At 38.4% G+C, this 115,343-nt stretch carries 93 protein-coding genes, 2 tRNA genes and 1 CRISPR repeat array (2 of these 96 cut by a window edge); of the genes, 52 read left to right on the plus strand and 43 right to left on the minus strand.

All coding sequences use genetic code 11. The features are described 5' to 3' along the window. The 4 genes from LVD15_RS20280 to LVD15_RS20295 all read left to right on the plus strand — a co-directional run. Positions 1-463 carry the 3' portion of a MiaE family protein gene (locus tag LVD15_RS20280; protein ID WP_233777032.1) on the plus strand. 122 nt of this gene lie to the left of the window's left edge, so only the last 463 of its 585 coding nucleotides appear in the window; its start codon lies off the left edge, out of view; the stop codon is at positions 461-463. Then, entirely contained in the window at positions 464-1,039 is a 576-nt protein-coding gene (locus LVD15_RS20285; protein WP_233777033.1) for a YqgE/AlgH family protein, read from the plus strand. A 46-nt stretch (positions 1,040-1,085) separates the two neighbouring features. Next, a complete protein-coding gene (locus tag LVD15_RS20290) occupies positions 1,086-3,092 on the plus strand; it encodes a DUF349 domain-containing protein (RefSeq protein WP_233777034.1) in 2,007 nt (668 codons plus the stop codon). A gap of 128 nt (positions 3,093-3,220) precedes the next feature. Then, positions 3,221-3,294: transfer RNA gene (locus tag LVD15_RS20295), tRNA-Thr, on the plus strand. Between the two features lie 319 nt (positions 3,295-3,613). On the opposite strand, the gene LVD15_RS20300 is transcribed toward LVD15_RS20295, so the two are convergent. The 3 genes from LVD15_RS20300 to LVD15_RS20310 form a co-directional block, all read right to left on the minus strand. Beyond that, the gene (locus tag LVD15_RS20300) at positions 3,614-4,819 is read right to left on the minus strand and encodes an IS4 family transposase (RefSeq protein WP_233776251.1); all 1,206 of its coding nucleotides are present in this window, start codon (positions 4,817-4,819) and stop codon (positions 3,614-3,616) included. Positions 4,820-5,244: 425 nt separating this feature from the next. After that, positions 5,245-6,357 (minus strand): adenylate/guanylate cyclase domain-containing protein, encoded by a 1,113-nt coding sequence (locus LVD15_RS20305; RefSeq protein WP_233777035.1) that lies wholly within the window; start codon positions 6,355-6,357, stop codon positions 5,245-5,247. A 392-nt stretch (positions 6,358-6,749) separates the two neighbouring features. Beyond that, positions 6,750-8,174, minus strand: a complete 1,425-nt coding sequence (locus LVD15_RS20310; RefSeq protein WP_233777036.1) for a TlpA family protein disulfide reductase — start codon at positions 8,172-8,174, stop codon at positions 6,750-6,752. A 374-nt stretch (positions 8,175-8,548) separates the two neighbouring features. Here LVD15_RS20310 and LVD15_RS20315 point away from each other — a divergent pair, with 374 nt between their 5' ends. The 6 genes from LVD15_RS20315 (at position 8,549) to LVD15_RS20340 (ending at position 12,817) form a co-directional block, all read left to right on the plus strand. Further along, positions 8,549-8,809 carry a hypothetical protein gene (locus LVD15_RS20315; RefSeq protein WP_233777037.1) on the plus strand — a complete coding sequence of 87 codons (261 nt, stop codon included), beginning with the start codon at positions 8,549-8,551 and terminating at the stop codon, positions 8,807-8,809. Between the two features lie 192 nt (positions 8,810-9,001). Further along, positions 9,002-10,039 (plus strand): outer membrane protein assembly factor BamB family protein, encoded by a 1,038-nt coding sequence (locus tag LVD15_RS20320; protein ID WP_233777038.1) that lies wholly within the window; start codon positions 9,002-9,004, stop codon positions 10,037-10,039. A gap of 40 nt (positions 10,040-10,079) precedes the next feature. Continuing rightward, entirely contained in the window at positions 10,080-10,952 is an 873-nt protein-coding gene (locus LVD15_RS20325) for an alpha/beta hydrolase (protein ID WP_233777039.1), read from the plus strand. Positions 10,953-11,114: 162 nt separating this feature from the next. After that, positions 11,115-11,191 (plus strand) — tRNA-Thr (locus LVD15_RS20330). Between the two features lie 87 nt (positions 11,192-11,278). Then, positions 11,279-12,271 carry an SRPBCC family protein gene (locus LVD15_RS20335; protein WP_233777040.1) on the plus strand — a complete coding sequence of 331 codons (993 nt, stop codon included), beginning with the start codon at positions 11,279-11,281 and terminating at the stop codon, positions 12,269-12,271. A 54-nt stretch (positions 12,272-12,325) separates the two neighbouring features. Beyond that, positions 12,326-12,817, plus strand: a complete 492-nt coding sequence (locus tag LVD15_RS20340; protein ID WP_233777041.1) for a GNAT family N-acetyltransferase — start codon at positions 12,326-12,328, stop codon at positions 12,815-12,817. A gap of 32 nt (positions 12,818-12,849) precedes the next feature. On the opposite strand, the gene LVD15_RS20345 is transcribed toward LVD15_RS20340, so the two are convergent. From LVD15_RS20345 to LVD15_RS20355, 3 genes are all read right to left on the minus strand, one after another. After that, complete coding sequence (locus LVD15_RS20345) at positions 12,850-13,971, minus strand: carboxypeptidase-like regulatory domain-containing protein (RefSeq protein ID WP_233777042.1); 1,122 nt, start codon at positions 13,969-13,971, stop codon at positions 12,850-12,852. A 66-nt stretch (positions 13,972-14,037) separates the two neighbouring features. Further along, on the minus strand, positions 14,038-15,006 hold the full coding sequence (locus LVD15_RS20350) for a DMT family transporter (protein ID WP_233777043.1): 969 nt from the start codon (positions 15,004-15,006) through the stop codon (positions 14,038-14,040). A gap of 60 nt (positions 15,007-15,066) precedes the next feature. Then, complete coding sequence (locus LVD15_RS20355) at positions 15,067-15,936, minus strand: AraC family transcriptional regulator (RefSeq protein WP_233777044.1); 870 nt, start codon at positions 15,934-15,936, stop codon at positions 15,067-15,069. Between the two features lie 449 nt (positions 15,937-16,385). Between LVD15_RS20355 and LVD15_RS20360 the strand changes: the two genes are divergently transcribed. Then, positions 16,386-16,586 carry a hypothetical protein gene (locus LVD15_RS20360; protein WP_233777045.1) on the plus strand — a complete coding sequence of 67 codons (201 nt, stop codon included), beginning with the start codon at positions 16,386-16,388 and terminating at the stop codon, positions 16,584-16,586. 500 nt (positions 16,587-17,086) lie between these two features. On the opposite strand, the gene LVD15_RS20365 is transcribed toward LVD15_RS20360, so the two are convergent. Then, positions 17,087-19,003: a cellulase family glycosylhydrolase gene (locus tag LVD15_RS20365; protein ID WP_233777046.1), complete on the minus strand. Its 1,917-nt coding sequence runs from the start codon at positions 19,001-19,003 to the stop codon at positions 17,087-17,089. A gap of 477 nt (positions 19,004-19,480) precedes the next feature. Between LVD15_RS20365 and LVD15_RS20370 the strand changes: the two genes are divergently transcribed. The 4 genes from LVD15_RS20370 to LVD15_RS20385 all read left to right on the plus strand — a co-directional run bounded on the left by LVD15_RS20370 (position 19,481) and on the right by LVD15_RS20385 (position 24,242). Beyond that, a complete protein-coding gene (locus LVD15_RS20370; protein WP_233777047.1) occupies positions 19,481-20,797 on the plus strand; it encodes a DUF4270 family protein in 1,317 nt (438 codons plus the stop codon). Then, the gene (locus tag LVD15_RS20375) at positions 20,790-21,800 is read left to right on the plus strand and encodes a Kelch repeat-containing protein (protein ID WP_233777048.1); all 1,011 of its coding nucleotides are present in this window, start codon (positions 20,790-20,792) and stop codon (positions 21,798-21,800) included. The genes LVD15_RS20370 and LVD15_RS20375 overlap by 8 nt, the downstream gene beginning before the upstream one ends. Positions 21,801-21,831: 31 nt before the next feature. After that, positions 21,832-23,037, plus strand: coding sequence for a BamG family beta-barrel-assembly machinery protein (gene bamG, locus LVD15_RS20380; RefSeq protein WP_233777049.1), 1,206 nt, complete (start codon positions 21,832-21,834; stop codon positions 23,035-23,037). A gap of 182 nt (positions 23,038-23,219) precedes the next feature. Further along, positions 23,220-24,242: a tetratricopeptide repeat protein gene (locus LVD15_RS20385; protein ID WP_233777050.1), complete on the plus strand. Its 1,023-nt coding sequence runs from the start codon at positions 23,220-23,222 to the stop codon at positions 24,240-24,242. 64 nt (positions 24,243-24,306) lie between these two features. Here LVD15_RS20385 and LVD15_RS20390 read toward each other — a convergent pair whose 3' ends face one another. Continuing rightward, a complete protein-coding gene (locus LVD15_RS20390; protein ID WP_233777051.1) occupies positions 24,307-25,311 on the minus strand; it encodes a hypothetical protein in 1,005 nt (334 codons plus the stop codon). An 84-nt stretch (positions 25,312-25,395) separates the two neighbouring features. Here LVD15_RS20390 and LVD15_RS20395 point away from each other — a divergent pair, with 84 nt between their 5' ends. The 3 genes from LVD15_RS20395 to LVD15_RS20405 are packed head-to-tail and all read left to right on the plus strand — an operon-like array spanning position 25,396 to position 28,425. Then, positions 25,396-26,463, plus strand: a complete 1,068-nt coding sequence (locus tag LVD15_RS20395) for a lipocalin-like domain-containing protein (protein ID WP_233777052.1) — start codon at positions 25,396-25,398, stop codon at positions 26,461-26,463. Beyond that, on the plus strand, positions 26,444-27,106 hold the full coding sequence (locus LVD15_RS20400; RefSeq protein WP_233777053.1) for an NUDIX hydrolase: 663 nt from the start codon (positions 26,444-26,446) through the stop codon (positions 27,104-27,106). The genes LVD15_RS20395 and LVD15_RS20400 overlap by 20 nt, the downstream gene beginning before the upstream one ends. A 59-nt stretch (positions 27,107-27,165) precedes the next feature. Then, positions 27,166-28,425, plus strand: coding sequence for a DUF819 family protein (locus LVD15_RS20405; protein WP_233777054.1), 1,260 nt, complete (start codon positions 27,166-27,168; stop codon positions 28,423-28,425). 3 nt (positions 28,426-28,428) lie between these two features. On the opposite strand, the gene LVD15_RS20410 is transcribed toward LVD15_RS20405, so the two are convergent. Further along, on the minus strand, positions 28,429-29,298 hold the full coding sequence (locus LVD15_RS20410; RefSeq protein WP_233777055.1) for an AraC family transcriptional regulator: 870 nt from the start codon (positions 29,296-29,298) through the stop codon (positions 28,429-28,431). A gap of 74 nt (positions 29,299-29,372) precedes the next feature. Next, positions 29,373-29,771 (minus strand): DUF983 domain-containing protein, encoded by a 399-nt coding sequence (locus LVD15_RS20415; RefSeq protein WP_233777056.1) that lies wholly within the window; start codon positions 29,769-29,771, stop codon positions 29,373-29,375. Between the two features lie 224 nt (positions 29,772-29,995). Here LVD15_RS20415 and LVD15_RS20420 point away from each other — a divergent pair, with 224 nt between their 5' ends. The 3 genes from LVD15_RS20420 (at position 29,996) to ppgK (ending at position 33,771) form a co-directional block, all read left to right on the plus strand. Beyond that, a complete protein-coding gene (locus tag LVD15_RS20420) occupies positions 29,996-32,005 on the plus strand; it encodes an alpha-amylase family glycosyl hydrolase (RefSeq protein WP_233777057.1) in 2,010 nt (669 codons plus the stop codon). Positions 32,006-32,133: 128 nt separating this feature from the next. Then, positions 32,134-32,721: a hypothetical protein gene (locus tag LVD15_RS20425; protein WP_233777058.1), complete on the plus strand. Its 588-nt coding sequence runs from the start codon at positions 32,134-32,136 to the stop codon at positions 32,719-32,721. A gap of 303 nt (positions 32,722-33,024) precedes the next feature. Next, positions 33,025-33,771, plus strand: coding sequence for a polyphosphate--glucose phosphotransferase (ppgK, locus tag LVD15_RS20430; protein ID WP_233777059.1), 747 nt, complete (start codon positions 33,025-33,027; stop codon positions 33,769-33,771). Between the two features lies 1 nt (position 33,772). On the opposite strand, the gene LVD15_RS20435 is transcribed toward ppgK, so the two are convergent. The 5 genes from LVD15_RS20435 to LVD15_RS20455 all read right to left on the minus strand — a co-directional run bounded on the left by LVD15_RS20435 (position 33,773) and on the right by LVD15_RS20455 (position 40,219). Then, positions 33,773-35,077: a M20/M25/M40 family metallo-hydrolase gene (locus tag LVD15_RS20435; protein WP_233777060.1), complete on the minus strand. Its 1,305-nt coding sequence runs from the start codon at positions 35,075-35,077 to the stop codon at positions 33,773-33,775. Positions 35,078-35,121: 44 nt separating this feature from the next. Continuing rightward, positions 35,122-36,162, minus strand: a complete 1,041-nt coding sequence (locus tag LVD15_RS20440; protein WP_233777061.1) for a polysaccharide deacetylase family protein — start codon at positions 36,160-36,162, stop codon at positions 35,122-35,124. 3 nt (positions 36,163-36,165) lie between these two features. Then, complete coding sequence (locus tag LVD15_RS20445; protein WP_233777062.1) at positions 36,166-37,371, minus strand: glycosyltransferase family 4 protein; 1,206 nt, start codon at positions 37,369-37,371, stop codon at positions 36,166-36,168. A gap of 80 nt (positions 37,372-37,451) precedes the next feature. Continuing rightward, positions 37,452-37,760 carry an isoamylase early set domain-containing protein gene (locus LVD15_RS20450; protein ID WP_233777063.1) on the minus strand — a complete coding sequence of 103 codons (309 nt, stop codon included), beginning with the start codon at positions 37,758-37,760 and terminating at the stop codon, positions 37,452-37,454. Between the two features lie 2 nt (positions 37,761-37,762). Continuing rightward, positions 37,763-40,219: a glycoside hydrolase family 31 protein gene (locus tag LVD15_RS20455; RefSeq protein ID WP_233777064.1), complete on the minus strand. Its 2,457-nt coding sequence runs from the start codon at positions 40,217-40,219 to the stop codon at positions 37,763-37,765. 290 nt (positions 40,220-40,509) lie between these two features. Here LVD15_RS20455 and LVD15_RS20460 point away from each other — a divergent pair, with 290 nt between their 5' ends. Both LVD15_RS20460 and LVD15_RS20465 read left to right on the plus strand, forming a co-directional pair. Next, on the plus strand, positions 40,510-42,339 hold the full coding sequence (locus tag LVD15_RS20460; RefSeq protein WP_233777065.1) for a glycosyltransferase: 1,830 nt from the start codon (positions 40,510-40,512) through the stop codon (positions 42,337-42,339). A gap of 47 nt (positions 42,340-42,386) precedes the next feature. Beyond that, entirely contained in the window at positions 42,387-43,907 is a 1,521-nt protein-coding gene (locus tag LVD15_RS20465; RefSeq protein WP_233777066.1) for a DUF4301 family protein, read from the plus strand. Between the two features lie 81 nt (positions 43,908-43,988). On the opposite strand, the gene LVD15_RS20470 is transcribed toward LVD15_RS20465, so the two are convergent. The 9 genes from LVD15_RS20470 to LVD15_RS20510 form a co-directional block, all read right to left on the minus strand. Further along, positions 43,989-44,372, minus strand: coding sequence for a hypothetical protein (locus tag LVD15_RS20470; protein ID WP_233777067.1), 384 nt, complete (start codon positions 44,370-44,372; stop codon positions 43,989-43,991). Between the two features lie 50 nt (positions 44,373-44,422). After that, complete coding sequence (locus LVD15_RS20475; RefSeq protein ID WP_233777068.1) at positions 44,423-45,304, minus strand: DUF6268 family outer membrane beta-barrel protein; 882 nt, start codon at positions 45,302-45,304, stop codon at positions 44,423-44,425. A gap of 88 nt (positions 45,305-45,392) precedes the next feature. Then, positions 45,393-48,416, minus strand: a complete 3,024-nt coding sequence (locus tag LVD15_RS20480; RefSeq protein ID WP_233777069.1) for an efflux RND transporter permease subunit — start codon at positions 48,414-48,416, stop codon at positions 45,393-45,395. Between the two features lies 1 nt (position 48,417). Next, positions 48,418-49,473 carry an efflux RND transporter periplasmic adaptor subunit gene (locus LVD15_RS20485; RefSeq protein WP_233777070.1) on the minus strand — a complete coding sequence of 352 codons (1,056 nt, stop codon included), beginning with the start codon at positions 49,471-49,473 and terminating at the stop codon, positions 48,418-48,420. Between the two features lies 1 nt (position 49,474). Continuing rightward, on the minus strand, positions 49,475-50,812 hold the full coding sequence (locus tag LVD15_RS20490) for a TolC family protein (protein WP_233777071.1): 1,338 nt from the start codon (positions 50,810-50,812) through the stop codon (positions 49,475-49,477). 4 nt (positions 50,813-50,816) lie between these two features. Then, positions 50,817-51,194 carry a DUF2147 domain-containing protein gene (locus tag LVD15_RS20495; protein ID WP_233777072.1) on the minus strand — a complete coding sequence of 126 codons (378 nt, stop codon included), beginning with the start codon at positions 51,192-51,194 and terminating at the stop codon, positions 50,817-50,819. Positions 51,195-51,392: 198 nt separating this feature from the next. Then, a complete protein-coding gene (locus tag LVD15_RS20500; protein ID WP_233777073.1) occupies positions 51,393-52,160 on the minus strand; it encodes a LytR/AlgR family response regulator transcription factor in 768 nt (255 codons plus the stop codon). Beyond that, positions 52,157-53,155, minus strand: a complete 999-nt coding sequence (locus LVD15_RS20505) for a sensor histidine kinase (RefSeq protein ID WP_233777074.1) — start codon at positions 53,153-53,155, stop codon at positions 52,157-52,159. Before LVD15_RS20505 ends, LVD15_RS20500 begins: the two co-directional genes overlap by 4 nt. Positions 53,156-53,556: 401 nt before the next feature. After that, entirely contained in the window at positions 53,557-56,016 is a 2,460-nt protein-coding gene (locus tag LVD15_RS20510; RefSeq protein WP_233777075.1) for an OmpA family protein, read from the minus strand. A 157-nt stretch (positions 56,017-56,173) separates the two neighbouring features. Between LVD15_RS20510 and LVD15_RS20515 the strand changes: the two genes are divergently transcribed. After that, a complete protein-coding gene (locus LVD15_RS20515; RefSeq protein WP_233777076.1) occupies positions 56,174-57,313 on the plus strand; it encodes a C40 family peptidase in 1,140 nt (379 codons plus the stop codon). A gap of 37 nt (positions 57,314-57,350) precedes the next feature. On the opposite strand, the gene LVD15_RS20520 is transcribed toward LVD15_RS20515, so the two are convergent. Further along, positions 57,351-58,346, minus strand: coding sequence for an alpha/beta fold hydrolase (locus LVD15_RS20520; protein ID WP_233777077.1), 996 nt, complete (start codon positions 58,344-58,346; stop codon positions 57,351-57,353). 139 nt (positions 58,347-58,485) lie between these two features. On the opposite strand from LVD15_RS20520, the gene LVD15_RS20525 reads away from it, so the two are divergent. The 6 genes from LVD15_RS20525 to LVD15_RS20550 all read left to right on the plus strand — a co-directional run bounded on the left by LVD15_RS20525 (position 58,486) and on the right by LVD15_RS20550 (position 66,303). Beyond that, positions 58,486-60,738, plus strand: a complete 2,253-nt coding sequence (locus LVD15_RS20525; protein ID WP_306416740.1) for a TonB-dependent receptor — start codon at positions 58,486-58,488, stop codon at positions 60,736-60,738. A gap of 49 nt (positions 60,739-60,787) precedes the next feature. Beyond that, the gene (locus LVD15_RS20530; protein ID WP_233777078.1) at positions 60,788-61,483 is read left to right on the plus strand and encodes a 3'-5' exonuclease; all 696 of its coding nucleotides are present in this window, start codon (positions 60,788-60,790) and stop codon (positions 61,481-61,483) included. Beyond that, the gene (locus LVD15_RS20535; RefSeq protein WP_233777079.1) at positions 61,480-63,381 is read left to right on the plus strand and encodes a DUF294 nucleotidyltransferase-like domain-containing protein; all 1,902 of its coding nucleotides are present in this window, start codon (positions 61,480-61,482) and stop codon (positions 63,379-63,381) included. Before LVD15_RS20530 ends, LVD15_RS20535 begins: the two co-directional genes overlap by 4 nt. Positions 63,382-63,542: 161 nt before the next feature. Beyond that, complete coding sequence (locus LVD15_RS20540) at positions 63,543-65,732, plus strand: bifunctional alpha,alpha-trehalose-phosphate synthase (UDP-forming)/trehalose-phosphatase (RefSeq protein ID WP_233777080.1); 2,190 nt, start codon at positions 63,543-63,545, stop codon at positions 65,730-65,732. Between the two features lie 168 nt (positions 65,733-65,900). After that, positions 65,901-66,059 carry a hypothetical protein gene (locus LVD15_RS20545; RefSeq protein ID WP_233777081.1) on the plus strand — a complete coding sequence of 53 codons (159 nt, stop codon included), beginning with the start codon at positions 65,901-65,903 and terminating at the stop codon, positions 66,057-66,059. 49 nt (positions 66,060-66,108) lie between these two features. Next, positions 66,109-66,303 (plus strand): hypothetical protein, encoded by a 195-nt coding sequence (locus tag LVD15_RS20550; RefSeq protein WP_233777082.1) that lies wholly within the window; start codon positions 66,109-66,111, stop codon positions 66,301-66,303. A 76-nt stretch (positions 66,304-66,379) separates the two neighbouring features. On the opposite strand, the gene LVD15_RS20555 is transcribed toward LVD15_RS20550, so the two are convergent. The 4 genes from LVD15_RS20555 to pfkA are packed head-to-tail and all read right to left on the minus strand — an operon-like array spanning position 66,380 to position 70,966. Then, positions 66,380-68,161: a glycoside hydrolase family 15 protein gene (locus LVD15_RS20555; protein ID WP_233777083.1), complete on the minus strand. Its 1,782-nt coding sequence runs from the start codon at positions 68,159-68,161 to the stop codon at positions 66,380-66,382. Continuing rightward, a complete protein-coding gene (locus tag LVD15_RS20560) occupies positions 68,158-69,135 on the minus strand; it encodes an ROK family protein (protein WP_233777084.1) in 978 nt (325 codons plus the stop codon). The genes LVD15_RS20555 and LVD15_RS20560 overlap by 4 nt, the downstream gene beginning before the upstream one ends. Next, positions 69,132-69,986 carry an N-acetylglucosamine kinase gene (locus LVD15_RS20565; RefSeq protein ID WP_233777085.1) on the minus strand — a complete coding sequence of 285 codons (855 nt, stop codon included), beginning with the start codon at positions 69,984-69,986 and terminating at the stop codon, positions 69,132-69,134. The genes LVD15_RS20560 and LVD15_RS20565 overlap by 4 nt, the downstream gene beginning before the upstream one ends. Next, entirely contained in the window at positions 69,983-70,966 is a 984-nt protein-coding gene (gene pfkA / locus LVD15_RS20570; RefSeq protein ID WP_233777086.1) for a 6-phosphofructokinase, read from the minus strand. The genes LVD15_RS20565 and pfkA overlap by 4 nt, the downstream gene beginning before the upstream one ends. A gap of 64 nt (positions 70,967-71,030) precedes the next feature. Between pfkA and LVD15_RS20575 the strand changes: the two genes are divergently transcribed. Further along, complete coding sequence (locus LVD15_RS20575; protein ID WP_233777087.1) at positions 71,031-71,747, plus strand: NUDIX hydrolase; 717 nt, start codon at positions 71,031-71,033, stop codon at positions 71,745-71,747. Positions 71,748-71,757: 10 nt separating this feature from the next. On the opposite strand, the gene LVD15_RS20580 is transcribed toward LVD15_RS20575, so the two are convergent. The 3 genes from LVD15_RS20580 to LVD15_RS20590 form a co-directional block, all read right to left on the minus strand. Beyond that, positions 71,758-72,132, minus strand: coding sequence for a methylglyoxal synthase (locus tag LVD15_RS20580; protein WP_233777088.1), 375 nt, complete (start codon positions 72,130-72,132; stop codon positions 71,758-71,760). Between the two features lie 74 nt (positions 72,133-72,206). Next, positions 72,207-73,589 carry a vWA domain-containing protein gene (locus LVD15_RS20585; protein WP_233777089.1) on the minus strand — a complete coding sequence of 461 codons (1,383 nt, stop codon included), beginning with the start codon at positions 73,587-73,589 and terminating at the stop codon, positions 72,207-72,209. Between the two features lie 70 nt (positions 73,590-73,659). Further along, complete coding sequence (locus LVD15_RS20590) at positions 73,660-74,511, minus strand: pirin family protein (RefSeq protein WP_233777090.1); 852 nt, start codon at positions 74,509-74,511, stop codon at positions 73,660-73,662. 221 nt (positions 74,512-74,732) lie between these two features. On the opposite strand from LVD15_RS20590, the gene LVD15_RS20595 reads away from it, so the two are divergent. After that, the gene (locus LVD15_RS20595) at positions 74,733-76,085 is read left to right on the plus strand and encodes an FAD-binding oxidoreductase (protein WP_233777091.1); all 1,353 of its coding nucleotides are present in this window, start codon (positions 74,733-74,735) and stop codon (positions 76,083-76,085) included. 58 nt (positions 76,086-76,143) lie between these two features. Here the strand turns inward: LVD15_RS20595 and bcp are convergent, their stop codons facing one another. Genes bcp through LVD15_RS20610 form a run of 3 tightly spaced genes read right to left on the minus strand, consistent with a single transcriptional unit; the run spans position 76,144 to position 79,119 of the window. Continuing rightward, positions 76,144-76,590: a thioredoxin-dependent thiol peroxidase gene (gene bcp / locus LVD15_RS20600; RefSeq protein WP_233777092.1), complete on the minus strand. Its 447-nt coding sequence runs from the start codon at positions 76,588-76,590 to the stop codon at positions 76,144-76,146. Between the two features lie 2 nt (positions 76,591-76,592). Beyond that, complete coding sequence (locus LVD15_RS20605) at positions 76,593-78,521, minus strand: M23 family metallopeptidase (protein WP_233777093.1); 1,929 nt, start codon at positions 78,519-78,521, stop codon at positions 76,593-76,595. Continuing rightward, positions 78,508-79,119 carry a fumarylacetoacetate hydrolase family protein gene (locus tag LVD15_RS20610; RefSeq protein WP_233777094.1) on the minus strand — a complete coding sequence of 204 codons (612 nt, stop codon included), beginning with the start codon at positions 79,117-79,119 and terminating at the stop codon, positions 78,508-78,510. The genes LVD15_RS20605 and LVD15_RS20610 overlap by 14 nt, the downstream gene beginning before the upstream one ends. Before the next feature lie 122 nt (positions 79,120-79,241). On the opposite strand from LVD15_RS20610, the gene LVD15_RS20615 reads away from it, so the two are divergent. The 3 genes from LVD15_RS20615 to LVD15_RS20625 all read left to right on the plus strand — a co-directional run bounded on the left by LVD15_RS20615 (position 79,242) and on the right by LVD15_RS20625 (position 81,241). Further along, positions 79,242-80,042 (plus strand): M48 family metallopeptidase, encoded by an 801-nt coding sequence (locus tag LVD15_RS20615; protein WP_233777095.1) that lies wholly within the window; start codon positions 79,242-79,244, stop codon positions 80,040-80,042. Between the two features lie 72 nt (positions 80,043-80,114). Next, entirely contained in the window at positions 80,115-80,834 is a 720-nt protein-coding gene (bshB1, locus tag LVD15_RS20620) for a bacillithiol biosynthesis deacetylase BshB1 (protein ID WP_233780993.1), read from the plus strand. Positions 80,835-80,848: 14 nt separating this feature from the next. Beyond that, complete coding sequence (locus LVD15_RS20625) at positions 80,849-81,241, plus strand: DUF2721 domain-containing protein (RefSeq protein WP_233777096.1); 393 nt, start codon at positions 80,849-80,851, stop codon at positions 81,239-81,241. 105 nt (positions 81,242-81,346) lie between these two features. On the opposite strand, the gene LVD15_RS20630 is transcribed toward LVD15_RS20625, so the two are convergent. The 3 genes from LVD15_RS20630 to LVD15_RS20640 form a co-directional block, all read right to left on the minus strand. Beyond that, positions 81,347-82,246, minus strand: a complete 900-nt coding sequence (locus LVD15_RS20630) for a YihY/virulence factor BrkB family protein (protein WP_233777097.1) — start codon at positions 82,244-82,246, stop codon at positions 81,347-81,349. A gap of 96 nt (positions 82,247-82,342) precedes the next feature. Next, entirely contained in the window at positions 82,343-82,927 is a 585-nt protein-coding gene (locus tag LVD15_RS20635; protein WP_233777098.1) for a putative outer membrane beta-barrel protein, read from the minus strand. 154 nt (positions 82,928-83,081) lie between these two features. Beyond that, positions 83,082-83,426, minus strand: coding sequence for a hypothetical protein (locus LVD15_RS20640; RefSeq protein WP_233777099.1), 345 nt, complete (start codon positions 83,424-83,426; stop codon positions 83,082-83,084). A gap of 313 nt (positions 83,427-83,739) precedes the next feature. On the opposite strand from LVD15_RS20640, the gene LVD15_RS20645 reads away from it, so the two are divergent. From LVD15_RS20645 to LVD15_RS20720, 16 genes are all read left to right on the plus strand, one after another. Further along, complete coding sequence (locus tag LVD15_RS20645) at positions 83,740-86,547, plus strand: ATP-binding protein (RefSeq protein ID WP_233777100.1); 2,808 nt, start codon at positions 83,740-83,742, stop codon at positions 86,545-86,547. Between the two features lie 376 nt (positions 86,548-86,923). Then, complete coding sequence (locus LVD15_RS20650) at positions 86,924-89,605, plus strand: GAF and PAS domain-containing protein (RefSeq protein WP_233777101.1); 2,682 nt, start codon at positions 86,924-86,926, stop codon at positions 89,603-89,605. A 384-nt stretch (positions 89,606-89,989) separates the two neighbouring features. After that, positions 89,990-90,477: a CRISPR direct-repeat array (repeat unit 30 nt; unit sequence CTTCTAATCGCACCTATGAGGAATTGAAAT). Positions 90,478-90,685: 208 nt separating this feature from the next. Continuing rightward, positions 90,686-91,474 (plus strand): CRISPR-associated endoribonuclease Cas6, encoded by a 789-nt coding sequence (cas6, locus tag LVD15_RS20655; RefSeq protein WP_233777102.1) that lies wholly within the window; start codon positions 90,686-90,688, stop codon positions 91,472-91,474. Between the two features lie 14 nt (positions 91,475-91,488). Continuing rightward, entirely contained in the window at positions 91,489-93,168 is a 1,680-nt protein-coding gene (gene cas10 / locus LVD15_RS20660; RefSeq protein ID WP_233777103.1) for a type III-A CRISPR-associated protein Cas10/Csm1, read from the plus strand. Continuing rightward, a complete protein-coding gene (gene csm2 / locus LVD15_RS20665) occupies positions 93,158-93,646 on the plus strand; it encodes a type III-A CRISPR-associated protein Csm2 (protein ID WP_233777104.1) in 489 nt (162 codons plus the stop codon). Before cas10 ends, csm2 begins: the two co-directional genes overlap by 11 nt. Beyond that, complete coding sequence (csm3, locus tag LVD15_RS20670; RefSeq protein ID WP_233777105.1) at positions 93,546-94,310, plus strand: type III-A CRISPR-associated RAMP protein Csm3; 765 nt, start codon at positions 93,546-93,548, stop codon at positions 94,308-94,310. The genes csm2 and csm3 overlap by 101 nt, the downstream gene beginning before the upstream one ends. Next, on the plus strand, positions 94,307-95,284 hold the full coding sequence (csm4, locus tag LVD15_RS20675) for a type III-A CRISPR-associated RAMP protein Csm4 (protein ID WP_233777106.1): 978 nt from the start codon (positions 94,307-94,309) through the stop codon (positions 95,282-95,284). Before csm3 ends, csm4 begins: the two co-directional genes overlap by 4 nt. Before the next feature lie 4 nt (positions 95,285-95,288). Continuing rightward, positions 95,289-96,083 (plus strand): DUF6602 domain-containing protein, encoded by a 795-nt coding sequence (locus LVD15_RS20680; RefSeq protein ID WP_233777107.1) that lies wholly within the window; start codon positions 95,289-95,291, stop codon positions 96,081-96,083. Between the two features lie 5,554 nt (positions 96,084-101,637). Continuing rightward, positions 101,638-102,036 carry a hypothetical protein gene (locus LVD15_RS20685; protein ID WP_233777108.1) on the plus strand — a complete coding sequence of 133 codons (399 nt, stop codon included), beginning with the start codon at positions 101,638-101,640 and terminating at the stop codon, positions 102,034-102,036. A gap of 216 nt (positions 102,037-102,252) precedes the next feature. Further along, a complete protein-coding gene (locus LVD15_RS20690) occupies positions 102,253-103,056 on the plus strand; it encodes an MbnP family protein (RefSeq protein WP_233777109.1) in 804 nt (267 codons plus the stop codon). Between the two features lie 79 nt (positions 103,057-103,135). Then, positions 103,136-103,930, plus strand: coding sequence for an MbnP family protein (locus tag LVD15_RS20695; protein WP_233777110.1), 795 nt, complete (start codon positions 103,136-103,138; stop codon positions 103,928-103,930). Beyond that, the gene (locus LVD15_RS20700; RefSeq protein ID WP_233777111.1) at positions 103,923-104,957 is read left to right on the plus strand and encodes a cytochrome-c peroxidase; all 1,035 of its coding nucleotides are present in this window, start codon (positions 103,923-103,925) and stop codon (positions 104,955-104,957) included. The genes LVD15_RS20695 and LVD15_RS20700 overlap by 8 nt, the downstream gene beginning before the upstream one ends. 14 nt (positions 104,958-104,971) lie before the next feature. Further along, the gene (locus LVD15_RS20705) at positions 104,972-105,187 is read left to right on the plus strand and encodes a hypothetical protein (protein WP_233777112.1); all 216 of its coding nucleotides are present in this window, start codon (positions 104,972-104,974) and stop codon (positions 105,185-105,187) included. Continuing rightward, positions 105,135-105,896 carry a transporter family protein gene (locus LVD15_RS20710; protein ID WP_233777113.1) on the plus strand — a complete coding sequence of 254 codons (762 nt, stop codon included), beginning with the start codon at positions 105,135-105,137 and terminating at the stop codon, positions 105,894-105,896. The genes LVD15_RS20705 and LVD15_RS20710 overlap by 53 nt, the downstream gene beginning before the upstream one ends. Positions 105,897-105,918: 22 nt before the next feature. Beyond that, the gene (locus LVD15_RS20715) at positions 105,919-106,344 is read left to right on the plus strand and encodes a hypothetical protein (protein WP_233777114.1); all 426 of its coding nucleotides are present in this window, start codon (positions 105,919-105,921) and stop codon (positions 106,342-106,344) included. 16 nt (positions 106,345-106,360) lie between these two features. Then, positions 106,361-107,389, plus strand: coding sequence for a cytochrome-c peroxidase (locus LVD15_RS20720; RefSeq protein ID WP_233777115.1), 1,029 nt, complete (start codon positions 106,361-106,363; stop codon positions 107,387-107,389). A 67-nt stretch (positions 107,390-107,456) separates the two neighbouring features. On the opposite strand, the gene LVD15_RS20725 is transcribed toward LVD15_RS20720, so the two are convergent. Both LVD15_RS20725 and LVD15_RS20730 read right to left on the minus strand, forming a co-directional pair. Continuing rightward, positions 107,457-108,170 carry an NAD(P)-dependent oxidoreductase gene (locus tag LVD15_RS20725; RefSeq protein WP_370687428.1) on the minus strand — a complete coding sequence of 238 codons (714 nt, stop codon included), beginning with the start codon at positions 108,168-108,170 and terminating at the stop codon, positions 107,457-107,459. Beyond that, on the minus strand, positions 108,170-108,580 hold the full coding sequence (locus tag LVD15_RS20730; RefSeq protein ID WP_233777117.1) for an Rrf2 family transcriptional regulator: 411 nt from the start codon (positions 108,578-108,580) through the stop codon (positions 108,170-108,172). Before LVD15_RS20730 ends, LVD15_RS20725 begins: the two co-directional genes overlap by 1 nt. A gap of 194 nt (positions 108,581-108,774) precedes the next feature. Here LVD15_RS20730 and LVD15_RS20735 point away from each other — a divergent pair, with 194 nt between their 5' ends. Next, positions 108,775-110,709, plus strand: a complete 1,935-nt coding sequence (locus tag LVD15_RS20735) for a glycoside hydrolase family 97 protein (RefSeq protein ID WP_233777118.1) — start codon at positions 108,775-108,777, stop codon at positions 110,707-110,709. Between the two features lie 921 nt (positions 110,710-111,630). On the opposite strand, the gene LVD15_RS20740 is transcribed toward LVD15_RS20735, so the two are convergent. From LVD15_RS20740 to LVD15_RS20750, 3 genes are all read right to left on the minus strand, one after another. After that, entirely contained in the window at positions 111,631-112,614 is a 984-nt protein-coding gene (locus LVD15_RS20740; protein WP_233777119.1) for an adenylate/guanylate cyclase domain-containing protein, read from the minus strand. A gap of 286 nt (positions 112,615-112,900) precedes the next feature. Then, positions 112,901-113,704, minus strand: coding sequence for a pyrroline-5-carboxylate reductase (gene proC, locus LVD15_RS20745; protein WP_233777120.1), 804 nt, complete (start codon positions 113,702-113,704; stop codon positions 112,901-112,903). 313 nt (positions 113,705-114,017) lie between these two features. Next, a protein-coding gene (locus tag LVD15_RS20750; protein ID WP_233777121.1) for a hypothetical protein crosses the window boundary here: on the minus strand, positions 114,018-115,343 show its 3' portion. Its footprint extends 507 nt past the window's final position; 1,326 of the gene's 1,833 nt are visible here — the last part of the coding sequence; the start codon falls outside the window, past its right edge; it ends in the stop codon at positions 114,018-114,020.

Consider the following 115,343-nt stretch of genomic DNA (forward strand, 5'->3'; position numbering starts at 1 on the left):
TATGAGTTTTGTGGCTAAATATCCGGATCGTTTAGAGATTATTCCTGAGTTAATAGAAACAGGTATTGAAGAATTAGAACATTTTCAGTCCGTTTATAATATCATGCAGGAGCGGGGCGTGGTTTTACCGCCAGAAATGGGGCAGGATAAATATGTGAAGCAGTTGATAGATCACTGCCATACTGATGTTGAAAGAAGGTTTTTGGATAGATTGCTACTTGCTTCCATTATAGAATGCCGTGGTGCTGAGCGTTTTAGACTGGTTTATGAAGCCTTGCCCGAAGGAGATCTAAAAACATTTTACCATAATCTTTGGGCCTCAGAAGCCAAGCATGGGAATATTTTCGTAAAAATGGCCTTGATTTATTTTGATAAAGATCATACTTATAAGAGATTAGAAGAACTAAATTCAATAGAGGCAAAGGTCTTACAGGCTTTACCATTAAAACCCGCTTTGCACTAAATGGAATATTTCAAGTACAAAAATAATTTTCAGCCTGAGAAGGGAAGTCTGCTTATTTCAGAACCATTTCTACCAGATCCTAACTTTGAACGCACAGTAGTTTTACTTTGCGAACATAACGAAGAAGGGTCATTTGGCTTTGTTTTGAATAAGCCATCTACAGTTTTATTAGATGAAATCATGGAAGATGTTAATGACTTCAGCGAAAAGGTTTATATTGGCGGACCCGTTCAGCAGGACACGCTGCATTTTGTACATAGAGAAGAAAATATAGAAGGCGGGGTACCCATAGCTGAGGGCCTTTACTGGGGCGGTAATTTTGAGCAATTGCTCAGTATGATCAACACTAAACAAGTATCGGGAAATGATTTTCGTTTTTTCGTAGGCTATTCTGGCTGGTCCGAAGGTCAACTGAAGAATGAGTTAGATGCCGATTCATGGATAGTGGCTAATTATGCTAATGAGCAACTGGTGTTCAATACCCCCGAAGATGAGCTGTGGAAAGTGGTGTTAAAAGAGCTGGGTGGCAGGTTTAATGTCTACTCAAATTATCCCACAGACCCACGCTTAAATTGAATGATTTTGTTATTTTTACGGTTATACAGTTCGAAAACTGCAAAACATGGATAAAGAGAAGGACATCAAGGAAGTAGATAATACTACTAACACTGATCAGGAGCAAAACGAAAACAAAGACGTTAGCACTGAGCAGGAACAAGCCGGACAACAAGAGCCGGATATGGAGAATAGTGTTTCTGATGAAGCCAATTCGGAAAGCACTGAAACATCTGACAGCGAGTCTACAGAAGAAGCTGCAACTACCGACCAGCCACAAGCACGGCAGGGAGAGCAGCTTAACTCAGAGGAAGATCTTGCTGAGAAAGATCATGATGATGATCACGACGATGATCATGATGATGAAGACTACAGCAACTATTCCAAAGAGGAATTAGTAGAGCTCATTAAGTCGTTAGCCAAGGGCGATAACCTACAGAAAGCTGATAGGGTAGCCAAAGAAATAAAGCCTTTATATGATGAATTAAGAAATCATGAAAGACAAGGGGCCTTAGATAAGTTTGTGGCAGATGGGGGAGAAGAGGCCGATTTTGACTATAAACCTACAGAACTTGATAACCGCTTTGATGCTAATTATAAGCTGATACGTGATAGAAGACAACAAGACCTGAAATCACGTGAGCAACAAAAAGAGAGTAACCTTAAGAGAAAACAAGATATTTTAGAAAAACTCAGAGAGTTTGTAGACTCAGAAGAGACTAATATCAGTTTTGAGGCTTTTAAAGAACTACAAAATGAGTGGAAAGATATAGGGCCGGTTCCTGGTGCTTATGCTAAAACATTATGGGCTAACTATAATGCACTTATTGATAGGTTCTATGATAACAGAAGCATCTATTTTGAGCTTAAAGAGCTTGATAGAAGGAAAAACCTCGACTCTAAAATTGAACTTTGCGAGCGCGCAGAGAAACTCATAGAGTTCGAAAACCTTAAAGATGCTATTAAAGAGCTTAATGAGCTTCACCATGAGTTTAAGCACATAGGCCCTGTACCTAAAGAAGAGCAGGAAGCGCTATGGCAGAGATTCAAAGGAGCCTCAGATGCTATTTATGCCAGAAGGAAGGAATTTGTAGATCAGCTTAAGGTTGAACTCGAAGAGAACCTTGTGGTAAAAGCCAAGCTTGCTGATGAAGTGCAGGAATTTGCTCACTTTGATTCTGATAGGATCAAAGAATGGAATGCCAAGACTAAAGACATCCTTGAAATCCAGAAAAGGTGGGAAGCTACAGGTGGACTACCGAGAGCTAAAGCTAAAGAGGTAAACAAAAAATTCTGGGGAACCTTTAAAACCTTCTTTAATAATAAGAGCGCTTTCTTTAAGAGACTAGATGCTCAGAGAGAAGGTAATTTAGAGAAGAAAAGAGAGCTGATCACCAAGGCACAAGAGCTTAAAGAAAGTGCTGACTGGCAAAAAACAGCAGATCAGTTTAAACAACTGCAGAAAGACTGGAAAGAGATAGGTCCTGTGCCTGAAAAGTACAGAGAATCTGTATATAAAGAGTTTAAAGAAGCTGCAGATCATTTCTTTGAGAGAAAAAGATCTAACAATAGTGAAGTAGAAAAAGGATATGAAGATAACCTGAAGCAAAAAGAAGAAATCTGTAATAAGATTGAAGCTTTAGCTGAAGGTGATACTGAAGATCTGGATAAACTCAGAGACTTGCAAGATCAGTATATGGAGATTGGTTTTGTGCCTCGTAAGAGTATCACTAAGATCAAAAATAGATATGCAGAAGTGGTAGATAAATTCCTGAATAGTATTGAAGGGCTTTCTAAAGAAGAAAAAACCGAAATCAAGCTGGAAAATCAGGTGAATAAACTACTTCATAGCCCTAATGCAGATCAGAAGCTTTACAGAAAAGAACAAGCATTGCGTAAGCAGATAGGCAAGATAGAGAACGACATAGCGGTTTGGAAAAACAACTTGGAATTCTTTGCCTCATCCAAAACAGCTGATAAGCTGAAAGATGAATTTAATGCTAAAATTAAGGCGGCTACCGATGAGCTTAAAGTACTTAAAAAAGAGCTCAGAATGGTTAGAACGGCCAACTGATAAAAAAGGTGTAAAATTTTCCCGTCAAGTGTTTGCAGTTAAAATCAGTTGCATTACATTTGCACTCCATTAAACAAAAGGGCAGTTCATAAAAGATGATTAAAGCCAGATTTGATGGGAAGATTAAGGCCTCCATAGCTCAGCTGGCCAGAGCAACTGACTTGTAATCAGTAGGTCGTTGGTTCGAATCCGACTGGGGGCTCAATGAAAAGCCACTTATAACATTTGTTGTAAGTGGCTTTTTTATTTATGATACAGTTCTGCAGGTTGGAATCTAATCTTTATATTCCATCGCTTATGCTTCTTACTTTTTTGAAGTCGATCAAAAAAGTAACAAAAGACTCTTTCTTGCTGTAAGGTCTTCCGCTCACTGATACATTTCATAGCCATGAACTGCCACAAAGGACTTGAGAAAAGCCTATTTTTTATCACTAGTGTCCGACTAAACTCTGGTCTAAGAAATTTTAGCGATTCTAAGCAAAAATAAAGTGGTTTTCTTCTAATCTGGAAAAGTGAGCCCTCTATGGACTAAATAAAGGGTATTGATTGGTTTTATATATTGTTTTTTGAAGTTCTAGGTCTGGATTGTTTAGAAAGCGGGTAAGGTGAACATAGGCCATCAAGTGAAACCTTACCAATGAGACCATATTAGAGAAGGCCCATCTTTTTTTGATCTGTTTTCGGACTACTTCCATCAATAATAGACAGATCAGGGCACTCCAAATTTGGATCTCAATAGCATTTTGGTTGTCCCCCAGAAAATATTTGAGAGGAAAGTTCTGCTTCAGCTTTTTAAATAAAAGCTCTATCTGCCATCGGTATTTATAAATGGCCGCTATTGTGGCTGCTTCCAACTCCATATTATTGGTCATAAACACTAATAATTTATTATTGAGGTCATCATAATAGGCTATTCTTCTATTTTGAAGCTCTTGCACTTGTCCATCAGTCTTGAAACTGATAACAACTTTTTCATCCTTAAGTACACAAAAGTCTTTATCTTCAGGCAATTCTAGCTCATCTATTGATTGATATCTGGCATTTTCCTTCATTCTGGTAATGTAAAATATCCCTTGATGACTCCACTGTGCGTATTGTCTATAATCGATATACCCTTTATCCATCACCACATAGGATCCTTCTGGGAGTTGTAATTGCTTTAAAAATGTATGATCATGCTGACTTCCCTTGGTCAACCGTACTAAACATGGCATTAATTCTGCCGCATGAATCATTACATGAGCTTTAATGCCTCCCTTGCTTTTGCCATCTTTTCTAGGGCGTCCTGCTACCTTGAGAATATCTTTAAACAGACTAATAATCGTTGAATCAACAATATAAAGTTTATTGAGAACTTCCATTCTCAAGCGGCTGTCCGGCAAAAGGTGCCGATACTTTTTAAACAATTTCATGTAAATGTCTGCAAAGACTATACTACTGCGTTTTTTGTTGCTATCTGATAAAGTGGAACGTCTGGGTATAAATTGAATACCTAAGTGGATCAGCTTGTTTTGGCAGGCCAAAAGCCCCGTAGTAAGCTCTCTGAGAGCACTTGCCCCACTGAAACAGCAGTATAACATGCTTACTAGGTGATGCCAAGTATTCAATTTCTTGTAATATCTGTCAGATTGGTATTTTGATATTATTTGATTTAACACCGATTTATCTATCAGCGATAATAGTTGAGAAAAGATTGGCTGTCCGTAGAAATATGTATTTTTACTCATGTGTGATTTTTTGTTGTGGTAAACCGAAAATACACATTATGGGGCACTCCTGAAATTATTCAGAGGCCCCTATCTTTTTCTCGGACACTAGTGATTTTTAATATTATTTCACTTCACGAGGGTACAGTAAGATGAACCCACAGCCGAGTCACACTGAGCTGAGTCGAAGTGTAGGCGATCGGCATTGATTATTGATTTAAATAAAACTCAACTGTTTTGATCTTTTCAAATTATCTACTATTTACTTATACTATCAGTGGTATGGTAGTAGAGTTCTATTCACTTCATTTTTACCGAGTTGACGTTTTGAAGTGAGTTTATGCTGAAGTGCACCTGACAATTGCTAATGCAACGAAGAGTAGTTATCTAGACGTTGATTCTTCTTTTAGTTTTCAGTCACAAACCCACGTTCCACAGCCCGGAGATTATACTTCTTCAATACTAAAAATGGCAATTGGTTCAGTTTTTCCTCTCAGTAATATTTCGCCTATTTGCTCTGATTTTATTCCGTTGATAGAGTTAGCTATATTAGAGATGTATTCAGATGTCAGAAAGCTTTTATTGTATTGATTACAAATGCTTTGAATGCGAGAGGCAGTGTTAATGGTATCTCCGTGATAGGCTATGTCTTTTTTTATCTCTCCTATTTCCACTGCTGATACTATGCCTCCGTGTAGCCCGGCTTTGAAGGTTGGTGTAACTCCATAGTTCTTTATATAATAGGCTTCCCGGTCTTGAAATTGCCTTTTGCAGGCAAAGTAGAACAGGATGCAACAATTATCAATTAACCCTTCCTGTTCCGGCCACGTCACTACTATTTCATCTCCCACATATTGATATATCTGTGCTCGGTAAGAAAAAAGCACATCATTAATGTCATCAAAGCAGTCTCTGATGTATGCGCTGTATTTGAGATGGCCAAGAGCTTCTGCTGTGGATGTAGAAGACTGTAGATCCATAAACATAAATATGCGATTTTCTTCTCTCGGCTTTCTGTATCTGCCAAAGAGAATTGGAACTAATATGCCTGGGCCATACTTTTTATTAACTACATTGATGTAGTTAATCAATATTGACATGAAGAGGAAGTAAACCAGCATAAGATAAAATATGTAATCCCAGATTTCCTTTTGCAGCGTCGGTATTCTGATTATTTCCTGAGGAATGTTTGTCAGAATAAAATGTAATAAATATATCAGAACTATAAGTAGGCTTAGAGAACCAATAGCTTTAATAAGAATGATTTTTCCTATTGGTTTCTTTTTGAAAATACCTTTGTCTAAATAGTAACCCAGTAGACCATAGCTAATGCCGTACAAATGGCCAAATAGCACTGCGATAGCAAGTATTATGATATTACTAAATGGCGTGTTTACATGAAATGATAAGCTATATACTTTATTATACAGGATGATAATAGTGGCAAGAAGTAGGTTGGCTATTACCCAAAAGTTAACCTGTATTCCCAGGTAACTGAGTAGTGGATATTTGCTGGAGAAGCGATTGGCAAAGGTGGTGTATTCAATTTTTTTAGACATAAGTATAATTGCCTCAATCGGCTAAGTAGAAAGGATGCTAACTGCAATTTTTTAAAAATAGAGAGATTTAATGTTAGTTATGAAGGCTCTGTTTTGATCATATTTAAATAGTACGATCAATTAATAGGATGGTTGCAGGTAGATGAGTTTCTGCAAAATATAATTAAGAAATGCGTGGTTGAAATTATTCTTTACTAATAAAGTATAGATTTTATTAGAGTAGGTTTAATTCCTTGATTGGGAGTTTGGGAGCACTAGTATGCTTCAATACATAGAATATGGGAAGTATATTAGAAGTATCAAACCTGAAGGTGGGTGTTATTCTGGTAGGATGTAGATTTGATATTTGAAGTTAGCCCCTTCAAGTTTCATAACTTGAAGGGGCTTCTATATTATGCTTTTGTTTCGGCAAGTGCGGCGTCTAACTGTTCTATCAGATTATCTCCCGAAGAGGGCCTTTTTGCATCTGTAGCGAATATTTTACCTTCTTTATCTATTATGATATAGCGCGGTATGCCACTTACCTTAAATGCTTCGGCTATATTAGATTGAAAGTTTCCGGGATCATTGATGTGAATTCCTTTAAAATCTGGATGGCTCTTAAGATAGTCAAGCCATGATTTTTTGCTTTGATCTACAGAAACATATAAAAAGGCGATATCGTCATTGTCTTTATAATGCTCTTTAATGTCTTGTGAGTAAGGAATTTCCTCTCTGCATGGTGCGCACCAGGTGGCCCAGATGTCAATATATACTACTTTGCCATTTAAATCAGCCAAATGAAATACTTGATCATCTTGTGTGGTGCCTTCCAAATTGGGTGCGGGCTGTCCGTCTGCAATAGCTAGCCAGCCATTGTACTCTTCTTTAAGGGTTTCGTTGTAGTCGGATTTGGGGTAAGTAGTGTAATAATTATCCAGAGGTGTTTCTAATTCAGAAACGTTGCCGCGTTCTAAAAAGTAAAGGTAGCCTTTGCCTAGCATCACCTGTTCAAAATGAGGAGCAAGGTCTAATGAATCGATGGCTTGTTTGTAGTAAGCAATTTGCTTGGTTACATCCTCTTTATTGGTTTCATAAGCCTTTTTCATGATGAGGTACATCACTTGGTGAGAAAAACTGAAGTTTCCTTCACCTTTAGAAGCATATGCTAAGAGCTCTTCAGTACTTTTTTGTTCGGCTATACTGTCTTTTGGGAAATCTATATGCATAAGTGCTTTCATGTATCCGCTGAACATGCTCTGAAAGTAGTGGTTTTCATGAAGAAAGTTGGCTTTCAGGTAAGTGTAGAATGCGTCAGAGTATTTGCTCTTAGCACTATCCAAAGTTTGCTGGTAGATTTCAAGACGTTTTTTATATTCAGGAAGTATGTCTGCGCTATCTATTTCTTTAAGCTCGAGAAAGCTTAATTGATTCTTTAAAAGGGTTTGCATTTCCAGTTTTTCACTTCCTATACCAGCGATGTTTTGAATAGGGGTTCGGTAATCTTTGTCCGTTTCGAAGTAAATGCTATCGCCCGGTTCTATAAAGAATTTGTTGAAATCAAAATTACTTTCAATGGCTATTTCCTTTCCTTTCTCAAGTGGTAATTCGAAGCTAAATAATCCTTTTTCGTCAGAGCTGATAGTGTCTAAGTAAATAGGGTGACTGTAGTGTATTTCCTGACCGTAATCGCGTACGTATAGTTTTACTGTGTCTTTAGCTCCAATAAACTTTCCGCTGATGTGCGCAATTTTTGGTGGAGGTGGCTCGTGGTTGCATGATGTTATTAATACTGCTAAGAGTAATAGCAGGGGTAAGGAGTAGGTAGATCTTATCATAACTAATTGTTTAGTTTTTCAATGTAAATTTATTTTTTATAATATCAAAATCATATTTGGCTATGTTGAAGATAAGTGGGTGGCAGATATTGTGAGAGTACAAGTACAGCTTCTTCTGGTTTATTTTTAATACCTTTATTGAGATTTTTATAATAGGACTCAATCATTGTTGTTTTCGAATATTATGCGCATAAAAAGACTTTTCTACATCTTTATTATATCCTTGATTTTAGGTTTTGTCATTACATACTTGATCTTTCGCATATAGTTACATTTTAAGTCGTAGGAGTGGTTTATCCCTCGTCTATTTAGAATTGAATGTTAATATTTATTAATATTAAAACATCAAGATCTTTAACCATTTGTATTTTTAAATGACAGGAGGAGCCGGTTTTTCAAGTGCAGCTAATAATTCTCTTAGGGAAAACAGAGGGATGCTTAATAGGAGAACACCTCAAAAGGATAATCCTTACAATGGTCCTGATGCATCTAATAGAAAACGGAATGAAAATGTGCGGGAGATTATTGATTGGAAAAATTTTAAAATCAAAAGAGAGCAAAGATTTAAAAACTTTATTTGGTCGGTACTCAGTTTGCTGTTTTTGATTTTAATACTAGCCTATTTTATTTTTTAATTACTGGTATAGCCTTACACTTTAAATAAGGTTATTCCTCCTCTCGCTTAACCTTTTTCTTACTAATGGGTGTTTTCTTACCGAAAACTTACATGATGGGTAGGAGTCAAATATGAAAAACAGTAATTTAGGTGTCATAGTATTATCTTCAAAGCTGTTCAGTTTTGATTTCTTAGACATTTACAAACTAGAATGAAACTCAAAAAATTACTAGAATATAAGTTGAAAGGTGAGCGCAATGTTTCAGCTAGAAAACCATTAATTATTGGCGACCATTTAATAATAGTTTTTACTTTTCATAAAAAGGGAGGCATTGCCAGTAGAGTCGTTTGTTTGGATAAAAACACATTTGACGCCGTTTGGGAATATGATTACCTATTTGTGATAAACAATATACAGCAGTCCCCTTCAAATAACATTTTGGTGTGCTGCATGGATGGTAAATTAGTAGAGCTCGATGCTACTAATGGAGAGACGTTAAATATGTATGAATTGGATATGTATAGATGTGGTACGGCCTCACTGATTTTTGATAATAAGCTATTAGTCGGTGGCGTGCAGAAGACTACTACTATCAATTGTTTTGATTTCAATTCATCAGAAGTAAAATGGTCTTTTGATAGTCAGGGCCACTCTTACAAGCCAGTAGTAGACAGTGGTAAGGCATATATATGCACTCAGCATACTATCAGGTGCTTTGATTTAAATACTGGAATGGTATTGTGGGAGGCTAGTGAGGAAAGTACCTATATGTTTAATCCTATAGTTTATGGTGACTTAGTGATGGTAGGAGGGCATGGTTTGGTCAATATATATCATAATGAAAGCGGTAAACTCCTGAATCAGATTAAAACCGAAATGGCTGAAGCGATTAGAAGTATTATAGCGGATGGAGATTGTATCTTTTTTGGTGATGAAGCAGGTGAATTTTATTCGTTTAAAATTAATAGGGAAAAGAATGGTTTAGATGAAGGTCATGTAGAGTGCGAGCTGCTGTGGAAGTTCTCCACAAAAGGAAGCATTCAAAGTTTTCCTGTGATTAGTGGTGATCAGGTGTTGTTTGTTAACGATGACAATAAAATGGTTTGTCTTAACAAAATATCAGGAGACCAACTCTGCACTTTTAATACCAAAGGAGAGGCAAGCACTTCTGGAATAATTATGGAAGAGGAAATCATCTATACGGCCGTGGGGAAGGGTTTTGTCTATAAACTTGAGCAAGCAAATTAATTATTACTCTATAAACTTAATCGACCTTAAAAAAATCTAAATGAAGAAGTTTTTTAAAATTTTTGGAATCTCGCTCGTTGTTTTATTGCTCTTGTTATTAGGCGGTGGCGTCTATTTTTATAAGACCAACCCTATGCTGCAAGCTATTGTAAATAATGATGAGTCTAAATTATACTATTTTCCATCAAAGGAAATGAATAATATGGATGATCTTCCCTATAAACAGATTGTATTAGAAGTAGATGATTCTATCCAAATACATGCTTATTTATTTGAGCCAGAACAGGAGAAGCAGGCTAATGTGTTTCTTATTCATGGGGCGGGAGGTAATGTAGGCATTTATGAACCTATGTTTAAGACGTTGGTAAATAATGGTTTTGCTGTATATGCTTTCGACTGGCGAGGTTATGGGGAGTCATCTGGTACTCCTGGTTATAAGGGTGTGATGAAAGATACTGAAGTTGCTTTTGAAGATTTTATTGCAAAGACAGCATCTGATAGTGTTAAAAATATTGTTTATGGCATGTCATTAGGAGGGCAAATGGCGGTTAAAATTACAGTAGAAAATGAAAGTAAAGTAGATCTTCTGGTATTAGACGCTACCGTGGAATCAGCCCAGAGTCTGGCTATTGATTATGCTCCTGCGGAGTTTCTAAAAGAGAAAGCAAAAAAACACCCTGAAGATTTTAATCAGGACTATGTGGCGGTAAGAGATATAGCATTAATCAAGAATACGGCTAAGCTTATTATTCATAGTAAAAAGGATCAGGATGTGCCTTTCAGTAGAGGTAAAAATGTATATGAAGCCGCTCAGGAACCTAAGGAGTTTTGGGAAACAGAGACCGCTCATATTATGACATTAAAAGACTTGCCAGAAGAAGCTGTGGAGAAGATAAACAAAAACCTCAATTAAAAAAAACAGCCTTTAAATAGAGAAATGATGGTTTTTTTAGTGGCGGAGATCTAAAAGTGAAGAAAAATTTCTTTTATCATTTGGATTTATAATCTGATGTACTAGATTTGCACTCCATCAACGAAAAAACGACCCTAAAAGAGTGGAGTAAGGATGGAAAAAGCCCCCATAGCTCAGCTGGCCAGAGCAACTGACTTGTAATCAGTAGGTCGTTGGTTCGAATCCGACTGGGGGCTCCAAAGCCACTTATAACGAAATGTTGTAAGTGGCTTTTTTGTTTTTTGCCTCTAATTAATCATTTTTAGATTTTCTGTAAAGTAACTAATATGAAATCTATCAAAACATTAGTTTATGGGGTTATTTATGGTTTGGTCACCAGGCTCATCTTCTCTCTAGAATTCGAATTGAATGTCATTCATACCGAAGGTCTAATGAGCTTGTCATTCTTGTTTATCATGCCATTTGTGCTAGGTCTTGTCTTGGCTTATAGGCATGAAGAAATTATACGTCCTACTAAAATACTATCATTGGCTATGCCACTTTTCGCAGTTATAGGGGTGGTGCTGATATGTGTGGTGTTGCGGTGGGAAGGTACAATCTGTGCTCTTATGGCTATTCCTGTTTTTGCAGTTATGGCACTCTTGGGTGGTTATTTAGGTATTGAATTATTTCATAGGAAGCCAAATAAAATGAGTATTTCATTCCTTTTGCTACTGCCTTTTATAGTGGCGCCATTTGAAAGCTATTTTGGTGTAAGTGAAAAGGTTTTTAATGAGGATACTTTTATAGAGGTAAATGCGCCTAAAAGTTTGGTGTGGAAACATGTGACTAGGGTTAAGCCTATCAGCAATGAAGAAAATAAAATGTCGCTTTTTCAGTTTTTAGGCTTTCCAAAACCAATAGAAGCAGTATTGGATACTGTGGCTGTCGGTGGAGTGAGAATAGCTCGTTTTGATAGGGGACTTTTTTTTACAGAAACTGTAACTGAGATGATTCCTGAAGAGACTTTGAGTTTTACAATAAAAGCAGATCCTAAAGCAATACCTCCGGCGGCGTTAGATGAGCACGTGCTTGTAGGTGGTAGTTATTTTGATGTACTTCACGGTACTTATCATATAGAGCCTTTAGGTAAAGGCAAGTGTCTTATTAAGTTATCATCTAAATTTAGGTTAAGCACCAATTTTAATTTCTATAGTGGTTTTTGGAGTAAGCTAATTATGCGTGATATTCAAACCAATATTTTACTTATACTTAAGGAGAGGGTTGAGCGTGAAAATGAAACCTCCACGGATCAAAATATAAATGCCGCTGTGTTTTAAGGAATTGGCTAGGCAAGAATTTTTATATTAAATTGCTATTCTAACCTAATTAATATGTCTGTAAGAAGAGTTAAGCCCTCTGATAATACGGCTTTAGCCAATATGATTAAAGCTGTATTTGTAGAGCATGATGCTCCAAAAGAGGGTACAGTGTATTCTGACCCTACCACTAATCATTTATATGAGTTGTTTCAGGAGGATAAAGCAGAGCTGTGGGTAGCAGAAGTGGATGGAGAAGTGATTGGGTGTTGTGGGATATATCCAACCTCTGGTTTACCGCAAGGTTGCGTGGAACTGGTCAAATTCTATTTGGCGCCAAACGCAAGAGGTAAAGGAATCGGTAGAGCTTTAATGGAGAAAAGCATGGAATCTGCTCAGAATATGGGATACAATCAAGTTTATCTGGAGAGTCATCCTAAATTTTCTAAAGCTGTAGGAATGTACGAAAAGCTAGGTTTTGTTATGTTGCAAGAGGCTATGGGATCTTCAGGACATTGTGGTTGTAACATTTGGATGTTGAAAGAGTTGAATGAATCTGCTAACTAAGTAAGGGTTAAAAGTAAAGTCTAATTCTAGAGTTAGTATTCATATTTCTTTTCTAAGGGAATATTACCGTAGTTTTTCCAGAAAGGATCATTAAAGTCAGATAAGAAGTTGGTTGTTTTTTGTGACATTAATCCCATTTCTTCTTTTTTTATAAAGTTTCGTTGATTTGCTCTATCAATTACAATAGATGCTGTCTTAAGATTAATTTTCATATTACTCTGCTTCAAGTGTAGTGTTTCTTCAGAATAGCCATGAGTAAAGAAGTATTTATCGCCTACTTTTTGATAGTGAGAGACTCTGACTCTGTTAAGCCTGCTTTCGTTCTTCCAGTGTTCATCTTCTGTGATTTTCTGGATATATGATATTCCAAAATCATTTTTGTTAACATGAATAATGCCGCCTTTTTGATATCTATCAGACTCAATAGATATTATATAATAGGCGTTTTCATTTTCATAGGTTTCATCGATAATAGAATAATTGTATTTTTTCATTTTATTCAGTTGAAGAAAATGGGGGATATACCTTAGCATAATATGACCTTCTGTTTTATGCAGGGTTATTAGTCTTTGGTTATTTAATCGTTTTTTGCCCACTAGATCAAGTGCCTTTGCTCTAATTTTGCTGATTTTAAACTCAGGTTTTGATTTTTCGTCATGATAAATATCGAAGGCAAATTCTTCTATAAGTGATGCCGACTCTTGTATGTTCTCACTGTAGCGTGTAAATAAAGTATAAGTAATCGAGTCGATTTGAAAGTTGCTCTCCAGGGTTTTTATGGCTTTAGTTACAATTTCATGAGCTGATAAGGAATGTTGTATTACCACTTCCTCAAGCTGGTATATTCTGTCTTTTAATTCAATTTTGAGAAACGTTGTTTTTTGGGGGTTGAATTCTTCGCTATGAATTTGATAATTAATGTGTGTTACAATGACCTTTATGTGACCCTGTGTATTAGAAGTCAAGAGGTTAAAGAAACCTTGTTGGTTAGTTATAGTGCCAATACTTCTTCCTGGTATTGTAATATGTGCATTAGCAATGGGAGCGTTATTCTCATCTTTGACCTGGCCTTGTATGTTGAGAAATTTTGCTTCTTGAGAGAAACATGTAATGCATAAGGAAATCAAGAAATGAAATATAATAAATCTTTTCATTTCTTGATTTTATCAAATATTATGCCTCTAATTTATTAGTTGTATAACCAGATGTCTTTTCTATATTTAAGTTGCCAAAGCCATTTTACGAGTATGTCTTATGGTATACCAGAAATGACAGGTTATACCTACAGTTACAATGGCAATGCCTAGCTGACCATAGAAGCCTGGTAAGGGTGCGCCAGTAAGTAACATTTCACCGATAAGGGTAAATATAATTTCAAATACCTGGGTTGCTTCGATGGTAGAAAGAGCTACTGGGTTTTTGTTTACAATCTGTGTGGCCTGATAGAACCCTACACCACCAAGGAAGCCTGAAAAGAGGGCAGAATAAAAAGAAGCCTCGCATTGCCCCATGCTGGGAAGTCCGGATTGAGCATAGCCTATTATACCAAGCACTATTAAAAGAGGAATACAACCTATACTCATGCCGAGTACTCTTTGAAGAGCATTTAATGGCATATTTTTCTCTTCTAGCACCACTAATAATTTACGATTGCCCAGTGGCCAAACAATGGCTCCTAACATGACTAGAAAAAAGCTGATGAAAGCATTTCCTGCAGCTTCTAGTTGGCTCATTTTTTCATACTGCATTACAAAAACACCTGCAATAATCACTACAGAAAGCATTAACGCTCTTTTGGGTACGAACTTACGGTGGTCATTATAAATGAAAGGAGCTAACAGCATACCTGCTAATATGTTAATCTGAAAGGTGGCTGCTACCATCCATCCTGGAGATATTAATGAGGCTAAGGCTAAAGCAGTATAAAGTACACCAAAACCAGTGGTGCCCCATTTAAGAAACACTAAGGGTTCCTTACGAATAGCGGTTAATAATGGTTTTAATTGCTTGTTGAGTAAAACCACAATTGCCAATATGGGTATAAGAAACAGCGTACGTAGGTTGGCAGTCCAGGTCCAGTGACCACCTGATCCGGAAATAAGGCTATTGATAATAAAAGTAGATGATAGAAATAATGAAGCCACCACTCCCCAGAGTATGCCTTTGTATGCTTTAGCTTGTTCTGTCATAATATGCAAAACTAGAGCAGAGGCCAGCTTACTTATGGTACTTTTCGGGTAGATTATGGTTTATATGGTACGCTGGTTTCTGAAGTCAGCAGGAGTAACACCGGTGTGCTTTTTGAAAAACTTACCGAAAAAGGCGGGATCATTAAATCCCAGGTCATAACAGATTTCCTTAACAGTAGCGGTGGAAGTCTGAAGTTGTATTTTGCATTCTGTGAGCAATCGCTCTTGCAAAAGTTGAAAAAGCGTAAGCCCAGTAGCTTCTCTGCAGATACGGTTCAGTTTTTTTATATCCATTTGAAGGGTTTCTGCATAAAAAGCGGCCAGATGCTGGTCCTTAAAATGGGTCTCTATTAACTGATTAAGCTGATGAAAAACCGGCCTGTTGTCAAGGCTTAGCTGATTATCACTATGTTGTTGACTATGTGCTTTGTTGGCATGCAGTAGCAGAAGGGAAACATAATGTAGCATGAGGTTCAAATCTTGTTTTTCGGCCTCTAACTCAGTAATGAGCTGCTCTACAATAAGGAGTAATATTTTTCTTAAATCTTTATCCAGATCTATAAAAGGAGTAGGAGTGTAGGGGGCTAATATTCCATATTTATTTTCATGAGGGTGAATATTCAAAAACCTTTTCATCAATTCTTCTCCAAATAGGATGATCCAACCATCTCTTTCGAAACTTTCAATAAGATGCACTTGCCCTTTCTGGATAAAAAACAGGCGATCAGGACTAATGGAGTAAGGTTTAAAGTCAATAGAATGCATACCCTTACCCTCAGCGCTAAGAATAAGCTCATAATGATCATGTCGGTGAGGTAGTGCAGAAAGGTTATTAAGATCTTTATGCAAACGAGTAATATGCAGATATTCGCCTTTTAATAATTCCTGTACTGGCAAACTACCAGCTTTCTGAGCACGACTGTTTTTCATTAATGCTAAATTGCGCTTTCCGGATGGAATAATCAATGCGCAGATTCAAATAGAGATTACTAAACAGCTTTTAATCAAGTTTATCCCATGTGTCTATTTCATAGCCTGTTTTTTAATCTAGTATGACAAGGTCTTTATATGGTTATTGTAGAAACGACTCAGCTAGCATTAGAATTTTTCATGGGTATAAAAACGAATGAAATATTGTATTTTGACTATGCCTATCCTTTATTGTTTATGAAAGAATAAGGCATTGTTACACCTTTTGTCGTTGAAATAGGAATCCATAATTTTTTTTCAGTCTTTTGCTGACGTTTTAATTTGAATGATATAGCTGAGAATGTGAAGAATAGCTGTATTGATCAATTTTCTTTTCAAGATAGTAATGATCGGAGTACAAGGTGAAACTATCTTAAAGGAAGTAGTAATAACGTCGAAAAATTAATAAAATGAAGCGGTTTTTAATTACAACTCTTAAGTGGTGTCTTATAATAGCAGTAATACCTACTTTAGCATTGTATTTTACTGAAGGCTTATCTCTTAAAGGAGCTGGGTTGTTGTATGGAGGCATATTCATAGTGCTTTTTGTATTAATGATTTTGCTACAACTATTTTTCTTTATAGTGAATTACTTTAGAAAATCAGAATGACAGCTTCAAGATTGCAGTTCAGGTACAGACTTCAGCTCTGTATTAATTGCAGATCTTTCTAATTTTCATATTAATGCTTATTCCATCTCATGGTTGAATAATTTGGCAAAATAGGCTTTACTTTTAATTCACTTTCACTGCACTATTATTACTGTGCATTAAGATAACTCACAGACCAAGGAAACTGGTTATTGCGAATGCAGTGAAGTGAAGCAACCTCCGAGTGGCTTCTACTATCCTGCAAAGCTCACCTTCCATATTTTCTAGATTACTTCGTCATATCTTCCTCGTAATTACCAGATGGGTAGGGCGTCATTCCTGAATCATGGAGCGGTAGCGTAAGGATATCAGGAATCTCACTGATCAGCCAGTAATACCTGAGTAGTTAGATTCAGGCTCTTCACTTTGTTGCGGCCAGTATGAAGATAACTATCAAAAAAACCGTCTTCAATCCTGTATTTAATACAAGAAGGAAGGCGGTTTCAAATCAATGAGCCAACTTATTCGCTTTTCACTATTTGATAAGTGTGCCTTGTGTTATTGGTTTGAACTTCAATTAGATAGGTTCCTGGTTTTAAATACTGACCAAAAGATAATTGGTTGCTATTGTCTACCGTGTAAGTGCTTATACTTTTCCCGTTGAGGTCTCGTAATACAACCCGTTGCACCTGATCTTTATCTGAAAATTTCACTAATATTACATTTTTGAAAGGGTTAGGGAAAAGCTTAAGTCCTTCTTTATCTTTAGCTATTTCAGTGTTGCCTACTCTGGCACTGTTCGGAGAGGATGCCTCGAAATGTGACCAGCCTAAGCTGCCTTCATATTGAATTACCCATTGGCCGTTGACTTGCGCGGGTAAAGCATTAGACCACTGGTTTGTATAATCAACACCATTAATGGTTAATGATTCTAAGCCCCAGCTGTTGATGTATGATATCGGGCCTGAGGTAGTCCAGCAGTATGATCCTGCACCATTTTGAGAAAATGGTGTGCTAATAGGAGTAGGAGAGCTGCATGGAGTGCCTGTCTGGTTTTCGCTAAAATTAGCGGTTATGTTCATGTTGGCATTCACCGTAACAGAAGTAGGGTTAGTACTGCCTGAGAGGCCTCCACTCCAGTTATCAAAAGACCATCCGGTGGCCGGGTTGGCAGTAATGGTTACACTGGTGCCGGCTGTATAATTACCCCCTGCAGGACTTAGTGTTATAGTACCAGAACCGATGGTGCTAGTGCTGATGCTATAGCTGCCAGGTGGTGGTGGAGTGCCTCCGGAAACGCCAGCCATCAGCGCATCAATAGCACCCTGATCAGTTACATTCCCAGAGTAGCGATCAAATATTCCTGATCCGGTATCACCATTATGACCATTATCCCAGTATATTGGAATAATGCCTCTGGTGCTGGCACTATTGGAGATGTATTCCAAATAGTACTCTCTGGAAGCCAGGTGATCAGTAAGGGCAGTGCCGGAAAGGGAAAGACGCTTGCTAACGCAAAACTCACCAATGATGACAGGTACATCATTGTCTACCCATTCTTGTTTTACTCTTCCAAAAAGGTCATCAGTATAAGCTTCTTGTCCCCAGTTACAAACATCACCTCCGGCCCATGGCTGCCCCCATACGGTACAAGCAGCATTATTATCAGGGTTGAGCGTGAAGTCATATGGGTCATAATGATGTACTTCCACAATTAAACGATCAGTGGCAGGATCAGTAGGTAAGGTGAAGTAATCCAAACCGTTCCAGATGTTAGTGTTATAGGTTTGAACTATTAATGTTCTGGAAGAATTGTTTCCGCCTGTAGCTCTTACAGCATCAACAAATGTTTGGTTATAAGACTCTTGCACCTCAATATATTCTGAGGTAGGAGCACCATAGTCGGCACGTACTTCGTTAGTGCCAGCAAATAGCAGGTGTTCATCATAGCTGGCGAAATAATTAGCAATTTGTGTCCAGTACGCATCTTGCTTTTGGTTTACCGCTTGCTGATGGCTATAGAAAGGGTGCTCTTCCAGCCATCCACCGTCCCAGTGGCTGTTAATAATCACATACATATCATTGCTCAGTCCGTAGTCTACCACTTCTTTTACTCTGGCTAACCAGGCAGCATCTATTTGAAGTGTAGATTGATTGGCATGACTATCCCACGCGCAGGGTAGCCTGAGCGTGTTGAAGCCTGCCGCTTTTATCTGGTTAATAAACTGCTGAGTGGCAGGAGGGTTTCCCCATCCGGTTTCTCCGCCAGGCACCTCTAGTGAGTTACCGAGATTCCAGCCAATAGTCATTTCATCGGCTACCTGATTGGCGGTCGGCAGTTGTGCATAAGCAGGCATAATGCCAGCTAATAGAATGATCAGGAGTGTATAGCAGATTTTGCCCACTAACTCCTGATAAAGAGTGTAATAGTTCTTCATTATTCATGAGGTTTAGTTAGAAATATTAACAATACCTATTATCCATCACTAGAAGGGCATAATAAAATGGCTGCATTAGGGTAATGCAGGTGTTGATGAGAAGAATTAAGATTAGCAGTAACAGTAGTAAGTAGTAGAAAAACAGCTCACCTTAAGCTCTTCTATAGTTCGTGCTCAACGGGCTCAGGTTATAAGTATTACTTGTTGATATTACACTTAATTTCTCAATGCTAATAATTTTTGATGCACATAAATATCAGGAAAGTTACGTGAGTAGTGATTTTTACGGTTTTGTCTTTTAAAGTAGATGGATTAGTTAGGAGGATGAAATTCAGGCATATAGCCTCTTTAATTGACAGCTTAATTTCAAACTTTCAGAACACCTGTACTTTCGTTGATGATATGAAGACGTTCATTGAAAACTTTCACTGCGGTGAGTGTGTAATCAGCACTTTCGCAGGTGAAAGTTAATGTGATATGAGATTTTTTTTCCTGCTTCTTGTAATTGGGTTTGGGTTGATGATTTCCTGCAACGAGGAGTCTTCAACCGGAGCCCAGTTTTTTAACGGTACTTCTTTTGAGTTTACTTCCTGGGATACGCTTACCATGGATTTTTCTACCGTGAAATTTGATAGCATTACCACTAACAGCCCTTCAGTTTTGTTGATGGGCAGTTATAGTTATGAAGATTATGGAGACATCAGTAGCCAGGTCTATGCTCAGGTGAGTCCGGCCGCTGCTTATCAGCTTGATGATGAATATATGGTATACGATTCTATAGTGCTGGTGATGAGATATAATACTTATTACCTGGGAGATACCACACAGCAGTTTAATCTGGAAGTTGCAGAAGTGATGGAAGAGATAGAGCTGGATGATGATAATTCGGCTTTGTATAATACCAGCACTTTTAAGGTAAGTACAGATGAAGACCCTGCCGCATGGCTGGCATCATCTGAAGTTAAAATGCAACCCTTTACCAGAGATTCTTTAGAGGTAAGAATAAGTGATGAGCTGGGAAGGAAATGGTTTGATGAGTCATTAGAGAGTAATAACTTATTTAGTGATGATGATGATTTTAAAAATGAATTTAAAGGAATAAGAATTAAAGGTGACGGAGGAGCTGTAATAGGTTTTGATACTCAATTCGAAATTAAGGTATATTATACTGATAACAGTGTATCACCAGCCGAGCAGGAGTATATGAGCTTTACGAATGATGCCACTACGGATATCACTTTTAATCATATTGTATCAGATTACGAAAATACTCCGCTATTTACTACAGATTCAGAAGATGATGATTATATGCTGGTGTCGTCAGAAGATACAGACAATAGAGGCTTTATTCAGCCAGGTATAGGAGTATTTTTAAGAATAGATTTTCCATCCTTAAACAGTATAATAGAAGACAACCCTGATATGCTGTTGGAGAGTGCTTACCTCGTGCTAAAGCCGGTGAGCTCACAGTACCCTTCTTATGACATGTTACCAACGCAGATCACGGTATACTTTGTAGATGAAGATAACCAGACCTTGCAATCCAATTCTACGGAAATGGAATTAACACTAAACAGTGAGTTTGATAGGAATACCTATTACTCAGTGGATATAAAGGAATTTATAGATTATCAGCTTTCGCTGGATGAAAATAATGAAAATGCTCTTTTGCTTGCCATAAGTACAACCGATGATTATGGAATTGGCCTGGATTACCTCACTGTGGGTGACCAGGAGAGTGATGACTATGAAGCACAATTAAGTTTAAATATAATAAATCTTAAAAATGAGTAGACAGTTCAAATTTATGCCACTGCTGCTGGTGGGAGTAATCAGTTTGTACTTAGCGGGGTGTACCAGTGACAGCGATGAAAGCACCTCAGAAGACGGTAACTGGATTAAAAGAAGCTCAATGGACGGGAGACAGCGTTCTGGTGCTGTTTCATTTGTAGTGGGTAATAAGGCGTATATAGGCCTTGGTTTTGATGGAGATGATTACCTAAGAGATTTTTGGTCATATAATCCGGATAATGATAACTGGGTAAAGCTGGATAGTTTCCCTGGTATTGGCAGGTCAGGAGCTGTGGCTTTTGCTATTGGCAGCAAAGGTTATGTGGGCACTGGTTATAATAATGATAGTAAGGAACTTAAGGATTTTTGGGAATATGATACCGAAAATGACAGTTGGACTCAGGTAGAAGATTATGGCGGTTCGGCCAGATTACATGCTGTGGCTTTTGCATATAATGACAGAGGATATGTAGGAACAGGTAATGATGGTGATAATTACTTAAAAGACTTCTATAGTTATGATCCTGCTACTGACTCTTGGCGTGAAGAGGTGAGTATAAAAGGAGAAAAGAGAGATGGTGCTGTGGCTTTCACGGTAGATGATCGTGTGTTTGTAGGTACTGGAACTAATAATGGAATTTACCAAACAGACTTTTTTGAGTTTGTTCCCGAAAGTACTGACATCTGGGTAAGAATGACTGAGCTTGACGATGATGATGACTATGCCATAGTAAGGCGATATGGAGTAGCTTTTGGCGTGGAAGGAATGGGTTTTATCACTACCGGTAGCTCAGGTTCTAATTTAACTACTACTTGGGCGTATGATCCTGTAAATGATATTTGGGAAGAAAGAACTGCTTTTGAAGGGCTCGCCAGGCAAGGCGCAATAGGCTTTACGGTTAACGGTAGATCATTCGTAGGTTTGGGAACCAATAGCAGTCAGCGTTTTGATGACCTATGGGAATTCCTGCCTTTAGATGAGTATGATGATGATCCGTATTATTAAACGATTTATATGCATACTGTTATGGCCTTCGTTGTTTCTCTGTGCAGCCCATAACAGTTGGGCGCAAAGCTCTTCCGGTTCCACTTATTCAATATTTGGGCTGGGAGAGCTGCAGTCCCGAGCGAGCGTGCAGAGTAGAGGTATGGGCTTTACTTCAATTGGCTTAAGTAGTCCTTATTGGGTGAATACAGTTAATTATGCTGCTAACACCCAGGTTGGAGGCTATTATACCCACATTTTTGACGTAGGGCTTTATTACAATAATATTAGTAGAACGACTGATGATGGCAGCGCCGGCTCCGTATCTGATGGTGGTATTTCTAATTTAAGCTTCTGGTTTAGGTTCAATAATAAATGGACGGGTATTGTAGGCATATCACCAGTAAGTAAAGTGGGGTACGACATTACGGTAGATGATGTAGAAACAGTGCAAGGTCGGAACTATACCATCAATTATGTAGGCTCAGGCGGGCTCAATGAATTGTATTTTTCTCAAGGCTATGAGTTGGTTAAAAACCTGACATTGGGAGCGCGATTATCTTTTATATTAGGAAGCCTTAAGCATGAAGAGAATGCCTTATCAGGAAGTTCTTCTTTATTTTCTGTAACGGAGAAAGTAAGTGTGAGAAAGGTAAATGTTGACTTTGCCCTAGACTATAAATTTCAAAGGGAGAAATATGCTATTAATCTGGGTTTAATTTATGATGATAAAACAGACCTGACAGGCAACTCTACCCGCCAATTAGTTAATGATGCTGATGCGGAGTTGGTTTATGAAGAGTCAGAGACAGAAAATGGCTATCAGATGCCGCAGAAAGTGGGGCTTGGGCTTTCATTCGTTAATGAGAAGTGGATACTGGCTGGTGATGTAGAGTTTAACCAATGGAGCGACGTTGAAATAGGCTCGTTAGATGATATTAATGATACCTGGAGATATTCAGTAGGGGTTGATTTTACACCCAATAGAAGAGGCGAGAGGTATACTGATTTGATGAGTTATAGAATGGGCTATTATATAGAAAACTCCTATATGGATATAGATGATACTTCATTTAACACCTGGGGAGTTACAGCGGGGTTAGGTTTACCGCTTAAGTCAGATGGAGCCATTAACCTGGCTTATCATAGAAAGGTGAATGGTACCACCAGTAATCACCTTATAAAAGAAACTACCAATGAGATTAGTTTGGCCATTTCGTTCAGAAACTTGTGGTTTAACAAAATAAAATATCAATAATTTATCCTGTTAGCTTCTGCGGTGCTCTCAAATGCTGTCCGTTAATAAATTTGGGAGCCCGCAGGGCTTTTTTCATTTCTGTATCCAGCGTTTTATTCCTTATTCTAGCTTTGATTTAGAATTAAAAGAGTGCTTTTTTAACGAGCAACTGTTAAACTTGCAGGAAAGAAACTGAGTGTAGTATGAAGCGCAATTTTACCTTCCTGATTATTTTGTCATTATTCTTGGCCGCATGTGGAGCAAAAAATGACACCCAAAAGCAACGTTTTCTTATTAGAGGAAATGAAGCACTCAGTCAGCAAGATTATAGGGAGGCCTCTCGTTTTTTCTCTGAGGCCATAAAAATAGATTCTTGTTATACGCCTGCTATTAATAATCTGGGTATTGTTTATTTTGAACAAGCTCAATACACCAAAGCGATCCAAGAGTACCAGAGAGCCATACAGTGCGACCCTCAGTATCTTGATGCATACATGAATCGTTCTAATGCTTTTTATGAAAGAAGAGAATATTATAGCGCATTAGAAGATTTGAAATATGCAGAGTCTCAAATGCCTGACTCCAGTACAGTCTATTTCAGAAAGGGGCTGGTAAAAGCTAAACTTAGAAAGTTTGATGAAGCGCTTAATGAATTTAATACAGCACTGGAGCTAGATAGTGCTAATGTAGAAACGCTTATTAACAGAGGCTCTGTAAAATATTATATGCATGACCTGGAAGCTGCTGAAGCAGATTTAAAGAAGGCGTTGGACCTGGATGTAGAACAATCTAATGCTTATAACTCATTGGCTTTGATAGAGGAGCAAAGAGGTAATTATGATAAGGCCCTGGAGTTAGTGAATATGGCGCTGACTTACGAATCATTACAACCGTATTTTTTAAATAACAGAGGCTTTATTTATTTACAAAAAGGGGAGCTGGAAAAGGCAAAAAAGGATATTGACAGAAGCATTACTTTAGACTCTAAAAATGCCTGGGCCTATAGAAATAAAGGCTGGTATTACTACCAAACAGAGCAGTATGATGAGGCGGTGAAGCTGTTGGCTCATGCCCTTAAGTTAGATGAATTTGTTTCTAATATTCATCTCTATTATGGCTTGGCATTAAGAGCGACAGGAGATGAGAAAGCGGCTTGTAAACAGCTGTTTCTAGCAAAAGAAAATAAGGAAGATGTTACTGAAGAATTGCTAGATTCTTGTCAATAAACTTGGTTAAAGATTGCTGAACTTAACTATGTTTAACTGTCTATTTATCAGTGATATATGTGAATTATTTCAATAGCTTTCTAGGTGGCACTACAAATATGCTTACATTATAAACCATAGCTGCATTTAGCTTATTTTCTATCACTGTATCGGCATTAAATCCTACTTCAGAAGAAAGGTCAAAATTGATGTTAGTGCGTAGTCCACTTTCTATTCCAAACCATAGCCAGTCATGGATCTCACGTTCCCAGCATAGCAGGAAGCGCACCTCTGACTTATTGAGGTAGAGCAGCTCTTCCTGGGTCTCATCTAACCTAACACTGTAGTTAGATCCATTAAGTTCAGATTTTAAATAGAAAAAGTTCTTTTGATTCAGGGTGCTATAGCGAAGTTTTGCTTCTGCCGGTAATATCATTTCCACACCCCATTGATTGTTAAATGATTTGTTATAAGCTATTATAGGCGCAATAGATCTGCGGCCAAAGTTATAACTAAAGGCAACGCCAAACGCATAAGAAACATAGTCATTCTTTTTCCAACCTATAAGTGGAGAAACGGAAAACCGGAAAAAGTCATGCTTGGCAAAGGAGTCTGATCCGTAATCGCCGTTGAGCCCACCACTGAGCCTTAGCAAATAAAAGCGATTAGTCTTGGTAGGCTTCACCATAAAAAGTTCACCCCTAATGCTTCTTAATGATCGGTTTTCCAGGTTTTTATAAAAAGGATATTCCAGATTATCAGGCTCTTCAAAATTATGTTCCTCTACAAAGTATTTGATCCCGGCGGCCATTTTAAAACCGTCTTTCATTATTATTGGAGCCCGAACTTTAAATTCCCAGCGCCGGTTTCTTCTTAGTTCTGCATTGCTATCGCCATATTCATCACTGCTAGATCTTATGCTATAATCCCTTACTATTTCTCTTTTAATAACTATACCTTTTGATCTTGGTAAGCCAATTACACTGGGCACACAAAACGTAGAATCAGTGCAATTAACGATGCTTTCCTGCCCATAGCAGCAAAAGTGGAGAGAACAAAGCAGTACGAGGTATGGTAATTTTCGAACCATTAATGATTATTAGAGATTATAATATGGCTATGTCTATTCTTTGACCTAATTTACAAACATCTTATTTTATACGATGTTTAAAGTATGATGAAAAAGATATATATATTGTTATGGTGTTCATTTTTAGTCAGTTGTAAGTTTACCCCTTACAGTGGTAATGACATATATAATGATAAGGCCAATTTGCCCGAAGATGAAGCCCCGCATTTTAAAAACTCTTTGGAGTGGTGGTATTTTACGGGGCACCTTAATGATGTTAACTCCTCTGATCAATACGGTATTGAATATGTGATTTTTCATTTTAATCCAAAAAACAAGAATGACTATCTGATGAGCAATTTTGCCATTACAGATCCACAAGGAAATACATTTCAGTATGATTACAAAATATTAAAGCTCGATAGCTTACTGCAACCAAACTGGCCTTTAGATCTTAAGGTGGTGGATAAGGATATCAATCACCGCCTGTCAGGGCAAATGGGTAAATATAAGCTGGAGGCTAACCTGCCAGAAGATCATTTTTTGTTAAAAGTAGAAACGACCCCCGCTAAGCCTTTATTGCTTCATAATAGTACCGGATATGAAAATTATGGTGAATATGCTCAGGCGGGTTACTACTCATATCCGCGGTTAGCCGCTAAAGGGCAATTGTTTCATTACGGCAACCCCATTGAGTTAGAAGGTGACCTGTGGTATGACCGACAGTGGAACTGTATAGGGGTGTGGCAAAAGCAAGTGGCTTGGGATTGGTTCTCCGTGCAGTTAGATAATGGCCAAGAACTGATGCTGTACAGGCTACATCATTTTGGAGATAATAAGGATATTTACGGAGGCACTTTTTATGGTGCTAATGGAGAGCAAATAGATCTGAAAGGAACGGGCATAAGTATAGAAGCGGAAGAATACTGGGAAAGTGATCATTCAAAAACTTCTTATCCTGTAAGTTGGAAAATACTGCTGCCTTCTTTGGATGTTGATTTAAATATCAAGGCCGTGTTGAAAGATCAGGAATTAGGGCTTAGCTTTAGTCCTATACATAAATTTTATTATTGGGAAGGCATGTGTACTGCTAGTGGTACTATGGACGGCGTACCTATAGCAGGGCAGTCTTATGTAGAGATGACGAATAGAGATGCATTTGAAAAACAATGATTTTGAAGAGTTTATAAATAAACTGCAAGATCGACTAAAAGAACCTTTGCCGGGCGCGCATGCACAGCGTATTATGATGCCGGCAGAAAGCACAGAAGAGCGTTTCAATCTGGATAAAGAAGATGTACGGTTAGGAGGGGTGATGGTGCTTTTTTATGAAAAGGAAGATGGTATTTATCTGCCACTTACCCAGCGACATGATTACAATGGTACTCACGGAGGTCAGGTCAGTCTGCCCGGAGGCAAGTGGGAAGAAGATGATGATAACCTGGAAGCTACCGCTTTAAGGGAAACGCATGAGGAGATAGGTGTAAATCCTGATGATGTAACCGTAATAGGCAAACTCAGTGATTTATATATACCGCCCAGTAATTTTAGGGTGAGTCCATTTATTGGTTATACAGCTATTAAGCCTAATTTCACCATAGATCCCTATGAAGTGAAGGAGTTGCTGGAGGCACCAGTTAATGTCCTGGAAGATAAGACCTACCGCAAGCAAAAGGATATACTGGTAAGATCTCGCTTTCGCTTAAAAGCTCCATATTTTGATGTTAACGGAAAAGTGGTGTGGGGAGCTACTGCTATGATGCTGGCAGAATTAATGAGCTTAATAGACGAAATAAAGAGTACGTCTGATAACTAGAATTTGCTTGGTAGTATTTATTTAATTTACTTCACCGCTTTGTAAGAAAAACATGCTTTATGGAAGAATCGCACGCGGAACCCCTGCTAACTAATGATGCTGTAATTTTCGGAATTTTAATGGTGATGTTGGCCGTCATATTCAAAACGGCCAATAGTAAGCACCCCGGCTGGAAAAAGTTTTACAGTGTAGTTCCCATGCTGCTGTTATGTTATTTCTTACCCTCTTTACTGAATACATTTAACCTTGTAGATACTGAGGCCTCTCAGATATACTTTGTGGCTTCTCGTTATTTGTTGCCTGCTTGTTTGGTGTTGCTTACTTTAAGTATCGACCTGAAGGAAATAATGAAGCTTGGGCCTAAGGCACTCATCATGTTCTTTGCTGCCACCTTAGGCATAATTATAGGTGGCCCATTGTCTATTTTACTGGTATCAGTAATTGCACCTGATGTAGTAGGCGGTGTAGGCCCTGATGCGGTTTGGAAAGGAATGAGCACTATAGCGGGTAGCTGGATAGGTGGAGGAGCTAATCAGGCAGCCATGTATATTCAATTTGAGCCTTCTCCTGAGCTTTATTCTGTGAGTATTACAGTGGACATCATTGTGGCTGAACTTTGCTTGGTAGGCTTGTTAATTGGTATTGGTAAAGAGAAACAAATCAATAAATTTTTCAAAGCTGATAACACAGCTATACAGCATCTGCAAGAAAAGATGGAAAACTATAGCTTGAGCATTGCCAGAATGCCTTCTGTAGCTGACCTCATGATAATCTTAGGGATTGGTTTTGGAGTGACGGGATTAGCACATTTTTTAAGTGACTATATTGCACCTTTTGTAACTACACATATACCTCAACTCATAGAGGTAGGCCTGGACAGTAAATTCTTTTGGATAGTAGTTTTATCAACCACTATTGGCATTATTCTTTCCTTTACTAAACTGAGAGAATACGAAGGTGCAGGAGCTTCAAAAATTGGAACTATCTTCATTTATGTGTTGGTAGCAAGTATAGGTATGAAAATGGATGTTATGGCCATATTTGACAACCTGGGCTTTTTTCTTGTTGGTTTCATATGGATGGCTATTCATATTATTATTTTAATTATTACCGCAAAGCTGATCAAAGCACCATTCTTTTATTTGGCTGTAGGAAGTACGGCTAACGTAGGCGGAGCAGCATCTGCACCGGTGGTGGCAGCGGCATTTCACCCTTCATTAGCTACTGTAGGGGTGTTGTTAGCGGTGTTGGGTTATGCTTTAGGTACTTACGGAGCGTTATTCTGCGCATATCTCATGCGTTTTGCTTCTGGTGGTTAAGAGCTACCAGGCTCTGTTTTTTCGGAATTCTTCAGGCGTCATTCCAGTGTGTTTTTTAAAAAATTTACTGAAGTAAGAGTTATCCTTAAAAGTAAGTGAGTAGGCTATTTCTGAAATGCTAAGCGTGTTTACTACTAACAGCCTTTTGGCTTCCAGTATTATTCTGTTTCTAATTTCTTCACCAGCCGAATGCCCTAAATGTTCTTTGCATACCACATTTAAATGATTGGGAGTAACATTGAGCTCTGCTGCATACTCATTAGGTAGGCGAGAGGTAGCAAAGTTCTTTTCTATAAGTCTCTGAAAATTCTTTAATAAGGCGTAGTTACTTCCTGGTTGGCCTGTAGTTGTTTTGGTGTGTACCTGCTCCACCAGCATAAGTAAGTGCAGTAAAATGGTTTTTGTTAAGTCCCAATACACAGGCTGAGTATGGTTTACTTGCTGGTATAGACTTTCTGAGAGTGTAGTGGCTTGTTTTAAAAGGGGTGGAGGCAGCTGTATTACTCCGTCATGAGCTATGCCATTAAAAAAACTAAAATTATCTATACTGTCTGATATGAGTAAAAAGGACTCATAATATCCTTTGTCGAAGTTAATTACATAGCCATCTACATCATCAGAGAAGTGCCAGGAATGGATTTGGCCGGGATCCATGAAGTAGATCTGCCCGGGAATGACATCAAACTTTTCAAAATCAATAGTATGATAACCAGAACCCTGAGTGAAGATGACAATATGATAAAAGCTGTGCCTGTGCGGAAATACCATATTACGGTTCTTATCCAGGTATGCAGCAAAGTGGTCTACTAATATTTTATTTTTGTTAGAGTCAGAAAGAGTGCAGCTATTGAGTATAGGTATGTGTTTCTTCATGCGTATAAAACAAGTAAAGGCATAAAAATAATAATTCTTATGCCTTTACGAGAATGAAATAGCAAGATCTTAAGTTATGAACTTTTATCGTTAGTCGCTAGTGCTTCGGGTTGATATTTTACACCTCCGAATGCGTGGAGGTAAATAATTCTACTATAACGGAATAAGACCGGTAACAAAATAATAACGGAAGCGGTAGTGGTGAGTACATAAGTGAGTAAAGAAAAATCTCCCAATACGCTGAGAGCTACACCTACTGTGGTGAAGAGAGCCACTGAAAAAGCATAGCTAATATACATAGCACCTATAAAAAAGCCCGGCTCTCTCTCAAATCGAAGGTGACAATGCTCGCATTCTTCATGCATCTCTGTGAATTTACTCAGATTGTATGCTGAGTATTTAAACATTTTACCTTTTCTGCAACGCGGACATTTTCCCGCTGCCACTGCCTCTAATGCACTTGGTTCCTTCATCGTAATCTTATTCAAAAATATTTCGGCAAATATACGAGTTGTATTTCATTACTTCAGGGTGTTTTTTATTCATTGTATGGTAATATTTACATGAATGGTGTTGATTTAAAAATAGAATATCAAAAGTAAAAAAATGTATTTTGCTAATGTATAAATGAGTGTTTCGGTTTGAACAAATTCAGATATTGGCTGTATATTAGATATATAAACTAAGCCACCAACCCATGACCGAAGAAAGCCTACAATTAGTAACTGATGATCCTTGGTTAAAACCCTACGAAGAGGATATTAATAAACGATATGACTTCTATCAGCAGAAATATCATGAGATCATAACCTATCACCAATCATTAAAACAATATGCCTCAAGAGATAAAGAGCTAGGCTTTCATTTTGATCATGAGCAGAAAGGATGGTGGTATAGAGAGTGGGCTCCGGGAGCGCAGCAGCTATGGCTCATAGGCGATTTCAATAATTGGGACGGTGCCAGCCATCCATTAAAAAAGGGCGAAGATGATATTTGGGAAATATTTATTCCTAATGAAAACAGGCAAAATGTACTGAGGCATGGTAGCAGGGTAAAGGTGAAAGTAATGGCTAATGATACCTATAGAGGTAGGATACCGGCTTATATTGAGCGTGCAGTGCAAGATGAAGAAAGCAAAGATTTTAGTGGTCAGATATGGAAGCCGGTAGAACCCTTTGTTTGGCGTGATCAGGATTTTAGTCCTGCCAGTATAAAATCGCCCATTATATATGAAAGCCATCTGGGAATGGCTCAAAATAAAGAAGGAATAGGTACTTACCGTGAGTTTGCTGATCATGTATTGCCTCGCATAGCAGATCTGGGGTATAACTGTATACAGCTGATGGCTATAAAGGAGCATCCTTATTATGGCTCTTTTGGCTATCACGTAAGTAACTTCTTTGCGCCGTCATCTCGTTTTGGTACGCCTGAAGATTTAAAATATCTGGTTAACAAGGCTCATAACTATGGCATGGCTGTAATTATGGATATGGTGCATTCGCATGCGGTTAAAAATATGGCTGAAGGCCTCAATGACTTTGACGGATCAGGACATCAGTATTTTCATGAAGGAGGCAGAGGCTACCATAATAGCTGGGATTCTAAACTCTTCGATTATAGTAAAGATGAAGTGCTTCGCTTCTTGCTTTCCAATGCCAGATATTGGATAGAAGAGTTTCATTTTGATGGATACCGTTTCGATGGTGTTACCTCTATGATGTATCATCATCATGGTGATTATGTGTCTTTTGATCATTATGATAAATATTTTAGAGATCAGGTTGACTGGGATGCCGTTCGCTATCTACAATTGGTGAATGTGCTTATTCATGAAGTGAAACCTGGAGCCATAACCATAGCTGAAGATATGAGTGGCATGCCCGGAATCAGTCGTAAGGTAGATGAAGGGGGCGTCGGCTTTGATTTCCGTTTGGGAATGGGTATTCCTGATTATTGGATCAAGTTGCTCAAGCATACTCAGGATGAAGATTGGAATATTCATGAAATCTGGGATGTGCTCTCTAACCGCAGGTGGAAGGAGAAAACAATAGCCTATTCCGAGTCTCATGATCAGGCGCTGGTAGGAGACAAAACATTGGCCTTCTGGCTTATGGATAAGGAGATGTACTGGCACATGAGTAAAGATGATGATAACATTATCATAGATAGAGGTATGGCCTTACATAAAATGCTACGATTGATTACTGCTACAGTTGGTGGAGAAGGGTATCTCAACTTCATTGGTAATGAATTCGGGCATCCTGAGTGGATAGATTTTCCTCGTCAAGACAATGGCTGGAGTTATAAGTATGCACGACGTCAATGGAATTTGGTAGATAACCCTGATCTCAAATATCAGTATCTTAATAATTTTGATAGAGATATGGTGCATATGTTAAGACATCATGATGTGCTATCTGCCTTGCCCGCCCAGCAACTGAATATGGATAATGAAAATAAAATCATTATTTATGAACGTAACAATTTGATTTTTATCGTGAATTTTAATGCCAATAGGTCTATTGCTGATTATACCTTCCGGGCCAATCAACCCGGTAAGTTTAAGGCGGCATTAATTTCAGATGCACCTCAATACGGTGGCCATAATCGTGTAGATGCAGAAACTGAGTATCATACCTTAAAAGATGATAAATTGAGCGTTTACATACCTTCAAGAACCGCTTTAGTACTTAAGAAAGAGGATTGAGTATTTAATTGGTAATTGATTATTGCCTTATAAGGCCACTAAAAGCAGCAAATCATTGATAATCATATTCTTTCTAACAATTTCATATTGCGCCTGTTATTAAAACATAACCAATAAAAAACTAGAATATGAAAAGATCAACTTTATTAATATCTACTATTCTTCTATTTATTTTCTCTGCTTGTGATGTAGAAAAAACAGAAGAAGGTGAGGCTCCTGAATTGGATGTAGATGTAGAAGCAGAATCAGGTGAAATGCCAGAATACGATGTAGACTGGGCTGATGTTAATGTAGATACCAGAACTAAGACTATTACCGTGCCGAAGGTAGTAATAGCTCAGGAAGAAAAGGAAGTAGAAGTACCTTACGTAGACGTAACTATGCCTGACTCCGATTCTGAAGTGGAAGAACGTAATTTAATGGTGGAAGCAGAAGTACATGATACTATGCATAAGCTTGAAATAGAAAAAGTATATGCTTCACAAAAGAATTTATACGTAGTGGCAAGACTGTCTTCTACAGATCAAAATATTGAAGACGAGACGGTTAGAGTATCTGACCAGTTAGTATTAAATGCACCAGATGACTTAAATGTAATTAAATACATAATCGGTGATAAACCGTCAGGTGAATATAATAACCAATACACTTATTTGGCAGATGATGATGTGCTAAATAATAAGATAGGAGATGCTCAGGTTATTTACCAAAGATAATTTCTAGAACAGAAAATTTTACTTTCTACCGCTGGTTAGATCATGCTCTAGCTTGCGGTTTTTTTATGCCTTTATTTTTCTCAATCGCCATCCCTCAATCATGGATCTAACTGATCAGCTAGCAAGCTGGGGCAAGTGTCCACTTGTGCCCTTTGAGTCAAAAAGAAGTTAGGTCTTTTCGAACGCAACAAAGTATAATATAATCAAACCAAACTAACCAACAACCCTCATATTTATAAGGTAATGGCATTTATTCCTGAATTATCTTAGGCTAAAATTTTATAAAATACTATTTTGGCGTATATGGAAATACTCGGCATAGATATAGGCGGTTCTGGCATAAAAGGAGCCATAGTAGATACCACTTCAGGCAAGATTATCTCAGATCGTTTTAGAATAGATACTCCTAAGCCTTCAACTCCCTCCGCAGTAGCTAAGGTTATAAAAGAAATTATTGACCATTTCAGTTGGTCTGATGATGTTGGCTGTGCTTTCCCAACGGTGGTGAACCGAGGCAAAGCCATGTATAGCTCTAATCTGGATAAGAGCTGGAAAGGGGTGCAAATCGATGACCTGTTTAGTGAATATTGTGATGATGTGAAGTTCACTGTTATTAATGATGCGGATGCCGCTGGTATTGCCGAGATGAAATATGGAGCAGGCCGAAATAAATCAGGTTTAGTGATGACTATTACCATAGGTACCGGTCTGGGTAGCGGTGTGTTTTATAACGGTGAGCTGATACCCAATTTCGAGCTTGGCCGTATGTATGGTAAAAAAGGTAAAGTCATAGAACGCTATTCAGCTGATTCTGCTCGTAAGCGTAAAAACCTGAGCTATTCGGCCTGGGGTAAGCGGCTTAACTTCTTTTTGCAGCATATAGAACGCGTATTTTCTCCTGATTATATTATTTTGGGTGGTGGGGTGAGTAAAAAGATTCATCTCTATCGTAAGAAAATAAAAATTGAAACCCCTTATTCCGTTTCCGAAAAGCTCAATAATGCAGGTATAATTGGAGCGGCAGTAAATGCCGCTCACAGACATAAATAACTTATTTTTGGCTTAGTCTATACATGAGTACTGCCGCTCTTTTGACTTGTCTGGGCAGCATATTCAGGTTGCCAGTTTCATTAATAGTATGGTCATCAGCACCACTGAGCCCAAGCCCATCGGCAGCCATGTTTACATAGCCTGCTGTGAATGAGATATCAGCAGCTCCTGCATTTCTTGGGTTAACAGCAGTAACAGATCCAAAACCTAAATCCTGACTCACTTGATTATAGTTGGTCAAAACTTGGGTATTGCCATCTGTTCGGGTAAGTGGTGGGTAGCCACCTTCCGAAAAGGTGAGTGTTGCCTTTGTTTGAGGGTAGTTTTCTGTTACTATTCTCTGCATTGTTTTTTGCGCCTGGTCCAGCTGCTCAGTAGATACCGCTCTTATATCTCCTCGTACAATAGTGCTTTGCGCTACTACATTGGTCTTGCCATGAGCGGAGCCTCCACCGCCATCTTCATCCATTGCTACTTGAGTGCCTCCTATGATAAAGCCCGGATTGAAAGTAAGGTTAGGCTCGTTTGATAATTCATTATAAAAAGAAGTTAGGATACGCGAGGTCTCGTAAATAGCTCCTGTGCCTACCTTTTCTGAAAATACTTGAGATGAATGAGCTGCTTTACCTTCTACCTCCAGTGTCCAGCCTAAAGAACCTCTTCTGGAGGTAACTATGGTTCTTGGGTCTCCATCAGCATTTTCAAAACCCAAGGCTATGTCTGCCCACTCAGCACCTTCAGTAAGGGCTTTCTTGGATAAGTTTAAAGGAGAGCCGCTTTTCTCTTCATCTCCTGTCATAATAATTTCTATAGACATATCATCTAACACACCGGCTTCTTTAAGCGCTTTCATCGCCAAAATGATGATTACATCTCCACCCTTCATATCAGCTACTCCTGGGCCATTCATAATAGAGTCATTCTTCATATTCCATTCCTGAAAAGGACTATTGGGTTCAAAAACCGTATCCAAATGACCGATAAGTAAAAATTTGGGGCCTTTTTTGCCGTTATGACGGGCTATTAAATGACCACTTCTGTTAAATGCTTCACCAGAGGTCAATTGAGCCTCGAATCCTAAAGCTTCCAGTTCCTTTTTAAAAAGCTCTCCAACTTGGTGCACGCCTTCAAAGTTCATGGTGCCACTGTTAATGTTGACAGCCTCTTTTAGCAGATTAGTGTAGTATTCAGTATTTTGATCTATGGTTTTTATAATCTTTTTTTCGGTTTTACCTTTCTGCGCATAGCTTACAGAAAAAGCAGAAATCATAAGGCATAGGGCAAAGATGTAAGAAAGTCTTTTCATGAAATGGGTTAAGTGTTTTAGTTAATATTCAGCAATTACTCTAACTACAGATTCATTTTTTTGATTTCAAAATCAGAGAGCATATTCATCATGGAGATATAATAATCATAGGGTTGCTTTTCAGTAGCCGTAATGGTTTTATAGTTCATGTCGAGGAAGTAGTCAGCAGAGGTGAATTTGGAGAGCTCATAAAGCAGGTTGGTGTTCAGTGCCTTCTTAATCTTTTCTTCCATGAGTAACAACTTGGTTATTACTTCTTTTTGCATGGCATTTTCAGTGAAAGAAGAAATGCCAACTTGTGGCCTTTTGCGTCCTATTGGCATGGGTATGCTATATGTAGATGAAGGCTTATACTTCTTCAAAGCTTCTTCAGCTGTTATCAGCTGTTCGCTTTGGTTCATAATATTTACAATGTGTTGCTTCCAGTTATCATAGGTAGCCAATAGCGGATCAATGTGGCGGGTTATAATGCCGCTACCTTTTGCTGCGTTATCTGGCAAAGAGGGCTGATTGAGCAAGATGGAAACATTATGCTTCGGTGATTTAAATACCTGATAAGGCGAATTACCATGAAGATACCAGGTTAAAGATTCTGTTAACAAAGCTTTATAACCACACTCTTCTACGGTAGTGAGTAGGTCATTATAGTGAATATTTTCTGTATTGTTTAAAATGGTAGGAGAGACCTCGAAGAATTGCTCTATGAGTTTTTTATGAGCAATGAGCTGGTATTGAAATAATGATTTTGAAAATAATGAGGCAATGGACTCATGGCTGGTGCCTCCCATAATAGTTATTTTACCATCTTGAATGAGCTTTTTAAGCTTCTCAATGGTAGCTGGCTCTGAGCGGTGAAGTGCGGTGAGAAAAGTGCCAGACATGTATAGGGAACATCTAAAATCTCTTCTGGTAAGTAGATCTAATATGCCGCTTAGCGCTGGTTTGAAAATGCTTTTGTAGTTACTTTTAAACCTTTGGTGCGTGTGCTTTTCGTCAAAGTATGGCTTTTTCTTTCCGATATCAAAGAATGAGTAATCGGAGAGTTGTAGCGGGGAGTGAAAGGTGAAAATGAGACAGGTATCCATAATTTATGCGTTGACTTTATTAAACACTGCCATTATATTTTCGGCTACTTCTTCCCAGCTGAGCTTACTAATTTCTTTTGTGTTTCCTTCTACCACCTGATTATATAATTTGTCATTGGTAAGTAGCGAGATAATATGCTTCACGAAAACGTCTACATCCCAGTAATCAGCTTTTAAAGCTGCTGGCAGTACCTCTGCTGCACCAGATTGTTTGCTAATGACTACCGGTAGCCCCATGCTGGCTGCTTCTAGCGCAGAGAGGCCAAACGGTTCAGATACTGAGGGCATACAATAGATATCGCAGCGGCGGTATAGAGCTTTCATATCTTTAGGACTTAACTGACCAGTAAAGTGAAACTTACCACTTACACTGCGGTAGGCTCCAGACTCAATGAGTTGTTTAAGGAGCTCGCCTGTACCTGCCATTACAAAACGGGTTTCAGGAATTTGTTGGTTTACTTTTGCTGCTATCTGCATGAAAATGGCTGGCCCTTTCTGACCTGTTAATCTGCCTACAAAAAGAATGAGCTTTTCAGAGAATATCTTATTGACATGCGAATGCCGGTATGCTCCTATAGCGTTATGTACAATATCTATTTTGTGATTGGGAATTTCATAATATTCATTTATGATTTGAGCGGTATATTCGCTCACAGCTATAATACGGTCAGCAGCTTCCAGTCCTTCTTTTTCTAGTTCATATACCCATGATTCGCCATGAGTGGCACTGCGATCATAGTCTAAGGAGTGAATGTGCACTATCAATGGCTTTTTAGTAGCTTTTTTTATCTCCATTGCTGCCTTCATGGTAGTCCAGTCATGGGCATAAATAAGGTCGAAATCTATGTTTTGTGAGAATGAAACCGTTTTTGATGTGAACAGAGCTAGCTCTTTTTTTACCTCACTTTCACTAATGTTTTCTTGTGTTAGCGTTTCCGAAGTATAACCACTATAAAAGTAAGGAGCCAGATTAGCTTTTATGCTAATGCGAGCGATGTCTTTAGCTACACTTATGTCACTAAATTGCTGAAAATTCACACCCGTAATCTCAGAATAATGTGTTTCCTCTATGCTATCTCCAGGCTGAATGATGGTAAGCCTGACCAGAGAGTTTAGGTTTTTTGCTATATGGTGGGTGGCAATACCAAGCCCACTGTTCAGGGCAGTGGGCTCTCCAGGGCCTAACATAAGGACTTTTAATTCATCCATAGATTTTATTTAATAGTTATCTAACATGTCCAAGAGGTTTCTTTGGAATAAATTATAATATGAATCTGAAGAACTTCTTGTTAGATAACTATCACGCAATTCTGTTCATTAGATACGCCATTATCAATAAACTTGTCGGCATCATCATCATTAGCCCAGTATTCACCATCAAGCAGGTACCTGAACTCATATTCCTGATCAGCAGGCAGCTCTTTAGTGATCTTAAATGTTCCGTTTTTGAGAGCAGTGAGCTCATCTTCTTCTTTAGCCCAATCATTAAAATTACCGCTTAGGTGTACGGTGCTGGCGCCGTTAGCTACTTTCTTGTCAATAGCGAAGGTTACTTTGCAAATAGGTTTTGATTTTAAATACTGCTTTTTAATGCTCATGGTTATTTGGTTTTATGTACAGAAATTTGGTTAAAATCTTTTAGAACATTAACGTAGAAGTTTCCATCTTCATCTTTCTCCACATCGATACTTTTTCCATCTACCGTTACTTTTTTAGGTTTGTCTATTCCGAAAAACGTCACTTTATAAGACTCGTAAAGAGTGCTAAAGTCACCTTCTACGGACTGAGTTAATTTAAATATGTCTTTTTCATTATCTACTGTAAAAGTTTTTAATGATTTGTCTCCATCCACATAATCGTAGCCTTCACCGGCATCTTCATACAATTCGGTGGAGTAGCTGCCTTCTGTGTAATACACCAATAGGTCAAGCTGATCAAAGCTGATCTGTCCTGTGTATTGCATTTTTGGCTGGAGAGGAATTACTGATCCGGCTTTAATGAAAAGAGGAATCTCCTGCAATGAGGCTACTACCTGTATTTCTTGTCCTCCTTCTGATACTTCATTATTCCAATAGTTATACCATTTGCCTTTAGGCAGATAAACGGCTCTTTTTATGGAAGACTCCAAAGACATAGGGCAAACTAATATATGATCACCTAAGAGAAATTCTTCTTCTCTGTAATAGCTCTGCACATCTCCTTGAGTAACCATATGCAGTGATTTAAGCATGGGAGTTCCTCTTTCTGCATATTGCCAGAACACCGTATAAATGTAAGGCAGCAGCTGGTATCTGAATTCAATGAATTTTTTAACTATATCGGTAAACTCTTTCTCAAATACCCACGGCTCTTTGTCACCATGATCACCAGATGAGTGTGTTCTGAAGAAAGGGTGGAAGGTGGCCATTTGCACCCAGCGCACATACAGTTCACCTGAAGGAGTACCTATAAAGCCGCCCACATCAGAGCCGGCAAATGATATTCCTGAGGCGCTCAGTCGCTGACACTGTGTATTAGCTATTCTGAGGTGATCCCAGGTAGCCATGTTATCACCAGTCCATACAGAGGCAAAGCGTTGTAGACCTGCGTAACCAGATCTGCTGATGGTAAAAGGTCTTTTGTTTTGTGGTTTTAAAAACTGCTTTTGGCCTTCATATGTCGCTCTGGCCATTTGCATTCCATAAACGTTATGTCCTTTTCTATGGCTGCAAGGGTGCCCGTCATAATCATGGCGCACATCTCTTGGAAATGAGCCTTCTTCAAACACTGCGGGCTCGTTCATATCATTCCATACTCCGGCTACGCCATCATCATTCATAAGGCCTTCATAGAGGCTGGCCCACCAGGTTCTTACTTTAGGGTTAGTAAAATCCGGGAAGTAGCACGGCCCGGGCCATACTGAGCCTTTCATTTTAGGACCATCGGCACGAATACAGAAGTAGTCATTATCCATTCCCTGTTTATACACAAAGTAGTTTTTATCTACTTTTATTCCAGGATCTATGATCACCACTATTTTGAAGCCTTGAGTTCTCAGGTCAGCTATCATTTTAGCAGGATCAGGAAAACGTGTTTTGTCCCAGGTGAAGCAGCGGTAGCCGTTCATATAATCAATATCCAGGTGAATAACATCACAAGGAATTTGCATCTCTCTAAACTTTAGAGCCAGCTCTCTTACCGTAGATTCCGGGTAGTAGCTCCATTTACTTTGCTGATAGCCTAAGGCCCACATAGGAGGGAGCTCTGGCCTACCGGTAAGCATGGTGTAGCGCTCACTGACACTCATTAACTCCGGGCCATAAATGAAATAATAGCGCATTTCCCCGCCTTGAGCCCAAAAGCTGGTTGCTCCGTGTCTCTCTCCACCAAAGTCAAAGAAAGTGCGAAAGGAGTTATCCAGGAAAATACCATAGCCGATATTATTGTGCAGCCCAAGGTAAAAAGGTATGTTTTTATATACCGGATCTGTGTCTTGAGTGTAGCCGTAGCAGTCGGTTCCCCATAATTCAAAGCGGCCATCACGAAGGTTCAGTCTGGTGGATTTGTCTCCTAAACCATAAAACTGTTCATCATCACGGCATACTTTGGTTGTAACTACTACATTACCTCCATATTTCTTTTCATCTTTCCAGTGGTAGCCTTTTTCATCTTCCACTATTAGGTTGCCCGCTTTGTCAGTGATCTTTGTCCTAAAAGAGTCTTTAAAAAGATGACAGGTGATTTTACTGGTAGAAATGACAAACTCATCCTTAGTCTCTGCCATATCAAACTGGGCAGGAGTAAAGTTGTATGCCGGATCTATGGCATATGAGAAGTCATCTTCAAAATAACCATCATGGGCAAAACGGAACTTTAATATATAGTCAGATATTACGGTGAGCTCTAATGATGACTGCTCGCCGTAAAACATTAACATATGTTCTTCTATTTTCTCGTAAGAAGTAATGGAGCCGGGAAAGAACTCCTCTTCTTTAGCTTTACCCTGAAAATTTTCAATATAATTACCTTCAAAGCCATCTGCTTGTTGGTTTACTTGACTTTCATTTTGATTTTCCATGCTACGCTTTTGGGTTGAAAAGAGAGTTCGTTGATCTCCTTAATCAAATATAATAAGATAATAAATCATTTTTCAAACAGTAGAATATACATTCGGTTTTATAAAATTTCAAAGAATTTACAATAAACGTTGCATTCAGAAGAATTTACTATTCATGAGCGTCAACTTTTCTGCTTTTGTTCGGTTATATTAATAAAATTTATTAAAATAAATAATTAAACCATCATGGTTCCATATGAATTTTTATTCATTAAATTTAATTGTCATCAATTGATTAGAATTATATAGCTATGAGTCTTAAAAATGATTCCACCTCTGAAAAGATTTTAACCGAAATATCTTGGGAAGTATGCAATCAGGTGGGCGGAATTTATACAGTTATTCGTTCTAAGGCTCCTGTTATGACTGAAGAATGGAAAGACCATTATTGTCTTATCGGGCCCTATGTGCCGGTAAATGCTGCTACCGACTTTGAACCTTTTGAAGATACAGAATCCATAATAGGCCGGGCAGTGCATGCTTGCCGTGCTAAGGGGTTTGAAGTGTACCATGGCCGCTGGTTAGTCTCTGGCAGGCCGCAGACCGTGCTTTTTCATACGCATAGCGTGATGCACGATCTGGGTAATATAAAATACTACTATTGGAAAAATCATCATATAGAGTTTACTAAATATGATCCTTTGCTGGATGAAGTGATGGCTTTTGGCTATATGGTTTACCATTTTATGTCAGAGCTGGCGCGTGAGTGTATGGAAGCAGAGGTAGACCTGCTGGCTCACTTTCATGAGTGGATGGCTGGGCTGGCAATACCGGAAATGCGCAGGATGCAGATGCCTGTAAAAACCATATTTACAACTCATGCTACCTTACTGGGGCGCTATCTGGCTATGAATGATCAAGACTTCTATAACCATTTACCATTTTTGGATTGGGAATATGAGGCCAAGCATTTTGACATTGAAACTAATGTGAAGCTGGAAAGAGCTTGCGTACACGGAGCTCATATATTTACCACAGTAAGTGAAGTGACAGGCCGGGAATGTGCCTATCTTTTGGGCCGTAGTCCTGATCATATTTTGCCTAACGGGCTTAATATAGAACGCTTCAACGTAGTGCATGAAGTGCATAACCTGCATCATGAGCATAAAAAGGTGCTGGAGCAGTTTATTATGAGTCACTTTTTCCAGAGTTATTCGTGGGATCTTAGCAAAACGCTATATTTCTTTACTTCAGGTAGGTTCGAATACCTCAACAAAGGTTATGACCTTACGCTGGAAGCACTGGCAAGGCTTAACTGGAAGCTGAAGGAAAACCATGTACCTATGACGGTAGTGATGTTTTTTATCACTAAACAGCCCGCTTATTCTATTAACCCTGATGTGCTTAACTCCAGGGCTATGCTAGATAAGGTAGCTCAAAACTGTGACGCCATAGTAAGCCAAATCAAAGAAAAGCTGTTTGTGCATGCTGCCAGCAGTATGAAAGATCACCGCTTACCAGACCTTAATGACCTGGTTGATGACTATTGGAAACTGAGGTATAGAAGAACAATACAGTCTTGGAAATCAGGTAAGTTGCCCAGCATAGTGACACATAACATTATGGAGGATGCCTCAGATCCTATACTTAACTATCTGAGAAGTGCTAACCTGGTTAATAATCAAGATGATAAGGTGAAGGTGGTTTACCATCCTGACTTTGTCTCATCTACCAATCCATTGTTTGGTATGGAATACGGTGAGTTTGTTAGAGCTTGCCATCTGGGTATTTTCCCCAGCTACTATGAACCATGGGGCTATACGCCTGTAGAGTGCCTTGCAAGGGGTGTTTCTGCAGTTACTTCTGATTTGTCTGGCTTTGGTGATTATATAAAAAACGTACCTTTAGGAGATGAGGATCATGGAGTGTTTGTAGTAGAAAGAGCGAATAAGAGCTTTGAATGTGCTGCTGAGAATCTTGCCAATATACTTTACAATTTTGTGGTGAAAACCAGCCGCATGCGTATAGAAATGAGAACCAAGTCAGAAGACCTCTCGGAGTACTTTGATTGGAGTAACCTTTATGCAGAATATAAAAAAGCTTACGATATGGCTGAACAAAGCTACTTCGTAAATGCTTAATATAATATACAGAAACTGAAACCTAAAACTAATAGAAATTATAAAACATGATTACAGAAGAACTCAAGCATGATGTTGAAAAACAAGGAATACCTTTTGATAAAGTAGAGGAACAAATAGAAAACTTCAAAAACGGATTTCCTTATCTTGATATCCAGGCTTCTGCAACCATTGAAGACGGAATCTTACAATTAACGGATTCTAAGCTATCTCATTATCTAGGCCAATACGAACAAGACGCATCATCTAAAAAGATCGTTAAGTTTGTGCCTGCCAGCGGTGCTGCCAGTAGAATGTTCAAAAGCCTGTTTGCCTTTCTGGAGTCTGATGACGATGATATTGAGAATGACGATTTTGTGAAGAAATTTATAACTGAGCTTTCTTCATTTGCTTTTTATGATGAGTTAGATAACACACTTAAAAAGAATGGATCTAGCATAGAGAAAGCTTTAGAGCGTAAAGATTATAAGAGCATAGTACATGCTTTACTAGATCCTGAAGAAGGAATGGGCTACGGAGAATTACCCAAAGGACTATTGAAATTTCATAAGTATGATGATGAGGTAAGAACTCCTGTTCAAGAACATTTTGTAGAAGGAGCTGAATATGCCGTAGGTAAAGATAATACGGTTTATTTACATTTTACTGTATCTCCTGAGCATCAGGAGCGGTTCGAGCAGCATGTTAATGAAATAAAGAAAGGCTTCGAAGCGAAGTATGGTGTGAGCTTTGTAATAAGCTTTAGCCAGCAAAAAAGGTCAACGGATACCATAGCGGTAAACATGGATAATTCGCCTTTTATTGAAGAGGATGGCAGCATCCTATTCCGTCCGGCCGGACACGGAGCTTTGTTAGAAAATCTGAATGATATTGACGCCGATCTTATCTTTATTAAGAATATTGATAATGTAGTTCCTGATAGAATTAAGAAGTCAACTACAGGTTATAAAAAGGCCATTGCTGGCGTACTATTAGACGTGCAGAGTAAGGTGTTTGAAGCTTTAGAAAAGCTTGATGCCGGCGTGAATGAAGATCTGCTTGAGTCTTTAGGTCAATTATTTGAAGGCCAATTGAATATTAAAAGACCTGATGGTTTTACAGAGTTTTCTCTGCAAGAAAAGGTAAGCTATTATAGAAACAAGCTCGACAGACCCATTCGTGTTTGCGGTATGGTAGAAAATACCGGAGAGCCCGGCGGGGGACCTTTCTGGGTGAAAGACGAAGATGGATCTTTAGCTTTACAGATAGGAGAGACCGCCCAGTTGAACCTTGATGAGCCTAAATATGAGAAAATATTCAAGGAATCATCGCACTTTAATCCTACTGACCTGGTATGCGGCGTAAGAAATTACAAAGGCGAGAAATTTGATTTATTAAAATACAGAGATCCTAAAACAGGATTTATTACCAAGAAGTCTAAGAACGGAAAAGAGTTAAAAGCTCAAGAGTTACCGGGCTTATGGAATGGTTCTATGGCCGATTGGAATACTATTTTGGTAGAAGTGCCGTTAATTACTTTTAATCCTGTTAAAACGATTAACGACCTGCTAAGAGAACAACATCAATAATTATATGTGGATTATTTAATTATTAATAAAAAGGTCACTCAAAAGGTGGCTTTTTTGCATTCTGTCAGAGGTTAGTTTGTTTTAGTAGGCGCTTTCATCAAGTATGTAGATAATGGCCTTTTCATGTTGGGTGTGATTTTGAATTTCTGAAAAAGACATGTTAAATACTAATAATAAATAACTCTCCAGTCCCTTATAATTAGGAATCAAATAAATGGTTTGGTTTTCTATTTTGATGTAAATGTATTCACTTAAGCTCGCCTTATTAATATTCTTCTTTACTGTTGTATATAAATCAGATAACTGTGCATGATCACTATTTTCAAAAAGTACTATAGCTACATAACCCTGATCACTTCTAAATGATTTGAAAGCAAATTCGGTAAGAATAATCATAGTTATGGCTATTATTAGAAATACCAATTCTTCTCGAATATTTGATTTATAAGTAATGAAAGAGGTCATTTTTAGATATTTTAATAGTCAAAATTCCAATTGTAAATGCATATTTTTTCTTAGAATATAATATAGTGGACTCCTATGTTAAAGAACAATCCTTTATTCTCGAATTCTTGGATAGGAGTTAGGTTTTGGTTTAGAGGTTTGGTAAATAGGTTTAATTGATTCGATTCTTCTGTGTATACTTCGTAAAATTTATTATTATAACCTTTTCCTATTTGCAAAACGGATGATTTCCATAATCTGAGGCGATAAAATAACTCTGCCATAGCATTTTTATTTTTAACATAAGCCTCTTCGTATACCAAATTGTCTAATCGAAAACTGTTGGCCAGCCACATCCATTCTAACCCGATAGAATGTTTTTCATTAATAGAGTAAATTCCTTTCATGTTAGCAGGAAATCGGCCAGAAATATTCCACTTGTTATTGGGCTTATAATTAACGTTGATAATTGGAACTATTTGATTACCAAAGAATTGATGTATGTATATTATTCCATATCCTAATTTTAATTTTTCGGAATACTGTTTTGTATAACTGGCCCCTGCTATGTAGACAGCATCATCAAATACTACATCATCAAACTGTGAGTTGATGCTAATATTACCTATTAATTGCAGGCTACTAGCTTTGTTGAAGCGGTACTGGTAGAGTAGGGGAATGCCTACCGAGTATAGTTTATCGTTAAAATTAATTTCGGTGCTATGAATATCTTCTTGTAAAAAACCTACGCCAGTGCCAAAAATGTATTTTTCATTAACTATTACGGGCAATAGTATTTTGGCTTGTATTTGCTGTATATAATCATTATCCGCCTCCAGGGGAAAATAGCTATAACTAAATACGAAAGGTTCTCTTTCCTGGGCCCTTGAAATAGTGGCTGATGTTAATACTGCTAACAACAAATAGAACTTAATTGCTTTTGTTTTTTTCATATGAGTTTTTTCAAAAATGGAGCATGGTCTACGTCGTAATCCAATGGATTGGGCAATGCAGACACAGACCATGCTTAAGTTTGAAATTTTATTTCATTAGTAATTTATATAGAACAGGCTCTACAAACCTGGTTAGGAATAACGAGCTTAATAAGCCGCCAATAAGGACCAGTGCCAATGGCGAGAAGAAGTCTGACCTTTCAATAACCAAAGGAATTAAAGCAAAAACCGCTGTTAATGTGGTTAGAAAGATAGGAGTGAAACGCTCTTCCCGAGCCAGCTCTATGGCCTCATCTATGGAATGGCCCGCAGCCCGCATTTGATTAGTGAAATCTACAATGATAATGGTGTTTTTCACTTCAAGCCCCACAAGAGTTACCATACCAATAAAAGCTGTGAAGGATAGTGAATAACCAAAAATCCATAAGGCCACCACGGCACCGAACATGCCTAAAGGTATAGCTGAGGCAACAATTAAGGTGCCTTTAATTCCATGAAAGGCCAAAATTAAAACTGCTGCTATAGCAAAAATAGCGATGAGCATATTAGTGGCTAATCCACCAAAGCTCTCTTTTTGCTTTTCCTGCTCTCCTCCCACTTCGTATGAATAATGAGCAGGCCAATCCATAGCTTTAATCTTTTCCAGAATCTTAGCATTTACCTTACTTGTTAAATAACCTTCATCTGTAGAGGAGGTTACTGTTACGCTTTTACTTCGGTTATAATGCTGAATTTCAGGTGGAGCATTTTCAAAATGCCAGTTGCAGACGGCTTTAAAAGGAACCAATTCTCCAGATAAAGATGACACTCTAATATGCTCAAATGCTGAGAAGTCTTCTACTTCTTCAGGGTTCAATTGAACCATGATTTTAGGGTTATAATCTATGCCATTGGTGCCCATAATATCTGCTACAGGAATACCATTGAAAGCCATGCGGATGGTTTTCGCTATTTCCGCGTAGGTAACTCCTAAAGCCGCAGCTTTGTCATTATCTACCTCAATTTTAAGGTCAGTTTTGGTTTCTCCCATCGGATTATTTACATATAATGTTCCTTCGGTCTCCTTCATCAATCCGGCTACTTTGGCTGATAACATTTGTAATGTGTCTATATTTTCACCGAGAATCCTTATTTCGATAGGATCAGTTATGGGTGGCCCTTGCATGAATTCTCTGATTTCAATATCTGCGGCAGGGTATTGAGCAAAATCCTTCCTGATATTTACTATCATTTCATTGAAATCGTCTTTATGATATTCATCTACTTCACAAAAGACTTCAGCAAAGTTTGCTTTCTGAGGTTCTTGCCCCACATTGTAGTATATTTTAGGGTTGCCTTTACCAATATTACTTGCCACCGATGTTATTTCAGGGTAGTTTTTTAAATGGTCCTCCACATAATGCACTACACTATCAGTGGTAGCTATATTTTTTTCTTTCGGTAAAGTGATATCTACATAAAACTGTGGTTTTTCTGCGGTAGGGAAGAAGGTGACGCCTATTACTTTGATTAAAAGAAAACCTATGAAAATGAGTCCTGCGGCAATTACGAGGGTAGATTTTGGGTATTTCAAACATTTGTGAAGTACTGTAAGAAATGGTCCCTCATTCAGGCGCATTACCCAGCGATAGAATTTGTTATCACCCAGATCCTCTTTTAGGATATATTTTGAAATTAATGGAGTTAGTGTTATTGAAACAAAAAAGGACCCGCACATGGTGTAAACCACTGCCATAGGTAAGCTCCTGATAAAATCGCCAGTACTTCCATCTAAGATCATCAATGGCAAAAAGGAAAGAAGTATACAAATGGTAACAGATATGATTGCTCCCATTAGCTGATTAGTACCTTCTATAGAGGCCTCTAATTTAGACTTTCCTTTACGCAGCTTGGCCACAATATTTTCTACTACTATTATACTGTCATCAACCAATAATCCTAGTGCAATTACTAATCCTACAATAGAAAACTGATTTAATGAAAAGCCTGTAAGGTGCAATAGTGTAATACCAATAAAAATGGAGGTAGGCACAGTGAACATCACTACATAAGAGGCCCGTAATCCTAATGGTAAAAGTGTAAATAATACTAATACTATAGCTATGATAAAATCTCTGTATAAGCCATTTAGCCTATGAGATACACTTTTGCTTTGATCAAATATTTTTATTACTTCTATGTCATTATTTGAATCATAATAGTGACTCATTTTTTCTTCTATGTTATCATTTACATTGAAGATATTGGTGTTTTCAAGCTGATTTGCGGTGATGAAAATGGCCTTTTTCCCATTATACCTGGCGTAATAGCTCACGTCTTCATAACCTTCTGTAATCCTGGCAATGTCTTTCAAATATACCTGCTGACCAGCATTGCTATTAATAATGGTATTCTTAATAGCTTCTACAGATTCATAATCTCCCGTGGTTTTTATATTATAACGGTTAGATGAAACGTCTACATAACCACCCGGAATACGCGTGGCTTCACTGGCAATGGCATTGGAAACCTGCGACAGGGTGAGCTGATAAGCCTCCATTTTATGCATATCCACAGTTACTTTTATCTGTTGCTCCGGGTTGGCGTGAATATTAACCTCCTGTATACCAGAGGCACCTTCAAGGCTACTCTTAAGTTGCTCAGCAAAAACTTCCAGTTCTTTGTAACTTTTATTTTCTGTAGTCAGAGCATATTGCACAATATTCACATTAGTGGTAGAGCCTTGAATAACCTGTACATCAGTAACCCCTTCAGGAAAATCTACCTGCTCCTGGTTTACTTCTCTTATAACTTCATCGTATTTCTTGTCTACGTCTACATTTTGCAGAAAGGTCACCTGAATGGTGGCTATACCATCATTTATTTTGGTTTTGATTTGGTTCACATCTTCTAACGATCCCAAGGCTGACTCCAAAGGTTTTACTACCTGCTGTTCCAAATCCTCTGGACTGGCACCCGGGTAGATGGCTGCCACCTGATAGATAGGAACCGGAAATAATGGATCCTCTGTTTTGGACATTTCCAGAAACGATTTTACTCCCCAAAATACAATGAGTAGAAAAATACAGACCGTAAACTGCCAGTGCTTTATAAAGAATTGAGGTATGTTCATATCACTTCACTATTTCTATATGTTGACCCGGTCTCACTTTTGATTTTCCGGTTATAATAATTTTCGTTTCCTCAGAAAGTGTTTCACTTACTGTTACATTTTCTTTAGCCACATCTAATATGTGCAGTTGCTTTGCCTTTACCTTTTTGTTATCATCTACCAGATAAACTGATCCTTTTAAATTGTTTTCCATAGTAACAAAAGCCTCTACTGGAATTTGATAGTATTCTGTGGGATTCGTTAATGGTATGTGCAGTTTACCTGTGAGCCCGTATACTATTTCCTCTTCGGGGGCGGTAAATGAAACCACTACTTCATACGTGCCCGTCTTTGAATTAGGGACAGATGATAATCTTTCGATGTTGCCTTTAAAGGTTTTATCAGCAAAGACAGTTAATGTGAGGGTAACAGCTTGGCCTTCTTTTAAGTGAACTCGATCCTGATCAGTTACGCCAGCTGTAAAAGTCCATTCTTCATTAGAATCGGAATCTTTACTTCCAATAGTAACCACCGGACTCCCTGGGTTTTTATATTCTCCTTCAGAAAGCTGTTGATCTATAATGAAGCCTGAGCGTGGAGCTTTTAATACAGTTTGAGATTTATTAAATAACAGACTTCTTTTTTCTTCCTCAGCCACATCTAGTTCGGTCTGTAAATCCTGAACCTGTTGTAGTGTAGCAATAGTATCTTTTAGCAATATCTCAGCTCTAGCCAGATCTCTTTTTAATTTATTGATTTTCAGGTTGCTTTGACCTATCTGGGCATCCAGCTCTGTAGTATTTAATACAGCTATTAGCGCACCTTTCGAAACAAAATCTCCCTGGTTGGTATATACTTTTTCTGCCAAGCCACCTGTTTTGAAAGACAGGCTAAGTTGTGTGTCATTACCAATTACACCACTGGCCTCAATAGCAGTGTTCCATGATCCCTTTTTTGGGGTAATGGTTTCTACCCTGGTAATGGCAGGTTCCTTGGTAGTCTTTTCTTTTGAACAAGAACAAATACATAAGATGAAGATGAAAAACAGCCATGTTTTGAATATATTTTGTTGATTCATATTAGTGAAGAATTAAAATTGTATTGCCTGTTTCTTTTAAGTATTGGGCTTTTTCTTTATGGAGTTGGTAAAACCAAGATGCTCTATCTTTGTCAGCCTTTAGTAGTTGTGTTTGAGCATCTGTAAGCTCTAAAATGGAGGCAGAACCTAATTGGTATTTTTTTAATACCGTTTCATAATACTCTTTGGCATATTTGTAACTGCTGGTTACAGAGCTAAAGTTTTCGGTATGAGTTTGTAATTCTGCATAATGCCTGCGTTCATTCATCTCTAACTCATTCTTCTGTAGTGCATATTGTGTTTTTAACTCCTCCAGTTGCCAATAATTTTGATATGATTTGGCTTTGTTTATACCGCTATTGAAAATATTCCAACTTAGAGATAGTTGTAATTGAGCCATAGGAAGCCTTTCATTATCAAAATCTAGCTGAGAGCCTTGTATACCGCCAAATGCTTTAAATTGGATATCTGGTAAAGAATTTGACTTTATTAGTTTGCTTTCAGCTTCATAAGCTTCTTGTTGTTTCTGTATGGTATTTAGCTTGTATGAAGATAGAGAATCTGCCTGCCGGGTTACTCTGTAGTTGGCTTTCTCGTCTAGTATATAGGCATTGTCTATTTCAATGAGATCAGTAAATGGTCTATTCAATAGAAAGTTGAAATAATACTGACTGTTGCGTTTAGCAGTGCTAGCATCTCTCAATTGTCCTTCTATTGAGGCTACATTATATTTTGCTTTATAGAGTGCATCTTTGGTTTCAATATTAACGACTATCAGTTTTAAAATGGCTTCCTCATTCTTTTGGGCCAACTTTAAACCATCCTTAATGACCTTTTCAATCGTAAGACACTCTAAATATTGATAATAAGCTTCCTCAATAGTTGCTCTTAATTCTGTTTTAAAATCACTTAAATTAGCTGCTACTGCTTCGCTTTGGGATTTGTAAACGGCTTTTTGATACTTGAGCTCAGGAATATATATAGGTTGAGTGACCTGAAGGCCTCCAGAATACATGTTTTGTGGAGGTAAGTATAATTCGCCATTTGAAATATTCCCTAAGTTTGAGTTTTCTATCACCCCGGCTAACCCTTCATTATTTTCAAAAGGAATCCCTTCTCTTATATTTCTGGTATAACTGGCAATAACATCTGCTTGAGGTCCATATTTCCTTTTTATTTCCAACAATGCAGCTAGAGACTTTTCGTAATTGGCGTTCAGTGCATTGATTTGTAAGTTGCTGGAAATACCTTCATCGATATAACTTTCCAGAATATCTTGTGCCAGAGAGGGAGAAGCTACAAGTATGAGTACAGAAATGACCAATACTAAATTTTTCATTTGATTAATCATTAGTACGTGTCCATTCCTTGGTTCGGGAGAACCAACCCTTTTTACCAGTAACCAATAAAGTATTATCATTTTTAAAGGATACACTACAGTCGAACCAAGTTTCATTCTTCGGAGAATATACTTTTCCGTTGTTGTATTCACCATCTTGACTTTGCAGCTCTTTAATTATTTTCTTTCCATTTTTACCTTTCTCCCACAGAAAGGCTTCATAAGTGCCATCTTCTGTTTTGTGAAATTTAATTTCATGGCTGTGGTCATCATTTATCCATGTACCCAAAAGCTTGTCTGATTCTTGAGCACTACAAATACATAACCCTATCCCTAAGAAGAAGAGTAAGAAAATGAGTTGTTCTTTAGTGATTATTTTCATGTTTTTACTTTTTTATAGTACAAACATGCTATGTATAAAGTACTTAAATCATCAATATTGAGACCAGAAGGGCAATTATAATTATGAAAGGGACAATTGTAGAGATGGAGGTCGTGATTAAACTTAACGCTAAAAATGAGATATTTACCAGTTATAAACAAAAAAGACAGCCCATTTGCTGTCTTTAAAATAATCTAATTAATGATTTTCTTCCATCCATCGTAAAAATGGAGTGCTCTTTTGTTTGCTAACGATTACTTTGTCAGGGAGAGATACTTTGGTATGAACGTATAATTTTCTGGCAAAGTAAGGCTCTACTGCCTCTATAGATTGGAATGATAAAATAAATTTTCTATTAGCCCTAAAGAATAATTTCGGATCTAACATTTGCTCTAGCTGCTCTAGTGTATACTGAATGTTGAATTTATGATTTTTATAAGTCATTAAGTAGGTCATTCCGTTTTCAGCATAGAAACTTGCTATGTCTTGTACATCTAGGGGTATCATTTTTTCTCTGTAATGAATCAGAAAGTTATTCCTAAAAGCTTGTTCATGAACCCTGATTTCTTTTACAATTTCTTTTATGGTAATTTTTTCTTCTCCAAAAATATTGGCGAAGTTTTGATATTGTTGCATACTCTTTTGTAGCTTCTCTTCATCAAAAGGTTTTAGAATATATGCCACTCCGTGGTTTTCAAATGCTTTTATCGCATACTCATCAAATGCGGTACAGAAAATAACCGGACATTCTAGTTTCACTTTTTCAAAGAGGTCAAAACTAAGGCCATCAGCTAATTGAATGTCACTAAAAATAAGATCGGGACTTTCATTGTTTTCCAGCCAACTTATTCCGTCTTCTACACTATCAATAATATCTAGAATTATATTTGAACTATCGAGCTTCTTTAGTAAATATTCCAGATCGTTGGCTGTGGCTATTTCGTCTTCTAAAATAAGTATTTTCATGATGACTGTATTATTGGAATATTTACTTGAAAGGTGCTTGAGTTTTTATCAATTGTTATCCCTGCTTCTGATAATAACAAATAGCGCTTATGTATATTTGATAATCCGACATTCCCAGAGGTTTCCACAGAACTTTTTGGTTGATAATTGTTCATGATCACTAACTTATCTTTTGCAGCATTGATTTGAATCATCAAAGGTTTTGTTTTTGAAACAATATTGTGCTTCACTGCATTTTCCATTAATAATTGTAAAGTAAGTGGAGGTATTAGACAAGCCTTCACTTCGTTTGGTATGCTAATAGATATAATTAAACTCTCGCCAAATCTACTTTTCAAAAGGTAGCTGTACGCTTTTACAAATTCCAATTCTTCAGAGATGGTTACTGTGGGGTGTTCTCTATGTGCTAATAAAAACCTATATACTTCTGAGAGTTTTACTATAAAATCTTCAGAGCCATTAGGGTTAGTTCTAACCATAGATTTAAGCGTGTTCATGGAATTAAATAAAAAATGGGGGCTTAGCTGTTCTTTTAGAGATGAAATGTTAGCTTCCAATTGCTTTTGTTTGAGTTTCTGTAGCTCCATGGCATTACGCTGTTTTTCTCTTAGTACATCAATATAATACACCACGAAAGAAATAAGACCGCCAATGAGTAACCCTCGGAAGAAAATCATTAACAGCTTCATGGTGCCTGTAAATACACTTACTACGGTGTCGTAAAGACCCCATAGCATACCAATAGAATCGAAAAATAGAGTGAGTAGTAAAGTAGTAATGAGACAAGCCGCGAAATACCAAAATGATTTTCTAATGTGTTTCATGTATAGCTGAAACAATGTCCAGCAGGCAGTGATATAGAGCAATACTGAAGAAAGTTGCCTGATTACTTCTATGGATGAATCCACTGACACACGGAGCATTAACGGAAATGATATTACACAGGAAAAGGCCAGGATAAATATTATACCTACGGACCAACTTTTATCTTTCATATTTCAACTTATCCTAATTTTATAGAATGGCAATTCGTGCATTAACTTAGTTTAGGCTTAATACAACTGAAGCTACATTATTTGCTTGAAAATAGAGCTTATGTGAAATAATATTTAAAAAATCAAAATTGGTATTTCGCCATTAATACCATTCTTGAAGGGGTAATTATAAGTACAAGGCTTTAAGATTGATTTCCGAATTATAATGAAACGGGCATAAGTTCTGATGAAGAGTCCTAAATACTTATTTAAATCTATTGAGGATGTAGCCCTTTAATTAATGATATGACAAAAAAATGCCACCTATTTTTCAAAGTGATTATTTATCAATTTGAAAATTAAAGGCGGCATTTGAAATGTTATTGAAACTAGTAGGGGAGAGGTGATTTATGCCATTTCTACTAATTTCCTGCTATACTGTTATCTACGCTTATAATTTCTATCTCAGTTCTTCTGTTAATCTCTCTACCATCTTCTTCATCATCGTTAGATACCAGCGGTCTTTCTTCTCCAAAACCTTTTGCTGATAATCTGTTAGGATCAATGTTATGGCTGATCAGGTAGTCTACTACCGACTGTGCTCTCTTTTTAGATAGCACTTTGTTATACACAGCATTACCTATGTTGTCAGTATGGCCGTTAATCTGTACGGTCATTTTAGGGTTCTCAGAAAGGAGTGATCTGATTTGGAATAATTCCGCTAATGATTCCGTTCTCAGATCAGACTTACCAGTATCGAAGAAAATGTTTTTAAGGATAACTTTTGAACCTACTTCAGCTTTTTGAAGTAGAATGTGAGTATCTAGCTCAGGCATTTCTGTGTTTTTAGGTATGCTAAAGTTAATAGAGTTGAAGAGGTATCCTAACCTGGTGGTGGTAACACCGTAGTTACCTCCATGCGGGATTATCAATTCAAAATCACCACTTACGGGATCTGATTTAACCTCTGCCAAAATAGTGTTGGATTCGTTATCTATCAACTTCATGGTAGCATATAGCGGCTTGGCATCACCGGCGTCTATTACCTTACCTTTCAAAATAGTTACTACACCTTTTTCTTTTTGTTCGTTGATAAAGTCTTCATCAAAGTATTTTACACTGGCCTTTTCTATTACTTCAGCTTCTTCAGCAGAAGGAACGGCTACTTGTGCTACCGGTGATTGTACTTCATCCACAAACGGTTTTTCTACAGCCAGAGGAGCAGATTTTTCTTCTTCTGGCTCAGGTTCAGGCTCCTGAACTTCCTGTCTCGGAGTCTCTACTTGTGCTACTTGCTCTTCTACCTCAATTTCTTCTTCCACTTCAGGCTCTTGCTCTACTACTGGCTCTTTATCTTCTTTTGGTTTTTCCTGTACTGTAGTAGGAGAGGTGGTTTTAGGTGTTACCACCGCTACCTCTTCTTTTGTATCTATTACTGGAGTTTCAGGCTCGGCAGTGGTCTTGGTTTCTTCAGGTTCTGCTTTAGCAACGGTTATTTCCGGCTCTACTTCCACTTCTCTGGCAGGTGCGCTTACTTCTTCCTGTTGGGTAGGCTCTTCTTCCAGCCTGGCTATTACCTGAGGATCTACATCAGGAGACACTTCCGGTCTTTCACCTTCTGGCCATTCATGAAAAATGATCTCATAGATATCAGCATCGCCTTCGCCATCGGGCTGAGATGAGGCATAGTATCCGTGCTTGTTATCAGGTGAAATGGTGAAATAATTATCATTAAATACGGTATTAATAGGATAGCCCATATTTACAGGCTCCTGATATCGGCCGTTAATTACTCGACTGTAATAAATGTCATTGCCACCCATTCCTGTATGGCCATTAGAGCCGAAGTAAAGAGTTTTGCCATCAGGTGAAATATAAGGCGAATCTTCGCTGAAATTAGTATTGATAGTGGGACCGAGGTTAACAGGCGTACTCCATTCTCCATTTTCTCTTAAATCAGTTCTATAGATATCTAGTCCTCCTATTCCGCCGGGGCGATCACTACTAAAGTAGATAGTTTTACCATCAGCAGTAATAGAGGCCGAAGTCTCCCAAAATACAGAGTTAATTTTGTCAGTCATTCTTTCTGGCTCTGACCAGAGGTTATTTTCTTTTGTAGCGGCATAGATGTTTCCACCACCTCTTTCATAATACAAGTACAAGGTCTTACCATCAGGGGAAATGGAGCAGGCAGCATCATGATACTTGATATTAATCTTAGGGCTTATCTTTTTAGGATCATCCCATTGGCCATTTCTTTTGTGAGAAATGTAAATGTCTTCATAATAGCTGCCATCAGTAAGTCTAAGACCTCCGGTAGAACCATTACGGCTGGAGGTGAAGATTAAAAAACGTCCTTTAGGATCTATAATAGGCGCATAATCATTATAACGGCTGTTGATGGGCTCTCTCAGGTTTCTTACCTCTGTGTTTTGCTTTTTGGCAATAGAGGCCATACCAAAGTCACATTCCTTAATTTTTCTTAAGGCCTTTGCTTCATTCTTCTTCTTGAGATCTTTATAGATATGAAATACTTTCTTAGCCTTTTCCAGATCATACTGATACTGATAAGCAATACCCAGGTAATAGGTGATTTCCCTGTCTATTTTAGGATTAAGTAGATATACTTTTTCCAGGTTTTTTAATGCCTGATCTACATCTCCGGCTCCCAAATAAGCCAAGCCGAGATGGTAGGTAATAGTTGCATTACCTTTTCTGATGCGTGCGGCACGTTTAAAATCACCTATGGCGCGGTCATATGCACCTATTTTATAGTATTTTTTACCCCTTTTTAAATAAAACTTGTGGCTCTGACTGTAGCCACTGGTTAGGGCGAAAAGTAGCTGAAAAATAAGCAGAAACCCTATAACTCTTCTTCTCACTGCTGAAGTAGTTTTTTGTTAGTAAATAAAAAAATAAGCCTTCCTAATGAAGTAAATGGGTCGTAAATTATTCATAATCACACATAAAAGAAAGTTTAAATTTAATTTTCAATCGGTTTGTGTAATTTTAATTTCTTTCTCACCTCAAATTTATAAAATGAAACGGATTCTGCCTTTCTTATTAATCTTTTACGCTTGTTCTTTTAGTAAAAAAAATGCAGATAATATTGTTTATAAGGTAGGTCAGTACTTTGCTCCGGATAAAAGAGTGGTTTTATATGACCTGACTTACAACAACGGAATTCTAAAAGGTGAAACCTCTTCATTTCTTGCTTATCAGGCACTGAAGGATAGTCTAGGTCGATTAGATATTGATTATATAGACTCCGTACAGGTGCTGCCTATAGATACTAATAAACACGCTGTGGTAAGCCTGTCAGTAGCAAATTTAAGGTCTGAAGGAAGGCATTCTTCTGAGTTAGTTACGCAAGCACTGTGTGGCACACCGCTGCTGGTGTTAAAACAAGAGGGAGGCTGGCTGCTGGTGCAAACGCCCGATGCGTATATTGCATGGGTAGATGAAGGTGGGGTGACCATTAAAAATGCCGATGAAATGAATGCCTGGGAGAGATCCGAAAAGCTTATTTTTACTAATACTACTGGCTATTTGTTTAAAGATAGTACTTATTCAGAAACGGTGAGTGACTTGGTGGCTGGTGATATATTGAAGTTAACAAAGAAAGGTGCAGACTTTAGTCATGCGAAAATGCCAGACGGAAGAGCAGGAGTAGTGCTTAATGATCAAGTGGATTTGGTTTCAAATTGGTCAAAGGAAAGGGAGGTGAATGATGCTGAACTAAAAGAAGTGGCTTTTAGCATGATGGGCGTACCATACTTATGGGGAGGCACCTCAGTGAAAGGTGTAGATTGTAGCGGTTTTACTAAAACCATTTATTTTATGAATGGCTATATTATACCCAGAGATGCCTCTCAGCAGGTAAATGAAGGTCAATTAATTGATGAAGATAAGAACTGGGAGAATTTGCAAACTGGAGATCTACTGTTTTTTGGCAGGGAAGCCACAGATCAAAATCCTGAGAAAGTGGTGCATGTAGGCATGTGGATTGGTGATGATCGGTTCATTCACTCTAGTGGCAAGGTTCATATCAGTAGTGTGAACCCTCAAGACTCTTTGTATGACGAATATAATGTGAATCGTTATTTGAGGACAAAAAGAATAATTAAAAGTCATACCGATGGTATAAAACCGCTGGCATCTATGCTTGAGCATCGCTGAGCAGTGGAGCTGCACAGCGATACAAAAGCAAAATCTATTAGTCTTTCATGAATTTTAAAAGCGGCTTTATAAATTTGTCATAAGCTTCAATGTGTGGCAAATGCCCAATGCCATCAATCTCTACTAACTCAGCGTTAGGTATGGCCTTCTGAGTCTTTTTTCCAAGTTCAGGATATAAACCCATGGTTTTGCGTACTTCTTCGCTCACCAGATTTTTGCCTAATGCGGTACGGTCTCGCTGCCCTATAATGAGTAGTGTAGGAGCTTTTATATTAGGAAATTCATATACTACCGGTTGAGTGAATATCATATCATAAGTAAGGGCACTATTCCACGCTACTAAAGGGTATTCAGGGCTCTTAGTCCAGCCAGCTAATATGTTTACCCATTCGTCATATTCAGGTTTCCATTTTCCATCATAATAGCTCTCTTTCATATAGCTTTTTATACCAGCGTAGTTCTTTTTAAGCTCTTGCTGGTACCATTTATCTACGCCTGTATAAGGCACTTTGAGTTTCCAGTCTTCTAATCCTATAGGGTTTACCAGTATAAATTTATCTACTATATCAGGAAACATCAGTGTGAAGCGGGTAGCCACCATGCCTCCCATAGAGTGCCCAAGTACACTAATTTTTTCAATACCTATAGAGTCTAATACCGCCTTAGTATTGGTGGCTAGTAGCTGAAAAGTGTACTGAATATCTTTGGGCTTGCTAGATTTTCCAAAGCCAATTTGATCAGGAATAATTACCCTGAAGCCTGCTGCACTGAGGTCTTTGGCGGTTTGGCCCCAGTAAGCACCACAGAAGTTTTTACCATGCATCAGCATGATAGACTTACCATTGGGTTTTTCAGGCTTTACATCCATAAAGGCCATTTTTAAGGATTCACCTTGTATGTTCAGGTTAATATATTCTACGGGATAAGGATACTCATACCCTTCAAGTGCTATTCCTAATGGCTTAATGTCCTGAGCCACTCCTAAACTTGAAATCAATAAGGCTAAGCTGAGTAATAGTCTTGTTTTTCTCATAGGTCAATTAGGGTTTTAAAATTTAATGTTGTAACAGAATAATACCGGCTTATGTTATTAATTTGTGGCTTTGGTAACAAAATAGCCGTGTTTTTGTATAGAGATTATGTGTGGTTTATTTAGCCTAAGAAAGAATATAGTGAGCCTTCTGCTAGTGGGCCTGTTGTGGCTAGGAGTAACGCCGTTAATGGCGCAGTCTCAGCTTTGGATTTTAGATGGAAACTCAGGACAACCAGTATCAGATGTATTTGTTAAAGGTAATGGTGTAATTCAAACAACAGACTCTACCGGTAAGGTTGTCATAAATGCTTCTCAAAAAGTAAGGGTATACTTGTCTCACGTGAGCTACTCTCCACAATATTATTTTGTGGCTCCTCAGGCGGTTGATACAGTTTACCTAAGCCCTAAAGAAGTAGCGCTTACTGAAGTAGTCGTTCAAGGTTTTGAAATGGAGAGGCCTTTGGTGGAACAATCGGCAGCTGTAGCACACCTTTCTGGCCATGAGCTAAGTCGTTTTAAAGAAACCTCTATGGTTGATGCCTTCAATACAGTGCCGGGGGTAAGAATGGAGGAGCGAGCACCCAATAGCTACCGTATTTCTATAAGAGGAAGTTCTTTAAGGTCTCCTTTCGGAGTGAGAAACGTGAAGATTTATTGGAATGACATCCCTTATACAGCTCCAGATGGCACCACAGCTCTTAACTTGCTGGACCTTTCTAATATATCCGATGTAGACATAATTAAAGGACCTGCCGGTAGTATGTATGGCGCAGGTAATGGTGGAGTGGTGAGGCTGAATAATGATTTATCTTCTTTCAAAAATGGAATAGCTACGGCCGAATATATGGTGGGGGCCTTTGGCCTTAGTAAATACAGGCTCGCCCTGCAGCAGCCCTTAAAGAGTGGAAATATCGCCGCTTCTTATGTCAGGCAAAAGTCAGATGGATTTAGGGAGCAGAGTGCCTCAGAACGGGAGGTTTTTCAATGGTCTGGTAGTTGGGATTTGCAGGATGATAACCATCTGAATTTCAACTTATTATATACTGATCTGTATTATGAACTACCAGGGGCGTTAACAGCAGAGCAGGTAGCGGAAGATAGAACACAAGCTCGGCCGGGCAGTGAGGAATTAAATGCATCTATAAGACAAAAGGCCTTATTTGCTGGTGTATCATATGACTATAGCCTAGGGCAGCACTGGGAGGCTACCACCAGCGGCTATGTAAACACCAGTGACTTTGATGATCCTTTTAATACTGACTATAAAAAGGAGACCCAATTTGGATATGGAGGCCGGACCAGTTTTAGCTTTAACCATAAGCTTGGCAGGCACATGCATCTGGAGTGGGTGAGTGGTGGCGAATATCAATACAGCAAGACATCAGCTGATAATTTTGGCAATGTAGGTGGTGAACCGGATACCCTTAGGTTTAGTGATGATCTGTTTGTAAAACAATATTTCTTATTTACTCAGGCCGAATTACAATTTCCTAAAGATTTCTTCTTAACAATAGGCTTAAGCCAAAATCACCTTAATTATGATATTAATCGAAAGGCAGATATGGCTACGGGTAATGCTTATGATAGAGAGCGTAACTTTGATCCTGTCTGGGTGCCGAGAGTGGCCTTGCTTAAGAAAATAGGCGCTAGTCAGGCACTGAGGGCTGCTGTTAGTTATGGTTTTTCTCCGCCCACTATAGATGAAGTGAGAACTAATGAAGGAAGCATAAACCTTAACCTGGATGCAGAACGAGGAACTAATTATGAAATAGGTTATAGAGGTACATGGTGGCATGAGAGACTGAATACTGATCTTACTTTTTTCTATTTTTTGCTAGACGAAACCATTACTACCTATACCAGCCCGCAAGGTGTAACACTGTTTAGAAATGCAGGAAAAACAGATCAAAAGGGTGTAGAAATAGCCATTAATTATGATGTGATAAGAAAACCTTCAGATATAATTAATCTTGTCCGTTTAGCGCATAGTTATACCGGACATTTCTTTAAATTTAAGGACTATTTGCAGGAAGAAGATGATTTCAGTGGTAATGATCTTACCGGAGTAGCGCCCATTACCTGGGTCAATACTTTGGCTGTAGAGTCGAGCTTGGGAATATACCTGAACGTAACTCATCAGTTTACAGATGAAATACCACTTAATGATGCCAATACGGTATATCAGGATAGTTACCATTTACTTTCTGGCAGGGTAGGCTGGAGAAAGGCATTTTCTAATCAGTGGAATTTAGAGATTTTCGCTGGAGTAGATAATGTTCTGGATCAGGAGTATAGCCGAGGCAATGACCTTAATCCTTATGGGCAAAGATATTACCAGCCCGCACCTGGGGTTAATGGTTATGGAGGAATAAAGTTAGCATTTACTTATTAATTGATTATGTGTAGTAATTCATTCATTTATAGTAACTTGTAAATCGTGTATGCAAGATTATTTGTTGTTTATTGATACCGAAACTTCAGGTATACCGCAGGATATAAATACTAAAATATCTCATACAGATTTATGGCCTTTTATATTACAAGTGGCCTGGTGTATTTATACTTCAGAAGGAGAGTTATTAAAGAGCGAAAATCATTATATCAACGAACCTGATATTATTATAGAAGAAGCTTCTCAAAAAATCCACAACATAGATTACGAGTTGCTTAAGGAGAAAGGAGAGAGTCGTAAGGAAGTTATAAAGATATTAGCTAATGATTTAAGGCATTATAAACCTCTTATAGTGGGGCATTTTGTAGAGTTTGATAGCAAAATGTTGCAAGTGGCATTTAATAGGGTCGGATTAAAGAATATTATTAAAGATTTACCCCATTTTTGCACCATGCGTTCTACGGGTGATTATGTGCGATATACTAATCGTGATTACCCTAGTTTAGGCATACTCTATGAGGGTTTGTTTAAGGAGAAGCTGGTGAAAATGCATGACGCCAGCGCAGATGCAGAGGCTACGGCCAAATGTTTTTTTGAATTGTATAGGAAAGGAGAGATCGACGAAGAACTAATTGAAAACCAGCCTCTTTTCATAAAAGTACGACAGGAGATCCGTAATAAGTATGGTTGTGGACTCCCTGTAGTCATTCTTCTTATTGTGGGCTTAATAATGATTTTTTCATGAATAGGATTGAATTTCTAAAAAATACAACCCCTTTTGATACCTTGCCGGAAGAGGTATTAGAAAGAGTAGCGAATGAGCTTCAAGAAGTGAATTTCAAAGATAAGGGGATCATATATCAGCAGCATAACACCAAAATCACCGGATTGGATTTGATTTATGAAGGAGGCTATATGGCTTTCTTTTTTGATAGCCATGGAGTGAAACAACATAAGCAAAAGCTGCGAAAAAACGATACTTATGGCGCATTTTCCATTTTATTGAACAAAGGCAAGTCTATTAATACTGTAGAAGTAAAAGAAAAGACCAAGGTGTTAAAAGTGGCCGCTCCACTATTTAAAGAGCTTTGTAATACACATGAAGAGTTTTACCAGAAGTTTCTTTCTGTTTTTGGTAAAGAAATGCTGGATGAAAAGTATGCTCACTATGTAATAAAGCAAGAGGCCAGAGTAGAAGATGCCATCACTTATGACCGATATTTTAATAGCCGCTTAGAGCCTTCTGTAATGCGCTATATCTCTAGCTGTAGCCCTGATACGCCAGCTTATGAGGCCGCCGCTATGATGGAGGAGGAGAAAATCAGTTGTATTTTTATTCAGGATAAGGATAGCTACATTGGCTATGTCACTGATATCATATTGAGAAATAAGATCATAGCTGATAGAAGAGATTCTGACACGCCAGTAAAGGATATCATGGAAACCGATATTTATAGTATAACCATGGAATCCTATATTTATGAAGCCATTCTTTTAATGTTTAAGCATAAAATCCGCTATCTATTGGTAGAGGAAAATGGCGAAACCAAAGGAGTAATCAGTCGAAATAAGCTGCTGGCAGATCAGGCGCAGTCGCCGTTTATATTTTTACAATCTGTACGCCAGGCTATATCTGTAGAGGAGCTGGAACATAAGTGGTCTGAGGTGCCTGAGCTGGCTTATAACCTGCTTACCCGAGGCGTGAAGTCTGAGTTAGTAAATGAAGTGATCAGTAATATCTCTGATACTATTGACCAGAAGGTGATAGACGGAGTTATTGAAGAGATGGGCCCTCCGCCAGCAAAATTTGTTTACATGTGCTTGGGTAGTGAAGGTAGAAAAGAGCAAACACTCAAGACGGATCAGGATAATGCTATAATCTATGAAGATAAGGCCAATGAATTTAGAGAACTAACCAGAGAATACTTTCTAACTTTTGCTGATAAAGTATCAGAGCGGCTTAATACCATCGGTTTTACTTACTGTAGTGGTGGACTGATGGCCAAAAACCCTCGCTGGACACACTCACTATCTCACTGGAAAAGGAATTATGACAAATGGATAGAAGAGCCAAATCCTGAAGCAGTAATGAACTTCAGTACCTTTTTCGATTGCCGATTAATATATGGAGATGAAGAACTTATAGCTCAGCTCCAAGGGCATATTCTTAAAAAATTACACGATCCTGGTGAGTATTTCTTTGCTCAGCTGGCTAATAATGCTTTGCAGTATGAGCCTCCATTGAGCTTTTTTAGAGGAATAAAAACCATTTCAAAAGGGGAGAAGAAGGTGTTTAATATCAAAAGAGCGATGACACCGCTGGTAGACTTGGTGCGTGTGTATGCGCTAAGGTATAAAATCCTGAAAACCAATACAGGTGAAAGGCTACAAAGCTTAATGGATGAAAGAGTGTTTTCAGAAAAAGATTATCATGAGCTTATGCAGTCTTATTATTATCTGATGGGTATGCGACTAAAAAACCAAGCGCACCAGATTATGTATGATAAGGAAAGTCCTGATAATTTCATTAGCATGGATTCGCTAACCAAAATTGAAATAGTTACTCTGAAAGAGATCTTTAAGGTGATAGAGAACTTTCAGCAACGTATAAAAATAGTATTCCTAAAGAAACTCTTTGGGTGATAAAACAAGGTTTAACAATTTATTAAGGCTCTTTTTTTTTACTACTAAGGAAAAAGTGTTAACATAAGGGAACAAAGAGCTATTTAATTGTTAAACTTATAGTTCAATACAACCAACAAAATTTAAACAACCAATAATTATATTGGTTTCTACAAAACTCTATGGCGAGAACAATAATTGTATCTAACAGACTCCCGGTTAAAGTTCAACGTGATAGTAATGGCGATTTACAATACAAACCCAGCGAAGGTGGCCTGGCTACTGGGTTGGGTTCCATTTATAAAGACGGTGATAATGTATGGGTAGGTTGGCCAGGACTATACTTTAAAGATAAGAATAAGGCCCAAAAGGCTGAGGTAACCGAAAAACTAACTTCTGAAAATATGGATCCGGTGTATTTATCGGAATCCGAAATTAAATTATTTTACGAAGGCTTTAGTAATGAAACACTATGGCCCACGTTTCACTACTTCAATCAGTACGCATTATATAAGAAATCTTACTACGAAGCTTATAAAAAGGTGAATCAAAAGTATTGTGATGCCGTTTTAGAATTGGCAAATCCTGATGATACTATTTGGATACACGATTATCAGCTTATGTTAGTGCCTGATATGATCAGACAGAAACTGCCTGATGCGAGCATTGGTTTCTTTTTACACATTCCTTTCCCTTCTTTTGAGGTATTCAGATTATTGCCTTGGAGAAGAGAGCTATTAGACGGTGTGTTGGGATCAGATTTAGTAGGTTTCCATACTTATGATGATATGCGTCACTTTTTAAGTGCTGTGAGCAGAATCTGTTTCATAGGTAATCAGCAAGGGCAAATCACTAAAGATAGAAGAACCATTATGATCGATTCTTTCCCTATAGGAATTGATTATGATAAATATGCTAACTCTTCTGCTGCGCCTTCTACTTTAAGTAAAGAGGTGAAATTCCGTACTTCTATGGGAGATCAAAAGCTGATGCTTTCTATAGATAGACTGGATTACTCTAAAGGTATAGCAGCGCGTTTAGAGATTTTTGATATTTTTCTTAGCAAATACCCTGAGTATCAAAATAAGATATCACTCATAATGGTAGTGGTGCCTTCTCGTGATACGGTGGAGAAATATAAAAACCTTAAAGAAGAAGTAGACCTGCTTGTAGGTAGAATCAATGGTAAGTATGGTTCTATGAACTGGACACCGATTCACTACTTCTACCGTTCATTCCCGCTAGAAGACCTTTCTGCTTTCTACAGAATGGCCGATGTAGCGCTGGTTACGCCTATGCGTGATGGTATGAATTTGGTTTGTAAAGAATATGTAGCCAGTAAGCTTGATAAAAAAGGTGTACTTATATTAAGTGAAATGGCAGGGGCATCTAAAGAGCTTTCTGAAGCACTGATAGTAAACCCTAATGATAAACACCAGGTGGTAGACGCCATCTATAAGGCCTTAACTATGCCTGTGGAAGAGCAGGAAAAGCATATGGCCTTTATGCAAAAAGCAATTAAAAAATTCGATATCCATCATTGGGTAAGACTTTTCCTTGATAGACTTAATAGTGTGAAAGAACAACAAAAAGTAATGGGCACCAAAGTGATGGATGATGCCATGGAAGAAAAGGTAGTAAAAGAATTTAAGAGCAAAGAAAAGAGACTCTTGTTCCTTGACTATGATGGTACCTTGGTTCCTTTTAATAGTGATCCTAAAGAAGCTAAACCTGATAAAGATCTTAAAACGTTACTAAGCAAGCTTACTGCTGATAAGAACACTAATGTGGTTATTATTAGTGGTAGAGATAAAGATACATTACAAAAATGGCTCGGAGACTTAGATGTTGAGTTTGTAGGTGAACATGGTGTATGGCTGAAAATGAGAGGCGAAGATTGGAAAACCATCGATAGCTTGGATGATAGCTGGAAAGACGCTATCAGACCTATACTGGAAATGTATACGGATAAAACGCCACGTTCATTTATTGAAGAGAAAGATTATTCACTAGTATGGCACTACAGACAGGTAGAAACTGGTCTTGGTGAGTTACGTGCACGTGAGATCATTAGCCATTTGAAATACCTTTCTTCTAACATGAATTTGGAAGTATTGGAAGGTAATAAAGTAGTTGAAATCAAAAACCTTGAAATTAATAAGGGAAAAGCTACCAGCAGATGGGCTGATACCAAGAATAAAAACAACTTCATCTTTGCTGTAGGTGATGACTGGACTGATGAAGATACTTTTAAAGCTATGCCTAAGCATGCTTGTACTATAAAAGTAGGAGACCTAAGGTCTGCCGCTAAATATAGTGTGAAAGATCATTTGGCAGTAAGAGAATTATTATCTCTAATGGCCAATAGCTAGACTTAAATTTAAAACGAGAATATAAAGCTGAGCAAGAAGTGCACTACTTCTTGCTCAGCTTTTTTTATTTACATCTGATGCTATTTAGAAGTATTTTAAGTGGCTAAAAGCCTGCTATAGCTTTGTCATTCATTAGATTTTGGATGTATTTTTTAATATTTCAGCAATATGGAAGACCAAGAAAAACAGGAAGTACAACTGGCCTATATTTCTAAAATGCACAAAGAAGATTTAGAGGAGTCTTTCCGACACTATCAGAAATACATGTCTCTGTACAACTATATCAGAGTGGCTCTATTCGGAATGGTGGCCATTATTTATTTATAATTTTTTTATAGCTGGCAATAGCTATCCTATTTCTACTTATGACATGATTATGACTACCATGATTTCTATTTGTGGTTTCGTAGTAGCTATCATGGTGGTTATTTTAGTGATTTCTATTCGACAGCAGGGTAAGATAAAGAAAATGTTAAAAGCGCTGGCTAATCAGCATAATTTTGAATACAAAGAAGTGAAGAAAGAATATAACCTCCTCATCAAATCTTTATTTGGAGGTACTGGAGTTTAAAGTCTATTGTTCAAATTGAAATAAAAAAAGCCGTTCAAAATTAAGTGAACGGCTTTTTCTATGTCTATAGCCTTAATTATAAGAAATTAGGCATGTCTAGTTTTTTACTAATTCTGTAAGCTGCATTAACCAAACCTACGTGGCTGTATGCCTGAGGGAAATTACCCCATTGGCTACCTGTTTTAGCATCCACATCTTCACTTAGTAGTCCGAGGTGGTTGCTGTACTTAAGTAGGTTTTCAAAGGTTTCAATGGCTTCATCTATTCTGCCTACGCAAGTCAGCGCTTCTACATACCAGAAGGCACAGATTAAGAAGGTGGTTTCTGGCTCACCAAAGTCATCTGCGTGCTTATAGCGGTAGAAGAGGCCTTCTTCAGATTTTAGTTCTTTTTCAAGCTCTTCTAAATGCTTCTTACAGGCTTCAGGGTTATCTTGCAGATATCCCATCATAATCATTTGCAAGTTACTGGCATCCAGGTTTTTACTTCCTATGGCTTGAGTGTAAACTCCTCTGAACTCATCAAAGCAAGCATCGATCTTCTCAGAAGAAAGCTTAATCACTTTGTCAGCCAGGGTTTTGATCTTTTCATTATCAAACTTATCAGCAATTTTCTTAGCTGCCTTAGCTCCAGCCCAGTGGAAGAGGTAAGTATAGCAGTGGTACTGACTAAGCGTACGGAATTCCCAAAGGCCTGCATCTGGTTCATCCATAAGATCTTCTATTTTTTGAAGAATATCATAAACCAGGTTCAAAGAATCTGAGCGCTCCAGATTGATAAATCGGCGATCTACATATAAAGGCATTAAAGAGGCCAAAATCTGACCATAAACATCGTTTTGGATGTGTGTGTAGGCCTGATTACCCACGCGCACAGGTGTATTTCCTTTATATCCTTTCAGATCCAGTATGTGCTCAGTGAGCTCACCTTCTCCAGTTACACTGTAGAGTGGCTGAAATCTGTTTTTAGATTTTACAGAAATATTTACGATGTAGTTAAAGTACCGTTCCAGCTCTTCAAAGTGACCAATATTGTTAAAAGCAGTAAGTGTGTAGTAAGAGTCACGCATCCAGCAGTATCGGTAATCCCAGTTTCTACCGCTACCGGGAGCTTCTGGTAAGCTGGTAGTACCGGCAGCTATAATGGCACCTGTGTCTTCATACTGGTGAATTTTTAGCGCCAGGGCAGAACGGTTGATCTCTTTCTGGTGGAAGTTACTTACACTCATGTTTTTAACCCACCCGCGCCAGTATCTTTTGGTTTTATCCAAAAAGTTCTCGCAAGTGCTGGCCAGGGGAGCCTCTAAAGGTGCTCCCCAGGTTAGAGCCATGTATTTTACTTCATTAAGTACTATGGGTCTTTCTTCTACTATGTAAGATAGAGAGAAGTCAGTGGTTAAACGAACTTCCTTTTCAAGGCCTAAGTACTCTATATGATTACTGGCTTCATACTGCGATGGTTTTAACTTACCATATTCGCCGGTAGGCATACACTTTACCCTCACTCGCGGTGAGTTTTCTAGTGGTTCTACTTTGCGGAGCAGCATAATGGGTTTGTAATACCGGTCAAATTGATGGAACCGGGGCGCAAAATCAGTTACGCGGTACCGCCCTTGCTCACTGGTTATTTCAGTGACTAGTATATTGGTATTTTCCAGATAATATTGATGTGTTTCTAATATCTCGCCTTCAGGCTTAATAGAGAATTCTCCACCATTTTCATCATCCATCATGGCGCCAAATATGAAGCTGCTGTCAAATCTGGGCCAGCACATCCACTCTATGTTAGTGTTTTTATGTACATGGGCTTGAAATGAACAGTTGCCTATAAGGCCGTAATCATACGTGTGTTTCGTCATGCTTTAATCGAAGGTTTTTTGGTTAAGTATTTAGACACCAAACTACTTGCTCCTAAAATAGGAGCACTTTGATTTTGTAATTGCGAAGGTAAGATTTTCACTTTTCCTTTATAAATAGGCATTAGGTTAGCTTCCATATGCCTGATAGTAGGTTCAAAGATCAAATCACCAGCTAATGAGAGGCCACCGAAAAGGAATATAGCCTCAGGGTTAGTGTGTGCTACGGTATCAGCCAGCTTAGAGCCCAGAATTTTACCTGTATACTCATAAGCCGCTTTAGCTACTATATCACCTCTGTGGGCAGACTCAGTGATCATCTTGGTAGATAAATCATCAAAGCTAATACCACGAAGTTCACTATTTTCCATGAAATCTGCCAATAGTTTGTAAACTGTTCTTTTTATACCTGTAGCAGATACATAAGTTTCCAAACATCCTTTACGGCCACAGCCGCAGTGTCTTCCGTTAGGGTTAATGGTTACGTGACCCAGCTCTGCAGCAAAGCCATCATAGCCATACACTAGTTCGCCATTACAAACTATACCTGATCCTAGTCCGGTGCCAAGTGTTATCACTATGAAGTCGTTCATATTTTGCGCTCCGCCATAGATCATTTCGCCCATAGCGGCAGCGTTAGCGTCATTAGTGATCATAACAGGTACCTGTAGGATCTCTTTTACTCTTTCTACTAAAGGCACTATGCCTTTCCAGGGTAGGTTAGGAGCATGCTCTATCGTACCCCGATAAACATTACCATTAGGGGCTCCTATGCCTACTGCTAATATTTGATTCTCTCCAGGTAGCTGATCTAAGCCATTATTGATAGCATCAGTCAACCTTATTACAAAGTCGTTGAAGTCTGAGTGTTCCTGTGTAGGAATTTTATTTTGATATAATACTTCTCCGCTATCGGATACTATTCCGTATTTTGTATTGGTACCACCAATATCTATTCCGACAATTACTGCATTCATTTTTGGTAATGTTTGTTTATATGATAGGAGACGAGATCGTCAATAGGTTCTTTAATAATCTTTCCAATAGAAATTTCTTTGGATATAGCTACTTCTGATAATATGTCTTTGAAAATATAAGAAATAGCACCGGTAAAATGTGTCTTGAGCTCCTTGTATTTGGTGAAGGAGGTCACATATAAGTCCATAAAGAGAGAAAATCCTTTGGTGAGCATATTATGAAAATACTCATCAGACTGATGTTCTTCAATAAACTTCATGTAAGAGGCTAAGTATACATTTGCATAAGGCTGCATGTAAACGCTTTCCAGTATGTCGTTTTTAGTGACTTTATAAGTCTCTTCAAAGGCAGAAGAAAGGTGTTTAGGGAGTCTTTTGTAGAGGTACGCATTGAGTAGCTTTTTACCGAAGTAAGAGCCACCGCCTTCATCGCCCAAAATATAGTCAAGAGCAGGGGTTTCCTGCCTCACTATGTCACCATCAAAATAGCATGCATTAGAGCCGGTGCCCAGAATACATGCTATTGAAGGAACTCCTTCGTAAGTAGCGAGTGCTGAGGCTACAATATCATGATTTACATAATGGTGAGCCTTAGGTAAAGCATATGATAATGCCCTTTTCACTACTGATTGCCGGCTCTTGCTTCCGCAACCGGCGCTGTAGATATAAACTACTTCTATTTTTTGTGCTTCGTTTGAAACCTGCGGTATTTTTTTTATAGTATCAGCTATTTCCTCTTCGCTATGGAAGAAAGGATTAATACCTGAGGTACTATGCTTAAGGATCAGGCTTTCATTTTCTATGATCTGCCAGTCACACTTAGTAGAACCGCTGATTCCAATTAGTATCATATTGCTAGTATTTTGGCAAGTTTTACGGCTTCAGGGTCTACTTCATGCCTCTTATTGTCAATCTGCTCAAAATCTATAAATACTAGTTTATTGTCTTTTACACCAATCATAACATCTCTTTTCCCATTAAGGATTGCTTCTACAGCTCCTACACCTAGTCTACCTGCTAATACACGGTCAAAGTAAGAAGGGGCTCCACCTCTTTGTAGGTGACCCAATATAGTTACTTTTGTGTCGTAATAAGGTGCTTTCTTTTTCACTTGTTCAGCAACCTCCCACACGGTACCTTCTTGTCCACCTTCTGCTACAACAACTAAACTGGACTTCTTGTTTTTTTCCGCACCAGCATCGAGCTTATTTAATAACTCATCTACAGTCATGCTGTCTTCAGGCATCATAATAGCTACAGCTCCTCCGGCAATACCACTGTTTAGTGCTATATAGCCACTGTGGCGTCCCATTACTTCTATAAAGAATAAACGGTTATGAGAAAGGGCCGTATCTCTGATTTTATCTATAGCTTCTACAGCTGTGTTTGTAGCGGTGTCGTAACCTATGGTATAATCCATACCAGGTAGGTCATTATCAATAGTTCCAGGTAAACAAATAGTAGGAATATCATATTCCTGGCCAAAATAATGCAGGCCAGTAAAGGTACCATTGCCACCAATGGCAATTAGCGCATCAATATCTCTGGATTTAAGGTTTTCATAAGCCTTCTTTCTGCCTTCTTTAGTTTTAAATTCCTCACTTCTCGCAGACTTTAGAATAGTACCTCCTCGTTGGATGATGTTACTCACCGAACGAGCATCGAGCTTTACAATGTCATTATCGATCATACCTTCGTACCCTCGATAAACTCCAAAAATATTTTTCTTATAATAAACACATGCCCGCACTACCGCGCGGATTCCGGCGTTCATTCCAGGTGCATCCCCACCTGAAGTAAATACAGCGATATTTTTGATTTCAGTACTCATGAAATATTTTATATATTAGACAGAACCAAAGTTAGTGTAATCGTAACACTTAGGCAATATAGAATTGACTTTACAAAAATCAAATAGTTTAAATCCACATGTTTCTGTTGATTGTGTAATTTTTGGCTTTGATAATGGCCAATTACAGGTTTTATTAATCAAAAGAGGCAATAATAATGGGGCTTTGGCGCTGCCCGGAGACCTGATTAGGAACAATGAAAACCTGGATGAAGCAGCCAGCCGTGTTCTGTTTGAACTGACGGGTTTGAGAAATATTTTTCTGCAGCAGCTCAGGGCTTTTGGAAACCCCGAAAGGCTGGAGGGAAATTCAGATATTCAATGGTTAAACAGCATGCGCGAAAAGCCACAAGCCAGGGTAATAACCATAGCTTATTATTCGATAGTGAAGCCGGGTAAGCTGCACCCTAAGCCTTCATCTTTTGCCAGTGAGGTAAACTGGATGCCGGTGCTGGAGCTGCCCGAATTGGCGTTTGATCATAATATGATTATTTCACAAGCGCTGGATCACCTGGCTGCCAGCCTCAAAAAGGAGCCGCTATTGGCTTTTGAAATGCTGCCACGCAAGTTTACCTTCAGACAAATTCAGAAATTGTATGAAGAAGTGCTTAATAAGAAGATTGACAAAAGGAATTTTCGTAAAAAATTGCAGACTGCTGATATACTTATTCCGCTCAATGAAAAGGAGGTGGGGGTATCTCATAAGCCAGCCCGTTATTATCAGTTTGATAAGAAAAAGATCAAGACTAAAGGCTGGCTTTGAAGTGTGTTAGTTATAGCTGGTTAAGCTGAGCAGAAGCTTTGAAAAGTAACTCTGCAGTAGCTGGGTTGGTAGCAATAGGAATATTGTGTACGTCACAAATTCTCATCAGCATTTGAACATCCGGTTCATGGGGGTGCTTGTCTAAAGGATCTCTAAAAAAGATCACCATATCTAGGTCATGCGTAGCTGCCATAGCTGCTATTTGGGCATCTCCACCTATTGGGCCGGAGAGAAATTTAGTTACTTGCAAGCCGGCATTAGCTACATGGCCACCAGTGGTACCGGTAGCAAATAACTCTACATGGGTTAGTAACTCTTTGTGTTTCAGTAAAAAAGCTACCATCTCCGGCTTTTTCCCATCATGAGCGATTATTGCTATTTTCATAGTATAAAAAATTTAAAATGCTGTGAGACAAAAATATAACATTATATGAAATAGCACCGGAAATGGGCCTAAAATCAGTTGAAAAGTTTAACCACGGCTGATCGGCCTTCTTGCACAGTCACTTCTTTAATGGAGGTATACTTACTGCCCGGAGCCCGATCTACTCTAAACACAATTTTATAATTGCCGGGCTGTAGTGGCACCGAGATCTTAGATTGATCATGATCCAGATCATAGACCCAATGCTGTATGCCATTTTCATCTACTTCGTAAATACTGCCATAGCCTGCTGCATTGTTCACTATATTAAGAATGCCCGGTGAGGGTAAATTGAGGGCCGTGGTGTTACTCTGCGAAATACTTACGTTGTTAAACTTTCTTCTGGGTGTGGTGAGCACTTCTACGTCATAGGTGCCTACCAGATAATTTTGCTGAGTATTGATGTCATGGATGTTTATCATCTTGCTCTTACCTCTTTCTGTAATAATGGCTCTCACGCCATGATGATAGTATGCAGCGCCGTCCTGAGTTATTTTTAAGGCTCCCTGAGGAGCTTTTACTTGTATAACGTTATGTTGGCCCGGAACCAGGTTTACATTGCGCTTAATGGCCGGAGGGAGCGTGTTAACCACTACATCATAAGTCAGCACCGGATCAAGCTGCACGGAGTCTGGCTTGCCGCGAGTATCCAGATAATGCACAAAATCAAAAGCAGGCTCACCAGTAAAGCTATTCACGAAGGTTACGTTAACGTTAGTTTCTTTGGGCTGCTGGTTAATATCCAGAAGCTCCACGCTGGCAGATGTTTTTACTAAGCTGGTAGTAATGGCCTTATTGAGGGCATATTTAAAACTATTTACATCTTTTGCATCATAATATTCTCCAATACACTTAAACTGCTTTTTATATTCTTCGCCCATGCCAATACCTATGATAAATGGCCGGAGGAAAATCCCCTTTTTCTGCAAAGCCAGCGATACAGCACAAGGATCTCCATCACATGATTCTATGCCATCAGTAATGATTATAATAATGTTTCTGTATCCTTCTGAATTAGGGAAGTCATTGGCAGCCTGCTCCAGTGAGTAGGCAATAGGGGTAGTGCCTTTGGGGTCTATCTGGTTAAGCTTATTGTTTATGATATCGTGGTTGTTTCTGGAAAAGCCTACTTCTAACCGAGTATCTTTACAATTTTGACTGGACCGGCGGTATAGGTGACCATAAGCCCGTAGAGCGAGCTCCAGCTTGTTATTGGTTTTTAGTGAATCAACCAGTTCAGTGAGCAGTTCTTTGGCAGCGGTTATCCTGTTAACATCTCCCCAGCCCGCCAGCATACTGCCAGAACCATCCAGCAAGAAAAGTATTCGGGTTTTTTCCGGTAACACTTGCTGTACATCCTGAGCTTGTAGCTGATAAATGAACAATGCGAGGAGAGAGGTTAACAGGATCTTTTTCATAAGGCTAATGGCTTAAAAGAAGAGCGTTCAATTGATGAAGATTATTGTAAATCTATCAATTTTATTGCTATCATGACCAGGTGCCCAGCTTGCCAGCATAGAAATCATTATAAGCCTGCTCTATTTCTTCTTCACTATTCATCACAAAAGGGCCACGGGCTACTAATGGTTCATTAAATGGTGTGGCGTGGCCAAAAAGTATTAAGCTATTTTCATTAGCTTCTATATGAATTTCTTCGCCTGCGTTTTCAAACTCTACCAGATTAAAATAGCTTACTGAAGTACCATTAACCTTAACATTTCCTCTTACCACATAAAAAAATATGTTTCGGTCTGCAGGCACGGTTATGTCATACTGAGCGCCACTTTTCATTTCAATTGTACTTAATACTATGTCTGTAATGGTTTCAAAAGCGCCTTTTTGATCATTTAGAGTTCCAGAAACCAGGTTAATAGTAGTTTTGCCATCTTCACTGGTTATAGCCGGGATGCTGTCTTTTTGTAAACCTTTGTAGGTAGGAGAGGTCATCTTGTGCTTAGCAGGCAGGTTAACCCATAATTGTAGAATCTCCAGATCTCCACCGTTTTTCATAAATTCCTCTGATGATACCTCAGCATGGATCAGGCCACTGCCAGCGGTCATCCACTGTACACCGCCTTCATTTATTACGCTTTCATGACCACCAGAGTCTTTGTGTGCAATATCTCCTTCTATAATAAAAGTTACTGTTTCCATTCCTCTGTGGGGGTGTGGGCCAAAGGGCAGACCATTGTTGTTTTCAGGGTAAACCTGTGGGCCATGGTGGTTTAAAAATATAAACGGATCTATTTGCTCCAGCGTAGCTGATGGTAACGGAGATACCGTTTTTAGGTCAGCAATTGGTCTGGATATGGCTTTATGTATTTTTTTAATCTTTCTCATCTTTAAAATTTTTTTCAAATATATAACTTAATGTTTGAACACTAAGTTCCGTCCTTTTCTTGGGTTTACGAATAAGACGGAATCAAGTTTAGTAAAGTCATTAAAGGTATAATGACAGGTTAGTTTTGGAGGTTTATAAAATTTCAAAGAAATAATAAATTAAACTGTAAACATGCCTTTAAACGCAGGGTTATTATATTTACCTTCTAACCAAGAAAATCATGATTAATAAGCTCTCAGAAGAAACTTTATCAGGTTGGGGCAACATCCCCAAGTCTCATTGCAATGTAGCTTATCCTTCTCAAGAGGATGATATAATCGATTATGCTGCTAAAGAAAGTTTGCTAGCCAGAGGGAAGGGCAGAAGTTATGCGGATCAGGCTACTAACAGTGATCATACGGTTTTGAAAATGGAAAAAATGAACCATTTTCTTTCTTTTGATCAAGACAAAGGGTTTTTAACATGTGAGGCGGGTGCTACTTTAGATGAGATTATACAAGTGTTTGCTTCTCGAGGTTGGTTTCCTTTGATTAATCCCGGAACTAAGTTTGTAACCTTGGGAGGAGCCATTGCGAATGATATTCATGGTAAGGCACATCATGTAGATGGTTCTTTTGTGAATAGCGTGGAGTATTTCACTATTTTATTATCAGATGGGCGAGTACTAAGAGCTAGCAGAACAGAGAATGAAGACTTGTTCTGGGCAAATTTTGGAGGACTTGGTTTATTGGGCGTGATTTTAACGGTTTGTATTAAGCTAAGAAAAATAGAAACCACCTATTTTGTGCAAAAATCAATAGTAGCACATAATTTGGATGAGATGCTGGCCGCCATAGATAGTGCTGATGAGCAATATAACTACTCAGTAGCTTGGATTGATTCTTTGGCCACTGGTAAAAACTTTGGTAAAGGGGTTTTGATAGTTGGAAATGAGGCTAAGGTAGAAGACTTACCTGCTAAGCTTCAAAAAAATCCTTTAAAAACAGGCGGCATATCTAAACTTACGGTGCCGTTTTATTTGCCTTCATTTACCTTAAATAAACTGACGGTGAGTATGCTGAATAAGGTGCTGTATATCAAACAAAAAGGCGGTACCGGAGTAGCTCATTATGATAGCTTTTTCTTTCCGCTGGATATGATTAATGAGTGGAACCGTGGTTATGGTAAGAAAGGTTTTATTCAATATCAATTTGTAGTGCCAGAAGCAGGTGGAAAAGAAAGCATCAGGCTGATTTTAGATGCTATTACAAAAAGTGGCTGTGTACCATTTCTCAATGTGCTTAAGAAATTTGGAGAAGGGCAGGGGGCTCCACTCTCATTTCCTATGAAGGGATATACCTTTGCTATTGATTTCCCTGTAACTGACAGGCTCAGAGAGTTTACTAAAAAGCTAGATAAAATGGTGTTAGATGCCGGAGGAAGACTGTATTTGGGGAAAGATGCTTACCTGGATGAGGCTACTTTTAAAGCCATGTATCCGCAGTATAAAGAATGGCTGGAAGTAAAGAGAAAATATGACCCTAAAGGGTTGTACAGTTCGGATCTTGCCAGAAGAATTGGGCTTACCCTGTAAGGTCAGTAGTGTAGAAATGAGTTTGTAAGGCATCTATACCTCACAAACTCACTATATGTTATAAGATCTGTGCAGTGTGATCTTTAGTTTTTACTTTTTGTATGATCTTTTCAATTTTTCCTTCTTCATCTATAAGAAAAGTTACCCTGGCAGTGCCCATGTATTTTCTTCCATACATTTGCTTTTCTACCCAAGTTCCATATTTCTCATGAATTTGCTTTTCGGTATCAGCCAAAAGTGTGAAAGGAAGCTCCTGCTTCTCTATAAATTTCAAGTGAGATTTCTCAGAATCAGTACTCACTCCTAATACTTCATAACCGGCTTTTTGTAAGGCAGTATAGTTATCACGTAGGTTGCAAGCCTCTGCTGTACAGCCCGGTGTACTGTCTTTAGGGTAAAAATACAGCACCACTTTTTTACCTTTATAATCTGAAAGTTTTACAGTGTTGCCGTTTTGATCGTTTACTTCAAAATCTGGTGCCTGATCACCTTCTTGTAATTCCATTTTTAATTGATTTTTGTTATATACTCTTTTTCGTTATTTGAATTATCTGTCACCACTACCTTTACTTCTCCGGTAAAGGGCTTTTTAGGATCCAGCTTTTCTGACCATATCAGATTGGTTTTATAGTCATAGTTCATAAGCACCCAAGAGCCATCTACCCAGCACTTAAATTCTTTTATGCCAGCCCTATCATCATAGATCTTGAATCGCAATTCATTTCTGGTCACCTTAATGGGGTTAATGGTAGGAGGGTTAACATCTTTTAAGATAGTAAACCGACCAAAATCTCTTGTGGAAAATGATATCTTGTCATAGTTCCAATCACCTCCTTTATAATATGCAGCACCTCTTTCAGTAAGTAGGTAAACCGCATATTTATCAGCATCTTTATAAGGTATCTGAGGTTTCAAGGTTACGCCAATATAGCTTCTCAGCGGTACATCAGTATCTCCTATATAAAAATACTCCTTATTCGCTACACTATCATATTGATAATCAGTCTGTAGATAAAGTGTGTCAAAAAGGTCTCCTTGCGTGAAAGAGATATCAATAAGCTCACTGTAATACTTATATGATGAGCCTGCCGGTATCATATCTTTATAGTTTACTTCTGTGTTTTTGCCATTAATATCTACTGAAAAAGGAAGCCCATCTCTCATGTCCCAGAGGTATACACCTACATTTCCGTTGATGGTATAGTCAGGAGTAAGGTCTTTCTCCTCAGGCAGATAAACACTAACTGCAGCGGGAAGCTCCTTATTATTAAGATCAGCTTTTATTACCAGTGTATTTTCTTTTAGATAAATGCCATTAGCCTCATGTCCGTATGCTTTTATATCATCAGGAGCTGAGGGTAGGCTTTTAAGCGAAAAGGTTACTTGGCTCTGGTTGCCATAACTGTCTGTCATCAGGATTTTAGCAGGATGCTCCGCCAGGCTGTTAAAGTGAAGCCTTCCTTTATGCGCATCTGTAGTGTAAAACTGTAGCTCGTTTCCATCATCAACAAAGAGTTTGTGGTACCTTTCTCCGGTATTTCTGAGCTCCCTATAATCCATATGTTTCAGGATGTTTCGTTGCTCTCCAAAAGCAAAAGTGGTAATGTCTTGTTTAAAGACCATATTATTGTCTACATCAAGCACCATTTCATTGATACCACAGCGAAAGCGTGCATTATCCAGCTTATCATAAGCGTAGATTTCTATGCCTACTTCTCCGGTTACTTCTATGGGTTTATCAATTACATAATCATTACCAACACGTCTCAGTGTAAATACCTCTCTTCCAAATTGTCCGTTTACACGCGAATTTTTATTTAAAGTGGTAATGGCCAATTTCTCTGCTACAGGCGGTGTCTGATCCAGCACCTCGTTAAAGCCATAGTGCAGTGGATTGAGTGGTTTATTATTTCTATCTCTTATGTCAAAGTGTAAATGTGGCCCTCCAGAACCACCGCTATTACCTGAGTAAGCTATGGTATCGCCTTTTTTTACATCAAATTGGCCTTTTCTGAAAAACAAATCAATATCAAATTGCTGTTTGCGATATTGCTCTTGCCTAATGTAATCTGCCAGCTCACCAGTAAATTGCTCCAAGTGCCCATATACAGAGATATGCCCATTAGGGTGAGTAATGTATACTGCATTACCATAACCATACGGAGATACCGCTATTCTGGAGACATAACCATCTGCGGCGGCTTGTACCATGAGTCCGGTGCGGCTTTCTGTTCTTATATCTATTCCTGTATGAAAATGGTTAGACCGAAGTTCACCCATGGTGCCGGCTAGCGTATTTCTGTAGCCAGGCTTAATAGGAAATAAATAATAGCCACTTTTTCCCGGACTATATTCCGCGTCATTACTCTGCGAGTAAGATGCCAGAGTAAGTAATGTTAATATTAATGTAAATGATAAATGCTTATTTAACCTCAAATTCCAGTAGTTTCTCATCCTCAATATATGCTGCTAGTTTATTCCCAATTTCAACATGACCAACTCCTTTAGGAGTTCCTGTAAATATCATATCTCCTTGCTTAAGTGTGAAAAACTGGGAGATATATGATATAATGTAATCAAAGCTAAAAAGCATAAGACTGGTGTTCCCTTGCTGTCTTACTTCATCATTCAGGGTGAGACTGAAGTTGATGTTATTCAGATCATTGAATTTCTCTTTAGGAAGAAAATCAGATATAGGAGCAGAGCCATTAAATCCTTTGGCCAGTGCCCAGGGAAGTCCCTTTTCTTTAGCTTTTTGCTGAAGATCTCTTGCTGTGAAATCAACCCCAATGCCTATTTCCTGGTAATATTTATGAGCAAACTTTTCCTGAATGTTTTTACCTTCTTTAGAGATTCTTAAAACCAGCTCCACTTCGTAGTGGATGTCCTTACTAAACTCCGGATAAAAGAAGGGAGCGTTATCTCTTAATAAGGCGGTGTCTGGCTTTGTGAAAATCACTGGTTCGTCAGGTCTTTCGTTGTTCAGTTCTTCAATATGTTCTACGTAATTTCGTCCTACAGCAAGTATCTTCATTAGAAAAACTATTTATAAGTGGTTTGGTTATATTAAAAATAAGGGAAGTAATTTTATTATCTTCAGAATCAATAAATTTAGCCTAAAATTGTAAAGATTTAACTACTGAAAAAAATTAAAACATGATTAAAAAGATATTATTTCTATTTGTAATTGGGCTGTTTTTATACAGTTGTGCCAGCGTACCGGTTACGGGCAGATCACAGTTAAACCTGGTATCTAATTCAGAAATATTACCTATGAGTTATGACCAATATCAGCAGACTTTGAAAGACAACAAACTTTCTACCAACCAAGAATATGTAAACATGGTGAAATCGGTAGGTAAGAAGATTCAGGTGGCTGTAGAAGAGTATATGAAACAGAATGGTATGTCTGACAACCTGAAAGGATACTCTTGGGAGTTTAATGTGATTGAATCTGATGAAGTGAATGCCTGGTGTATGCCTGGCGGGAAAGTAGCTTTTTATACAGGTATTATGCCTATTTGCCAGGATGAAACCGGGGTAGCCGTAGTTATGGGTCATGAGGTGGCGCATGCAATAGCTAACCATGGTAGAGAAAGAATGAGTGAGTCTCTGGTAGCTAACTTCGGTTTAAGTTCATTAAGTACGGCCTTTGGTCAGGATCCTTCACTAACCCAGCAGTTGCTATATCAGTCAGTAGGTATAGGTACTCAGCTGGGAATGCTTAAATTCTCAAGAACGCATGAGTCTGAGGCTGATCATATCGGTTTAATATTTATGGCTATGGCTGGTTATAACCCTAGTGAAGCGCCTAAGTTTTGGGAGCGTATGGAAGCTAATAGCGGCGGCAGCAGGCAGCCTGAGTTTCTATCTACTCACCCGCACCCAGACACGCGTATTGCTGATTTAAAAAAGGAATTACCAGAAGCTATGAAGTACTATAAAGGAGGGAAGTAAGAGTTAACGCTCCTGTTAACTATAATTTTCATAGTTTTGCACTCAGGTTGAAATTAGAAGATTATGGAGAACATAAAATTGGATGTGTTAGCTTTTGCTGCGCATCCTGATGATACTGAGCTTAGCTGTGCAGGAACATTAGCGGCTCATATAGATAAAGGCTACACAGTAGGTGTAGTAGACTTTACCCGTGGTGAAATGGGTACCAGAGGCTCTGCAGAAATAAGAGAAGTAGAGGCTCGAGAGTCAGCTAAAATATTAGGCCTGGCCGTGAGAGATAACCTTGGCTTTGAAGATGCATTTTTTGCTAATGACAAGGAGCATCAGCTGGAAGTAGCCAGAGCCATTCGTAAATACAGACCAAATATTGTGCTTGCTAATGCCGTGCATGACAGGCACCCTGATCATGGAAAAGCTGCCAAGTTAGTGATAGAGGCCTATTTTTTGGCAGGATTGGCTAAAATTGAGCTCACTGATGAAGAAGGCAATGCTTTAGAGCCCTGGAGACCAAAATCAGTGTATCATTATATCCAAAGCTTATATATAGAGCCTGACTTTGTGGTAGATGTGAGTGATTATTGGGAAAAGAAAATGGATGCCATCAGAGCGTTTAAATCACAGTTTTTTGATCCTAATAGCGAAGAGCCAGAAACCTATATTTCTTCTCCTGAATTTATGCAGGTAATAGAAGGAAGAGCGAAGGATCTGGGACATGGTATAGGAGGAAAGTTTGCTGAAGGGTTTACCATCAACAGGCACATAGGGGTGAAAGATTTACATGACCTTTTATAAATAGGAGGTGATCAATGTCTATTAGTTTAACTACACCAGCCCTTTTATTTCCGGCTATTTCATTGCTTTTACTGGCTTATACCAATAGGTTTTTAGCCATAGCCTCACTAATCAGAAACCTGAATGTGCGGCAGAAGGAAGCCCCAAAGCCTACAACATTAGGTCAGATTAAGAGTCTGAAAAGCAGGCTCAAGCTTATTAAGAACATGCAGATTACAGGGGTATTTAGTTTCTTCCTCTGTGTGTTGAGTATGTTTCTCCTTTTTCAGGGACACAGTACGTGGGGGGAATACGTGTTCGGAGTAAGTATAATTGCCTTGCTTATTTCACTGGCCATGTCACTGCAAGAGCTGGTAATAAGTACTAAAGCTTTGAGTCTGGAACTAAGCGATATGGAGCACGAATAATCATTTATTCGTGCTTTTTTTATGTCTTCATTAAAAGGATAAATACTTTCTTCTTTTTTGCAAAAATCTTCTTTTTAGCCTATAAATGGATAAAGTTTACTTGAGTTAACTTTCTATTGGAGTGATTTCGTAGAGTTCAGCATTCTTTTTGGGTTGAATACCATCACCATTATCTTCTGCATATACTTTAGTGAAAGCTGCCCCATAGTACATGATCATGGAGCAGTAAAATATAAACAGAAACAGCACCATAATTGAAGCGGAAGTACCAAAGATATTATTGATATTATCGGTAACTAAAAACTGAGTAAGTATGTACTTGCCCAGGTTAAATAGCACAGCGGTAAATGCACCACCTATAATTGCCGTTTTTCCATGAATTTTAGCATCAGGCAGATACTTAAATAATATGGCGAACCAAAGGGTAACGGAGAGCAAGGAGAGGAGATAACTCACGGTCATTACTATAAAGGAATCTACACCTGGTATCAGCTCATCAAGGTAATCTTTTAATACGGCTACAGAAGCATCTGCCACTAGCGATCCGAAAAATAAAATGCCGCTTACCAAAATGAGTAAAAATGATATAAGCCGCTGGGTAAGGTTGTATTTTAATCTTTTGTTGGTTTTAATTCTAATATTCCAAATTCGATTAAGGGCTTGCCTTATTACATGAAATAAAGTGGTAGAAACAAAGACCAAAAAGAGGCTACCTCCAATGGCTATCCAGGTGCTGCTGGCCTGGTTACGAAAGTTCTGAACTATGTTTTTTATCTGACGAGAGGTGCCATCACCAAAATATTTTTGTATTTCGTTAAACAACTGATCTGATAATGTCTCTTGCTTAAAGTACAAACTCAGTATACCCACTAAAATTATAATGATAGGAGGTAACGAAAAAACAGTGAAAAATGCAGTGGATGACCCTAATAATAAGGGTTGGTTGTGTCTCAGGCATTTAAAAGCACTGAGAAAAAGCTTAAGCCATTTCGTGATAATCTTCATAAAGAACTAATGCCGCGGTCTATTTTTAAGGCTTTCAATCCACAAAGGTAAAAGTTTAGTAATAACACCCAAGTAAGATACTGGTTTGATTGGCTGTTAAAATCTATAGAACAAACCTGTAGTAATAGAGATACTCTCTACTTCTTTATTTACTTTATATTTATCAAAATCAGGATTAGTATACATATAATCTACATTGAGAGGTATTTGTAGCCGTCTCCCCAAAGCATATTTTACTGATGCTCCCGCATTATAGACTATAGAATGGCCCTTATGGTTTTTATTCTCATACTGAAAATAAAAGTTAGAGTGTATAGGCAACATGGTTATACTATAGCCAATTAAAGATCTTAATTCCAGTGCAATTGATTTATTAACATTACATGCCAGTAAAGGCCCTATCATTACTCCTCCGTATGACCAGCGATTCATGTCAGTATTTTCCATGGTATTGGTAGCGCCAAAGCCAGAAAGATTAATACCTATATTTTTACTAAAATAGTAGTCCAGATCCAAGCTGGCCCGGGTACCCGTTTTAGTTATAAAATCATAATGGTTTAGAGGCATAGAAGGCCCCACATTTATACCAATAAAGCCATTTCTGCGCTTAATCATCTGGGCAGTAGCTACTTCCCAGCAGAAAAGGCAGATGATCGTAGATATGATTATTGACTTCTTCATTAATTATAAAATGAAAAATGTCAATAAATTGTTTTAATAAGTGATGATCCTTGCTAAAAATATTTTTATTATAAGTGCCTAGTGGATAACGAGTAGGCAAAAGAAAAGCCCAAATGGAAATGAACCCGGGCTCTTGTTATTATTAGTTATGCTATTAATTGCTCAGTGCATTGGCAGCACCTTTGATAAACTGAACACCGCCAAATATAATGGCACCCCAAAAGATAAAGCCAATATTGGCAACAGTAAGCGCTATTCCTCCCACACACCATAAGGCGCCGTAAAGCATATCTTTGTTAGCCCTGCTTTTCTTTGCCTCGGATATTTGTTTCTGTAGGTTTTCTACTACTGTATTGGCATTATCCTGACTTAGTCCTTGTTCCTGCAGCTTGTTCTTTACTTCATAAGGGCCTAGCTTTTTATTTACTAGTAGATCAACGGCATAGTTATATATCTGATCTACGGTTTCCTGCTGTGATGGTGAAATGGTTGCTTCCATATTAATAGTGTAAGTGAATTAATTATAATTTTTATACAATTAATTATGTTAAGGTAAGTGGCTGTAATTCATATTTTATTTAAAATGTCTCGTGTGTAGGAGATAGGATGAAAAAAAATAATTATATGATTAGAGTTTGAATGTCAATTGCTAAACTGGTTTACTTGATATAGTTTTTCAAATTCTTGGAATTATTTAATTAAATCAATTGAAAAATACGGTTACATCATGTAACTTTCATTGAATTAACCGACAAAACATACATCTACCTCCTAGCCGAAAGCCAACTATTTATTATTATCAATGAGTTGTTATGGATTATATCGAGACTATTGAAGAGGCGCAGCCCGCCAGGGTTTTACAAGGGTTACCTAGAGAAGATGTGGAATCTATTACTAGTCTGGCCAGGCAGATTTGTGACACTAAGTTTGCTTTTATAGCCATAGTAGATAAGGATAAGCTTTTCTATATGGATGAGGAAACACATGATGTAAAAGGTATACAATTTGATCTTACCTTTTGTAAGTATACATTAATGTGTAGTGACGGCTTTTTTGAAGTGCCTGATGCTGATAAGGATCCTCGCTTTAAAGATAATCCATTTGTTAGAGACGCAGAGCTGTATATGAAGTTTTATGCCGGAGTAGCCTTGTTTACTCCTAACGGCGAACCTCTGGGTACTTTGGCGGTAATAGATCAGCGGCCTCAAAAGATGAATGCTCAGCAGATTCATGCCCTAAAAATACTGGCCAAGCAAGCTATGAACCTTTTTAAGCTACGTACCAGTAAATTAGAGCTGGAGCTGGCATTGGATGAGCTTAATTTCACCCAGCAAAAACTCAGAAGAGCTAAAAATGAAGCTGATTTCAAGGTTGAAAAATTACGCTTTCTAACGCATGCAGTAAATGTAGGCCTATTTGAGAAGAGCGTGGTAGAGGGGATAGAGAGCTGGTCTGATGAGCTTTATAGGATTCTGGGTTATGAGCCAGGGGAGATAAAAGGGACCGTACGTAATTTATTCAGTAGGATACACCCTAGTGATAAGGAAAAAATTCAGAAACTGACCTACTGCGAAGACTGTCAGAAAAAAGTGACTATCCTGGAAATAAGGCTCAAGACCAAGCGAATGGGGTATAAGTGGTTTGAGGTGGCAGGCAACATCAAAAGAGATCAAAAAGGTAAGGTACAATTACTCATAGGTCGTGTACTGGATATTCATGAAAGGAAAGTAGCAGAGAATCAATTAAAAGCCTTTATAGAATACGCTCCCGCTACTATTGCTATGTTTAATAAAGATATTGAGTACATAGCAGCAAGTAACAAATGGCTTAAAGATTATTTGCTGACTGACACAGAGATAATAGGTAAAACTCTTTATGAGACTTTTCCCACCATGAATTTGGAGTACTGGAAAGAAGTACATGAGAAATGCCTACAAGGGCACACCGAGTCTAATGATGGAGAGTTTTTCGAGCAGATAGTAGTAGGTAAAAGTATGTGGCTCAAATGGGAAGTGAGACCTTGGTACATTAGTGAAGACGAGATAGGAGGGCTCATGGTGCTTACTGAAGATATTACTGAGACCAAGCAGAGAAATATTGAACTTAAAAGAGCCAAAGAAAATGCAGAAAAAGCCTCGCAAGCCAAAGCACAGTTTTTAGCTACTATGAGTCATGAGATAAGAACCCCTCTTAATGCTATCAATGGCCTTTCTCATTTATTAATGTCAGAAAACCCAAGGCCAGATCAACTTGATCATTTAAAGCTGCTGAAATTTTCTGGTGATAACCTGCTCAGTCTTATCAATGATATATTGGATATTAATAAAATAGAGGCCGGTAAAATCAGACTTGAGAAAAGTGTATTTGGTCTGGAGCAGCTGATTAATAATATAAAAAACTCATTAATCTATAAGGCACAGGAGAATCTGGTAGAGCTAAAGATAGATTATGATAATAGTCTGCCTAAGTACTTTTTAGGAGACTCTACCCGCATGAGCCAGATTATCTATAACCTGGTAGGTAACGCTATAAAATTCACACATGAAGGAGAGGTGAAAATCGGTCTAAAGGTAGTGGATAGATATAGAGATCAGTATAAAATTAGATTTTCTGTAAAAGACAATGGCATAGGTATATCTAAAGAAAACCATGCTAAGATTTTTGATTCCTTTGAGCAGGCCAATGAACGCATCTCTAAGAGTTACGGAGGTACCGGACTTGGACTTTATATTACCAGGAAGCTTTTGCACCTGATGGGAAGCGAAATAGCAGTAATAAGTGAAGAAGGAGTAGGTTCTGAGTTTTACTTCGATATATATCTTGAAAAAGGAGAAGCATCAGAAGATGAAGTAAATTATCAAGTAGGAGTAGAGGATATAAAATCGCAGAGCATAAAGGCTTTAGTGGTAGAAGATAATACTGCCAATCAAATACTTATCAGTAAGTTTTTAGAGAAGGCTAAGGTCAGTTTTGATATTGCTAATAATGGAGAAGAAGCACTGGTACTGATAGAGTCCCAGGCTTATGATATGATACTGATGGATTTAAGAATGCCCCGTATGGATGGTTATAAGGCCTCTAAGCATATTCGTAATATGGAAGGGGAATACTATCAGAAAGTGCCCATTATAGCCCTCACTGCTGATGTATTCTCTGAGGTGCAAGATAAGGCCTATGGAGCCGGCATGACTGATTATATGAGTAAGCCCTTTAAACCCAGTAGTTTGTATGAAATACTCTATAAGTACTCAGGAAAGGTAGTGAAGCAGAAATTGAATAATAACAGTACTGCTGGAGATGAGAAAATAAAGAGTATTATTCATGCTTATGCTGATGGTGACGAAGAGTTTGTGATTGATTTTGCCAGAAGGTGTAAGAAAAATTATTTGGAATTTACTAATACCTTCAAGGCTACCGTTAAGGATGGTGATCTTGAATCTTTAAATGATGCTATCCATAAAATAAAGAGCCTTAATGTGGTTTTTGAGCAAAAGGAGTTGCAAGATCGGCTGGTTGAATTGAGTGCTTACGAAGATGAGTTTGTAAAGCCAAAGGCCTTGCATACTGAAATACTTCAGTATTGTGAAAAAATAATAGCTACGCTAGATACCATGATATAGACATAGTTTCGCTTTAACAATTGATTTTGAAAAGGAAAAGTTCTGCCTGCAATTAGGTGGAACTTTTTTATTCTGTCTTTATTCAGATTTTCGTATTACCCAGGAGTTTTTTTATGGCTATTACCAATTATTATCGGGTGTTAAAAAATAAAAACAAATTATATTGTGTCAGTATGACGTGATGTGAATTATGGGTAGCTTTGCAGCTTCAAACGAAGACTATTGATAAGCCTGACCTGCTTAATTTTTTAAAATCTTATCATTTTTTTAGATGCTTAACAGGAAAAATTACATCACAATCGTTTTTCTGAGCTTAATTTCTATATCATTTATAGTTGGCTTATTTGTTCTTAACAGTTGGCAGAAATCTTATACGATGAAATCTTCGGATTTTTTAAGAACTGTAGAAAAAATTAAAGAGAAGAGTGCTTCGTCTATCATAGCACTTTTAGGTAACAGTACTTCTAAAATGAAGGCAGAAGCAGACATGGAGGAAGCAGTAAAGCTACTTCAAAATATCACTTCAGAAGCAGGGCATAACTTTCTTGAAATAGAAGACCCTAACTGGAACTACTTGATGGCTCAGGGTAAAGCTATGGAGAAAATGGTTTCTGAAGCCATGCAACTAGGTGAGAGTAATGTGTTGGCTCTTAATGAACTTGAAGAATTGCATAATGAAGAGGTTCTAATTCTCAATGTAATAACAAAAAAAGTAAAAAATAGGATAGAAGAACGGGCTTTTGCTCATGGTTTAGGTTTAGTAGTTTTATTTTCTGTTTTCTTTCTCTGTACGCTAGTATTGGCCGTTCTTACCTGGAAATACCTTAAAAAAAGTAAAGAGAAAACGGCAGAAGTAGAGCAACTCAAAAGTGTGGATGAAAATAGGGTTCATAAGTTTAGTGAATATATAAGATCTATATCTTTGGGTAATTTTGATGATATGGAAGACATAGATACCGGAGACGAAGATTTATCGATTTCATTATCTGAATTAAAAGATCAGTTTAAGCATAACAAGGAAGAGGACGAGAAGCGCTCTTGGATCAATGTAGGGGTGGCAGAAGTAAATGAAATGCTGCGCGTGCATGATGATTTACAGTTAATGGCTAATGAGCTTCTTACTTATATTATAAAATATCTGAACGCTAACCAGGGCTGCCTGTTTGTAGCTGAAGATGTAAAAGAAGATAGCCATATGAATATGGTGTCAATGTATGCATATGGACGTAAAAAATACCTAGAAAGAAGGATAGCTAAAGGGGAAGGTCTGGCAGGGCAAAGCTGGCAAGAAGGCCATATTATTCATCTTAAAGAAGTACCTGATAATTATGTTAATATCACTTCAGGGTTAGGAGAGGCATTACCTAAAAGCATTCTAATTACACCACTAAAGCTTAATGAGTTTAATTATGGGGTGGTAGAAATAGCCTCTTTTAACGAGTTTGCTCCTTATCAGATTGAGTTTGTAGAGCGAATTTCTGAGGTAATAGCTTCCATGGTTTCTAACATGATGACCAATGAGACTACCAAAGCACTCTTGGAAGAGACGCAGCAGCAAGCCGAGGCTATGAAGTCTCAGGAAGAGGAGATGCGACAGAACCTGGAAGAATTATCAGCCACGCAGGAAGAGGTACATCGGGTGCTAAAAGAGGTGCAGGATAATGAGCAGTTTATGTCAGACGTGATGGACTCTTCAAAAGATGTGATTTTCACTGTAGATAAAGAATTAAAACTGGTTAATTATAACAAAATCTTTGAAACTACTATCTGGCAAGGTAAAGAAGAAGTTGGTAAGGGGGTTTATGTGGCTTCTATGTATACAGAGGAAGAAAAGGAAGAGCATCTATCTAAAATGAGACGAAGCCTTAATGGTGAGTCCATGGAGGTTGAGATGATTAAAGAGGTTGGTGGTGAAAAGTACACTTTCAGTGTAAACTATAGTCCCATAAAAAACAAGGAAGGTGAAATAGTAGCAGCAGCCATTTTTGCTAGGGATATTAGTGAGATGGTACGTGCTAATATGAAACAACAGGAGCTGCTTCATGAAACACAAAACCAAGCAGAAACTATGAAGGCCCAAGAAGAAGAGCTAAGGCAAAACCTGGAAGAACTATCTGCTACGCAAGAAACTATTCAGACCGCCATGGTAGAAGTCAGGGAGAAAGAAGAGCTGGTAAGAGGTATTATGGATTCAGCTATAGATGCTATATCCACAATAGATAAGAACTATAGAATTATCAATTTCAACAAAGCACTGGCAGATAACTTTAAAGCAAATGGCATGGAAATAAAGTATGGCATGGAGGTGTTTGATTTACTCAGTGAGGAGATGAAGCCTGAATATAAGAAACATTATATGAAGGCTTTTCAAGGCGAAAGATCCAGCCTTACTGATGTCTTTGTTTTAGGAGGGGTAACTATGTATTATCTCACTACTTTTAATCCTCTTAAAAATTCCGAGGGAGAAATAATAGGGGCAGCAGTATTTAGTAGAGACATTACTGAAACGGAACAAAGTAAGAGAGAAGTAGAAAAATTACTTACAGAAACACAGCAGCAGACCGAGGAAATGAAGGCGCAAGAAGAGGAACTTTTGCAAAATATGGAAGAACTCTCTGCCACTCAGGAAGAGATGGAGAAAATGCTGGTAGAAGTTCAAAATAGAGAAGAGCTAGTTTCCAATATTATAAATGCTACCAGTGACACTATTTTTACCATAGATAAGAATTACATCATAACCAACTTTAACCAGGCCATAGTTAAAAACTATGAGTCGCAAAATAAGGAGGTAAGAAGAGGAATCTCAATCTTCCATTTAATGGATGAAGAGCAAGGTAAAACTTATAAAGAGTACTATGACAAGGCGTTTGCGGGTGAAGAGACTGTATTAATAGATGAATTTGTGCTGGGAGACAATACCATGTATTTCGCTTCTACATTTAGACCTATTAGAAATAACAAGGGCGAAGTAACAAATGTGGTTGGGTTTGGTAAAGATGTTACCGAATTAGAATCATATAAACGTGAACTGGCAAGTTTGAAGGCGGATCGCAGCTAATAACAACCAAAAATGTACATTAAATAGTTTTTTAGTTTAATAGATTAGTGTTTAAAGCCTCGGGAATATGATGTGAATCATAACTTCCGAGGCTTTTTTGGTGCTTGTAGACACTGGTAGGAGGGGGTTGGTTAGCAGGATCGTTTTGTCTATATTGAAATTGATTTGCTAAAGAATGTCGTCGATGACAAACAAAAGAGGGCGCCAAGAGGCTGAAGTTTAAGTGAGTTTAATGTAAGTGATTGGTTTGCAATGTTTTAAAATTTCGTCGAAGCCCGGGTAAAATTATATGATCGGAGGTCGACGCTTTTAGTAACTCAAAATGTTATTTGAAATATTGGAAAATGAGGAAAATAAGCCGATGTTTACTTTGAAACCCATCGGCTTCTAATCGCACCTATGAGGAATTGAAATATAATTTTATTGGCTTCAGCTACACCTTTGGCTCCTTCTAATCGCACCTATGAGGAATTGAAATTTTCAAGGGGATAAAAACTTTAAATTTGTAGGTAACTTCTAATCGCACCTATGAGGAATTGAAATTTATGTATGGCAAATTCTACCACGTCACGTCTCGTTTCTTCTAATCGCACCTATGAGGAATTGAAATTCTGCTGTGCCTACGGTCTGACTCAATGTCATAGGTCTTCTAATCGCACCTATGAGGAATTGAAATTAGAGTCAGCATCTTTATTATCATCTATGCAAAACTTCTAATCGCACCTATGAGGAATTGAAATTGGAGGAAGACCTTAAATCAACTCAAATTCAGATATCTTCTAATCGCACCTATGAGGAATTGAAATAGGTTGATAGAGCGAGACAGGCCACAAGTGAAGTAACTTCTAATCGCACCTATGAGGAATGGACACTGATGCTAACTGCTATTGTCTAAAAACTAAATAGCCAAAACTCCTTCACAAAGAAATTCCGGCCCTTCGGAAACTATTTCCCGCCCTTCGTACATCTCTTTCTGGTTTATGAATATTTAATGTTATCTATGGATAAATAATGCATTTGTAAAGCAAGTCAATACTTATAATATTATTAACTTAATTAATATTATTAAATAAGATTGAAATGAGGCTCAGAATAACATTAAAATCAGAAAGTGATAATTGCCAGCTGCCCATTAATTATCAATATGTGGTGCACAGTTGGATTTATAGTGTTTTGCAAAAGGCTGATGCTGAGTTTAGCCAATTTTTACATGATGATGGCTACAGAGATAGAGGGAAAGCCTTTAAATTTTTCCATTTTTCTAATCTGACAGGATTGCCCTATCAGGTGAAAGGGGATAGGATCATATTTGATACTGATTACCTGCACCTTACCGTAGGCTTTTTATTGCCAGATGCTATGCAGAAATTCATTCTGGGCTTGTTTAATAAACAGCGCCTGGTATTGGGAGATAAAAGGAGTAGCGCGGCTTTTGAAGTAGAAGAGGTGCAGCTGCTGGCACGTCCTCATTTCCAAACCACCATGAATTATAGAGCGCAAACGCCATTGGTCATCTCCAAAAAAGAAGTCACTGACCGATATGCTCAATATTTATCTCCAGAAGACGGCCGTTATGAAATGTGCTTCATCAATCACATGCTGCAAAAGTATAAAATAGCGGTTCCGCAGTTAGTAGATGAAGTATCTGCAGAAGTTGATGATTTCATAGCCATGCAATGGAAGCTACAGTCAGCACCTAGAAAAAAGGGAGTAACCATTAAGGAAGGCACGCCGCAAGAAACACAAATAATAGGCTATGTCTATGATTTTGAGTTTACGGCTCCTCCAAAAATTCACCAAATGGCTTATGATGCCGGCTTTGGCGAAAAGAATAGCCTGGGTTTTGGGTTTTGTCAGCTACTGAATTGATAATGAATAAATTAATGGAAACTCAAATTGACGCTACAGTAGAGAAAGATAGTTTTTATAAAAAGAAAGCACTTTTCGAAAAAGCTTTATATAAGGGTGAAATCACAAACGGAGGTTATGTCGTAAAAGGCGATTTATCTGGAATTCAGTCCTTTATTTTCAATATTCCTTCAAAACACGCCAGTATGTATCTGAAAGGTCGCTCTGCATATTTACAGTTGCTTAGTGAAGTAGTAGCGCGCTATGTTCATGATAAACTTGTAGGAGAAAGCATGGACTTTTCACAAGCGGTAATCTATAAAGGAGGCGGTAATTTTCTTCTCTATTATGAAGATGAGCTCATATATGAAAAGATTGAAAGCCTTCAGGCAGAAATAGATAAGGTTCTATATGAGGCGCATCATGAAGGTTTATACCTTGCTTTAGCTGGTGTCCGGTATGAAAAAGGGTATCAGGCTACATTAAACCAACGACTGCAAATTCTGAAAAAGCGAAAGTTTAGTGGACTGAGTCATCATAATCTATTTGAGCCTTATGAAAAAGCGGAGAGACGCCCCATTTCTGGTGAAAAGAGAATTGATAATTGTGGGCAAGAAGAGGTGGCGGGATTTTATGAAAGCTTTAAAAAATTAGCAGAGGAGTATATAAAAGCTGAAGCTATTTCTTTCAAGTCTGTAAAAGGTGGTGCTGGGAATTACAATTCCTGGGATGGAGTATTTGATGCATTTGAGCAGCAGGTGGAATTTGATAATGCCCATGCGGAGCCTTATAGAATGGTAAATCGTATTGATGTCCGTTCTTTTGATGACCTGGCTAAAAACAGTGAGGGTGCCGAGAAATTAGCGCTTTTGAAAGTGGATGTAGACAATATGGGAGATCTTTTTTCCGATAAAAGCCTGAAGCAGACTCAGGAAATAAGTGATGCCCTCGGGTTCTTCTTTGAAGAGTATTTAAATACCATAATAGATGAGTTTAAAGGAGATGTTGAGTTGTACAACGAGGAGGGAAAAAAGGTTGACATCAAAGAAAATGTCAGGCGGATATATACGGTATACAGTGGTGGAGATGATGCCTTTTTAGTAGGTCCTTGGAATGTCATGGTAGAGCTTGCAAGCAGACTCCATCAAGAGTTTGACGCGTTTGCACCAAAGTCAGCTGAAATTAGTCTTTCAGCTTCGCTCACCATCATTGATAAAAATTATCCGGTAATACAAGCGGCAGAAACGGCCGAGAACTGGCTTCATTTGGCAAAGCATAGGGACGGTAAAAATGCCATCTGCCTTTTTGGTGAGGTATTTAGCTGGGGTGAGTGGGGGTATATCGACAAACTAGTGGAGTTACTGCATGGAATAATAGAGTCCACACCTGGAAACCCTAGAGCAATTATTAGAAAAGTGGAAGGCACTACTTCTGCATTTAGAAAAATCACCAACAATATAAACCGACATGATGAACTAAAAATGCAGAGTGTTTATAAGCTGATGTATTACGTGCGACATTTAAAGAGCGGGAAGAATGAGTTAGCAGAGATCTATAAGAATATTATTTTAGACGGGTTTCTTCGTCCTGATTCATTTGCTTCTGAGAATGCGCATGGCCTAACAAAGCAAGTAAATGTAAACTATATGATTGTACCAGTAGCATGTAGGCTGGCTGAATTTTATCAAAGAAAAATGGGAAAACATGACTTATGAAGAAAGAATACAAAGGCTAATAAGCCTTGCACTGGAAATACCGGAGGGATGGGGAAATAAGAAATCCTATTTAACCGATATTGAGGATTATGTAAAGCATAATTTGGCTAAGGTGACAGCCAGCCAAATAAGAAACCTATTTAATGCAATAGATCAAAAGAAGAAAACTGAGGAGCTTATTATGATTATTCCTGACCTGAAGTATGCTGCAGGTAAAAGGGGAACTGACGAAGCTCTCAAAAGATCACTTATCCATCTATACATCCCTGTTCTAGAAAAGGTGAATAGTGAAGTGAAATTGGAGGCTTTTAAAAATTTTAATAAAGCTATACTCTGCTTTCATAAATACTATGAAAATAATAAACCAAAAAACAATCATGGCACTAAAAGCAAAAATTATAATCAACGGAAAAATTCTAACAAAAACCGGTCTTCACATAGGGGGAAGCAAGGGAGCAATAGAGGCGGGCGCACTTGATAGCCCAGTTATTAAAAGCGCGGCAGGTGTACCGTATATACCGGGGAGTTCTTTTAAAGGAAGCTTAAGATCTGCAATTGAAACATCTATAGATACAAAAGATATTTTAACAGATAAAAGATCAAAACTCATAAATGATCACACGCATCCTATTTGTATTGTCTTTGGTATAGGGGCAAAATATACTAATGAGGTGCAGACCAAGGCTACTAGACTTATTGTTAGAGATAGCTTTTTAACACATGAAAGTGAAATTGCTCTTTCTTCGAAAACAAATGGCTTTGAAAAGCTCAGTGAATTTTATACAGAAACGAAACATGAAAACATCATACATCGAGAGACAGGAGGAACGGTTCAAGGAGGATTACGAGAAATTGAAAGAGTACCAGCCGGAGCAATTTTTGATTTTGAAATGGTATATGACGTTTATGAAGATACTGATTACGAGAACCTTAAGTTTATTGCAACTGGCTTAAGATTACTGCAAGATCGCTATTTAGGAGGAAATGGATCACGAGGCTATGGTAAGGTTGTATTTCAGGATGTCAGATTGAAATATCGTACTATTAAAATGTATGAGGATAACGAAGAGGCAAAAAGACTTGATATTGATTTATTAAATGGAAAGTTCGAGGCTTCTAAACTCAAAGAACAAATAAAGTGATCCTCTATAAACTATACCCAAAACCTCCATTCAGTAGATTTAGAACCAGTAATGATGGCTTGGATATAACAGATTACATGATTCATTCTGACACATTGTTCTCTTCGCTAGTGAATGTACATGCTCAGGTTTACGGGAAAGAGGATACTGATGAGTGGGTAAAGGATTTTGAAACGGATCAGTTGAGCATATCGTCTGCTTTTATAGGATTGGAGCAAGAAGGTAAAGTCATTTACTTTTTTCCTAAGCCAACTATGTTAATGGAGCATGAGTTAATCCCTGAACACCGTAAAGCCAGCGCGGCTATGCAGTGGGTAAGCGAAGGGCTTTTACAGAAAATATTGGACCATTATGATTCAGATTCTAGGTGTAGCTTTTTGCAAATAAAGGATTGCGTAAAAAGTAAGGATGGTAAATTCTGGTGTTTGCCAGAAGAGTCAGGATCACTGCCCAACATTGTGACAAAACAAGTAAAGCCTGGTTTGGAGATTGATCGCCAAACCGGAGGTGCTGTAGAAGGCATGCTTTATAATCAAACCGATTGGATGTTGCCTTCGAAAACGAAGGAATGGTACCCGTTTTTATTTGTGTTGGCCAAAGGAGAGCAGCAAAAATTGGCCGCATGCCTGCGATTATTGGCAGATACAGGTATAGGAGGTAAAAGAAGTACCGGAGCAGGACAATTTGAAAGGGTAGAGGTATCTGATTGGTCATGGCAGCAGCCATCAGATAAAGGATTAGAATACCACCTTTCACTGCTCAATCCAGAGGCAAATGAAATGGATAAGCTCAGGTATTACGAGTTAAAAGTGCGTGCCGGACATTATGCAGGCAGGCAGCAAGAACTCATGCCGCATGTAAATATGGTGGGAGAGGGTGCTGTTACCCAACAAGGCACTACTGGCCGATTGGTAAGTCTATCTCAAACGCCTCCGATAATAAGATATGGTAAAAGTTTCACATTAGAATTTTGATGAGATGAGTAAGGAAAAGGATACAAAGGAAATAGTTGATCAGATAGCCGAAAATTACAAAGAACTGGAAAAAAAGGTTGCTAGTGAATTGAGTTTGAAGTTTAATGAACACCATCTAACCACGGGGCACAATCGAGAAGAAATTTGGATGAGCCTTTTCAGGCAAATTATCCCTATGAAATTCGCTATTAGGCAAGGTGTTTTCTTAATAGATTCTCAGGGTAAAGTTTCAAAAGAAGTGGATTTGGCCGTATTCGATGAGCAGTATACACCTTACATTTTCAATTATGGTAAGATTCATTTTATTCCTATTGAAGCGGTGGCCATGGTAGTTCAGTGTAAGAGTAAAACTCTTAAAAATAAGAAGTTAGAAAAATGGTTATGGAGTATAGGTGAATTAAGTACTGAAGAAGGAGGGATCGCTCGCATAGCTACCTGTTTTACCTCTTTGCCTCCAAAAACTCAAAAGAAAACAAGACCTCTTCAGGTTCTATGTCATTTAAGTGATGAGGCACATAAGTCCGACCATTTTGATCTATGCATTTCATCTAGTCCTAAAGGGTTGAAAATTAAATGGAAAGATGGGTTTTCTTCAATTGAAGATATATCAAAAACCTTGAATGGAATAGAAGAAGTTGAAATTGTTAATGAATCACTACAAAATTTAGAAGTTCCTGGGAATACTATTCTTACCTTAATTCTGCAGCTTAACCAGGTTTTGATGCTTATAAACAACCCTATGTTATTTCCGCATTATGCATATGCCAGGTTGTTTCGTGAGAAGCTAAGGGCTGAATGAATTTTATCTAATAAAAGAGGTTCTTCTCTCTGGTTTCTCAACGGAGACATAGCTTCGAAAAAGCCTATACTCACTCAATACATAGATTTCTCCTGCCGTCGAAATGACAAACGCTTTTTTTTAATTATTGAGAGGAGGTCTCCAGAAAACCGTCATCCCGGCCGCAACGAAGTGAAGAGCCGGGATCTCACTGCTCAGGTGCTGCTGGCTGATCAGAGAGATTCCTGATATCATTCCGCTATCGCTTCATGATTCAGGAATGACGTTTTTTCTCTCTGATAATTACGAGGAAAACATGACGAAGTAATCCCGAAGCTATGGAAAGCAGTCTGTATTGGTCAGCATAAGCAACTTATAGATTGCTTCATCACGCTTCGCTGCATTCGCAATTACCAGCTCTCTTGGCTAAGTGCGAAATCTTGCTGTACCGTCGTGCGGTGAAAAGGGAATGAAAAGCAGGCTTTTCTCAAGTCCTTAGTGGCAGTTCATGACTATGAAATGTTTCAGTGAGCGGAAGACCTCACAGCAAGAAAGATTTTTTTGTTACTTTTTTGATCGACTGCAAAAAAGTAAGGGAACTAGGGCAATGGAATGTTAATTGTGTGTCACCAAGTAGGCTGTTCTTTGAAAGGCTTGTGCTAACTGAATACATAGATTTCTCCTGCCGTCGAAATGACAAACGCTTTTAAATATTGGAAATAAGAGACGGTCTCATAACATAAAACCGTCATCCCGGCCGCAACGAAGTGAAGAACCGGGATCTCACAGCTCAGGTAGTGCAACCTGATCAGCAAGATTCCTGATATCATTTCGCTATCACTTCATGATTCAGGAATGACGTTTTTTTTCTCTCTGGTAATTACGAGGAAGCTATGACGAAGTAATCTCGAAGCTATGGAAAGCAGTCTGCATAGGACAGTAGAAGGAAGTTTGAGATTGCTTCATTACGCTTCGCTGCATTCGCAATTACCAGCTCTCTTGGCTAAGTGCGAAATCTTGCTGTACCGTCGTGCGGTGAAAAGGGATTGAAGGGCAGGCTTTTCTCAAGTCCTTAGTGGCAGTTCATGACTATGAAATGTTTCAGTGAGCGGAAGACCTCACAGCAAGAAAGAGTTTTTTGTTACTTTTTTGATCGACTGCAAAAAAGTAAGGGAACTAGGGCAATGGAATGTTAATTGTGTGTCACCAAGTAGACTGTTCTTTGAAAGGCTTGTGCTAACTCAATACATAGATTTCTCCTGCCGTCGAAATGACAAACGCTTTTAAACTATTGGAAATAAGACAAGGTCTCGTAATATAAAGCCGTCATCCCGGCCGCAACGAAGTGAAGAGCCGGGATCTCACTGCTCAGTTGGTGCAACCTGAGCAGTGAGATTCCTGATATCTTTCCGCTATCGCTTCATGATTCAGGATTGACGTCTTTTTCTATCTGGTAATTACAAGGAAAACATGCCGAAGTAATCTTGAAGCTATGGAAAACAGCCTTCACAGAGGACAGCATAAGCAACTTTGAGATTGCTACATTATGCTTCGCTGCATTCGCAATTACCAACTATCTTTGATAAGTGTGAAATCTTGCTGTACCGTCGTGCGGTGAAAAGGGATTGAAGGGCAGGCTTTTCTTAAGTCCTTAGTGGCAGTTCAATTATATGAAATGCTTCAGTGAACGGAAGACCTTACAGCAAGAAAGAGTTTTTTGTTACTTTTTTGATCGATTGCAAAAAAGTAAGGGAACTAGGGCAATGGAATGTGAACTGTTTGTTGCCAAGTTCGCTGTTCTTTGCAAGGCTTGTGCTAACTTAATGCATAGATTTTCTCCTGCCGTCGAAATGACAAATGCTTTTAAATATTGGAAATAAGAGACGGTCTCATAATATAAAACCGTCATCCCGGCCGCAACGAAGTGAAGAGCCGGGATCTCACTGTTCAGTACTGCTAGCTGATCAGTGAGATTCCTGATATCTTTCCGCTATCGCTTTATGATTCAGGAATGACGTCTTTTTCTATCTGGTAATTACGAGGAAAACATGACGAAGTAATCCCGAAGCTATGGAAAGCAGTCTGCATAGGACAGTAGAAGGAAGTTCGAGATTGCTTCATTTCGCTTCGCTGCATTTGCAATTACCAGCTCTCTTGGGTAAGTGCGAAATCTTGCTGTACCGTCGTGCGGTGAAAAGGGATTGAAAAGCAGGCTCTTCTCAAGTCCTTAGTGGCAGTTCAATTATATGAAATGCTTCAGTGAACGGAAGACCTTACAGTAAGAAAGAGTTTTTTGTTACTTTTTTGATCGACTGCAAAAAAGTAAGGGGGCTAAGGCTATGGAATACAAACTGTGTGTCGCCAAGTTCGCTGTTCTTTGAAAGGCTTGTGCTAACTCAATACATAGATTTCTCCTGCCGTCGAAATGACAAACGCCTTTTTTTAAATTATTGAGAGGAGGTCTCCAGAAAACCGTCATCCCGGCCGCAACGAAGTGAAGAGCCGGGATCTCACTGCTCAGGTAGTGCAACCTGATCAGTGAGATTCCTGATATCATTCCGCTATCGCTTCATGATTCAGGAATGACGTCTTTTTCCTATCTGGTAATTACAAAAAAGCCATGACGAAGTAATCCCGAAGCTATGGAAAGCAGTCTGCATTGCGCAGCATAAGCAACTTTGAGATTGCTTTATTACGCTTCGCTGCATTCGCAATTACCAGCTCTCTTGGCTAAGTGCGAAATCTTGCTGTACCGTCGTGCGGTGAAAGGGGATTGAAAATCAGGCTTTTCTCAAGTCCTTAGTGGCCAGTTCATAACTATGAAATGCTTCAGTGAACGGAAGATCTTACAGCAAGAAAGAGTTTTTTGTTACTTTTTTGATCGATTGCAAAAAAGTAAGGGAACTAGGGCAATGGAATGTGAACTGTTTGTTGCCAAGTTCGCTGTTCTTTGAAAGGCTTGTGCTAACTCAATACATAGATTTCTCCTGCCGTCGAAATGACAAATGCTTTTAAACTATTGGAAATAAGAGACAGTCTCACAACATAAAAACCGTCATCCCGGCCGCAACGAAGTGGAGAGCCGGGATCTCACAGCTCAGGTGCTGCTGGCTGATCAGCAGGATTCCTGATATCATTCCGCTATCGCTTCATAATTCAGGAATGACGTTTTTTTCTTTTCTGGTAATTACGAGGAAGCCATGAGGACGTAATCCCGCAGCTATGGAAAACAGCCTTCACAGAGGACAGCATAAGCAACTTCGAGATTGCTTCATTAGGCTTCGCTGCATTTGCAATTACCAGCTCTCTTGAGTAAGTGCGAAATCTTGCTGTACCGTCGTGCGGTGAGATGGGATTGAAAAGCAGGCTTTTCTCAAGTCTTTAGTGGCAGTTCAATTATATGAAATGCTTTAGTGAGCGGAAGACCTCACAGCAATAAAGAGTTTTTTGTTACTTTTTTGATCGACTGCAAAAAAGTAAGGGAACAAGGGCAATGGAATGTTAATTGTGTGTCACCAAGTAGGCTGTGCTTTGAAAGACTTGTGCTAATTCAATACATAGATTTCTCCTGCCTTCGAAATGACAAATGCTTTTAAACTATTGGAAATAAGAGACGGTCTCATAACATAAAACCGTCATCCCGGCCGCAACGAAGTGAAGAGCCGGGATCTCACAGCTCAGGTGCTGCTGGCTGATCAGAGAGATTCCTGATATCATTCCGCTATCGCTTCATGATTCAGGAATGACGTTTTTTTCTCTCTGGTAATTACGAGGAAGCCATGACGAAGTAATCTTGAAGCTATGGAAAACAGCCTTCACAGAGGACAGCATAAGCAACTTCGAGATTGCTTCATTAGGCTTCGCTGTATTCGTTACTACCAACTCTTTATGATAAGTGCGAAATCTTGCTGTACCGTCGTGCGGTGAAAAGGTATTGAAAATCAGGATTTTATCAAGTCCTTAGTGGCAGTTCATGACTATGAAATGTTTCAGTGAGCGGAAGACCTCACAGCAAGAAAGAGTTTTTTGTTACTTTTTTGATCGACTGCAAAAAAGTAAGGGAACTAGGGCAATGGAATGTTAATTGTGTGTCACCAAGTAGGCTGTTCTTTGAAAGGCTTGTGCTAATTCAATACATAGATTTCTCCTGCCGTCGAAATGACAAACGCTTTTAAGCTATTGGAAATAAGAGACGGTCTCATAACATAAAACCGTCATCCCGGCCGCAACGAAGTGAAGAGCCGGGATCTCACTGCTCAGGTAGTGCAACCTGATCAGTGGGATGCCTGATATCATTCCGCTATCGCTTCATGATTCAGGAATGACGTTTTTTCTCTCTGATAATTACGAGGAAAACATGACGAAGTAATCCCGAAGCTATGGAAAGCAGTCTGTATTGGTCAGCATAAGCAACTTATAGATTGCTACATTAAGCTTTGCTGCATTCGCAATTACCAGCTCTCTTGGGTAAGTGCGAAATCTTGCTGTACCGTCGTGCGGAGAAAGAGGTATGGAAAGCAGGCTTTTCTCAAGTCCTTAGTGGCAGTTCAATTATATGAAATGCTTCAGTGAGCGGAAGACCTCACAGCAAGAAAGAGTTTTTTGTTACTTTTTTGATCGACTGCAAAAAAGTAAGGGAACTAGGGTAATGGAATGTAAACTGTGTGTCAACAAGTTGGCTGTTCTCTGAAAAGCCTATGTTAATTCAATACATAGATCTCTCCTTTCGTCAAAATGACAATCGACTTTTTTTAAAATTATTGAGAGGAGGTCTATATAAAAACCGTCATCCCGGGCCGTAACGAAGTGAAGAGCCGGGATCTCACTGCTCAGGTAGTGCTGGCTGATCAGCAAGATTCCTGATATCATTCCGCTATTGCTTCATGATTCAGGAATGACGTCTTTTTCTATCTGGTAATTACGAGGAAGCCATGAGGAAGTAAACCCGAAGCTATGGAAAGCAGTCTGCATTGGGCAGCGTAAGCAACTTATAGATTGCTACATTACACTTCGCTGCATTCGCAATTACCAGCTCTCTTGGGTAAGTGCGAAATCTTGCTGTACCGTCGTGCGGTGAAAGGGGGTGATAATGAGGGGTGTTCACAAGTTCATAGTGGCAGGTCATAGACACTATGAAATGTTTGAGTGATCAGAGGGTTTCAGAATAAGAAAATAAGGGTAAGAGCTAGTTATACTAGCTAATTATCAGAAAACAGCTTTTGATATAATTTTTTGTGGCCTTCTTTTACATTTATTCTTCGGTACCTTATCTCTTCTAATATACAATCCACATCAATTAATAAGTCAAAAACAGATTCATCGGAAACAAATTTATCGGGATCGACCGTTACGATCTTAGAATTTTTATTTTTCATGGAGTATCAGGTTAGATTAGTTATACTAAATATATATAATTGTATTATAACATCAATAATTTATGTGGAGTTTTATTAAATTATATGTAGATATTATTTGGTTTAAAATATACTTTCATGTGTGGTAAGAGAAGCAGGCCTTTAACTTATAAGAAAGTCATTGTGTATTTGTGTTGTATAAATTAATATTGCACCTTCAAATGAAACCGATCTCAAACATAGGAGCTTATATTTTAGCCGCACTACTCTTTGTGCAGGCTTTTCAGGCGCCTATTGTTTATGTGGCATTTAAGGTGCAGCAAGATTATATTGCTGATAACCTCTGTGAAAATAGGTTTAAAGAGATAACCGTTTGTAGAGGTTCCTGTGTGCTAAAAGAAGATCTGGAAAAAGTGATGGATTTTGGTTCAGATAAAAGTGCTGAGCATCCTACCAGAATAAAGCTTGAAAGTTCTCCTTATTGTCTTTTAAGTCATTTTACTTCTAATAATGAGTCCATAAGCGAATGGATTAATTTTGACTACCCTCATTATTCAGAGAAATTACTGTCTGGTTATAGCTCAGACTTATTTATTCCCCCTCAGTTAAGTATCATTTAAGTACCTTATTTAATTATAGTTTATCAGCACTATGTATTTATTTCAGTGCATGATATGCCTATAGCTATATTTGATCTGGTACGCTCGCCCCAAAACTCAGATAATCGCTTGCTTTAAATTCTATAATCGCATGTAATAATGCCTTTGTATTGATAAGCTGTGCTGAGTTTTAAATGATATTTTAAAATTTATAACCAACATCAAATTCAATTAAAAATGAAGAACACTTTGTTTTTCGCAGCACTTTTATGTGCTTTCATATCTCTTTTTTCGTGCTCTGATGATGATCGGGAAATTATTGAAGAAGTAGTTATTAGTTGTGGAAGTGACCTTACTTTAATTTTCGATAATGTATTAGGTGAAGAGGATTTTGTGCTTAACCAAGCATATGAAGTAGGAGACGTTGTATACAGTTTCAATAGCCTTCGTTACTGGATTAGTAATGTGAGTTTTAGAAAAAGTGACGGTACTATAGTTGAAATTCCTGATTCTTATTATCTGATTGAAGATACTGAAGATGTTTCAATACAAGATGGTATTTATACTTATACTGGTCAGAAAAGAGAAGATATCAACTTTGCTGATTTCGAAGCAGGCACCTATACTTCAGTAATATTTTCAGTAGGTGTAGATGAGGAGCATAACGATAATTTAAGCCTTAGTGCGGGTGAGTTATCATCTATGGTAGGTATGACTAATGTGTCATGGATGTGGCATACTAGCTATATTTTCACTTCATTAAAAGGTACTGCCGAAAGTGGAGATACTAAAACCGTAGAAATAGAAACGGGTCTTAATGATAATTATAGAACTATAGAATTAGAACTGCCTGGCTCTATTGAAGTAACTAATGACAGTAGTTATCAAATTACAATTACGGCTGATGTACTTACTACACTTCAAGCTTTTGATAACTGGGAAAACCCTGTAGTAGGGGCTTCACAGCCAGAACTTATGGAATCAGTGTCAGATAATTTTGCAGCTGATTTTTTCACCCTTAAGGTGCCTTCTCAAAACTAATTCATGAAATAAATCATAGCGTTGGCTGCCTCAAATAATAATCAACTGATACAGCTACGCTTTTAAATTAAACATCATAATGAAAATTTTCAAATACATATATATCAGTGTTTTATGCTCATCTATGCTCATGGCTTGTGGTGATGACGATAATGAAGCTACTCCTGAGGGAGGTCAAGCCATTTTGGAGTTTGACAACCGCGTAGGTATGGCAAATCTTAACCTGGATACTGAGGACTATCCCTACACTAATGCTTTGGGGCAGGATTTTAATGTTAACATGTTAAAGTACTATATCAGTAATATCAAGTTTAGTAGAGAAGATGGTACCGAATACACTTTTCCTTTAAGTGAAGATGGTTCAGAGGGCTATTATTTGGTAGATGAAGAAGATCAATCTACTATGTTTCTACACTTAAATGGCATACCTGAAGGCGATTATACAGGAGTTACGTTTACGGTAGGTGTTGATGCGGATCGCATTTTGGAAGGAGCTCAAACTGGGGCTTTAGATGTTACTAATGATATGTTCTGGAACTGGAATGCCGGCTATATTTTCATGAAGTTTGAAGGACATTCTCCGGTTTCCACAGAAGATAATCAGGTTTTGGAATACCACGTTGGGGGTTATAAAGCAGATTCTGAACAACCTACATTAGCAGATAACGTGAAGCAAATTTCGCTTAATGGAGATTTTACTATTAGTGAAAACAAAGAGCCGCAAATACACGTGGTGGTAGATATTCTTAAATTCTTTGATAGCCCTAACACTATAGATTTTAGTGTTAATGCCAGTAGGCATTCTCCAGCCGCTTCTATTGATGTAGCAGAAAATTATGTTGACGCATTTGTCTTAGATCATATTCATGAATAAGGTATTTATCTTCTTGTTAATCAGTGGGTTGTTTCTGTTTGTTGCTTGTGCTGATGAAGAACAATCCGTTGATTACTGGAGTGTGGATGTACCGGAATATTTTCCTGAGATGGTTTATACCATAGAGAATAATCCGGTTACCAAAGGCGGTTTTGAGTTGGGTAGAATGCTGTTTTATGAGCCGAAACTTTCTAGCGATAATACAGTGTCATGTGCTAACTGTCATCAGCCATATTTGGCATTTGCAGATCCTGTGCATGTGCTCAGTGTAGGGGTAGATAACCAGAAAGGAACACGTAATGCTCCGCCCATATTTAACCTGGCTTTTCAGTCTCATTTCTTTTGGGATGGAGGTGTTAATCATGTTGATTTTATACCTATTAACCCCATCATGAATGAGTTAGAAATGAATGAGAGCATGTCTAACGTAGTGCAGAAGGTAAATCAATTGCCTCAATACCAGGCTAAGTTTAGAGAGGTATATGGTAAGGACAGTATCAATGGCGAAGAGTTCTTGCATGCGTTTTCACAATTTTTAGTAATGCTGGTTTCTGATAATGCTTACTATGACCAATGGATGCAAGGAGAATATGAGCTTACAGAGGCTGAACTGAGCGGTATGCAGGTTTATGAGTCAAAATGTGCAGACTGCCACGGTACGGCACTATTTACTGATGGTAGCTTCAGGAATAATGGGCTGGATGCAGAGTTCAGTAAAGATAAGGGCCGCTATACTATTACCGAATATCCTGATGATGAAGGAAAATTTAAGGTGCCTACACTGCGCAATATTGAGCTTACGGCTCCTTATATGCATGATGGCCGCTTTGAAACGCTGGAAGAGGTGCTTGATCATTATGATGCCGGCATGGTTAACAGTGCTACGCTAGATCCTCTATTGGTTCAACCCAATGGGGAGTTGGGCATTCCTTTGAGCGATCAGGAAAAGACCGATATCATAGCCTTCCTTCATACTTTAACAGACAGGGATTTTGTGAGCGATAGTCGCTTTTTTGATCCTAATTAAAACTTTAGAAAATAATGAAACGATATATAGTACTTTTTTTATTCATAGCATGGCTGTTGCCTAAAGAGACAAAGGCCTGTGATGTATGTGGATGCTCGCTGGGCAGTAATTACATGGGTATATTGCCTCAGTTTAACAAAAATTTCGTGGGCTTAAGGTGGAGCCAGGCAAAGTTTTATGCGCACATGGATCATCATAGCGATTACCTGGGGAGAGGAGTACTCGCATGATACCTACAGTCAGGTGGAGCTTTGGGGACGTTTTTATCTTACCGAGAGGCTGCAGGTGTTTGCCTTTGTGCCCTATGGTTATAATGATATGGACGGCACTGAGCAAGTAGTGAGTAATTCTGGCCTTGGAGATATTAGTGTTATGGCTAACTACATGCTGGTAAATACGGGTGATGATGATGGTAAAACCTTTAAACATACATTGATGGTAGGAGGGGGAGTGAAGCTGCCTACGGGTGATAGTGATATGAAAGACCGTGGTGAGCTGGTTAATCCCAACTTTCAATTAGGTACTGGTAGTACAGATTTCATGGTGAACTCTATATACACTATTCGCTACCAGAAAATAGGCCTTAATGCAGAGACAGGGTATAAAATCAACACCAGAAATAGTGATGACTATCTGTTTGGTAATCAATTTCATGCGTCTGCTCAATTTTTCTATTGGCAAAATATCGGTGATTTCAGCTTTCTACCAAATGTTGGAACCTATTTTGAATCCGCTGAAAGTCATGAAGAGGGGAAGATCAAGAATGAAAATACCGGAGGAAATGCTCTGTTATTATCTACAGGATTAGAAACTTACTATAAAAAATTTACTGTAGGCTTCAACTATAAGCACCCGCTATCTCAAGATTTTAATAGCGATGATATTGCTTCAATTGAAAGTAAGTCCAGGATGATGGTTTCACTCACATATAATTTTTAAGATCATGAAAAATCTAATCACAATGATAAGCACAATTATGCTTTTCATGGCTTGTAATCCAGATCAGGGAGGAGCGTATGATAAACTGGTTGACGTTCATAATAAGGCTATTGAAGTGCATGACGAGTTAATGCTACAGATGGATAACATTTATAACTACCGTCAAAAAGTGCAAAAAGCGGTTGATTCTTTAGCTCAAAATGAGGGTGATCATGACACTAAGTTATTAAAAGGCAGAGAAGTGATCCAACATCTTCAAAAAGCGGATGAAGAAATGATGAGTTGGATGCATCATCATACCATGGTACCAGATTCTTTGGAATCGGCTGCAGATTCGGTAGTTATACGGGTGACTAAAGAACAGCAGAAGCAATATGAGGGTATACTAATGGTAGATTCTTTGATGAAATCCAGCATGGCGGAAGCTCAATCTTTTTTAGAAAACTAGGGGTTAACATATGACAATGTGCCTTAGATACAGCATAGTATTCATATTTGTTTCTTGTTTATGTGCTTGTGATAAAAGTAATGAAGATACGTTGCCCAAAAATACAGATTTCGAGTTGAATATACCGGATTACTTTCCTGCTCCTGAACCTCTATTGTCCAATAATCAAAAGATGACAAAAGAGATTGTAGCTCTAGGTAAAAAGTTATTCTATGATCCGATTTTATCGGGTGATAATACGATTTCTTGCGCTACATGTCACCAGCCCAATTTAGGCTTTTCAGATGGCTTATCTTTGTCTGATAGAGGAATTACGGGGGAACAATTACCGCGTCACTCTCCAGCATTAATTAATTTGTCATGGAGTAAAGCTTTCTTTTGGGATGGAGGTGCTACTAATTTAGAGAGCCAGGCCATGGCGCCTATAACTAATAAAGATGAGATGGGGCAGGCGATACCTGAACTCATGTCAGAGCTAAGTAATCATGATGAATATCCAGGGTTGTTTAATGAGGCCTTTCCTGATGAAGAGATGGATATGACTACTATCGCTAAGGCGCTGGCGCACTTCGAGCGAACTCTGATATCTGCAGGTAGTAAATATGACGATTATAGGAAGGGTAAGGCAAAACTGAGTGAGCTTGAGCTGTACGGAATGAAAGTAGTAGAGAGCAAATGCGGTGGTTGTCATCCGGCTCCTTTATTTACTGATAATGATTATCATAATAATGGTTTGGATGATACCTATAGTGAAGATAATGACCGTATGGAGCAAGGCAGGTTACGGATAACGTATATCTACGAAGATATGGGGAAATATAAAACACCAACCTTACGCAATATACTCAAATCAGCACCTTATATGCATGATGGTCGGTTGGGTAGGCTTGATGATGTACTTCATCACTATACTAATGGTGTTAAAAGATCACCTACTTTAGATCCTTTGATAGATACTGAAGGAATCAGCCTCTCAGAGGTTCAAAAGCAAGCCATACTGGTTTTTTTAGAAACGCTTACAGACGAAGAGTTTTTAGAAATGTGATAATGAAAAGGTTGTCTCAAAAGAAAGTTTTAAGTCAGTAACGATTTTTGAGACAACCTTTTTTTGCTTAGTAAGCAGCTGTAAATCTCTTTTTAACAAATTTATTTTGCTCAAGCTCATCTACTAAAGCTACTGCTACATCTTCGGCAGAAAGAATACTTCTACCTTCTTCATTTAATACTGGGTTTTCTAGTCCAGTTCTGTAATTTCCTTTTCTTTCACCAGAAGTTCCTTGGTGCATTTCAATGGCAGGGCTAAAGAAGGTCCAGTCTAATACTGTGTTCTTTTTTATGTCTTCTAAATAATCTCTTGCAGCCGTTGCTCCAGGTTTAATGTTAGCAGGAAATTCAGGGGTATCCACCAATTGTACATTGTCTTGATTGTATAAGCTTCCGGCACCACCAATAACGATGTATCTTGATATTCCAGATTTCTCTATTGCTTTTTCTATATTTCTAGCCCCTTTAAGGTAATCATCATAAATGTTAGGGTTAGTCCAGCCTGGGTTAAACGCACTAATGACGGCATCACTACCTTCAAGCACTTTGGCAAGGGCATCTATGTCATTTACGTCTACACTAGTAGCCGTTACTTTTTCGCTGGTTTCTACTTTCTCTACATTTCTGGCAATAGCCTGTACTTCATATCCTCTGTCTGCCAGCTCTTTTACTACTTTAGGGCCTACAAATCCGGTGGCTCCAATTACTGTTACTTTACTCATATCTATTTGTTTTAAGTTTATTATGTAATATAAATTGTTACAATTTGGGTGTAAAAAAATTAGCCAAAGTTTTCAGCGAATTCGGATAATTTCTTCTTACTCAAAAATTGTATTACTAAATCATTTGTTTCGGTAAATAAGCTATTCAAATTGTTATTAATCTCTTTACCTACGAAGCATTTAGGGTTAGGATGGTTGTTTTTTTTGCCTAATACATCTGAATTATTGATTGCCTGAAAGATTTCAGAAATGTATATCTCATCCATTTTTTTAGCAATTCTAGATCCACCTTCCTTACCTTTTTTACTTTCCACCAAACCTGCCTCTCTAAGCACACTCAGCTCTTTTCTTACTATCACAGCATTAATGTTAATGCTGCCTGCTAAAAAATCAGAGCTCACCCAAGCTCCGGGCATTTTTGCCAGGAGGGTCATGATATGAATGGCCGTTGCAAATCTCGTGTTGTTCATTAGTGATGCAAATATAGCGAAATTTTATATGTAACAAATTATATTACAATTAAAATGATGTTCAGGTTTATTCTGTTATTTTTCAATAGTTGATAATGTTCAAGGAGAGGTTCTGCTTCTAATCAAGTACTTTTTTGATATTTTTTGTATTACTTAGAGGACTCTGTTAAAAAATATTTATTAAACCTCAAAAAATGCTCAAATACGTTACTCTGTCAATCATCTCTTTAATTCTTAGCTCTGTCACCTATGCACAAAATGCCTCCGTTTCAAGTCCGGATGGCAAGCTTAAAGTAGACATTTATATAAAGGAAGGAACTTTGTTTTATGAAGTTTATTATGCTGGTAATCAGGTGCTGGAGCAATCGCGCCTGGGCCTAGAGACTAATCTGGTTGATTATGCTAATGGCCTTACCTGGCAAGGATCAGAAAAGAAGTCTTTAGATTTTACTTATACGCAAGAGAAGATAAAGCAATCAGAAGTGCACTATCAAGGAAGTGAGCTGGTCTGCACTTTGAATAACAAAGATAAAAAGCCAATAAAGGTCATCTTCAGGGTGAGTAATAATGATATAGCCCTGCGCTATGATATTCCTGCGGCTGGTGATCCTGTGGCCTTGGTGGTAGAGAAGGAATTAACTGCTTTTAACTTTCCTCAGGCAGCAAAGGGCTTTTTAAGTCCACAGTCTAAACCTATGGTAGGCTGGCAAAGAACTAAACCCAGCTATGAAGAAAATTATGCTATTGGTCAGAAAATAGAAGCTCAATCTGAGTTTGGTAATGGCTATGTTTTTCCAGGCTTATTTGAAGTAGATAACCATTGGGTGCTGCTTTCGGAGACAGGGGTAAGAAGCCTTTATTGTGCCTCTCACCTCAGTGATCCTACTGAAGATGGTGTGTATCATGTAGCCTTTCCTGATCCAGGAGAGAATAACGGTTTTGGAGGCAGTGGCGCGGCTATTGGCTTGCCAGCACAAACGCCCTGGAGAACCATTACTGTTGGCAGTTCGCTTAAGCCAATAGTAGAAACTACCATTGCTTATGATGTGGTGGAGCCGCTATATGAAGCTTCTAAGAATTATGAATACGGCAGAGGAACCTGGAGTTGGATCATGTGGCAGGATAACAGTATTAACTTTGAAGATCAAAAGAAATACATTGACCTGGCAGCAGCCATGACTTATGAGTTTGTGCTTATTGACAATTGGTGGGATAGAATGGGAAATGATAAAATGGAAGAATTGATCCAGTATGCTGCCAGTAAGGGAGTAGGCGTGTTTCTATGGTATAACTCTAATGGCGCCACCAGTGATGCCCCGCAGAGCCCTAAAAAACGGATGAATACCTCCATAGAGCGAAAAAGGGAAATGAAATGGCTGAAAGAAAATGGTGTAAAAGGCATTAAAGTTGACTTTTTTGGTGGAGATAAGCAGGAGACCATGAGGCTTTATGAAGATATTCTTTCTGATGCTAATGATTACGGGCTGATGGTGGTTTTTCATGGAGCGACTTTGCCCAGAGGCTGGGCCAGAATGTACCCTAACTATGTGGGTAGTGAGGCAGTCTTAGCCTCCGAAAACTTGATGTTCAGTCAGGACTTTAATGATCAGGAAGCGGTAAATGCTACCCTGCATCCTTTTATAAGAAATGCTGTGGCCTGTATGGAGTATGGTGGTGTAGTGCTTAATAAGCGGTGTAACCGAACCAATGACGGGGGCAATATTAGAAGAACAACAGATGCTTTTCAGCTGGCCACGGGTATATTATTCCAGAATCCGGTTCAGTTTTTTGCTTTAGCTCCTAATAACTTGGAAGACGCTCCTGAGTTCGCTATTGACTTTATGAAGCAGATACCTACCAGCTGGGAAGAGACACAATTTTTAGAAGGCTACCCAGGTAAATATGTTCTCTTAGCCAGAAGAAGTGGTGATAAATGGTATGTGGCCGGAGTTAATGGTCAGAAAGAAGCTGTTACTGTTACTGTAAACTTACCCATGCTAGCCGGCAAAGAATTAGCTATGTATGGAGATAAAAAAGGAGAGAGCTTTAAAAAAACTATAAAAGTAAATAAGAAAGGACAAGTGAAACTTACCATAGAGCCACAAGGAGGAGTGGTTTTAGTAGAGTAGCATTTTAACTAAATAATAGCAGACAGTGGTGTTGCTGTAGAATTTACAGTGAGGCTACTGTCTTTATTATGTCTCCGCTTTGAGCTAGATCGAAAGAAGGCGATATTTCACGTAATAGAATTGAAATAGATTACTTGGTATGGTCACCAAACCTAACCATCAGGATCACCATGACCCAAGGAGAGACCTATTTTACTAGTTTAAGACAAACCCGTTAGTCGGCGTATGTCCGTAGCCTTTGGCGCGCTGTTTTCAACGCGTGCCATCTAGATTAGCAAATAAAAGCCGTCATTCCTGAATCATGGAGCATAGCGCAATGATATCAGGAATCTCACTGTTCGGTTGGTGTTATCTGAACGGCGAGATCCCGGCTCTTCACTTCGTTGCGGCCGGGATGACGTGATAGAGTTATGACTAATTACTTCCCACTGGTCTTAGGTTAAGCGTAGGGGGTCTAAGACCTATCATGTGCAAGACCATTTGCTCGGAATAAGATAAGCAGATGTCTGAAGGTACAATGTGCAATGAGTATTTCATGACACCATTTTGTGCATAAACAAAGGAATTTGAGCGGATGCTACGACCAGTTGGGTAAAGCAGGCTTTCGCACACATGAATTAGTAAAGAAAAAACCGTCATTCCTGAATCATGAAGCAGAGCGCAATGATATCAGGAATCTCACTGTTCGGTTAGTGCTATCTGAACAGCCAGATCCCTGCTCTTCACTTCGTTGCGGCCGGGATGACGGTAAATGATTATAGTACTTATAATGGTGATTGAGAACGAAACGAAGTGTAGTGAAGCAATCGCGAACTTTCATTTACAAGCCAGAGCAGTCTGCTTTCCATAGCTTCAAGATTACTTCGTCATAACTTCTTGTTAATCAATGTGAAATAACCGTAATAGAAAGCCGTAAGGCCCTTACAAATCAACGTAAAACATGTCTATAAGGCCTTTTCCTTTGGCTTCTACTTTGCCTCTGTAACGGCAGGAGTAGGCGTGTTTTACCATGTTATAGGTAGGTTCTGAGATGTTGATTTTATTGGGTTCACTGGAGGTTTCCAGGCGGGTGGCGGTGGTAACGGTGTCACCAAAAATGTTATAGCTGTATTTTTTATCTCCAACCACGCCAGCTACCAGTGAGCCGGAATGAACACCTATTTGGGCATTCCATTTGAGCTCGTTAGTTTTATTCCTTTCGTTGAGGTAATTGAGGATTTTTTTGCCTGCAGCAATACAGTGAAGCGCATGTTGCTGAGTGTTATTTTGCAGCCCGCAAACGGCCAGATAGCCATCTCCATAGACCTGTATTTTTTCCATTTCTTCTTCTTCAATAATCTCATCAAATTTTTGATATATCTCATTGAGTTCAGCTATTAGTACTTCTGGCTTTACATGTGCCACCAGGTAGGTGAAGCCCACAAAATCACAGAAAAAGACGGAGACATTGTCGTATTTTTTAGGCGCGAAAGTGCCAGGAAGCACTTCGCCTTCTATGGCATGATCAGGAACAGAGCAATGCCAGTGCTTAATTTTAAGTTGGTTATCAAGATTTTTTTCGAATATGATGGTGTTCCGTATCTTTTCTAATACCACCATTTTGAGTCTTACTCTTACATACAGGCATATTTCTCCGCACACTAATGCCAGATGATCGGCCATAACCAAGCTTTCAACCCAGTTGATTTCATAATCGTATGGGTCTGCTATCTGATCAACTTCTCGAATTCTTTGATACTGAAGATCGGTTTTGTTTTTCCATAGCTCATGAGCGTTGGTACCAAAGCCAATGAATTGGTTGTCTACCATTGTGAGGATGTCCTGGCCCTCTGCTTCATTTCTCGATCCCCACTTGATCCAAAAATTTTTGAAAGCCTGTACTGCTTGTTCTTCTAATCCTTCCATGTTAGCAAAATATTATTGAAAGGGCTATTGATTAGTTATTAGGCATGTTGATTCTAATATTAAAACACTAATTGTTTTGGGTTTTTATACACAGGTGATGTTTTAGGTCAATTATTATTAATGTACAAATTACATTTAATTAATCCTAATTAATAATTGATTAATTAAACTTAATTTAATTAAAGAAAATGGAAGGAAAAAGGAAAAAGTGAAGGAAAACCGAAGTTTGAAATGTTTCGTCCCTCAAGAGAGATATCAAACTTCGGTGTAATAAATCTAAGAAAAACTATGCTTTTCCTAGCTCTACAGCTCTGTCAAAGGCTGCATAAGCGGCTTCTTCTATTAATTGCTTCACATTATTGTCTTCCATAGAGTCTAATGCTGCTCTGGTGGTACCTCCTTTAGAGGCCACTCGGTTCATCCATGATTGTGGTGATATATTAGACTTGTTAAACAATTCTACAGCACCTTCAAAGGTCTGGCTCACTAGTACTTTTGAGTCGTGGTCAGAGAAGCCCATTTTTTTGGCTGCGTCCATCATAGATTGCATAAAATAGAATACATAGGCTGGTCCGCTACCAGATATTCCTGTAGAAGCGTCAATGTCATTTTCTGTATCTAACCGCACAGCTTTACCTGTGGTGCTAAGCAGTTTCTCTACAGTAGATAGCTCCAGGCGTGATACTTCATCTGAAGCAGTGAAAGAGGTGAGTCCTTTGCCTACTTGAGCCGGTAAGTTAGGCATAGCACGCACTACTTTTTTAATACCTAGCCCATCTTGCATGCTTTTTATAGTTACACCGGCCATAATAGAGATAATGATTTGCTCAGGAACGATAAGGCTTTTTATCTCACTGAACAGATCTTCAGCATGATATGGTTTTACGGCTATAAAAATGATATCAGCTTTAGGTAGACACTCTGTTAGATCAGTATGCACCTCAAAGCGGCTGATCGTTTTTAATTCTTCAGTTTTTTTCGGATCAGTATCCGAAATCATCAAATTTTGTCTTTGCAGTAACTCAGATCTTACTAAAGCCTTTGCATAAGCTAAACCCATATTACCTGCACCTATTACTAATACTTTCATTGCTTGTTTTTAATTTTTGTGATTAAAAAGTTGTCAATTGTACTGCAAGCATTGTGCATTAATGCCTTTGGCAAAGACTAGTTTTACTAAGACTTAGTACGAAAGAGCAGGAGTTAAAGGCCTAACTGCTCTTAAAAGGTGATTTTACGGCTTTTGTAATTAGAAATGAATACTGTCAGTGTAAATGTCAATCCGTCATGACAAAGTGCAATAATGACAGCAGGTGTGTCATAATAGGAGGGGCTATAAAGCAAAAGAGGCAGGCCTGATCCCTCAGGTCGCCTCTTTTATTTAGATATATAGGGATTCTTGTTTATTCTGACTTGACAGCTGGTTCCACGCAGAAGGCTTCAAAAAGACTATCTAATTGATCTTCCATATGGTTCAAAGCACCTATAAATGATGCTTTCATATTATCAGATTTTTGTAGAATCTGATCTGCCATGTCTCGGTAATAAGTAACGCCTTCTATAATTTGCTTATAGAATTTAGTGTGCGTCCTTTTTTCTTTTGTAGACAAAGTGTCCGTAATGCTGGTAAGTTGCTCTTTGAAATAATCTACATATAAAGAGAGCTCTTTGATAAACATATGCGGTCTTTGGCTATTCGCTAATAGATTAATACGTCCGTAAATATGATCTACCATTTCTTTCAGGCTTACTTTTTTATTAAAATAAGCGATGTTAGGCCCAGGGCAAATGGTTACGTTTGGTAGACCTTTCACAAAGGGGACGTCATAGTTTCTCGCTACAGAATTACTTAAGCCTACGCAAAGGCATTCTACTGTTTGCATCTCCTGTACTTCCTTTTCAAACTGAATTTTAGGCAGATTAAGAGACTTTAAGTACTTCATTTTAAGTTTTTGATACTTTTTAGAAGCGGTACAAATAGGATCTTCAGTAAACTCGGTATTAAGAGCCAGGTGCTTTTCAGTACAAGGACTACCCGGTTTTCCAGATTCAATTCTTGCCAGCTTTTCTCTTTCAGAGCTGGTTCCTTTCAGGTAATTAAATCTTACTCCTAAAGGAGAATTTTTGCTTAGCACCACATCATCTTCATGGGCGTTGCACAATAGATTAAGTGTTTCTTCATCTACAGTGGTAGCCTCTGGTACTAAAAGGAAGGGAGAGCCCCAACCAGTACCATCTACCTGATAGTGTCTTTCAAGGAAATCAGCTTCTTCATAAGTGCCTATACCGCCCTGAACTGTAATTCTAAGCTTAGGAACCTGATCACTTATTTTTTCGCCTTTTTCTTCATTAGCTTTTTTATAGAGGTTAAACATATCCTCTATAAGGCCTTCTTTATTGGTTTTGAAGTCCTCTAAAATAGGGCCTATTAAAAAGCCAGGAGTAGCAAAGGCGTGGCCTCCGCAGTTAAGACCAGATTCGATCCTAAACTCACTTACCCAGATGCCTTTCTTAGCAAGGAACTTACCCTGCACCAGGGCAGAGCGGTAATCACTTACTTTTACTACTATATCTTTATCGAAGCGATTATCTGCTTTTGCTTTAAAGCACTCAAAGTGCTCTATGTAGCTAAAGAGGTTAGGGTTCATGCCGGCAGAAAATACTATTGATGAGTTTTTAAGGTCGCTCATAGCATAACCTCTCAGTGCTGATAATGCCTCTGTGTTGTT

Source organism: Fulvivirga maritima (genome assembly GCF_021389955.1).
GTDB classification, from domain to species: Bacteria; Bacteroidota; Bacteroidia; order Cytophagales; family Cyclobacteriaceae; genus Fulvivirga; species Fulvivirga maritima.

Excerpts from the sequence above, each read along its gene's own strand:
- LVD15_RS20285 (WP_233777033.1), top strand. The coding sequence starts at position 464 with ATGGAATATTTCAAGTACAAAAATAATTTTCAGCCTGAGAAGGGAAGT.
- LVD15_RS20290 (WP_233777034.1), top strand. The coding sequence starts at position 1,086 with ATGGATAAAGAGAAGGACATCAAGGAAGTAGATAATACTACTAACACT.
- LVD15_RS20300 (WP_233776251.1), bottom strand. The coding sequence starts at position 4,819 with ATGAGTAAAAATACATATTTCTACGGACAGCCAATCTTTTCTCAACTA.
- LVD15_RS20305 (WP_233777035.1), bottom strand. The coding sequence starts at position 6,357 with ATGTCTAAAAAAATTGAATACACCACCTTTGCCAATCGCTTCTCCAGC.
- LVD15_RS20310 (WP_233777036.1), bottom strand. The coding sequence starts at position 8,174 with ATGATAAGATCTACCTACTCCTTACCCCTGCTATTACTCTTAGCAGTA.
- LVD15_RS20315 (WP_233777037.1), top strand. The coding sequence starts at position 8,549 with ATGACAGGAGGAGCCGGTTTTTCAAGTGCAGCTAATAATTCTCTTAGG.
- LVD15_RS20320 (WP_233777038.1), top strand. The coding sequence starts at position 9,002 with ATGAAACTCAAAAAATTACTAGAATATAAGTTGAAAGGTGAGCGCAAT.
- LVD15_RS20325 (WP_233777039.1), top strand. The coding sequence starts at position 10,080 with ATGAAGAAGTTTTTTAAAATTTTTGGAATCTCGCTCGTTGTTTTATTG.
- LVD15_RS20335 (WP_233777040.1), top strand. The coding sequence starts at position 11,279 with ATGAAATCTATCAAAACATTAGTTTATGGGGTTATTTATGGTTTGGTC.
- LVD15_RS20340 (WP_233777041.1), top strand. The coding sequence starts at position 12,326 with ATGTCTGTAAGAAGAGTTAAGCCCTCTGATAATACGGCTTTAGCCAAT.
- LVD15_RS20345 (WP_233777042.1), bottom strand. The coding sequence starts at position 13,971 with ATGAAAAGATTTATTATATTTCATTTCTTGATTTCCTTATGCATTACA.
- LVD15_RS20350 (WP_233777043.1), bottom strand. The coding sequence starts at position 15,006 with ATGACAGAACAAGCTAAAGCATACAAAGGCATACTCTGGGGAGTGGTG.
- LVD15_RS20355 (WP_233777044.1), bottom strand. The coding sequence starts at position 15,936 with ATGAAAAACAGTCGTGCTCAGAAAGCTGGTAGTTTGCCAGTACAGGAA.
- LVD15_RS20360 (WP_233777045.1), top strand. The coding sequence starts at position 16,386 with ATGAAGCGGTTTTTAATTACAACTCTTAAGTGGTGTCTTATAATAGCA.
- LVD15_RS20365 (WP_233777046.1), bottom strand. The coding sequence starts at position 19,003 with ATGAAGAACTATTACACTCTTTATCAGGAGTTAGTGGGCAAAATCTGC.
- LVD15_RS20370 (WP_233777047.1), top strand. The coding sequence starts at position 19,481 with ATGAGATTTTTTTTCCTGCTTCTTGTAATTGGGTTTGGGTTGATGATT.
- LVD15_RS20375 (WP_233777048.1), top strand. The coding sequence starts at position 20,790 with ATGAGTAGACAGTTCAAATTTATGCCACTGCTGCTGGTGGGAGTAATC.
- LVD15_RS20385 (WP_233777050.1), top strand. The coding sequence starts at position 23,220 with ATGAAGCGCAATTTTACCTTCCTGATTATTTTGTCATTATTCTTGGCC.
- LVD15_RS20390 (WP_233777051.1), bottom strand. The coding sequence starts at position 25,311 with ATGGTTCGAAAATTACCATACCTCGTACTGCTTTGTTCTCTCCACTTT.
- LVD15_RS20395 (WP_233777052.1), top strand. The coding sequence starts at position 25,396 with ATGATGAAAAAGATATATATATTGTTATGGTGTTCATTTTTAGTCAGT.
- LVD15_RS20400 (WP_233777053.1), top strand. The coding sequence starts at position 26,444 with ATGCATTTGAAAAACAATGATTTTGAAGAGTTTATAAATAAACTGCAA.
- LVD15_RS20405 (WP_233777054.1), top strand. The coding sequence starts at position 27,166 with ATGGAAGAATCGCACGCGGAACCCCTGCTAACTAATGATGCTGTAATT.
- LVD15_RS20410 (WP_233777055.1), bottom strand. The coding sequence starts at position 29,298 with ATGAAGAAACACATACCTATACTCAATAGCTGCACTCTTTCTGACTCT.
- LVD15_RS20415 (WP_233777056.1), bottom strand. The coding sequence starts at position 29,771 with ATGAAGGAACCAAGTGCATTAGAGGCAGTGGCAGCGGGAAAATGTCCG.
- LVD15_RS20420 (WP_233777057.1), top strand. The coding sequence starts at position 29,996 with ATGACCGAAGAAAGCCTACAATTAGTAACTGATGATCCTTGGTTAAAA.
- LVD15_RS20425 (WP_233777058.1), top strand. The coding sequence starts at position 32,134 with ATGAAAAGATCAACTTTATTAATATCTACTATTCTTCTATTTATTTTC.
- ppgK (WP_233777059.1), top strand. The coding sequence starts at position 33,025 with ATGGAAATACTCGGCATAGATATAGGCGGTTCTGGCATAAAAGGAGCC.
- LVD15_RS20435 (WP_233777060.1), bottom strand. The coding sequence starts at position 35,077 with ATGAAAAGACTTTCTTACATCTTTGCCCTATGCCTTATGATTTCTGCT.
- LVD15_RS20440 (WP_233777061.1), bottom strand. The coding sequence starts at position 36,162 with ATGGATACCTGTCTCATTTTCACCTTTCACTCCCCGCTACAACTCTCC.
- LVD15_RS20445 (WP_233777062.1), bottom strand. The coding sequence starts at position 37,371 with ATGGATGAATTAAAAGTCCTTATGTTAGGCCCTGGAGAGCCCACTGCC.
- LVD15_RS20450 (WP_233777063.1), bottom strand. The coding sequence starts at position 37,760 with ATGAGCATTAAAAAGCAGTATTTAAAATCAAAACCTATTTGCAAAGTA.
- LVD15_RS20455 (WP_233777064.1), bottom strand. The coding sequence starts at position 40,219 with ATGGAAAATCAAAATGAAAGTCAAGTAAACCAACAAGCAGATGGCTTT.
- LVD15_RS20460 (WP_233777065.1), top strand. The coding sequence starts at position 40,510 with ATGAGTCTTAAAAATGATTCCACCTCTGAAAAGATTTTAACCGAAATA.
- LVD15_RS20465 (WP_233777066.1), top strand. The coding sequence starts at position 42,387 with ATGATTACAGAAGAACTCAAGCATGATGTTGAAAAACAAGGAATACCT.
- LVD15_RS20470 (WP_233777067.1), bottom strand. The coding sequence starts at position 44,372 with ATGACCTCTTTCATTACTTATAAATCAAATATTCGAGAAGAATTGGTA.
- LVD15_RS20475 (WP_233777068.1), bottom strand. The coding sequence starts at position 45,304 with ATGAAAAAAACAAAAGCAATTAAGTTCTATTTGTTGTTAGCAGTATTA.
- LVD15_RS20480 (WP_233777069.1), bottom strand. The coding sequence starts at position 48,416 with ATGAACATACCTCAATTCTTTATAAAGCACTGGCAGTTTACGGTCTGT.
- LVD15_RS20485 (WP_233777070.1), bottom strand. The coding sequence starts at position 49,473 with ATGAATCAACAAAATATATTCAAAACATGGCTGTTTTTCATCTTCATC.
- LVD15_RS20490 (WP_233777071.1), bottom strand. The coding sequence starts at position 50,812 with ATGAAAAATTTAGTATTGGTCATTTCTGTACTCATACTTGTAGCTTCT.
- LVD15_RS20495 (WP_233777072.1), bottom strand. The coding sequence starts at position 51,194 with ATGAAAATAATCACTAAAGAACAACTCATTTTCTTACTCTTCTTCTTA.
- LVD15_RS20500 (WP_233777073.1), bottom strand. The coding sequence starts at position 52,160 with ATGAAAATACTTATTTTAGAAGACGAAATAGCCACAGCCAACGATCTG.
- LVD15_RS20505 (WP_233777074.1), bottom strand. The coding sequence starts at position 53,155 with ATGAAAGATAAAAGTTGGTCCGTAGGTATAATATTTATCCTGGCCTTT.
- LVD15_RS20515 (WP_233777076.1), top strand. The coding sequence starts at position 56,174 with ATGAAACGGATTCTGCCTTTCTTATTAATCTTTTACGCTTGTTCTTTT.
- LVD15_RS20520 (WP_233777077.1), bottom strand. The coding sequence starts at position 58,346 with ATGAGAAAAACAAGACTATTACTCAGCTTAGCCTTATTGATTTCAAGT.
- LVD15_RS20530 (WP_233777078.1), top strand. The coding sequence starts at position 60,788 with ATGCAAGATTATTTGTTGTTTATTGATACCGAAACTTCAGGTATACCG.
- LVD15_RS20535 (WP_233777079.1), top strand. The coding sequence starts at position 61,480 with ATGAATAGGATTGAATTTCTAAAAAATACAACCCCTTTTGATACCTTG.
- LVD15_RS20540 (WP_233777080.1), top strand. The coding sequence starts at position 63,543 with ATGGCGAGAACAATAATTGTATCTAACAGACTCCCGGTTAAAGTTCAA.
- LVD15_RS20545 (WP_233777081.1), top strand. The coding sequence starts at position 65,901 with ATGGAAGACCAAGAAAAACAGGAAGTACAACTGGCCTATATTTCTAAA.
- LVD15_RS20550 (WP_233777082.1), top strand. The coding sequence starts at position 66,109 with ATGACTACCATGATTTCTATTTGTGGTTTCGTAGTAGCTATCATGGTG.
- LVD15_RS20555 (WP_233777083.1), bottom strand. The coding sequence starts at position 68,161 with ATGACGAAACACACGTATGATTACGGCCTTATAGGCAACTGTTCATTT.
- LVD15_RS20560 (WP_233777084.1), bottom strand. The coding sequence starts at position 69,135 with ATGAATGCAGTAATTGTCGGAATAGATATTGGTGGTACCAATACAAAA.
- LVD15_RS20565 (WP_233777085.1), bottom strand. The coding sequence starts at position 69,986 with ATGATACTAATTGGAATCAGCGGTTCTACTAAGTGTGACTGGCAGATC.
- pfkA (WP_233777086.1), bottom strand. The coding sequence starts at position 70,966 with ATGAGTACTGAAATCAAAAATATCGCTGTATTTACTTCAGGTGGGGAT.
- LVD15_RS20580 (WP_233777088.1), bottom strand. The coding sequence starts at position 72,132 with ATGAAAATAGCAATAATCGCTCATGATGGGAAAAAGCCGGAGATGGTA.
- LVD15_RS20585 (WP_233777089.1), bottom strand. The coding sequence starts at position 73,589 with ATGAAAAAGATCCTGTTAACCTCTCTCCTCGCATTGTTCATTTATCAG.
- LVD15_RS20590 (WP_233777090.1), bottom strand. The coding sequence starts at position 74,511 with ATGAGAAAGATTAAAAAAATACATAAAGCCATATCCAGACCAATTGCT.
- LVD15_RS20595 (WP_233777091.1), top strand. The coding sequence starts at position 74,733 with ATGATTAATAAGCTCTCAGAAGAAACTTTATCAGGTTGGGGCAACATC.
- bcp (WP_233777092.1), bottom strand. The coding sequence starts at position 76,590 with ATGGAATTACAAGAAGGTGATCAGGCACCAGATTTTGAAGTAAACGAT.
- LVD15_RS20610 (WP_233777094.1), bottom strand. The coding sequence starts at position 79,119 with ATGAAGATACTTGCTGTAGGACGAAATTACGTAGAACATATTGAAGAA.
- LVD15_RS20615 (WP_233777095.1), top strand. The coding sequence starts at position 79,242 with ATGATTAAAAAGATATTATTTCTATTTGTAATTGGGCTGTTTTTATAC.
- LVD15_RS20625 (WP_233777096.1), top strand. The coding sequence starts at position 80,849 with ATGTCTATTAGTTTAACTACACCAGCCCTTTTATTTCCGGCTATTTCA.
- LVD15_RS20630 (WP_233777097.1), bottom strand. The coding sequence starts at position 82,246 with ATGAAGATTATCACGAAATGGCTTAAGCTTTTTCTCAGTGCTTTTAAA.
- LVD15_RS20635 (WP_233777098.1), bottom strand. The coding sequence starts at position 82,927 with ATGAAGAAGTCAATAATCATATCTACGATCATCTGCCTTTTCTGCTGG.
- LVD15_RS20640 (WP_233777099.1), bottom strand. The coding sequence starts at position 83,426 with ATGGAAGCAACCATTTCACCATCACAGCAGGAAACCGTAGATCAGATA.
- LVD15_RS20645 (WP_233777100.1), top strand. The coding sequence starts at position 83,740 with ATGGATTATATCGAGACTATTGAAGAGGCGCAGCCCGCCAGGGTTTTA.
- LVD15_RS20650 (WP_233777101.1), top strand. The coding sequence starts at position 86,924 with ATGAAATCTTCGGATTTTTTAAGAACTGTAGAAAAAATTAAAGAGAAG.
- cas6 (WP_233777102.1), top strand. The coding sequence starts at position 90,686 with ATGAGGCTCAGAATAACATTAAAATCAGAAAGTGATAATTGCCAGCTG.
- cas10 (WP_233777103.1), top strand. The coding sequence starts at position 91,489 with ATGGAAACTCAAATTGACGCTACAGTAGAGAAAGATAGTTTTTATAAA.
- csm2 (WP_233777104.1), top strand. The coding sequence starts at position 93,158 with ATGACTTATGAAGAAAGAATACAAAGGCTAATAAGCCTTGCACTGGAA.
- csm3 (WP_233777105.1), top strand. The coding sequence starts at position 93,546 with ATGGCACTAAAAGCAAAAATTATAATCAACGGAAAAATTCTAACAAAA.
- LVD15_RS20680 (WP_233777107.1), top strand. The coding sequence starts at position 95,289 with ATGAGTAAGGAAAAGGATACAAAGGAAATAGTTGATCAGATAGCCGAA.
- LVD15_RS20685 (WP_233777108.1), top strand. The coding sequence starts at position 101,638 with ATGAAACCGATCTCAAACATAGGAGCTTATATTTTAGCCGCACTACTC.
- LVD15_RS20690 (WP_233777109.1), top strand. The coding sequence starts at position 102,253 with ATGAAGAACACTTTGTTTTTCGCAGCACTTTTATGTGCTTTCATATCT.
- LVD15_RS20695 (WP_233777110.1), top strand. The coding sequence starts at position 103,136 with ATGAAAATTTTCAAATACATATATATCAGTGTTTTATGCTCATCTATG.
- LVD15_RS20700 (WP_233777111.1), top strand. The coding sequence starts at position 103,923 with ATGAATAAGGTATTTATCTTCTTGTTAATCAGTGGGTTGTTTCTGTTT.
- LVD15_RS20705 (WP_233777112.1), top strand. The coding sequence starts at position 104,972 with ATGAAACGATATATAGTACTTTTTTTATTCATAGCATGGCTGTTGCCT.
- LVD15_RS20710 (WP_233777113.1), top strand. The coding sequence starts at position 105,135 with ATGCGCACATGGATCATCATAGCGATTACCTGGGGAGAGGAGTACTCG.
- LVD15_RS20715 (WP_233777114.1), top strand. The coding sequence starts at position 105,919 with ATGATAAGCACAATTATGCTTTTCATGGCTTGTAATCCAGATCAGGGA.
- LVD15_RS20720 (WP_233777115.1), top strand. The coding sequence starts at position 106,361 with ATGTGCCTTAGATACAGCATAGTATTCATATTTGTTTCTTGTTTATGT.
- LVD15_RS20730 (WP_233777117.1), bottom strand. The coding sequence starts at position 108,580 with ATGAACAACACGAGATTTGCAACGGCCATTCATATCATGACCCTCCTG.
- LVD15_RS20735 (WP_233777118.1), top strand. The coding sequence starts at position 108,775 with ATGCTCAAATACGTTACTCTGTCAATCATCTCTTTAATTCTTAGCTCT.
- LVD15_RS20740 (WP_233777119.1), bottom strand. The coding sequence starts at position 112,614 with ATGGAAGGATTAGAAGAACAAGCAGTACAGGCTTTCAAAAATTTTTGG.
- proC (WP_233777120.1), bottom strand. The coding sequence starts at position 113,704 with ATGAAAGTATTAGTAATAGGTGCAGGTAATATGGGTTTAGCTTATGCA.